The sequence below is a fragment of the Pseudomonas sp. lyk4-R2A-8 genome (genome assembly GCF_030209095.1).
Classification (GTDB): Bacteria; Pseudomonadota; Gammaproteobacteria; order Pseudomonadales; family Pseudomonadaceae; genus Aquipseudomonas; species Aquipseudomonas quebecensis.
In genome coordinates this window covers 1-81,574 of the sequence record NZ_JARVSS010000039.1, presented here as the reverse complement: position 1 = coordinate 81,574, position 81,574 = coordinate 1, and the positions used below count along the sequence as shown (strand labels likewise).

General features: G+C 59.0%; 86 protein-coding genes, 4 tRNA genes and 2 pseudogenes. 70 read left to right on the top strand and 22 right to left on the bottom strand.

The genetic code is table 11. From position 1 onward, the window contains the following. Window positions 1-165 precede the first annotated feature (165 nt). From birA to bfr, 49 genes are all read left to right on the top strand, one after another. Window positions 166-1,125: a bifunctional biotin--[acetyl-CoA-carboxylase] ligase/biotin operon repressor BirA gene (birA, locus tag QRN10_RS24725; protein WP_181081303.1), complete on the top strand. Its 960-nt coding sequence runs from the start codon at window positions 166-168 to the stop codon at window positions 1,123-1,125. Further along, window positions 1,115-1,864, top strand: a complete 750-nt coding sequence (locus QRN10_RS24720; RefSeq protein WP_285429353.1) for a pantothenate kinase — start codon at window positions 1,115-1,117, stop codon at window positions 1,862-1,864. Before birA ends, QRN10_RS24720 begins: the two co-directional genes overlap by 11 nt. Window positions 1,865-1,871: 7 nt before the next feature. Further along, window positions 1,872-2,318, top strand: a complete 447-nt coding sequence (locus QRN10_RS24715) for a hypothetical protein (protein WP_181081305.1) — start codon at window positions 1,872-1,874, stop codon at window positions 2,316-2,318. Between the two features lie 143 nt (window positions 2,319-2,461). After that, window positions 2,462-2,546, top strand: a tRNA-Tyr gene (locus QRN10_RS24710). 24 nt (window positions 2,547-2,570) lie between these two features. Further along, a tRNA-Gly gene (locus QRN10_RS24705) sits at window positions 2,571-2,644 on the top strand. Window positions 2,645-2,670: 26 nt separating this feature from the next. Next, a tRNA-Thr gene (locus QRN10_RS24700) sits at window positions 2,671-2,746 on the top strand. A 160-nt stretch (window positions 2,747-2,906) separates the two neighbouring features. Continuing rightward, window positions 2,907-2,982, top strand: a tRNA-Trp gene (locus tag QRN10_RS24695). A gap of 45 nt (window positions 2,983-3,027) precedes the next feature. Next, window positions 3,028-3,396 carry a preprotein translocase subunit SecE gene (gene secE / locus QRN10_RS24690; protein WP_003194658.1) on the top strand — a complete coding sequence of 123 codons (369 nt, stop codon included), beginning with the start codon at window positions 3,028-3,030 and terminating at the stop codon, window positions 3,394-3,396. Between the two features lie 9 nt (window positions 3,397-3,405). Further along, on the top strand, window positions 3,406-3,939 hold the full coding sequence (nusG, locus tag QRN10_RS24685; protein ID WP_003176436.1) for a transcription termination/antitermination protein NusG: 534 nt from the start codon (window positions 3,406-3,408) through the stop codon (window positions 3,937-3,939). A gap of 117 nt (window positions 3,940-4,056) precedes the next feature. After that, entirely contained in the window at window positions 4,057-4,488 is a 432-nt protein-coding gene (gene rplK / locus QRN10_RS24680; RefSeq protein WP_003176435.1) for a 50S ribosomal protein L11, read from the top strand. Then, entirely contained in the window at window positions 4,488-5,183 is a 696-nt protein-coding gene (gene rplA / locus QRN10_RS24675) for a 50S ribosomal protein L1 (protein ID WP_003176434.1), read from the top strand. Before rplK ends, rplA begins: the two co-directional genes overlap by 1 nt. A 198-nt stretch (window positions 5,184-5,381) precedes the next feature. Further along, a complete protein-coding gene (gene rplJ, locus QRN10_RS24670) occupies window positions 5,382-5,882 on the top strand; it encodes a 50S ribosomal protein L10 (RefSeq protein WP_034101003.1) in 501 nt (166 codons plus the stop codon). 75 nt (window positions 5,883-5,957) lie between these two features. Next, window positions 5,958-6,323, top strand: coding sequence for a 50S ribosomal protein L7/L12 (gene rplL, locus QRN10_RS24665; RefSeq protein ID WP_034148078.1), 366 nt, complete (start codon window positions 5,958-5,960; stop codon window positions 6,321-6,323). 219 nt (window positions 6,324-6,542) lie between these two features. Further along, window positions 6,543-10,616, top strand: coding sequence for a DNA-directed RNA polymerase subunit beta (gene rpoB, locus QRN10_RS24660; RefSeq protein WP_181081306.1), 4,074 nt, complete (start codon window positions 6,543-6,545; stop codon window positions 10,614-10,616). 64 nt (window positions 10,617-10,680) lie between these two features. Further along, window positions 10,681-14,880, top strand: a complete 4,200-nt coding sequence (gene rpoC / locus QRN10_RS24655) for a DNA-directed RNA polymerase subunit beta' (protein ID WP_285429352.1) — start codon at window positions 10,681-10,683, stop codon at window positions 14,878-14,880. A gap of 216 nt (window positions 14,881-15,096) precedes the next feature. After that, on the top strand, window positions 15,097-15,468 hold the full coding sequence (rpsL, locus tag QRN10_RS24650) for a 30S ribosomal protein S12 (RefSeq protein ID WP_002555494.1): 372 nt from the start codon (window positions 15,097-15,099) through the stop codon (window positions 15,466-15,468). A gap of 118 nt (window positions 15,469-15,586) precedes the next feature. Beyond that, window positions 15,587-16,057, top strand: coding sequence for a 30S ribosomal protein S7 (gene rpsG / locus QRN10_RS24645; RefSeq protein WP_002555493.1), 471 nt, complete (start codon window positions 15,587-15,589; stop codon window positions 16,055-16,057). Between the two features lie 30 nt (window positions 16,058-16,087). Then, on the top strand, window positions 16,088-18,193 hold the full coding sequence (fusA, locus tag QRN10_RS24640; RefSeq protein WP_065909927.1) for an elongation factor G: 2,106 nt from the start codon (window positions 16,088-16,090) through the stop codon (window positions 18,191-18,193). 30 nt (window positions 18,194-18,223) lie between these two features. Next, window positions 18,224-19,417: an elongation factor Tu gene (tuf, locus tag QRN10_RS24635; protein WP_008374172.1), complete on the top strand. Its 1,194-nt coding sequence runs from the start codon at window positions 18,224-18,226 to the stop codon at window positions 19,415-19,417. 157 nt (window positions 19,418-19,574) lie between these two features. Continuing rightward, on the top strand, window positions 19,575-19,886 hold the full coding sequence (gene rpsJ / locus QRN10_RS24630; protein ID WP_003186070.1) for a 30S ribosomal protein S10: 312 nt from the start codon (window positions 19,575-19,577) through the stop codon (window positions 19,884-19,886). Window positions 19,887-19,967: 81 nt separating this feature from the next. Next, window positions 19,968-20,603 carry a 50S ribosomal protein L3 gene (rplC, locus tag QRN10_RS24625; protein WP_003194649.1) on the top strand — a complete coding sequence of 212 codons (636 nt, stop codon included), beginning with the start codon at window positions 19,968-19,970 and terminating at the stop codon, window positions 20,601-20,603. 12 nt (window positions 20,604-20,615) lie between these two features. Next, on the top strand, window positions 20,616-21,218 hold the full coding sequence (rplD, locus tag QRN10_RS24620; RefSeq protein ID WP_003176424.1) for a 50S ribosomal protein L4: 603 nt from the start codon (window positions 20,616-20,618) through the stop codon (window positions 21,216-21,218). Beyond that, window positions 21,215-21,514 (top strand): 50S ribosomal protein L23, encoded by a 300-nt coding sequence (rplW, locus tag QRN10_RS24615; protein ID WP_002555488.1) that lies wholly within the window; start codon window positions 21,215-21,217, stop codon window positions 21,512-21,514. The genes rplD and rplW overlap by 4 nt, the downstream gene beginning before the upstream one ends. Window positions 21,515-21,528: 14 nt before the next feature. Next, window positions 21,529-22,353 carry a 50S ribosomal protein L2 gene (rplB, locus tag QRN10_RS24610; protein ID WP_003186055.1) on the top strand — a complete coding sequence of 275 codons (825 nt, stop codon included), beginning with the start codon at window positions 21,529-21,531 and terminating at the stop codon, window positions 22,351-22,353. Between the two features lie 16 nt (window positions 22,354-22,369). Continuing rightward, complete coding sequence (gene rpsS, locus QRN10_RS24605; RefSeq protein ID WP_002555486.1) at window positions 22,370-22,645, top strand: 30S ribosomal protein S19; 276 nt, start codon at window positions 22,370-22,372, stop codon at window positions 22,643-22,645. 11 nt (window positions 22,646-22,656) lie between these two features. Next, window positions 22,657-22,989, top strand: a complete 333-nt coding sequence (gene rplV / locus QRN10_RS24600; RefSeq protein ID WP_003103908.1) for a 50S ribosomal protein L22 — start codon at window positions 22,657-22,659, stop codon at window positions 22,987-22,989. A 13-nt stretch (window positions 22,990-23,002) separates the two neighbouring features. Next, on the top strand, window positions 23,003-23,689 hold the full coding sequence (rpsC, locus tag QRN10_RS24595; protein ID WP_003176422.1) for a 30S ribosomal protein S3: 687 nt from the start codon (window positions 23,003-23,005) through the stop codon (window positions 23,687-23,689). 12 nt (window positions 23,690-23,701) lie between these two features. Then, window positions 23,702-24,115, top strand: coding sequence for a 50S ribosomal protein L16 (rplP, locus tag QRN10_RS24590; RefSeq protein WP_003176421.1), 414 nt, complete (start codon window positions 23,702-23,704; stop codon window positions 24,113-24,115). After that, complete coding sequence (gene rpmC / locus QRN10_RS24585; protein WP_002555481.1) at window positions 24,115-24,306, top strand: 50S ribosomal protein L29; 192 nt, start codon at window positions 24,115-24,117, stop codon at window positions 24,304-24,306. Before rplP ends, rpmC begins: the two co-directional genes overlap by 1 nt. A 2-nt stretch (window positions 24,307-24,308) precedes the next feature. Continuing rightward, a complete protein-coding gene (rpsQ, locus tag QRN10_RS24580; RefSeq protein ID WP_003176419.1) occupies window positions 24,309-24,575 on the top strand; it encodes a 30S ribosomal protein S17 in 267 nt (88 codons plus the stop codon). Between the two features lie 23 nt (window positions 24,576-24,598). Then, complete coding sequence (gene rplN, locus QRN10_RS24575; RefSeq protein ID WP_002555479.1) at window positions 24,599-24,967, top strand: 50S ribosomal protein L14; 369 nt, start codon at window positions 24,599-24,601, stop codon at window positions 24,965-24,967. Between the two features lie 11 nt (window positions 24,968-24,978). Further along, a complete protein-coding gene (gene rplX, locus QRN10_RS24570) occupies window positions 24,979-25,293 on the top strand; it encodes a 50S ribosomal protein L24 (protein ID WP_007896770.1) in 315 nt (104 codons plus the stop codon). Window positions 25,294-25,315: 22 nt separating this feature from the next. Beyond that, on the top strand, window positions 25,316-25,855 hold the full coding sequence (gene rplE / locus QRN10_RS24565; RefSeq protein ID WP_003194642.1) for a 50S ribosomal protein L5: 540 nt from the start codon (window positions 25,316-25,318) through the stop codon (window positions 25,853-25,855). Between the two features lie 13 nt (window positions 25,856-25,868). Continuing rightward, window positions 25,869-26,174, top strand: coding sequence for a 30S ribosomal protein S14 (gene rpsN, locus QRN10_RS24560; protein ID WP_003176414.1), 306 nt, complete (start codon window positions 25,869-25,871; stop codon window positions 26,172-26,174). Window positions 26,175-26,382: 208 nt separating this feature from the next. Next, window positions 26,383-26,775, top strand: a complete 393-nt coding sequence (gene rpsH / locus QRN10_RS24555) for a 30S ribosomal protein S8 (RefSeq protein ID WP_010566853.1) — start codon at window positions 26,383-26,385, stop codon at window positions 26,773-26,775. 12 nt (window positions 26,776-26,787) lie between these two features. Then, window positions 26,788-27,321, top strand: coding sequence for a 50S ribosomal protein L6 (gene rplF, locus QRN10_RS24550; protein ID WP_003176412.1), 534 nt, complete (start codon window positions 26,788-26,790; stop codon window positions 27,319-27,321). A 10-nt stretch (window positions 27,322-27,331) separates the two neighbouring features. Next, complete coding sequence (gene rplR / locus QRN10_RS24545) at window positions 27,332-27,682, top strand: 50S ribosomal protein L18 (protein WP_003186037.1); 351 nt, start codon at window positions 27,332-27,334, stop codon at window positions 27,680-27,682. Between the two features lie 3 nt (window positions 27,683-27,685). Continuing rightward, the gene (gene rpsE, locus QRN10_RS24540; protein ID WP_010566852.1) at window positions 27,686-28,186 is read left to right on the top strand and encodes a 30S ribosomal protein S5; all 501 of its coding nucleotides are present in this window, start codon (window positions 27,686-27,688) and stop codon (window positions 28,184-28,186) included. Between the two features lie 2 nt (window positions 28,187-28,188). After that, on the top strand, window positions 28,189-28,365 hold the full coding sequence (gene rpmD, locus QRN10_RS24535; RefSeq protein WP_003176408.1) for a 50S ribosomal protein L30: 177 nt from the start codon (window positions 28,189-28,191) through the stop codon (window positions 28,363-28,365). 3 nt (window positions 28,366-28,368) lie between these two features. Continuing rightward, window positions 28,369-28,806, top strand: coding sequence for a 50S ribosomal protein L15 (gene rplO, locus QRN10_RS24530; protein WP_016969471.1), 438 nt, complete (start codon window positions 28,369-28,371; stop codon window positions 28,804-28,806). After that, window positions 28,807-30,135: a preprotein translocase subunit SecY gene (gene secY, locus QRN10_RS24525; protein ID WP_003176406.1), complete on the top strand. Its 1,329-nt coding sequence runs from the start codon at window positions 28,807-28,809 to the stop codon at window positions 30,133-30,135. It abuts the gene before it with no gap. Window positions 30,136-30,162: 27 nt separating this feature from the next. After that, window positions 30,163-30,279: a 50S ribosomal protein L36 gene (gene rpmJ / locus QRN10_RS24520; RefSeq protein ID WP_002555468.1), complete on the top strand. Its 117-nt coding sequence runs from the start codon at window positions 30,163-30,165 to the stop codon at window positions 30,277-30,279. Window positions 30,280-30,408: 129 nt separating this feature from the next. Beyond that, a complete protein-coding gene (gene rpsM / locus QRN10_RS24515; RefSeq protein ID WP_024077676.1) occupies window positions 30,409-30,765 on the top strand; it encodes a 30S ribosomal protein S13 in 357 nt (118 codons plus the stop codon). A 30-nt stretch (window positions 30,766-30,795) separates the two neighbouring features. Beyond that, on the top strand, window positions 30,796-31,185 hold the full coding sequence (gene rpsK, locus QRN10_RS24510; RefSeq protein WP_002555466.1) for a 30S ribosomal protein S11: 390 nt from the start codon (window positions 30,796-30,798) through the stop codon (window positions 31,183-31,185). Between the two features lie 18 nt (window positions 31,186-31,203). After that, entirely contained in the window at window positions 31,204-31,824 is a 621-nt protein-coding gene (gene rpsD / locus QRN10_RS24505; RefSeq protein WP_003176404.1) for a 30S ribosomal protein S4, read from the top strand. 22 nt (window positions 31,825-31,846) lie between these two features. Then, a complete protein-coding gene (locus tag QRN10_RS24500) occupies window positions 31,847-32,848 on the top strand; it encodes a DNA-directed RNA polymerase subunit alpha (protein ID WP_003176403.1) in 1,002 nt (333 codons plus the stop codon). A gap of 41 nt (window positions 32,849-32,889) precedes the next feature. Next, window positions 32,890-33,276 (top strand): 50S ribosomal protein L17, encoded by a 387-nt coding sequence (rplQ, locus tag QRN10_RS24495; RefSeq protein ID WP_003176402.1) that lies wholly within the window; start codon window positions 32,890-32,892, stop codon window positions 33,274-33,276. Window positions 33,277-33,511: 235 nt separating this feature from the next. Continuing rightward, a complete protein-coding gene (locus tag QRN10_RS24490) occupies window positions 33,512-34,960 on the top strand; it encodes a catalase (protein WP_181081307.1) in 1,449 nt (482 codons plus the stop codon). A gap of 155 nt (window positions 34,961-35,115) precedes the next feature. Then, a complete protein-coding gene (gene bfr / locus QRN10_RS24485; protein WP_003176400.1) occupies window positions 35,116-35,580 on the top strand; it encodes a bacterioferritin in 465 nt (154 codons plus the stop codon). A gap of 67 nt (window positions 35,581-35,647) precedes the next feature. Here bfr and uvrA read toward each other — a convergent pair whose 3' ends face one another. Further along, window positions 35,648-38,482 (bottom strand): excinuclease ABC subunit UvrA, encoded by a 2,835-nt coding sequence (gene uvrA / locus QRN10_RS24480; protein ID WP_181081308.1) that lies wholly within the window; start codon window positions 38,480-38,482, stop codon window positions 35,648-35,650. 178 nt (window positions 38,483-38,660) lie between these two features. Between uvrA and QRN10_RS24475 the strand changes: the two genes are divergently transcribed. The 4 genes and pseudogenes from QRN10_RS24475 (at window position 38,661) to tam (ending at window position 43,399) form a co-directional block, all read left to right on the top strand. Further along, entirely contained in the window at window positions 38,661-40,055 is a 1,395-nt protein-coding gene (locus QRN10_RS24475) for an MFS transporter (RefSeq protein ID WP_181081309.1), read from the top strand. A gap of 9 nt (window positions 40,056-40,064) precedes the next feature. Continuing rightward, entirely contained in the window at window positions 40,065-40,580 is a 516-nt protein-coding gene (locus QRN10_RS24470) for a single-stranded DNA-binding protein (RefSeq protein WP_285429351.1), read from the top strand. Between the two features lie 484 nt (window positions 40,581-41,064). Continuing rightward, a pseudogene (gene ltrA, locus QRN10_RS24465) lies at window positions 41,065-42,487 on the top strand (group II intron reverse transcriptase/maturase). 150 nt (window positions 42,488-42,637) lie between these two features. Continuing rightward, window positions 42,638-43,399 carry a trans-aconitate 2-methyltransferase gene (tam, locus tag QRN10_RS24460; protein WP_285429350.1) on the top strand — a complete coding sequence of 254 codons (762 nt, stop codon included), beginning with the start codon at window positions 42,638-42,640 and terminating at the stop codon, window positions 43,397-43,399. 20 nt (window positions 43,400-43,419) lie between these two features. On the opposite strand, the gene QRN10_RS24455 is transcribed toward tam, so the two are convergent. Further along, entirely contained in the window at window positions 43,420-43,983 is a 564-nt protein-coding gene (locus QRN10_RS24455; RefSeq protein WP_266246986.1) for a cysteine hydrolase family protein, read from the bottom strand. Between the two features lie 96 nt (window positions 43,984-44,079). Between QRN10_RS24455 and QRN10_RS24450 the strand changes: the two genes are divergently transcribed. From QRN10_RS24450 to QRN10_RS24440, 3 genes are all read left to right on the top strand, one after another. Continuing rightward, window positions 44,080-45,051, top strand: a complete 972-nt coding sequence (locus QRN10_RS24450; RefSeq protein ID WP_285429349.1) for a GlxA family transcriptional regulator — start codon at window positions 44,080-44,082, stop codon at window positions 45,049-45,051. Window positions 45,052-45,223: 172 nt separating this feature from the next. Then, window positions 45,224-46,333, top strand: a complete 1,110-nt coding sequence (locus QRN10_RS24445; protein ID WP_285429348.1) for a DUF3182 family protein — start codon at window positions 45,224-45,226, stop codon at window positions 46,331-46,333. Continuing rightward, entirely contained in the window at window positions 46,323-47,078 is a 756-nt protein-coding gene (locus QRN10_RS24440) for an alpha/beta hydrolase family protein (RefSeq protein WP_181081314.1), read from the top strand. Before QRN10_RS24445 ends, QRN10_RS24440 begins: the two co-directional genes overlap by 11 nt. A gap of 3 nt (window positions 47,079-47,081) precedes the next feature. Here the strand turns inward: QRN10_RS24440 and QRN10_RS24435 are convergent, their stop codons facing one another. The 4 genes from QRN10_RS24435 to QRN10_RS24420 are packed head-to-tail and all read right to left on the bottom strand — an operon-like array spanning window position 47,082 to window position 50,986. Next, window positions 47,082-48,038, bottom strand: a complete 957-nt coding sequence (locus QRN10_RS24435; protein WP_181081315.1) for a lysylphosphatidylglycerol synthase domain-containing protein — start codon at window positions 48,036-48,038, stop codon at window positions 47,082-47,084. Further along, window positions 48,028-49,290 carry a cardiolipin synthase ClsB gene (gene clsB / locus QRN10_RS24430; RefSeq protein ID WP_181081316.1) on the bottom strand — a complete coding sequence of 421 codons (1,263 nt, stop codon included), beginning with the start codon at window positions 49,288-49,290 and terminating at the stop codon, window positions 48,028-48,030. Before clsB ends, QRN10_RS24435 begins: the two co-directional genes overlap by 11 nt. Then, entirely contained in the window at window positions 49,287-50,063 is a 777-nt protein-coding gene (locus QRN10_RS24425; RefSeq protein WP_253509582.1) for an endonuclease/exonuclease/phosphatase family protein, read from the bottom strand. Before QRN10_RS24425 ends, clsB begins: the two co-directional genes overlap by 4 nt. Then, the gene (locus QRN10_RS24420) at window positions 50,060-50,986 is read right to left on the bottom strand and encodes a DUF72 domain-containing protein (RefSeq protein WP_285429347.1); all 927 of its coding nucleotides are present in this window, start codon (window positions 50,984-50,986) and stop codon (window positions 50,060-50,062) included. Before QRN10_RS24420 ends, QRN10_RS24425 begins: the two co-directional genes overlap by 4 nt. A 159-nt stretch (window positions 50,987-51,145) precedes the next feature. On the opposite strand from QRN10_RS24420, the gene QRN10_RS24415 reads away from it, so the two are divergent. After that, window positions 51,146-53,221 (top strand): mechanosensitive ion channel family protein, encoded by a 2,076-nt coding sequence (locus tag QRN10_RS24415; protein ID WP_285429346.1) that lies wholly within the window; start codon window positions 51,146-51,148, stop codon window positions 53,219-53,221. A 94-nt stretch (window positions 53,222-53,315) separates the two neighbouring features. On the opposite strand, the gene QRN10_RS24410 is transcribed toward QRN10_RS24415, so the two are convergent. After that, on the bottom strand, window positions 53,316-57,563 hold the full coding sequence (locus tag QRN10_RS24410; RefSeq protein WP_285429345.1) for a DEAD/DEAH box helicase: 4,248 nt from the start codon (window positions 57,561-57,563) through the stop codon (window positions 53,316-53,318). A 167-nt stretch (window positions 57,564-57,730) separates the two neighbouring features. Between QRN10_RS24410 and QRN10_RS24405 the strand changes: the two genes are divergently transcribed. Next, window positions 57,731-58,615, top strand: a complete 885-nt coding sequence (locus QRN10_RS24405) for a sugar nucleotide-binding protein (protein WP_181081321.1) — start codon at window positions 57,731-57,733, stop codon at window positions 58,613-58,615. A gap of 118 nt (window positions 58,616-58,733) precedes the next feature. Here the strand turns inward: QRN10_RS24405 and QRN10_RS24400 are convergent, their stop codons facing one another. From QRN10_RS24400 to QRN10_RS24380, 5 genes are all read right to left on the bottom strand, one after another. Next, entirely contained in the window at window positions 58,734-59,432 is a 699-nt protein-coding gene (locus QRN10_RS24400) for an OmpW/AlkL family protein (protein WP_181081322.1), read from the bottom strand. 94 nt (window positions 59,433-59,526) lie between these two features. Then, entirely contained in the window at window positions 59,527-60,048 is a 522-nt protein-coding gene (locus QRN10_RS24395; protein WP_285429344.1) for a DUF3299 domain-containing protein, read from the bottom strand. 11 nt (window positions 60,049-60,059) lie between these two features. After that, a complete protein-coding gene (locus QRN10_RS24390; RefSeq protein ID WP_181081324.1) occupies window positions 60,060-61,325 on the bottom strand; it encodes an ABC transporter permease in 1,266 nt (421 codons plus the stop codon). Between the two features lies 1 nt (window position 61,326). Then, a complete protein-coding gene (locus tag QRN10_RS24385; RefSeq protein WP_181081325.1) occupies window positions 61,327-62,037 on the bottom strand; it encodes an ABC transporter ATP-binding protein in 711 nt (236 codons plus the stop codon). Between the two features lie 6 nt (window positions 62,038-62,043). Then, window positions 62,044-62,643, bottom strand: coding sequence for a DUF2796 domain-containing protein (locus tag QRN10_RS24380; RefSeq protein ID WP_285429343.1), 600 nt, complete (start codon window positions 62,641-62,643; stop codon window positions 62,044-62,046). A 131-nt stretch (window positions 62,644-62,774) separates the two neighbouring features. Between QRN10_RS24380 and QRN10_RS24375 the strand changes: the two genes are divergently transcribed. Further along, window positions 62,775-63,122 (top strand): hypothetical protein, encoded by a 348-nt coding sequence (locus QRN10_RS24375; RefSeq protein ID WP_285429342.1) that lies wholly within the window; start codon window positions 62,775-62,777, stop codon window positions 63,120-63,122. Here the strand turns inward: QRN10_RS24375 and trxA are convergent. From trxA to QRN10_RS24360, 3 genes are read right to left on the bottom strand one after another with little or no spacing between them, the layout of a single operon-like run. Continuing rightward, window positions 63,119-63,991 (bottom strand): thioredoxin, encoded by an 873-nt coding sequence (gene trxA, locus QRN10_RS24370; RefSeq protein WP_266246975.1) that lies wholly within the window; start codon window positions 63,989-63,991, stop codon window positions 63,119-63,121. The genes QRN10_RS24375 and trxA overlap by 4 nt on opposite strands. A 33-nt stretch (window positions 63,992-64,024) precedes the next feature. Further along, the gene (locus tag QRN10_RS24365) at window positions 64,025-64,687 is read right to left on the bottom strand and encodes a class I SAM-dependent methyltransferase (RefSeq protein ID WP_253509578.1); all 663 of its coding nucleotides are present in this window, start codon (window positions 64,685-64,687) and stop codon (window positions 64,025-64,027) included. Next, complete coding sequence (locus tag QRN10_RS24360; RefSeq protein WP_285429341.1) at window positions 64,684-65,139, bottom strand: YbaY family lipoprotein; 456 nt, start codon at window positions 65,137-65,139, stop codon at window positions 64,684-64,686. Before QRN10_RS24360 ends, QRN10_RS24365 begins: the two co-directional genes overlap by 4 nt. Window positions 65,140-65,278: 139 nt before the next feature. Between QRN10_RS24360 and nrdR the strand changes: the two genes are divergently transcribed. The 11 genes from nrdR (at window position 65,279) to QRN10_RS24305 (ending at window position 73,485) form a co-directional block, all read left to right on the top strand. Continuing rightward, on the top strand, window positions 65,279-65,749 hold the full coding sequence (gene nrdR, locus QRN10_RS24355; RefSeq protein WP_034100969.1) for a transcriptional regulator NrdR: 471 nt from the start codon (window positions 65,279-65,281) through the stop codon (window positions 65,747-65,749). After that, complete coding sequence (gene ribD, locus QRN10_RS24350; RefSeq protein WP_285429340.1) at window positions 65,746-66,882, top strand: bifunctional diaminohydroxyphosphoribosylaminopyrimidine deaminase/5-amino-6-(5-phosphoribosylamino)uracil reductase RibD; 1,137 nt, start codon at window positions 65,746-65,748, stop codon at window positions 66,880-66,882. Before nrdR ends, ribD begins: the two co-directional genes overlap by 4 nt. Window positions 66,883-66,927: 45 nt before the next feature. Further along, the gene (locus QRN10_RS24345; protein WP_181081332.1) at window positions 66,928-67,590 is read left to right on the top strand and encodes a riboflavin synthase; all 663 of its coding nucleotides are present in this window, start codon (window positions 66,928-66,930) and stop codon (window positions 67,588-67,590) included. Between the two features lie 15 nt (window positions 67,591-67,605). After that, window positions 67,606-68,697, top strand: a complete 1,092-nt coding sequence (ribBA, locus tag QRN10_RS24340; RefSeq protein ID WP_253509575.1) for a bifunctional 3,4-dihydroxy-2-butanone-4-phosphate synthase/GTP cyclohydrolase II — start codon at window positions 67,606-67,608, stop codon at window positions 68,695-68,697. A gap of 88 nt (window positions 68,698-68,785) precedes the next feature. Next, on the top strand, window positions 68,786-69,262 hold the full coding sequence (gene ribH / locus QRN10_RS24335) for a 6,7-dimethyl-8-ribityllumazine synthase (protein ID WP_034100965.1): 477 nt from the start codon (window positions 68,786-68,788) through the stop codon (window positions 69,260-69,262). Beyond that, window positions 69,259-69,759: a transcription antitermination factor NusB gene (gene nusB / locus QRN10_RS24330; RefSeq protein WP_181081334.1), complete on the top strand. Its 501-nt coding sequence runs from the start codon at window positions 69,259-69,261 to the stop codon at window positions 69,757-69,759. Before ribH ends, nusB begins: the two co-directional genes overlap by 4 nt. 18 nt (window positions 69,760-69,777) lie before the next feature. Then, window positions 69,778-70,743, top strand: a complete 966-nt coding sequence (gene thiL / locus QRN10_RS24325) for a thiamine-phosphate kinase (protein WP_181081335.1) — start codon at window positions 69,778-69,780, stop codon at window positions 70,741-70,743. Between the two features lie 66 nt (window positions 70,744-70,809). Next, window positions 70,810-71,538, top strand: a complete 729-nt coding sequence (locus QRN10_RS24320) for a substrate-binding periplasmic protein (protein ID WP_285429339.1) — start codon at window positions 70,810-70,812, stop codon at window positions 71,536-71,538. A gap of 128 nt (window positions 71,539-71,666) precedes the next feature. Next, the gene (ribA, locus tag QRN10_RS24315; protein WP_181081337.1) at window positions 71,667-72,284 is read left to right on the top strand and encodes a GTP cyclohydrolase II; all 618 of its coding nucleotides are present in this window, start codon (window positions 71,667-71,669) and stop codon (window positions 72,282-72,284) included. Next, window positions 72,281-72,700, top strand: coding sequence for an MFS transporter (locus tag QRN10_RS24310; RefSeq protein ID WP_285429338.1), 420 nt, complete (start codon window positions 72,281-72,283; stop codon window positions 72,698-72,700). The genes ribA and QRN10_RS24310 overlap by 4 nt, the downstream gene beginning before the upstream one ends. Continuing rightward, window positions 72,697-73,485: a cobalamin-binding protein gene (locus tag QRN10_RS24305; protein ID WP_253509572.1), complete on the top strand. Its 789-nt coding sequence runs from the start codon at window positions 72,697-72,699 to the stop codon at window positions 73,483-73,485. Before QRN10_RS24310 ends, QRN10_RS24305 begins: the two co-directional genes overlap by 4 nt. An 18-nt stretch (window positions 73,486-73,503) precedes the next feature. Here QRN10_RS24305 and QRN10_RS24300 read toward each other — a convergent pair whose 3' ends face one another. From QRN10_RS24300 to QRN10_RS24270, 7 genes and pseudogenes are all read right to left on the bottom strand, one after another. After that, window positions 73,504-75,393 carry a TonB-dependent receptor domain-containing protein gene (locus tag QRN10_RS24300; protein WP_285429337.1) on the bottom strand — a complete coding sequence of 630 codons (1,890 nt, stop codon included), beginning with the start codon at window positions 75,391-75,393 and terminating at the stop codon, window positions 73,504-73,506. 139 nt (window positions 75,394-75,532) lie between these two features. Next, window positions 75,533-77,431, bottom strand: a complete 1,899-nt coding sequence (dxs, locus tag QRN10_RS24295) for a 1-deoxy-D-xylulose-5-phosphate synthase (protein ID WP_253509570.1) — start codon at window positions 77,429-77,431, stop codon at window positions 75,533-75,535. 110 nt (window positions 77,432-77,541) lie between these two features. Then, window positions 77,542-78,429, bottom strand: a complete 888-nt coding sequence (ispA, locus tag QRN10_RS24290; RefSeq protein WP_253509569.1) for a (2E,6E)-farnesyl diphosphate synthase — start codon at window positions 78,427-78,429, stop codon at window positions 77,542-77,544. Continuing rightward, the gene (locus QRN10_RS24285; RefSeq protein WP_003194556.1) at window positions 78,426-78,668 is read right to left on the bottom strand and encodes an exodeoxyribonuclease VII small subunit; all 243 of its coding nucleotides are present in this window, start codon (window positions 78,666-78,668) and stop codon (window positions 78,426-78,428) included. The genes ispA and QRN10_RS24285 overlap by 4 nt, the downstream gene beginning before the upstream one ends. Before the next feature lie 74 nt (window positions 78,669-78,742). Continuing rightward, a pseudogene (locus tag QRN10_RS24280) lies at window positions 78,743-79,743 on the bottom strand (Fic family protein). Window positions 79,744-80,153: 410 nt separating this feature from the next. After that, on the bottom strand, window positions 80,154-80,486 hold the full coding sequence (locus QRN10_RS24275; RefSeq protein ID WP_181081343.1) for a hypothetical protein: 333 nt from the start codon (window positions 80,484-80,486) through the stop codon (window positions 80,154-80,156). Next, window positions 80,483-81,574: RHS repeat domain-containing protein (locus QRN10_RS24270; RefSeq protein WP_285429336.1), on the bottom strand; the 1,092-nt coding region annotated here is incomplete at its 5' end. The genes QRN10_RS24270 and QRN10_RS24275, both read right to left, overlap by 4 nt.

Sequence of the window (81,574 nt, the reverse complement as noted above, 5' to 3'; positions counted from 1 at the left end):
CCGAAACCCCAATTGCGAGAGCAGTTGGGGTTTTGTTTTGGGCGCTCGAAAAGCGGAGTGAGGGCACTCTGATTTTCTCCTGTTTTCGACGCTAAATTTTGCCCTTTCTATGCAAGCACTCTTCGCATGGCTATCATGCGTGCCTCATTGTGAGGCGATACTTGCATGCTGATGTTGTTGAAGCTTCTTAAAGACGGCCGATTTCATTCTGGTGAGGAGCTCGGTGCGGCTCTGGGTGTGAGTCGTAGCGCGGTATGGAAGCAGCTCCAGAATTTAGAACTTGAATCGAACCTGGCTATTCACAGGGTTCGAGGAAGAGGCTATCAATTGGCTGCTCCTGTGTCCTTCCTGGATGCTGATGAAATTGCCCTGAATGCGCCTTCTTTGTCTTACCCCATTTTCATATCTGAATCTCTTGATTCGACCAACGCTGAAGCCCTGCGCTTGATTACTGCAGGCTCTACTGCGCCCTTTCTCGTGCTTGCGGAGCGGCAAACGGCAGGGCGGGGAAGACGTGGCCGCCAATGGGTAAGTCCGTTTGCGCAAAATATCTATTACAGCCTCGTATTGCGTATCGAAGACGGATTGCGCCAATTGGACGGGCTTAGCCTGGTTGTTGGTTTGGCTGTTATGCGCGCCTTGCAAGCGTCAGGCGTGCATCGTGCGGGACTGAAGTGGCCGAACGATGTGTTGGTGGATGGTAAGAAGATTGCCGGGATCCTGTTAGAGCTCGTGGGCGATCCGGCAGACATCTGTCACGTAGTCGTTGGCATTGGCATCAATGTGAATATGCAAGAAGTCGCCGGTATCGATCAGCAATGGACCTCTGTGCAATTGGAGGCTGGGGCTCCTGTTGATCGCAACCAAATGGTCGCGCAGCTTGGAGCGCAGTTGCAGCATTATCTCGAGTGTCACCGTGAATCTGGTTTTGAGGCTTTGCGAGAGGAGTGGGAGCAGAATCATCTGTGGCAGGGATGCTTGGTCTCCCTTATCGCAGGAGCAAATCAAATTCATGGGCGCGTGCTGGGTATCGATGGCCGTGGCGCTTTGCGCTTAAATGTAGCTGGTGTAGAGAAAGCATACAGCGGTGGTGAGCTAAGCCTGAGGTTGCGTGATGATTCTTGAGCTCGACTGTGGGAATAGCTTTATCAAATGGAGAGTGATCGAACCAATTGGAAAATCGGCGTTTGCCGAGGGGGTCGTTGGTTCGGATATGGCCTTAATTGAAGGGCTGAAGGTCGTTCCAGGCCTAAGCTTGGCGCGCTGTCGAATGGTGAGTGTTCGTGCGGTAGAGGAGACTGAAAGGCTCGTTGAGGCCCTGGTGCGTACCTTTAACCTCGTTGTCTCTGTTGCTGCCCCGGCCCGGGAAATGGGCGGTGTGCGCAACGGGTACCACGAGTTCGAGCGTCTGGGGCTGGACCGATGGTTGGCCATGCTGGGAGCCTTCAAGCTGGCAAATCGCGCGTGCTTGGTACTCGACTTTGGTACTGCGGCCACTGCAGATTATGTTGGGGCGGATGGAGAGCATCTGGGAGGGTTCATTTGCCCAGGGATGCCACTCATGCGTAATCAGCTGCGTACTCACACGCGCAAGATACGTTATGACGATGTGGAGGCGGAGCGAGCCTTGGAACGCCTGTCGCCGGGACGTACTACTGTGGAAGCTGTGGAGCGCGGTTGTGCGCTGATGCTGAGGGGCTTCGTTTTGACCCAGTTGGAACAGGCGCGGGTTTACTGGGGGGATAATTTCACCGTGTTTCTTACGGGTGGAGATGCGCAATTGATAGCGGATGCGGTGCCTGAAGCTCGGCTTGTGCCCGACCTGGTTTTCGTTGGTTTGGCCATGGCCTGCCCTTTGCCCTGAGGTGTCTATGCGTTGGCTGTTTCTGCTTCTGGTTGTTCTCAATGTCTTCTATTACATTTGGCATCAGCAGGAGGCGCCTTTGCGCGCCAAAGATGTAACGCCTCTGAGTCTTTATCGTGGCTCGTCTCAGGATATAAGGCTATTGAGTGAATCTTCTGATGCTGCTGTCCGTCGGGATCGCTCTAAGACGGCTGAAGCGCAAGATACCTGCCTGTATGTCGGTGGGTTTGCCGATCAGCGCCAGGCGGTCGCGCTTGAGCAGCGACTTACAAGCCTGGATATAAAGGTCCAAGTCCAGTTGCTTAAGTCTTCAGACGCCTCCCGGTATTGGCTTCGGGTCTCGCCAGAAAGCCGGAGGCTGGCAGACGATCTGCCCCTTGAAAACCTTGCTAAGGAATTCAATGAGTTAAAACATAAAATAATGTTGTGCGAAGGCGTTGCAACTGCCGAATAGTTTGCATAGAATGGCGCCCGCTTCGCAGTGAAGACCGTTGAGGTCTACGGTGTGAAGCGAAGGTCAACGCAGCTAACCTCATATTTTTAAATGAGAAATTGCTTGACAGAAGGCTGGCATGATGTAGAATGCCGGCTCGCTTAGGAGGGGTTCCCGAGCGGCCAAAGGGATCAGACTGTAAATCTGACGTCTACGACTTCGAAGGTTCGAATCCTTCCCCCTCCACCATTTTTAGCGTGAGCTGCAGGCTCCGCGGGTATAGTTTAGTGGTAGAACCTCAGCCTTCCAAGCTGATGATGCGGGTTCGATTCCCGCTACCCGCTCCATGTTTGCAGGTCGTGCAAAGTGTTTTGCTCTTGTAGCTCAGTTGGTAGAGCACACCCTTGGTAAGGGTGAGGTCAGCGGTTCAAATCCGCTCAAGAGCTCCATATAACAAGGCAGATATGAAAATATCTGCCTTTGTTTTAACAGCTGCCTCGGCTTGTTGGTGTTTGCTTGGCTGTTTTGCTGGGTGATTTCAAGTCTAGTGGGGTTGGTTGTTGTAAAGTCTTTTTCAGGCCTGCATAATGGTCGGCCTGATTTTGTTTTAGGTCAGTAGCTCAATTGGCAGAGCGACGGTCTCCAAAACCGTAGGTTGGGGGTTCGATTCCCTCCTGACCTGCCAGATTCACGTGGTGTGTCTGGCTTTCTTTTCACAGGATCTTCATAGATGACTCCTAAGGCTGAAGCTCAAAGCTCTCGTTTCGATCTCGTCAAGTGGCTCGCTGTAGTCGCTTTGGTGGTCGTAGGCGTTGTTGGCAATCAGTACTATTCTGCTTCGCCGATCCTGTATCGAGTTCTTGCACTGCTGGCTCTTGCTGCTGTCGCTGCCTTTGTTGGCTTGCAGACTGCAAAGGGTAAGTCGTTTGCAGTCCTGGTGAAGGAAGCTCGCACCGAAATTCGTAAAGTCGTTTGGCCGACTCGCCAAGAAACCACGCAGACCACGCTGATTGTTGTGGCTGTCGTTCTGGTTATGGCGTTGCTGTTGTGGGGGCTTGATTCCCTGCTCGGTTGGCTTGTTTCCTTGATTGTTGGCTAAGGGTGTCCCGTGGCTAAGCGTTGGTACGTTGTGCATGCTTACTCGGGTTACGAGAAGCATGTTATGCGCTCTTTGCTGGAGCGCGTAAAGCTTGCAGGCATGGAAGATGGCTTCGGTGAAATTCTGGTTCCCACTGAAGAAGTGGTTGAAATGCGGAATGGTCAGAAGCGTAAAAGCGAACGCAAGTTCTTCCCTGGCTACGTGCTGGTTCAGATGGACATGAATGAGGGTACTTGGCACTTGGTCAAGGACACTCCTCGTGTCATGGGCTTTATCGGCGGTACTGCTGATAAGCCTGCGCCGATCACCGATAAAGAGGCGGAAGCGATTCTGCGTCGTGTCGCTGATGGTAGCGACAAGCCTAAGCCGAAGACGTTGTTCGAGCCTGGTGAAGTCGTTCGTGTTACAGATGGTCCGTTCGCTGACTTCAACGGAACTGTCGAAGAGGTTAACTACGAAAAGAGCCGGATCCAAGTGGCTGTGCTCATTTTCGGTCGCTCTACTCCGGTAGAGTTGGAGTTCAGCCAGGTCGAAAAGGTCTAGCTGAGCAAGCATCCCAACCCCACAGCCTTAGGCTGTGGGGTTTTGTCGTCACTGGGATAAACGCGCAAGTAACCGGGGAGCCTTTCGAGGCGTTTGAACCCGTAATTGGAGTGCCTCATGGCCAAGAAGATTACCGCTTACATCAAGCTGCAAGTGAAGGCCGCTCAGGCCAACCCTAGTCCACCTGTCGGCCCGGCTCTGGGTCAGCACGGCGTGAACATCATGGAATTCTGCAAGGCCTTCAACGCCCGTACTCAGGGTCTTGAGCCAGGTCTGCCGACCCCTGTGATCATCACTGTGTACAGCGACCGTAGCTTCACTTTTGAAACCAAGTCGACTCCGGCTTCGGTTCTGCTGAAGAAAGCTGCTGGCCTGACCAGCGGTTCCGCTCGTCCTAACACTGTTAAGGTTGGCACCGTCACTCGTGCCCAGCTGGAAGAGATCGCGAAAACCAAAAACGCTGATCTGACTGCAGCTGATATGGATGCAGCCGTGCGTACCATCGCCGGTTCTGCTCGTAGCATGGGCCTTAACGTGGAGGGTGTGTAATGGCTAAGCTGACCAAGCGCCAAAAGGCTATCGCCGGCAAAATCGAAGCAGGCAAGTCCTACAATTTTGTAGACGCCGCCGCTCTGCTGACCGAGCTGTCGACTGTCAAGTTCAGCGAGTCCGTTGACGTTGCTGTGAACCTGGGCGTTGACCCACGTAAATCCGACCAAGTCGTTCGTAGCGCTACTGTGCTGCCACACGGCACTGGCAAGACTGTACGTGTAGCTGTTTTCACCCAGGGCCCTGCTGCTGAAGCTGCCCTGGCTGCCGGTGCTGACCGCGTTGGCATGGACGACCTGGCTGCCGAAATGAAAGGCGGCGACCTGAACTACGACGTGGTCATCGCTTCTCCTGATGCAATGCGTGTTGTAGGTCAGTTGGGTCAGATCCTGGGTCCACGTGGCCTGATGCCTAACCCAAAAGTCGGCACCGTAACTCCAGACGTAGCTACCGCGGTTAAGAACGCCAAAGCTGGTCAGGTTCGTTATCGCACCGACAAAAACGGCATCATTCACACCTCCGTTGGCAAGGTTGGCTTCGACGCCGTCAAGCTGAAGGAAAACGTTGAAGCCCTGATCGCGGATCTGAAGCGTATCAAGCCAGCTTCTTCGAAAGGCATCTACGTTAAGCGCGTTACCCTGAGCACCACTATGGGCCCAGGTCTGGTCATCGACCAAGGTTCGCTGGACGTATAAGACACAGATTGGCGCAAGCAATTGCGCCAATTGAAAAATTGGGGTCCCTGCCTGGCGGGGGCTATCCAAGACCGTAGGCGACGCAAGTCTTAAACCACAAGCCTACGCAGATGGTGCTCCCGGTTCCTTACCGAATCAGACACCAAAACGACATCCGGCTCAGGTCGGATGAAACGGTAACAAGCAGGAGTTAAACCCGTGGCAATTAATCTCGAAGACAAGAAGGCCATCGTCGCTGAAGTCAACGAGGCTGCCAAAGCTGCTCTGTCCGCTGTCGTGGCTGATGCCCGTGGTGTGACAGTAGGCGCTATGACCGGACTCCGTAAAGAGGCTCGTGAAGCTGGCGTATACGTACGTGTTGTACGTAACACCCTGCTCAAGCGCGCTGTTGCTGACACTGAATACAGTGTTCTCAATGACGTGTTCACCGGCCCGACCTTGATTGCATTCTCCACCCAACATCCAGGTGCTGCTGCCCGTTTGTTCAAAGAGTTTGCTAAGGGTCAGGATAAGTTCGAGATCAAGGCAGCTGCGTTCGAGGGCAAGTACCTCGCAGCTAACCAAATCGACGTGCTGGCAACTCTGCCGACCCGTGACGAAGCAATCTCCCAGCTGATGAGCGTGATTCAAGGCGCTACCAGCAAATTGGCTCGTACTCTGGCGGCAATTCGCGACCAAAAAGAAGCTGCTGCAGCCTAAGGCTCGTCAACTTCTCGCGTTTTTTGTTTTTTTCGATGGTCGCGTAGGCCGTCCCCAATATCAGGAATTAGATTCATGTCTATCTCTCAGAACGATATCCTTGAAGCAGTTGGCAACATGTCCGTAATGGAAGTTGTTGAGCTGATCAAAGCTTTCGAAGAAAAATTCGGCGTTACCGCTGCTGCTGCTTCCGCTGGTCCAGCTGCTGCTGCTGCCGTTGTTGAAGAGCAAACCGAATTCAACGTCATGCTGACCGAAGCTGGCGAGAAGAAAGTTAACGTGATCAAGGCAGTACGTGAACTGACCGGTCTGGGCCTGAAAGAAGCCAAGGCTGTAGTTGACGGCGCTCCTGCCATGGTTCTGGAAGCTGTTGCCAAAGACGCAGCTGACAAAGCCAAAGCAACTCTGGAAGAAGCAGGCGCTAAAGTCGAGCTGAAGTAAGCATCGACCTTGCGTCTCCAGCCCAAGCGTTAAGCTGAAGGCTGATGGCTGGTGGCTCTTGCCACCGGCCTTTTTCCGTTCTTGGCTGTCGACTCGGTCGCCGCCATTAACGCGCTGTAGCCACCCGATGCGGTGGTGCAAACCATGGGGTTTGCAAGATTTTCTGGCTGCTCCCGTCGGAGGGGCCAAACAAGCAGGTGACCAAGCTGGGGAACGCTGATGGCTTACTCATATACTGAGAAAAAACGTATCCGCAAGGACTTTAGCAAGTTGCCGGACGTCATGGATGTCCCGTACCTTCTGGCTATCCAGCTGGATTCGTATCGTGAATTCTTGCAGGCGGGAGCGACCAAAGATCAGTTCCGCGACGTGGGCCTGCATGCGGCCTTCAAATCCGTTTTCCCGATCATCAGCTACTCCGGCAATGCTGCGCTGGAGTACGTGGGTTATCGCCTGGGCGAACCGGCATTTGATGTCAAAGAATGTGTGTTGCGTGGCGTTACGTACGCCGTACCTTTGCGGGTAAAAGTCCGTCTGATCATTTTCGACAAAGAATCGTCGAACAAAGCGATCAAGGACATCAAAGAGCAAGAAGTCTACATGGGCGAAATCCCATTAATGACTGAAAACGGTACCTTCGTTATTAACGGTACCGAGCGTGTAATCGTTTCCCAGCTGCACCGTTCCCCGGGCGTGTTCTTTGACCACGACCGCGGCAAAACGCACAGCTCTGGCAAGCTCCTGTATTCCGCGCGGATTATTCCGTACCGCGGTTCGTGGCTGGACTTCGAGTTCGACCCGAAAGACTGCGTATTCGTGCGTATTGACCGTCGTCGTAAACTGCCGGCCTCGGTATTGTTGCGCGCGCTCGGCTATACCACCGAACAGGTGCTGGATGCTTTCTACACCACCAACGTATTCAGTCTGAAGGATGAAACCCTCAAGCTGGAACTGATTGCTTCGCGTCTGCGTGGTGAAATTGCTGTCCTGGACATTCAGGATGAAAAAGGCAAGGTTATTGTTGAAGCTGGCCGTCGTATCACTGCGCGCCACATCAACCAGATCGAAAAAGCCGGTATCACAGAGCTCGAAGTGCCTCTGGACTATGTCCTGGGCCGCACCACCGCCAAGGTTATCGTTCACCCGGCCACAGGCGAGATTCTGGCTGAGTGCAACACCGAGCTGAACACCGAGATCCTGGCGAAAATCGCCAAGGCACAGGTTGTTCGCATCGAAACCCTGTATACCAACGACATCGACTGCGGTCCGTTCATCTCCGACACGCTGAAGATCGACTCCACCAGCAACCAATTGGAAGCGCTGGTCGAGATCTATCGCATGATGCGTCCTGGTGAGCCACCAACCAAAGACGCTGCCGAAACCCTGTTCAACAACCTGTTCTTCAGCCCTGAGCGCTATGACCTGTCCGCGGTCGGCCGGATGAAGTTCAACCGTCGTATCGGTCGTACCGAGATCGAAGGTTCGGGCGTGCTGTGCAAGGAAGATATCGTTGCGGTTCTGAAGACTCTGGTCGACATCCGTAACGGCAAAGGCATTGTCGATGACATCGACCACCTGGGTAACCGTCGTGTTCGCTGCGTAGGCGAAATGGCCGAGAACCAGTTCCGCGTTGGCCTGGTGCGTGTTGAGCGTGCGGTCAAAGAGCGTCTGTCGATGGCTGAAAGCGAAGGCTTGATGCCGCAAGACCTGATCAACGCCAAGCCAGTGGCTGCGGCGGTGAAAGAGTTCTTCGGTTCCAGCCAGCTTTCGCAGTTCATGGACCAGAACAACCCGCTCTCCGAGATCACCCACAAGCGCCGTGTTTCTGCACTGGGCCCGGGCGGTCTGACCCGTGAGCGTGCAGGCTTTGAAGTTCGTGACGTACACCCGACGCATTACGGTCGCGTATGCCCGATCGAAACGCCGGAAGGTCCGAACATCGGTCTGATCAACTCCTTGGCCGCCTATGCGCGCACCAACCAGTACGGCTTCCTCGAAAGCCCGTACCGTGTGGTGAAAGACGCTCTGGTTACTGACGAGATCGTCTTCCTGTCCGCCATCGAAGAAGCTGATCACGTGATCGCTCAGGCTTCGGCCACGATGAACGACAAGAAAGTCCTGATCGACGAGCTGGTAGCTGTTCGTCACTTGAACGAGTTCACCGTCAAGGCGCCGGAAGACGTCACCTTGATGGACGTTTCGCCGAAGCAGGTAGTTTCGGTCGCAGCGTCGCTGATCCCGTTCCTGGAGCACGATGACGCCAACCGTGCGTTGATGGGTTCCAACATGCAGCGTCAGGCTGTACCGACCCTGCGTGCCGACAAGCCGCTGGTAGGTACCGGCATGGAGCGTAACGTAGCTCGTGACTCCGGCGTTTGCGTCGTGGCTCGTCGTGGCGGCGTGATCGATTCCGTTGATGCCAGCCGTATCGTGGTTCGTGTTGCCGATGACGAAGTTGAAACTGGCGAAGCTGGTGTCGACATCTACAACCTGACCAAATACACCCGCTCGAACCAGAACACCTGCATCAACCAGCGTCCGCTGGTCAGCAAGGGTGATCGTGTCCAGCGCAGCGACATCATGGCCGACGGCCCGTCCACCGATATGGGTGAACTGGCTCTGGGTCAGAACATGCGCATCGCGTTCATGGCGTGGAACGGCTTCAACTTCGAAGACTCCATCTGCCTGTCCGAGCGTGTTGTTCAAGAAGACCGCTTCACCACGATCCACATTCAGGAACTGACCTGTGTGGCGCGTGATACCAAGCTTGGGCCAGAGGAAATCACTGCGGACATCCCGAACGTGGGTGAGGCTGCACTGAACAAGCTGGACGAAGCCGGTATCGTTTACGTAGGTGCTGAAGTTGGCGCAGGCGACATTCTGGTTGGTAAGGTCACTCCGAAAGGCGAGACCCAGCTGACCCCAGAAGAGAAACTGTTGCGTGCCATCTTCGGTGAAAAAGCCAGCGACGTTAAAGACACTTCCCTGCGTGTACCTACCGGTACCAAGGGGACTGTCATCGACGTACAGGTCTTCACCCGTGACGGCGTTGAGCGTGATGCTCGTGCACTGTCCATTGAGAAGACCCAGCTCGACGAAATCCGCAAGGATCTCAACGAAGAGTTCCGTATCGTTGAAGGCGCGACCTTCGAACGTCTGCGCTCCGCTTTGGTAGGTCACAAAGCTGAAGGTGGCGCCGGTCTGAAGAAAGGTCAGGACATCACCAATGAAGTCCTCGACGGTCTTGAGCATGGTCAGTGGTTCAAACTGCGCATGGCCGAAGATGCTCTGAACGAGCAGCTCGAGAAGGCTCAGGCTTACATCGTTGATCGCCGCCGTCTGCTGGACGACAAGTTCGAAGACAAGAAGCGCAAACTGCAGCAGGGCGATGACCTGGCTCCAGGCGTGCTGAAAATCGTCAAGGTTTACCTGGCAATCCGTCGTCGCATCCAGCCGGGCGACAAGATGGCCGGTCGTCACGGTAACAAAGGTGTGGTCTCCGTGATCATGCCGGTTGAAGACATGCCGCACGATGCCAATGGCACACCGGTTGACGTCGTCCTCAACCCACTGGGCGTACCTTCGCGTATGAACGTTGGTCAGATCCTCGAAACCCACCTGGGCCTCGCAGCCAAAGGTCTGGGCGAGAAGATCAACCGTATGATCGAGGAGCAGCGCAAGGTTGCAGACCTGCGTAAGTTCCTGCACGAGATCTACAACGAGATCGGCGGTCGCAACGAAGAGCTGGACACCTTCTCCGACCAGGAAATCCTGGATCTGGCGAAGAACCTGCGCGGCGGCGTTCCAATGGCTACCCCGGTGTTCGACGGTGCCAAGGAAAGCGAAATCAAGGCCATGCTGAAACTGGCTGACCTGCCGGAAAGTGGCCAGATGCAGCTGTTCGACGGCCGTACCGGCAACAAGTTTGAGCGCCCGGTTACCGTTGGCTACATGTACATGCTGAAGCTGAACCACTTGGTAGACGACAAGATGCACGCGCGTTCTACCGGTTCGTACAGCCTGGTTACCCAGCAGCCGCTGGGTGGTAAGGCTCAGTTCGGTGGTCAGCGTTTCGGGGAGATGGAGGTCTGGGCACTGGAAGCATACGGTGCTGCTTACACTCTGCAAGAAATGCTCACAGTGAAGTCGGACGATGTGAACGGTCGTACCAAGATGTACAAAAACATCGTGGACGGCGATCACCGTATGGAGCCGGGCATGCCCGAGTCCTTCAACGTGTTGATCAAAGAAATTCGTTCCCTCGGCATCGATATCGATCTGGAAACCGAATAACACGTGACGCGAATCGAGAGCGGGGCGGTGATGCCCGCTCTCTGCTCCGCCAGGAGGAAAGGCCTTGAAAGACCTACTGAATTTGCTGAAAAACCAGGGTCAAGTCGAAGAGTTCGACGCCATCCGTATTGGGTTGGCATCGCCTGAGATGATCCGTTCGTGGTCGTTCGGTGAAGTTAAAAAGCCGGAAACCATTAACTACCGTACGTTCAAACCTGAGCGTGACGGCCTGTTCTGCGCCAAGATCTTTGGCCCGGTAAAGGATTACGAGTGCCTGTGCGGTAAGTACAAGCGCTTGAAGCACCGTGGTGTGATCTGCGAGAAGTGCGGCGTTGAAGTTGCACTGGCCAAGGTTCGTCGTGAGCGCATGGCGCACATCGAGCTGGCTTCGCCGGTTGCCCACATCTGGTTCCTGAAATCGCTGCCGTCCCGTATCGGCTTGCTGATGGACATGACCCTGCGTGATATCGAGCGCGTTCTCTACTTCGAGAGCTATGTCGTTATCGATCCGGGTATGACCACCCTTGAAAAGGGTCAGTTGCTGAACGATGAGCAATACTTCGAAGCGCTGGAAGAGTTCGGCGACGATTTCGATGCCCGCATGGGCGCCGAAGCTGTGCGCGAACTCCTGCACGCTATCGACCTGGAGCACGAGATTGGCCGCCTGCGCGAAGAAATTCCGCAAACCAACTCCGAAACCAAAATCAAGAAACTGTCCAAGCGTCTGAAGTTGATGGAAGCCTTCCAGGGTTCCGGCAACTTGCCAGAGTGGATGGTGCTGACCGTTCTGCCGGTTCTGCCGCCGGATCTGCGTCCGCTGGTACCGTTGGATGGTGGTCGTTTCGCGACGTCCGACCTCAACGACCTGTACCGCCGCGTGATCAACCGTAACAACCGCTTGAAGCGCCTGCTTGATCTGTCCGCTCCTGACATCATCGTGCGCAACGAAAAGCGTATGTTGCAAGAGGCCGTCGATGCTCTGCTCGACAACGGTCGTCGTGGCCGCGCTATCACCGGTTCGAACAAGCGTCCTCTGAAATCCCTGGCTGACATGATCAAGGGTAAGCAAGGTCGTTTCCGTCAGAACTTGCTCGGTAAGCGTGTTGACTACTCCGGTCGTTCGGTAATTACCGTAGGCCCGACCCTGCGTCTGCACCAGTGCGGTCTGCCTAAGAAAATGGCGCTTGAACTATTCAAGCCGTTCATCTTCGGCAAGCTGGAAATGCGCGGTCTCGCAACCACCATCAAAGCGGCCAAGAAAATGGTCGAGCGCGAACTGCCAGAGGTTTGGGACGTTCTCGCTGAAGTAATTCGCGAACACCCGGTTCTCCTCAACCGTGCACCGACCCTTCACCGTCTGGGTATCCAGGCGTTTGAACCGGTGCTGATCGAAGGTAAGGCTATCCAGCTGCACCCTCTGGTCTGTGCTGCGTACAACGCCGACTTCGACGGCGACCAAATGGCCGTGCACGTACCGCTGACCCTGGAAGCCCAGCTGGAAGCGCGTGCGTTGATGATGTCGACCAACAACATTCTGTCGCCAGCCAACGGTGAGCCAATCATCGTTCCGTCGCAGGACGTTGTATTGGGTCTGTACTACATGACTCGTGAAGCGATCAACGCCAAAGGCGAAGGTCGTGTGTTCGCTGACCTGCAGGAAGTTGACCGTGTGTTCCGTGCCGGCGAAGCCGCACTGCACGCCAAGGTTAAAGTGCGGATCAACGAAACCGTCAACGACCGTGATGGCGGCAGCGTGACCAACACCCGTATCGTCGACACCACTGTCGGCCGTGCGCTGTTGTATCAGGTTGTGCCAAAAGGCCTGTCGTACGATGTCGTCAACCTGCCAATGAAGAAAAAGGCGATCTCCAAGCTGATCAACCAGTGCTACCGCGTGGTTGGTTTGAAAGAGACCGTGATCTTCGCTGACCAGTTGATGTACACCGGTTTTGCTTATTCGACCATTTCCGGCGTTTCCATCGGTGTTAACGACTTCGTTATCCCGGATGAAAAAGCCCGCATCATCGGTGCAGCCACCGACGAAGTGAAAGAGATCGAAAGCCAGTACGCCTCCGGCCTGGTAACCCAGGGCGAGAAGTACAACAAGGTGATCGACCTTTGGTCCAAGGCCAACGATGAAGTTTCCAAGGCGATGATGACCAACCTCTCGAAAGAGAAAGTCATCGACCGTCACGGCGACGAAGTTGACCAAGAGTCCTTCAACTCGATGTACATGATGGCCGACTCGGGCGCACGGGGTTCTGCTGCGCAGATCCGTCAGCTCGCCGGTATGCGTGGTCTGATGGCCAAGCCGGACGGTTCCATCATCGAAACGCCGATTACCGCGAACTTCCGTGAAGGGTTGAGCGTACTTCAGTACTTCATCTCGACTCACGGTGCTCGTAAAGGTCTGGCGGATACCGCGTTGAAAACCGCTAACTCCGGTTACCTGACCCGTCGTCTGGTAGACGTTGCACAAGATCTGGTGGTTACCGAGATCGATTGCGGCACCGAGCACGGCCTGCTGATGACTCCGCACATTGAAGGCGGCGACGTTGTAGAGCCGCTGGGTGAGCGCGTATTGGGTCGTGTCATTGCCCGCGACGTATTCAAACCAGGCACCGAGGAAGTTATCGTTCCTGCCGGCACCCTGGTTGACGAGAAGTGGGTTGAGTTCATCGAGCTCAACAGCATCGACGAAGTGATTGTTCGCTCGCCGATCAGCTGCGAAACCCGCTACGGCATTTGCGCCAAGTGCTACGGCCGTGACTTGGCTCGTGGTCACCAGGTGAACATCGGTGAAGCGGTCGGCGTTATCGCTGCCCAGTCCATCGGTGAGCCGGGTACTCAGCTGACCATGCGTACGTTCCACATCGGTGGTGCGGCAAGCCGGACCTCCGCGGCTGACAGCGTTCAGGTGAAGAATGGCGGTACCGTCCGTCTGCACAACCTCAAGCACGTTGAGCGAGTGGATGGCCATCTGGTCGCTGTGTCCCGTTCCGGTGAGCTGGCGATTGCTGATGACTACGGTCGTGAGCGTGAGCGTTACAAGCTGCCGTACGGTGCTGTGATTTCGGTTAAAGAGGGTGACAAGGTCGACGCTGGCGCTATCGTGGCCAAGTGGGATCCGCACACTCACCCAATCGTTACCGAAATGAAAGGTACCGTGACCTACGTGGGCATGGAAGAAGGCATCACGATCAAGCGTCAGACTGACGAATTGACCGGTATGACCAACATTGAAGTCCTCGACGCGAAGGATCGTCCAGCTGCCGGTAAAGACATCCGTCCTGCCGTGAAGATGGTCGATGACAACGGTAAGGATCTGTTGCTGCCAGGCACTGACGTAATCGCTCAGTACTTCCTGCCAGCCAACGCCCTTGTCGGTGTAGCGGATGGTGCGAAGATCGCCATCGGTGACGTTATCGCGCGTATCCCGCAAGAGACTTCGAAGACCCGTGACATCACCGGTGGTCTGCCGCGTGTTGCCGACTTGTTCGAAGCTCGTCGTCCGAAGGAAGCGTCGATTCTGGCTGAAGTCAGCGGCACCATCGCGTTCGGTAAAGAGACCAAAGGCAAGCGCCGTCTGGTCATTACTCCGAACGACGGTAGTGATCCGTACGAAGAGCTGATTCCGAAGTGGCGTCACCTCAACGTCTTCGAAGGCGAACAGGTAAACCGCGGCGAAGTTATCTCTGACGGTCCAAGCGACCCACACGACATCCTGCGTCTGCTGGGTGTGAGTGCGCTGGCCAAGTACATCGTTAACGAGATCCAGGACGTTTACCGTCTGCAGGGTGTGAAGATCAACGATAAGCACATCGAGACCATCCTGCGTCAGATGCTGCGTAAAGTTGAAATCGCTGAATCCGGCGATTCGAGTTTCATCAAGGGCGACCAGATGGAATTGACTCACGTACTGGTAGAAAACGAGCGCCTTGCAGCGGAAGACAAGTTTGTCTCCAAGTTTACCCGTGTGTTGCTGGGTATCACTAAGGCGTCGTTGTCCACTGAGTCGTTCATCTCGGCGGCCTCCTTCCAGGAGACCACTCGCGTACTGACCGAAGCAGCGGTAACCGGCAAGCGCGATTACCTGCGCGGCCTGAAAGAGAACGTGGTCGTGGGTCGTCTGATCCCGGCTGGTACCGGTTTGGCTTATCACAGCGAACGTAAGCGTCGCCGTGATGCTGACAAGCCGTTGCGCGTAAGCGCCAGTGAAGTGGAAGCTGCACTGACCGAAGCGCTGAACTCAAGCGGTAACTGAGTTCTGCGATAGATGAGTCCGGGCCCTGGCCGCTCCGTTCGTCGGATCGAAGCAATTTTGCTCCGGTTCGATGGGCGGAGAGGTCGGGGCCTTGCCTTGACTGGGGACAAGATCCTCTTTAGACTCTTGTACCCCTAAATTTGGCGGGAATTCGTTCCTGCCATTTTGCTTTTCTTGCAAGACAATAGCGTCGCAAGACAACAGTGGAGCTAGTAGATGGCAACTATCAACCAGCTGGTACGTCAGCCGCGTAAGCGTATCGTCGAGAAATCCGACGTGCCTGCGCTGCAGAACTGCCCGCAACGTCGTGGCGTATGCACTCGTGTGTATACCACCACGCCGAAAAAACCTAACTCGGCACTGCGTAAAGTATGCCGTGTGCGTCTGACCAACGGTTTCGAGGTTTCCTCGTACATCGGCGGTGAAGGCCACAACCTGCAAGAGCACAGCGTGGTACTGATCCGCGGCGGTCGTGTAAAAGACTTGCCAGGTGTCCGTTACCACACCGTACGCGGTTCCTTGGATACTTCCGGCGTTAAAGGTCGTAACCAGGGTCGTTCGAAGTACGGTACCAAGAAGCCTAAGTAGTAGCGGCTTTTTGTAAACCTGAATCATCTTATTTTCTGAGTCGATAAGAGTAAGGTCGGAGGCGTCCCGAAAGGGCACCGATTCCGAGCGAACCTGAAGACCGTTTGAGGGCTTATCCATGCCAAGAAGACGCGTAGCAGCCAAGCGCGAAGTGCTTGACGATCCAAAATACGGAAGCCAAATTCTGGCCAAGTTCATGAACCACGTAATGGAAAGCGGCAAGAAAGCCGTTGCCGAGCGTATCGTTTATGGCGCGCTGGAAAAGGTTAAAGAACGCAAGAACAGCGACCCCCTGGAAATCTTCGAGAAAGCTCTCGACGCCATCGCTCCGCTGGTCGAAGTGAAGTCGCGCCGTGTAGGCGGTGCTACTTACCAGGTTCCGGTTGAAGTTCGTCCGTCCCGTCGTAACGCTCTGGCAATGCGCTGGTTGGTAGACTTCGCCCGTAAGCGCGGCGAGAAGTCTATGGCTCTGCGTTTGGCCGGCGAACTGTTGGACGCTGCTGAAGGTAAAGGTGCTGCTGTTAAGAAGCGTGAAGACGTGCACCGTATGGCTGAAGCTAACAAAGCTTTCTCGCACTACCGCTTCTAATTTTAGCTTCACTAATTTTGCGAGGGCTTTATGGCTCGTACTACTCCGATTAGCCGCTACCGTAACATCGGTATCGTCGCTCACGTGGATGCTGGTAAAACCACCACCACCGAGCGCGTGCTGTTTTACACCGGCAAAAGTCACAAAATGGGCGAGGTGCATGACGGCGCCGCGACCACAGACTGGATGGTTCAGGAGCAGGAGCGTGGTATTACCATTACTTCTGCTGCCATTACCGCCTTCTGGAAAGGTTCCGAGAAGCAGTACAAAGACGAGCATCGCTTCAACGTAATCGATACCCCGGGCCACGTGGACTTCACCATTGAAGTTGAACGTTCCCTGCGCGTACTCGACGGCGCTGTCGTTGTGTTCTGCGGTACTTCGGGTGTTGAGCCTCAGTCGGAAACCGTATGGCGTCAAGCCAACAAATACGGCGTGCCGCGTCTTGTTTACGTAAACAAGATGGACCGTGCTGGTGCCAACTTCCTGCGCGTGATCGGCCAGATCAAGCAGCGTCTGGGTCACACTCCGGTGCCGATCCAGTTGGCTATCGGTTCCGAAGATAACTTCCAGGGTCAGATTGATCTGATCAACATGGAAGCTGTCTACTGGAATGATGCCGACAAGGGCATGGTTCCTGTTCGTAAGCCTATCCCTGCTGAACTGCAGGAACTGGCTGATGAATGGCGCAATAACATGGTCGAGGCTGCTGCCGAAGCCAGCGAAGAGCTGATGAACAAATACCTCGAAGGTGAAGAGCTCACCAACGCGGAAATCAAGGCCGCTCTGCGTCAGCGTACTATTGCTGGCGAGATCGTCCTGGCTGTTTGTGGTTCTTCGTTCAAGAACAAGGGCGTTCCCCTGGTTCTCGACGCCGTTATCGACTACCTGCCTGCTCCAACCGACATTCCTGCTATCAAGGGTACCAACCCTGATAACGAGGAAGAAGAGATGGAGCGTCACGCCGATGACAGCGAGCCGTTCTCGGCTCTGGCGTTCAAGATCGCTACCGACCCATTCGTGGGTACTTTGACCTTCGTCCGCGTTTACTCGGGCGTGTTGGCATCCGGCGACGGCGTGATCAACTCGGTTAAAGGTAAGAAAGAGCGCGTGGGCCGTATGGTGCAGATGCACGCAAACGCTCGCGAAGAGATCAAGGAAGTACGCGCTGGCGACATCGCGGCCCTGATCGGCATGAAGGACGTCACCACTGGTGAGACTTTGTGCGACGCTGCTAAGCCAATCATCCTGGTTCGCATGGACTTCCCGGAGCCGGTTATTTCGGTTGCCGTTGAGCCTAAGACCAAGGATGACCAGGAAAAAATGGGTATCGCTCTGGGCAAGCTTGCTCAGGAAGATCCATCTTTCCGCGTCAAGACTGATGAAGAGACTGGTCAAACGATCATCTCCGGCATGGGCGAGCTGCACCTGGACATCCTGGTAGACCGGATGCGCCGTGAGTTCAACGTCGAAGCCAACATCGGTAAGCCTCAGGTTTCCTATCGTGAGCGCATCACGAAGAACTGTGAAATCGAAGGCAAATTCGTTCGTCAGTCCGGCGGTCGTGGTCAATTCGGTCACTGCTGGATCCGTTTTGCTCCTGCTGACGAAGGTCAGGAAGGTCTGCAATTCGTGAACGAAGTAGTAGGTGGTGTTGTTCCTAAGGAATACATCCCTGCTATCCAGAAGGGTATCGAGGAGCAGATGAAGAACGGTGTTGTTGCCGGCTATCCGCTGATCGGCCTGAAAGCAACCGTTTTTGACGGTTCTTACCACGACGTCGACTCCAACGAGATGGCGTTTAAGGTGGCTGCTTCCATGGCAACCAAGCAACTGGCCCAGAAGGGCGGTGGTGAGTTGCTTGAGCCAATCATGGCGGTAGAAGTTGTTACACCTGAAGACTATATGGGTGATGTCATGGGCGACCTTAACCGTCGTCGCGGCATGATCTTGGGTATGGAAGATACGGTTTCCGGCAAGGTGATTCGCGCCGAGGTTCCGTTGGGCGAGATGTTCGGTTATGCGACCGACGTTCGTTCCATGTCTCAGGGTCGCGCAAGCTACTCTATGGAATTCAAAAAATACAACACAGCTCCGGCGCACATCGCTGAAACTGTATCCAAAAAACAAGGCTGATTCAGTCCTTTAGGCAAGGAGTTAATTGTCGTGGCTAAAGAAAAATTTGATCGTTCCCTACCGCACGTAAACGTTGGCACCATCGGCCACGTTGACCACGGTAAAACCACTCTGACCGCTGCTCTGACTCGCGTCTGCTCCGAAGTTTTCGGTTCGGCCGTAGTTGAATTCGACAAGATCGACAGCGCTCCAGAAGAAAAAGCTCGTGGTATCACCATCAACACCGCGCACGTTGAGTACAACTCGACTATTCGTCACTACGCTCACGTTGACTGCCCAGGTCACGCTGACTATGTGAAGAACATGATCACCGGTGCTGCCCAGATGGACGGCGCGATCCTGGTTTGCTCGGCCGCTGATGGTCCGATGCCACAAACCCGTGAGCACATCCTGCTGTCCCGTCAGGTAGGCGTTCCGTACATCGTGGTTTTCCTGAACAAGGCTGACCTGGTAGACGACGCTGAGCTGCTGGAACTGGTTGAGATGGAAGTGCGCGATCTGCTGAGCACTTACGACTTCCCAGGCGACGACACTCCGATCATCATCGGTTCTGCTCGTATGGCTCTGGAAGGCAAAGACGACAACGAAATGGGCACCACTGCCGTTCGTAAGCTGGTTGAAACTCTGGATACCTACATCCCAGAACCAGTTCGTCTGACCGACAAGCCGTTCCTGATGCCAATCGAAGACGTATTCTCGATCTCCGGTCGCGGTACTGTTGTGACTGGTCGTATCGAGCGCGGTATCGTTCGCGTTCAGGATCCACTGGAAATCGTTGGTCTGCGTGACACCACCGTCACCACCTGCACCGGTGTTGAAATGTTCCGTAAGCTGCTCGACGAAGGTCGTGCTGGCGAGAACTGCGGCGTTCTGCTGCGTGGTACCAAGCGTGACGACGTTGAGCGTGGCCAGGTTCTGGTTAAGCCAGGTTCGGTTAAGCCGCACACCAAGTTCACCGCAGAAGTTTACGTTCTGAGCAAGGAAGAAGGCGGTCGTCACACTCCGTTCTTCAAAGGCTACCGTCCACAGTTCTACTTCCGTACTACTGACGTGACCGGTAACTGCGAATTGCCAGAAGGCGTAGAAATGGTAATGCCAGGCGATAACATTCAAATGACTGTTACCCTGATCAAAACCATCGCTATGGAAGACGGTCTGCGCTTCGCTATCCGTGAAGGCGGCCGTACCGTTGGTGCTGGTGTTGTAGCTAAAATCATCGAGTAAGCTCTTTCTTGAGTTAGCTTGGATGTTTTGAAAAAGCCCCCGCTCAGCGGGGGCTTTTTTATTGGGTTGACACCTATCGGGGCCGTCTATAGAATTGCGCCTCCTTTTAACGGGCGTATTGCGCTCGGTGGGAATAGCAGCCGGAGTCTGAAATCCAATGCAAAATCAGCAAATCCGTATCAGGTTGAAGGCTTTTGACCATCGCCTGATCGACCAATCCACCCAGGAAATCGTGGAAACCGCGAAACGTACTGGTGCTCAAGTGCGTGGTCCAATTCCACTGCCTACCCGTAAAGAGCGGTTCACCGTTCTGGTCTCCCCGCACGTCAACAAAGACGCGCGTGACCAGTACGAGATCCGTACTCATAAGCGCGTACTGGACATCGTCCAGCCAACGGATAAAACCGTTGATGCACTTATGAAGCTCGATCTGGCGGCCGGTGTGGAAGTACAGATCAGCCTCGGCTAAGACTTGGGTCTTAGTCGTGTAACGCTCTGAAATGGGCGGCCATAGCGGGTGAAAGCCCCGTACACTCATGAGGTTTACAACATGACTATTGGTGTAGTCGGTCGTAAATGCGGTATGACCCGTATTTTCACCGAAGAAGGTGTCTCCATTCCGGTCACGGTCATTGAGATCGAGCCGAATCGCGTCACCCAGTTCAAAACTGAAGAAACCGATGGCTATCGTGCAGTGCAAGTCACTGTCGGCGAGCGTCGTGCTTCGCGCGTGACTGCTGCTCAAGCAGGTCACTTCGCAAAAGCAAACGTTGCAGCTGGTCGCACTGTTATGGAGTTCCGTCTTGAAGACGGCGACTACCAGGCTGGCGATCTGATCAACGCTGAAATCTTCGCCGCTGGTCAACTGGTTGATGTAACCGGTCAGTCCAAAGGTAAAGGCTTCCAGGGTACGATCAAGCGTTGGAATTTCCGTGGCCAAGACAACACTCACGGTAACTCCGTCTCCCACCGCGTCCCGGGCTCTATTGGCCAGTGCCAGACTCCTGGTCGTGTATTCAAGGGCAAGAAAATGTCCGGTCATATGGGCGCTGAGCGCGTGACCGTGCAGTCCCTCGAAGTAGTGCGCGTCGACGCTGAACGCAATCTGTTGTTGGTCAAGGGTGCTGTTCCTGGCGCTACTGGCGGCAACCTGGTTGTACGTCCAGCGGCCAAGGCTCGCGGTTAAGGGGAAGCTGACATGCAATTAAATGTAAATGACGCTCAAGCGATCGAAGTTTCCGAACTGACATTTGGCGGCGAATTCAACGAGACGCTGGTTCACCAAGCAGTCGTGGCCTACATGGCCGGCGGCCGTCAAGGTAGCAAGCAGCAAAAGACCCGTTCCGACGTTCGTGGTGGCGGTAAGCGCCCTTGGCGTCAGAAAGGTACTGGCCGTGCTCGTGCCGGTACTATCCGTAGCCCAATCTGGCGCGGCGGCGGTACCACTTTTGCAGCTCGTCCGCAGGATCACTCTCAGAAGCTCAACAAGAAGATGTATCGCGCAGCTCTGCGCTCCATCCTTGCTGAACTCGTGCGTACTGATCGCCTGGTCGTGGTTCAGGACTTCGCTGTTGAAAGTCCAAAAACCAAAGATCTGCTGGGCAAACTGAACAACATGAGCCTGACCGACGTTTTGATCGTGTCTGAAGCTGTTGATCAGAACCTGTACCTGGCTGCTCGCAACCTGCCACACGTTGATGTACGTGATGTGCAAGGTTCCGATCCAGTTAGTCTGATCGCATACGACAAGGTGTTGATCACCGTGTCGGCCGTGAAGAAATTCGAGGAGCTGCTGGGATGAACCAGGAACGCGTATTTAAAGTTCTGCTTGGCCCGCACGTTTCCGAAAAGGCTACGGTTCTGGCTGACAAGAAAGGCCAGTTCGTTTTCAAGGTTGCAACTGACGCAACCAAGCTGGAAATCAAGAAGGCCGTCGAAAGCCTGTTCAGCGTGAAAGTAGAGCGTGTTACTACCCTGAATGTTCTGGGTAAGAGCAAGCGCACTGCTCGCGGTCTGGGCAAGCGTAATGACTGGAAGAAGGCAGTTATCTCCCTTCAGCCAGGCCAAGATCTCGATTTCAGCAGCAGTGCTGAGTAAGGAAGGGGTGCATCATGGCAATCGTTAAATGCAAACCGACTTCCCCTGGCCGCCGTTTTGTGGTCAAGGTGGTCAACCAGGAGCTGCATAAAGGCGCTCCTCACGCACCGCTGCTCGAGAAGAAATCGAAGTCTGGTGGTCGTAACAACAATGGTCGTATTACCACTCGTCACATCGGTGGTGGCCATAAGCAGCATTATCGTCTGGTCGACTTCCGTCGCAACGACAAAGATGGCATCGCTGCCACTGTCGAGCGTATCGAATACGATCCAAACCGTACTGCTCACATCGCTCTGCTGCTTTACGCAGATGGCGAGCGTCGCTACATCATCGCCCCTAAAGGCGTGAGCGCTGGCGACCAGCTGATCGCAGGTGCTTTGGCACCGATCAAGCCGGGCAACGCTCTGCAGCTGCGTAACATTCCAGTTGGTAGCACCGTACACGGCATCGAATTGAAGCCAGGTAAAGGCGCGCAAATCGCTCGTTCCGCTGGTGCTTCGGCTCAGCTGATCGCTCGTGAAGGTGTCTACGTGACCCTGCGTCTGCGTTCTGGTGAGATGCGTAAAGTATTGGCTGAATGCCGTGCGACCCTGGGCGAAGTCTCGAACTCCGAGCACAGCCTGCGTTCGCTGGGTAAAGCTGGTGCCAAACGCTGGCGTGGCGTTCGCCCAACCGTTCGTGGTGTTGCCATGAACCCGGTTGACCACCCACACGGTGGTGGTGAAGGTCGTACCTCTGGTGGTCGTCATCCGGTATCGCCATGGGGCTTCCCGACTAAGGGCGCGAAGACTCGTGGTAATAAGCGTACCGACAAAATGATCGTCCGTCGTCGCAAGTAAATAGAGGGATACGACAGTGCCACGTTCTCTGAAAAAAGGTCCTTTTATTGATCTTCACCTACTGAAGAAGATCGAAGTGGCGGCGGAAAAGAACGATCGCAAACCAGTTAAGACCTGGTCGCGTCGTTCGATGATCCTGCCACAAATGGTCGGTTTGACCATCGCAGTACACAACGGTCGTCAACACGTCCCCGTTCTCGTTAACGAAGACATGGTCGGCCACAAACTAGGCGAGTTTGCCGGTACCCGCACTTATCGTGGGCACGTGGCAGACAAGAAAGCCAAGCGTTAAGGGGTAAGGAAATGGAAGTAGCCGCTAAGTTGTCGGGCGCTCGAATCTCCGCCCAGAAAGCCCGCTTGGTCGCCGACCAGATCCGCGGGAAGAAGGTGGGCGAAGCGCTCAACCTGTTGGCTTTCAGCAGTAAGAAAGCCGCCGAGATCATGAAGAAAGTGCTGGAGTCGGCCGTAGCCAACGCCGAGCATAACGAAGGCGCAGACGTTGATGACCTTAAAGTCAGCACCGTTTTCGTCAACGAAGGGCGTTCGCTGAAGCGCATCATGCCACGTGCCAAAGGCCGTGCTGATCGCATCGTCAAGCGGTCTTGCCATATCACTGTCAAGGTTGCTGACAAGTAACGGAGTCGAAGAGATGGGTCAGAAAGTACATCCCATTGGCATTCGCCTGGGAATCGTCAAGGAGCACACCTCCGTCTGGTACGCAGACGGTCGGACTTATGCGGACTACTTGTTCGCTGATCTGAAGGTGCGTGAGTATCTCCAAGACAAACTAAAAAGCGCGTCCGTAAGCCGTATCGATATCCATCGTCCGGCGCAAACTGCACGTATCACCATCCACACCGCTCGTCCAGGTATCGTTATCGGGAAGAAAGGTGAAGATGTTGAGAAACTGCGTCAGGACCTGACCAAGCAAATGGGTGTGCCTGTGCACATCAATATCGAAGAGATCCGCAAGCCGGAGCTCGACGGTATGCTGGTTGCGCAGAGCGTAGCTCAGCAGCTGGAGCGTCGCGTAATGTTCCGTCGCGCTATGAAGCGCGCCGTACAGAACGCCATGCGCATTGGTGCCAAAGGCATCAAAATCCAAGTGAGCGGTCGTCTCGGCGGTGCTGAAATCGCACGTACTGAATGGTATCGCGAAGGTCGTGTGCCACTGCACACCCTGCGTGCCGACATCGACTATGCCAACTACGAAGCTCACACCACTTACGGTGTGATCGGTGTAAAGGTTTGGATCTTCAAAGGCGAAGTAATTGGTGGTCGCCAAGAAGAACTGAAACCACAAGCACCAGCGCCTCGTAAAAAAGCTGCTAAGTAAGGGGTACGCCAAATGTTGCAACCTAAGCGTACGAAGTTCCGCAAGCAGATGACAGGCCACAACCGTGGTCTGGCTCAGCGCGGTAGCAAAGTCAGCTTCGGCGAGTTCGCGCTGAAGTCTGTAGCTCGTGGTCGTCTCACCGCTCGTCAGATCGAGTCAGCGCGTCGTGCTCTGACCCGTCACGTAAAACGTGGCGGCAAGATCTGGATCCGTGTATTCCCGGACAAGCCGATCTCCAAGAAGCCTCTCGAAGTGCGGATGGGTAAAGGTAAGGGTAACGTGGAATACTGGGTAGCCCAGATTCAGCCAGGCAAAGTCCTGTATGAAATCGAGGGTGTTTCTGAAGAGCTGGCGCGTGAGGCTTTCGCCCTGGCTGCTGCAAAGCTGCCGCTCGCCACCTCCTTTGTTAAACGGACGGTGATGTGATGAAAGCGAATGAACTTCGTGAAAAATCCGCACAGCAGCTGAACGAGCAACTGCTCGGCTTGCTGCGCGACCAGTTCAATCTGCGCATGCAGAAAGCAACTGGCCAGTTGGGGCAGTCTCATCTGCTCTCGCAAGTTAAGCGTGACATCGCTCGCGTGAAGACTGTGCTCAACCAGCAGGCAGGTAAGTGATCATGGCTGAAGCCGAAAAGACTGTCCGTACGCTGACTGGCCGTGTTGTCAGCGACAAGATGGACAAAACCATCACCGTTTTGATCGAGCGTCGCGTTAAGCACCCGATCTACGGTAAATATGTTAAGCGTTCGACTAAGCTGCACGCGCACGACGAAACCAATCAGTGCCACATCGGCGACAAAGTCACTATTCGTGAAACTCGTCCGCTGGCCAAGACCAAGTCTTGGGCACTGGTTGATGTTCTCGAACGCGCTGTGGAAGTCTAAGGACTAGGGGTCGGAGAAATTATATGATTCAGACTCAATCCATGCTCGATGTGGCCGATAACAGCGGCGCTCGCCGTGTTATGTGCATCAAGGTGCTGGGTGGCTCCCATCGTCGTTACGCTGGTATCGGTGACATCATCAAAGTTACCGTGAAGGAAGCAATTCCTCGCGGTAAGGTGAAAAAAGGCCAAGTGATGACTGCTGTTGTAGTCCGCACTCGTCACGGCGTACGCCGTGCAGATGGCTCCATTATCCGCTTTGATGGCAACGCTGCTGTTCTTCTGAACAACAAGCAAGAGCCGATCGGCACCCGTATCTTTGGGCCAGTGACCCGTGAACTTCGTACTGAGAAGTTCATGAAGATCGTCTCGCTCGCCCCAGAAGTGCTGTAAGGAGATCCGACATGCAAAAGATTCGTCGTGACGACGAGATCATCGTGATCGCCGGCAAAGACAAAGGTAAGCGCGGTAAGGTGCTGAAGGTTCTCGCTGACGACCGTCTGGTCGTTGGTGGTTTGAACCTGGTCAAGCGTCATACCAAGCCTAACCCGATGTCGGGCGTACAGGGCGGTATCGTCGAGAAAGAAGCGCCATTGCACGCTTCTAACGTCGCCATCTTCAACGGCGAAACCAACAAGGCTGATCGTGTTGGTTTCAAAGTAGAAGACGGTAAGAAAATTCGTGTCTTCAAGTCGACCCAAAAAGCGGTTGATGCTTGAACACTGCTAGGTAGATAAGACCATGGCACGACTACAAGAGATTTACCGGAAGGAAATCGCCCCCAAGCTTAAGGAAGAACTTAAGCTCGGGAACGTGATGGAAGTTCCGCGCGTTACCAAAATCACCCTGAACATGGGTCTGGGCGAAGCGATCGGCGACAAAAAAGTCATCGAGCACGCTGTTGCTGACCTGGAAAAGATCACCGGCCAAAAAGTCGTCGTGACCTACGCTCGCAAATCCATCGCTGGCTTTAAAGTCCGTGAAGGTTGGCCGATCGGCGTCAAGGTAACTCTGCGCCGTGAGCGTATGTACGAATTCCTGGATCGTCTGCTGTCGATCTCCCTGCCTCGGGTCCGCGACTTCCGCGGCCTGAATGCCAAGTCCTTCGATGGTCGTGGTAACTACAGCATGGGCGTGAAAGAGCAGATCATCTTCCCGGAAATCGACTACGACAAGATCGATGCTCTCCGCGGTCTGGACATCACCCTGACCACCACTGCCAAGAACGATGATGAAGGTCGCGCCCTGCTGCGTGCTTTCAAATTCCCGTTCCGCAACTGATTGGAGTAGGACCATGGCCAAGATGAGCATGAAAAACCGCGAGCTGAAGCGTCAGCTCACGGTTGCCAAGTACGCCAAGAAGCGTGCAGCACTGAAAGCGATCATCGTTGATCTGAACGCAAGTCCAGAAGCGCGTTGGGAAGCTACAGTTGCCCTGCAGAAGCAGCCACGTGACGCAAGCGCTTCGCGCATGCGTAACCGCTGCCGCCTGACCGGTCGTCCACACGGCGTTTACCGCAAGTTCGGCCTCGGCCGTAACAAACTGCGTGAAGCGGCAATGCGTGGCGACGTACCAGGTCTGGTTAAAGCCAGCTGGTAAGTACTTTCAGAGTCCAGGCGATTGGTGTCGCAAGATACTGACCGCCGGTGACCTTGAATCTGGAACAAGCCCCTTTTGGGGCTTGTTTCATTTCCGGAGTGTGTCTAGAATACCCGGCTCGCCTGAGCCCGTGTTTTCTATGCTCGGAGATTCTCGGCGACATATGTAGCCGCAAGGCTAATTTTTTTGTATTAGGAGCGTCTAGCCCATGAGTATGCAGGACCCGTTAGCGGACATGCTAACTCGTATCCGTAATGCCCAGATGGCTGAAAAGTCCGTCGTAAGCATGCCATCTTCCAAGTTGAAGGTAGCTGTTGCCAAAGTCCTGAAAGACGAAGGCTACATTGCGGGTTATCAGATCAGCAGCGAAACCAAGCCACTGCTGTCCATCGAGCTGAAGTACTTCGAAGGCCGTTCGGTCATCGAGGAAGTGAAGCGCGTTAGCCGTCCAGGCCTGCGTCAGTACAAGTCCGCTGAAGATCTGCCGAAAGTTCGTGGCGGTCTGGGCGTGTCTATCGTCTCCACCAACAAAGGTGTGATGACGGATCGTGCTGCGCGCGCTGCCGGTGTCGGCGGCGAAGTTCTTTGCACTGTGTTCTAAGGGGGGATAAGCATGTCTCGCGTCGCTAAGAACCCCGTTAAGCTGCCAGCCGGTGTCGAAGTCAAATTCGCAGGCCAACAGCTTTCGGTGAAGGGTGCCAAGGGCACTCTTGAACTGAACATCCATTCGTCCGTTGAGATCGTTGAAGAAGCTGGTGAGCTGCGTTTCGCTGCTCGCAATGGCGATCAACAAACTCGCGCAATGGCCGGTACCACGCGTGCGTTGGTAAACAACATGGTCCAAGGCGTAAGCCAAGGCTTCGAGCGTAAGCTCCAGCTGGTCGGTGTTGGTTACAAAGCGCAAGCAAAAGGCACGGTTTTGAACCTGGCCCTTGGCTTCTCGCACCCAGTGGATTACGAACTGCCGGAAGGCATCACCGCTGAGACTCCTAGCCAGACCGATATCCTGATCAAGGGCATCGATAAGCAACTGGTAGGTCAAGTGGCTGCTGAGATCCGCGACTTCCGTCCACCAGAGCCGTACAAAGGCAAAGGTGTGCGCTACGCGGACGAAGTCGTCCGTCGTAAAGAAGCCAAGAAGAAGTAGGGCATAGCAAATGACCGACAAAAAAGTTACTCGACTGCGTCGCGCTCGCAAAGCACGCCTGAAAATGCACGAACTCGAAGTCGTGCGTCTCTGCGTGTTCCGCTCGTCGCAGCACATCTACGCCCAGGTCATCTCGGCCGACGGCAACAAAGTCCTGGCAAGCGCCTCGACTTTGGATAAAGAACTGCGTGATGGTGCCACTGGCAACATCGACGCGGCCACAAAGGTTGGCCAGCTGGTCGCTACGCGTGCTAAGGCCGCTGGCGTCTCGCAAGTGGCTTTCGACCGCTCTGGCTTCAAGTACCACGGCCGCGTTAAAGCGTTGGCTGATGCTGCTCGTGAAGCTGGGCTGGAGTTCTAAGTTATGTCAAATAACGACCAAAAGCGCGACGAAGGCTACATTGAGAAGCTGGTTCAAGTTAACCGCGTAGCCAAAACCGTTAAAGGCGGCCGTATCTTCACTTTCACCGCGTTGACCGTGGTTGGTGATGGTAAAGGGCGTGTTGGCTTCGGCCGTGGCAAGTCGCGTGAAGTGCCTGCTGCGATCCAGAAGGCAATGGAAGCTGCTCGTCGCAACATGATCCAAGTTGATCTGAACGGCACCACCCTGCAATACGCCATGAAGTCCGCCCATGGCGCTTCGAAGGTGTACATGCAGCCTGCTTCTGAAGGTACCGGTATCATCGCTGGCGGCGCTATGCGTGCGGTCCTCGAAGTTGCTGGCGTTCAGAACGTTCTGGCCAAGTGCTACGGCTCGACTAACCCGGTAAACGTGGTTCACGCCACTTTCAAAGGTTTGAAAGCTATGCAGTCCCCTGAATCCATTGCCGCCAAGCGTGGCAAAAGCGTCCAGGAGATTTTCTGATCATGGCTACCGTTAAAGTAACGCTGATCAAAAGCATGACCGGCCGCATCCCTAACCACAAACTGTGTGTTAAGGGTCTGGGTCTGCGTCGCATCGGTCACACTGTAGAAGTCCAGGATACTCCCGAGAATCGCGGGATGATCAACAAGGCTTACTACATGCTGCGTGTCGAGGGTTAATCGATGAAACTCAATGATCTGAGTCCAGCGCCGGGTTCCCGTCGCGAAAAGCATCGTCCGGGCCGTGGTATCGGTAGCGGTTTGGGTAAGACTGGTGGCCGTGGCCACAAAGGTCAAACCTCCCGCTCCGGTGGCACCATCGCTCCAGGCTTTGAAGGCGGTCAGCAGCCGCTGCATCGTCGCCTGCCTAAGTTCGGTTTCGTATCCCTGAAAGCTATGGATCGCGCAGAAGTGCGTCTGTCCGAGCTGGCTAAAGTGGAAGGCGACATCGTTACTCTGCAGACCCTGAAAGATGCCAACGTGATCAACGTCAACGTACAGCGTGTGAAAATCATGCTGTCCGGTGAAGTGACTCGCGCTGTCACTATCGGCAAGGGAATCGGCGCCACCAAAGGTGCGCGTTCGGCTATCGAAGCAGCTGGCGGCAAGTTCGAGGAATAAATGGCTAAGCAAGGTGCTCTCTCAGCGCTCGGCAAAGGCGGTATGTCTGAACTCTGGGCTCGTCTGCGTTTTCTGTTCCTGGCGATTATCGTCTACCGAATAGGCGCACACATCCCGGTTCCAGGTATCAACCCGGACCGACTCGCAGACCTGTTTCGACAGAATGAGGGGACCATTCTTAGCTTGTTCAACATGTTTTCCGGCGGCGCGCTGGAACGGATGAGCATCTTTGCGCTGGGGATCATGCCGTATATTTCGGCATCGATCATCATGCAACTGATGACCGCCGTCAGCCCGCAGCTGGAGCAGTTGAAGAAGGAAGGTGAAGCTGGCCGTCGCAAGATTAGCCAGTACACCCGCTACGGCACTGTTATCCTTGCCCTTGTTCAAGCTATCGGCATGTCCGTTGGCCTGGCGGGGCAGGGTGTTGCGTTCACTGGTGACTTTGGCTTCCATTTCGTTGCGGTATCCACTTTTGTGGCTGGCGCAATGTTCATGATGTGGCTGGGTGAGCAGATTACTGAGCGTGGTGTTGGTAACGGTATCTCGATGTTGATTTTCGCAGGTATCGTCGCCGGTCTTCCGAGAGCGATTGGGCAGTCTTTCGAGTCTGCACGTCAGGGTGATATCAATATCTTCGCCTTGGTTGCCATCGGTTTGCTGGCAGTAGCGATTATCGGTTTTGTGGTGTTCATTGAGCGTGGTCAGCGTCGTATTGCTGTTCACTACGCCAAGCGTCAGCAGGGCCGTAAGGTCTTTGCTGCGCAGACCAGCCACTTGCCGCTGAAAGTGAATATGGCCGGTGTTATTCCGGCAATTTTCGCGAGCAGCATTCTGCTGTTTCCGGCTTCGTTGGGTACCTGGTTTGGTCAGTCTGAAAATATGGGCTGGCTACAGGACCTCTCTCAGTCGATCGCTCCTGGTCAGCCGTTGAATATTCTGCTGTTTAGTGCAGGGATTATTTTCTTCTGCTTCTTCTATACGGCGTTGATGTTCAATCCGAAAGACGTAGCGGAAAACCTGAAGAAGTCCGGTGCCTTTATTCCGGGCATTCGTCCAGGTGAGCAGTCTGCGCGCTACATTGATGGCGTTTTGACTCGCTTGACCCTGTTCGGTGCTCTATATATGACGGCCGTGTGCCTGTTGCCCCAGTTCCTGGTGGTTGCAGCAAACGTTCCGTTCTACCTTGGCGGGACCTCGTTGCTGATCGTGGTCGTGGTTGTGATGGACTTCATGTCCCAAGTACAATCGCACCTCGTTTCGCACCAGTACGAATCCCTGATGAAGAAAGCCAACCTGAAGGGTTACGGCAGCGGCATGTTGCGCTGAGTACCCATAAGGTTCGAGGAGTTGGTGATGAAAGTTCGTGCATCGGTGAAAAAGCTGTGCCGTAACTGCAAGATTATTCGCCGCGAAGGTGTTGTTCGAGTAATTTGCAGCGCGGAACCGCGTCACAAACAGCGCCAAGGCTGAGTGTGATCCGCTTGAAGCCCGGCAGCTAGTGCGCTGCCGGGTTGATTATTTGTTATTACAGCGATATTATCTCGCGCCCTATTTCTTGGCTTCCGGGGCGTAGGTAGCTGTCAATTGGAGTCCCACTGAATGGCCCGTATTGCAGGCGTTAACATTCCAGATAACAAGCACACTGTTATCTCGCTGACCTACATCTATGGTGTTGGTCGCACTACTGCGCAGAAAATTTGCGCAGTTGCTGGGGTAAACCCAGCCGCTAAGATCAAGGATCTGAGCGACGAGCAGATTGAATTGCTGCGTGGCGAAGTGGCGAAGTTCACCACTGAAGGTGACCTGCGTCGCGAAATCAACATGAAAATCAAGCGTTTGATGGACCTCGGTTGCTATCGCGGTCTGCGTCATCGTCGTGGTCTTCCAGTACGCGGTCAGCGTACCAAGACTAACGCGCGTACCCGTAAAGGTCCGCGTAAGCCGATCCGCAAGTAATCGCCCCAGCGAATCGACAGGAAAATTATCATGGCAAAACCTGCTGCTCGTCCTCGTAAAAAAGTTAAAAAGACAGTGGTTGATGGCATCGCCCACATCCATGCTTCTTTTAACAACACCATCGTGACCATCACCGACCGTCAAGGTAACGCGCTTTCTTGGGCTACCTCCGGTGGTTCGGGTTTCCGCGGTTCCCGCAAGTCCACCCCGTTTGCTGCTCAAGTAGCTGCTGAACGTGCTGGTCAAGCTGCGCTGGAATACGGCCTGAAAAACCTCGACGTTAACGTCAAAGGTCCAGGTCCGGGTCGTGAGTCTGCTGTCCGTGCTTTGAACGGCTGTGGCTATAAGATCGCCAGCATCACCGACGTGACGCCAATCCCGCACAACGGGTGCCGTCCGCCGAAGAAGCGCCGCGTGTAATCCAGGAGATTGTAAAGAATGGCTCGTTACATTGGTCCAAAATGCAAACTCGCTCGTCGCGAGGGCACCGATCTCTTCCTGAAGAGCGGCGTGCGCGCGATCGAATCGAAGTGCAACATCGAAGCAGCACCTGGCATCCACGGCCAACGCCGCGGTCGCCAGTCCGATTACGGCACCCAACTGCGTGAAAAGCAGAAGGTCCGTCGTATCTACGGCGTTCTCGAGCGTCAGTTCAGCGGCTACTACAAAGAAGCTGCTGGCAAGAAAGGTGCAACCGGTGAAAACCTGCTGCAACTGCTCGAATGCCGTCTGGACAACGTTGTATACCGTATGGGCTTTGGTTCGACTCGTGCCGAATCCCGTCAGCTGGTATCGCACAAGTCGATCAGCGTTAACGGTCAGACCGTAAACGTTCCGTCTTACCAGGTTCGTGCTGGTGACGTGGTCGCAGTTCGCGAGAAAGCTAAAAACCAACTTCGCATTGTCCAAGCTCTCGATCTGTGTGCCCAACGTGGCCGCGTAGAATGGGTAGAAGTAGACACTGAGAAGAAGTCGGGCGTTTTCAAGAACGTTCCAGCTCGCAGTGATCTGTCCGCCGACATCAACGAAAGCCTGATTGTCGAGCTCTACTCCAAGTAAGGGCTAGAAAATAGGTGCATCCATGCAGATTTCGGTAAATGAGTTCCTGACACCCCGCCATATTGATGTGCAGGTTGTCAGTCCAACCCGCGCCAAGATCACTCTCGAGCCTCTCGAGCGTGGTTTTGGCCACACCCTGGGCAACGCGCTGCGCCGCATCCTGTTGTCCTCAATGCCCGGCTGTGCAGTAGTCGAGGCCGAGATTGACGGTGTGCTCCACGAGTACAGCGCCATCGAAGGTGTACAGGAAGACGTAATTGAAATCCTGTTGAACCTTAAAGGTCTGGCTATCAAGCTGCACGGCCGTGACGAAGTTACGCTGACCTTGTCGAAGAAGGGTTCGGGGGTGGTTACCGCTGCCGATATTCAGCTGGATCATGATGTCGAGATCGTTAACCCCGATCACGTAATCGCTAACCTGGCGTCTAACGGCGCCCTGAACATGAAGCTCACCGTAGCTCGTGGTCGTGGTTATGAACCGGCCGACTCGCGTCAGAGCGATGAAGACGAAAGCCGCAGCATTGGTCGCTTGCAGCTTGACTCTTCGTTCAGCCCGGTTCGCCGTATCGCATACGTGGTGGAAAACGCCCGTGTCGAGCAGCGTACTAACCTGGACAAGCTGGTTATTGATCTGGAAACCAACGGTACCCTGGATCCTGAAGAGGCTATCCGCCGCGCTGCAACCATTCTGCAACAGCAGTTGGCTGCGTTCGTCGACCTCAAAGGTGACAGCGAACCAGTGGTAATCGAGCAGGAAGACGAGATCGATCCGATCCTGCTTCGCCCGGTTGACGATCTGGAACTGACTGTACGTTCGGCTAACTGCCTTAAGGCGGAAAACATTTACTACATCGGCGACCTGATTCAGCGTACCGAAGTAGAACTGTTGAAGACTCCGAACCTGGGCAAGAAATCCTTGACTGAAATCAAGGACGTTCTGGCCTCCCGCGGTCTGTCCCTCGGCATGCGCCTCGACAACTGGCCGCCTGCAAGTCTTAAGAAGGACGACAAGGCGACTGCCTGATCGTCGTAATCACCGAACGTGAGTTTGGTAAGGAATGAACCATGCGTCATCGTAAAAGTGGTCGTCACCTGAGCCGTACCAGCTCGCACCGCAAGGCCATGTTCCAAAACATGGCGGTGTCGCTGTTCGAGCACGAGCTGATCAAAACTACACTGCCGAAAGCTAAAGAACTGCGTCGCGTTGCTGAGCCGCTGATCACTTTGGCTAAGACAGACAGCCTGGCTAACCGCCGTCTGGCTTTCGACCGTACTCGTTCGAAAGCTATCGTTGGTAAGCTCTTCAACGACCTGGGCAAGCGCTACGCTACCCGTGAGGGTGGCTACCTGCGCATCCTCAAGTGCGGTTTCCGCGCTGGCGACAACGCGCCTATGGCGTACGTCGAGTTGGTTGATCGTGCTACTGCTGGCGAAGCTGTAAGCGCCGAGTAAGACGACAGTCTGTAACGAAGAACCGGGCCTAGTGCCCGGTTTTTTGTGGGCGTGATAAAAGCGCGAATGTACAAGCTTCCTCCAGCAGCGCTTGGCACTATCGTATCGGAACTTGTTGGTAGTTATTTTCTATTGATGTCTACAATTTAATGAATTTGTAGGTGTCAGGTGGTTGATCAATACTTCCTCCAAGCCGATTAGCCGGCAGCTCCATCTGACCTGAGGAAAATTGAGCATGAGCCAGAATAAAATCCTTACCACCGCCAGTGGTGCACCCGTTGCGGATAATCAGAACTCCCGCTCCGCCGGCCCGCGCGGACCATTGTTGCTCGATGATTTTCATCTGATCGAGAAGCTCGCCCACTTCAACCGTGAGAACATTCCCGAACGCCGCGTCCACGCTAAAGGCTCGGGTGCATATGGCACGTTCACTGTGACCCGCGACATCACTCAATACACCAGTGCCAAGCTGTTTTCAGCGGTGGGCAAACAGACCCCGACTTTCCTGCGTTTCTCCACTGTGGGCGGTGAGCGTGGCTCGGCTGATACTGAGCGTGACCCCCGCGGTTTCGCCTTGAAGTTCTATACCGAAGAGGGCAACTGGGACATCGTGGGTAACAACACGCCAGTGTTCTTCATTCGCGACCCGCTGAAATTCCCAGACTTTATCCATACTCAAAAACGCCTGCCGCAAAGCAATCTGAAAAGCGCGCAAATGATGTGGGACTTCTGGTCGCACTCTCCAGAAGCACTGCACCAGGTCACGATTTTGTTCTCTGACCGCGGTATCCCTGATGGCTATCGTCACATGCATGGCTTCGGTAGCCATACCTACAGCTTGATCAACGCCCAGGGTGAGCGGCACTGGGTCAAATGGCACTACAAGACCAAGCAGGGCATCAAGAACCTCACGCCTGCAGAAGCCGCGCGTTTAGCGGGTACTGATCCTGATTACGCTCAGCGTGACCTGTTCGGGGCAATCGAGCGTGGTGACTTCCCGAAATGGCGCGTCTGCATCCAGATCATGACCGAAGCCCAAGCCAATGTTCATTACGAGAACCCTTTCGACGTGACTAAAACCTGGTCGCAAAAGGAGTTTCCGTTGATCGAAGTCGGCGAACTGGAGCTTAACCGTAACCCGCAAAATTACTTCGCTGAAGTAGAGCAAGCTGCGTTCGGTCCAAGCAATATGGTTCCGGGTGTGGGCTTGTCGCCCGACCGCATGCTGCAAGGTCGTGTATTTGCCTACGCAGATGCGCACCGCTACCGTGTCGGAACCAACCATCAGCAGCTGCCAGTGAATGCGCCGCGCAGCCCGGTGAATAGCTACCAGCGTGACGGCTCCATGGCCTTCGGTAGTAATGGCGGGGCGGCTCCCAACTACGAACCGAACAGCTATTCCGACGCGCCGAAACAGGCGCCTCAATATGCTGAACCCGCGTTGGCATTGAGCGGTGCGGCGGACCGCTACGATCATCGCGAAGACACCGACTACTACAGCCACGCCGGTGCGCTGTTCCGGCTGATGAACGATGAGCAGAAAGCTCTGCTCATCAACAACATTGCCGGTGCGATGTCTGGGGTTTCGAGTGATGTAGTTCAGCGTCAACTGCACCACTTCTACAAGGCGGACCCCGCTTATGGAGAAGCAATCGCAAAGGCGTTGGGTGTATCGCTTAACTGACTCTAAACGAGAAGCAGAACCGCCCTCATTTGGGCGGTTTTTGCGTTATTTCAGCTAGGTTTCTCTGAAAAACTTCGCTTTTCTGCCGTTGGTCCCGTGACCTTCGGCGCAGCATGGTTCAAACTACAGACTTTCAAGCAGGGAGATGTAGGGCGATGCAAGGTCACCCCGACGTAATCGATTACCTCAACACGTTGCTGACGGGCGAACTGGCTGCTCGTGACCAATATTTCATCCATTCACGCATGTACGAAGACTGGGGCTTTACCGAGCTCTACGAGCGTATCAACCACGAAATGGAAGAAGAGGCACAACACGCCGACGCGCTGATGCGCCGTATCCTGATGCTCGAAGGCACGCCACGCATGCGCCCCGATGACTTGGATGTCGGGACCACCGTACCAGACATGCTCGCGGCCGACCTTCGCCTGGAGTACAAAGTACGTGCCGCGCTCTGCAAGGGCATTGAGTTGTGCGAACAGCACAACGACTACGTCACCCGGGAAATCCTGCGTGTACAGTTGAACGATACCGAAGAAGATCACACCTACTGGCTGGAGAAGCAGTTGGGCCTGATCAAGTTGATTGGCCTGGAAAATTACCTGCAATCGCAGTTCTGATTCTCGGCTATAAAAAAAGCCCCTGCCACCGATGAGGTGACAGGGGCTTTTTACTACACCCGATAAATCAGGCTCGATCACGTTCCAGCAAGGGTTTCAAATAGTAACCCGTGTGCGATTGCGACATCTCGGAAACCTGCTCCGGCGTGCCCACTGCGATGATCTGGCCGCCCTTGGAGCCACCTTCCGGCCCAAGGTCCACCAGCCAGTCGGCTGTCTTGATTACATCCAGGTTGTGTTCGATCACCACCACGGTATTGCCATGGTCGCGGAGCCGGTGCAGTACATCCAGCAGCTGCTGGATATCCGCAAAGTGCAGACCGGTGGTTGGCTCATCGAGGATGTACAGGGTCTTGCCGGTATCGCGCTTGGACAGCTCGCGAGACAACTTCACCCGTTGCGCCTCACCGCCCGATAACGTAGTCGCCGACTGCCCCAGCTTGATATACGACAAGCCTACATCCATCAAAGTCTGCAGCTTGCGCGCCAGCGCCGGAACCGCGTCGAAGAACTCCCGCGCCTCTTCGATCGTCATCTCGAGGGTTTCGTGGATGCTCTTGCCCTTGTATTTGATCTCAAGGGTTTCACGGTTGTAGCGCTTGCTCTTGCACACATCGCACGGCACATAGATGTCCGGCAGAAAGTGCATTTCCACCTTGATCAAGCCATCGCCCTGGCAGGCTTCGCAGCGGCCACCCTTCACGTTGAATGAGAACCGCCCAGGCCCATAGCCACGGGAGCGTGACTCAGGGACGCCCGCGAACAATTCTCGAATTGGCGTAAACAGCCCGGTGTAGGTCGCCGGGTTAGAACGCGGCGTGCGTCCAATCGGGCTTTGGTCGATATCGACCACCTTATCCAGGTGTTCCAGGCCCTTGATGCTGTCGTGAGCCGCCGCTTCGAGCGTGGTCGCGCCATTCAAGGCGGTGGCACTCAAAGGGAACAGCGTGTTGTTGATCAGCGTCGACTTGCCGGACCCGGAAACCCCGGTCACGCAGGTGAGCAGGCCCAACGGAATTTCCAGATCGACATTACGCAGGTTGTTGCCGCGCGCGCCCTTGAGGTGCAATGCCATTTTCTTGTTGCGCGGTGTGCGTTTGGCCGGCACTTCTATCTTCACCCGCCCCGACAGATATTTGCCTGTCAGCGAGTCCGGGTGAGCCATGACCTCGGCGGGTGTGCCCTCGGCGACAATATGCCCACCATGCACGCCGGCGCCGGGGCCGATGTCGACCACATAATCCGCCAGGCGGATCGCGTCTTCATCGTGCTCCACCACGATCACCGTGTTACCGATATCGCGCAGATGTTTGAGCGTGCCCAGCAACCGGTCGTTATCGCGCTGGTGCAAGCCGATCGACGGTTCGTCGAGGATGTAAAGTACGCCCACAAGTCCCGCGCCGATCTGACTGGCCAGGCGAATGCGCTGGGCTTCTCCGCCGGACAGCGTATCCGCACTGCGATCCAACGAAAGGTAGTCCAGGCCCACGTTCACCAGGAACTGCAAGCGTTCGCGGATTTCCTTAAGGATCTTGTCGGCAATTTCCCCGCGACGCCCGGTAAGCTTGAGCTCACCAAAGTATTCACAGGCATCGCCAATCGGCAGGTTGGTCACCGCCGGCAGGGTCTTCTCACCGACCCAGACATGACGCGCCTCGCGACGCAGGCGCGTACCCCGGCAATCCGGGCACGGCTGGGTGCTGAGGAACTTTGCCAGTTCCTCGCGCACGCTGGCCGACTCGGTCTCGCGATAGCGGCGCTCCAGGTTCGGCACGATGCCTTCGAACGGGTGAGAGCGCTTGACGATATCGCCACGGTCGTTCAAGTACTTGAAATCGACATTCTGCGAGCCGCTGCCGTTGAGAATGACCTTCTGCTGGTCCGAAGGCAGTTGGTTGAACGGCACTTCCAGGCTGAACTTATAGTGGGACGCCAGCGAGCCGAGCATCTGGAAGTAATAGACGTTACGCCTGTCCCAGCCGCGAATCGCGCCTTCGGCAAGTGTCAGATCACCATTGACCAGGCGCTTGATATCGAAGAATTGCTTAACTCCCAGACCATCGCAGGTCGGGCAGGCGCCTGCCGGGTTGTTAAAGGAAAACAGCTTGGGTTCCAGCTCGCTGATGGCGTGGCCGCAGATCGGGCAGGCGAAGCGCGCGGAGAAGATGATCTCTTCGCCCGGTTCGTCATCCATCGGAGCGACCAGCGCAATACCGTCCGCCAGCTTCAATGCGGTTTCAAAAGATTCCGCCAGGCGTTGCTGCAGGTCGGCTCGCACTTTGAAGCGGTCGACCACAACATCGATAGAATGCTTCTTCTGCTTGTCGAGCTTCGGCGCTTCATCCAGCTCATAGAGCTTGCCGTTGATGCGAGCCCGCACGAAGCCCTGGGCGCGCAGCTCTTCGAATACGGAAAGGTGTTCACCCTTGCGCTCGCGGATCACCGGCGCCAGCAGCATCAACTTGGCGCCTTCGGGCTGCGCCAATACCAGGTCGACCATCTGGCTGACGGTCTGGGCTTCCAGGGGAATGTCGTGGTCCGGGCAGCGGGGGATACCTACCCGCGCGTACAGCAGGCGCAGGTAGTCATAGATTTCGGTAATGGTGCCCACGGTGGAGCGCGGGTTATGGGAGGTCGACTTCTGTTCGATGGAAATGGCCGGCGACAGACCTTCGATGGTGTCGACGTCGGGCTTTTCCATCATCGACAGGAACTGGCGGGCGTAGGCCGACAGCGACTCCACGTAGCGACGCTGACCTTCGGCATACAGCGTATCGAATGCCAGGGACGATTTGCCGGACCCGGACAGGCCGGTGATCACGATCAGTTTGTCCCGCGGCAGGGTCAGGTCGATGTTCTTCAGGTTGTGGGTTCTAGCCCCACGAATCAGGATCTTGTCCAAGATGGCCTCGCACGGCGGGCGTAAATAATGCCGGAGTATACGGCTAAAGACTGGATGAATATACACTGTCAAAAGGCCGCTTGCAGCCTTACATGAAAGCTGCGCGGCAAACCGCCGCATATACCCTCTCAATCGATGGGACTGGTAGAATCGCCGCCGGTTCACACGAGGTTTTTCCATGCACGATCCCCACAGCGAACGCATGAGTAGCGGCGAGACCCGAGCGGCAGGCGGTCTGGCCCTGGTGTTCGCCTTCCGTATGCTTGGCATGTTCATGGTGTTGCCAGTGCTGGCGACTTATGGGATGGATCTCGCGGGCGCGACCCCCGCTCTGATCGGCCTGGCCATCGGCGCCTACGGCCTGACCCAGGCGATTTTTCAGATTCCGTTCGGGATCATTTCCGACCGTATTGGCCGCCGCCCGGTGATCTACCTCGGGCTGATCGTGTTTGCCCTCGGCAGCGTGCTCGCGGCGCAATCCGATTCGATCTGGGGCGTGATCGCCGGACGCATCCTACAGGGTGCCGGTGCTATTTCCGCTGCTGTAATGGCCTTGCTGTCGGACCTGACCCGCGAGCAGCATCGCACCAAGGCCATGGCCATGATCGGCATGACCATCGGCCTGTCGTTTGCCGTCGCCATGGTGGTAGGCCCGCTGCTGACGCGCGCGTTCGGCCTGCATGGGCTGTTTCTGGCCACCGGCGGCATGGCGCTGTTCGGCATCGTGATCGTAGCCTTCATGGTGCCGCGTTCCACCGGCACGCTGCAGCACCGCGAGTCCGGCGTGGCGCGCAAGGCATTGTTGCCGACGCTCAAGCACCCGGATCTGCTGCGCCTGGATTTAGGTATCTTCGTATTACACGCCATGCTGATGTGCAGCTTCGTCGCCTTGCCCCTGGCCCTGGTGCAAAAGGCCGGTCTGCCCAAGGAACAGCACTGGTGGGTGTACCTGACCGCGTTGCTGATTTCATTCTTCGCCATGATCCCGTTCATCATCTATGGCGAGAAGCGACGCAAAATGAAACGTGTTTTGCTGGGCGCCGTCGCGACATTGATGCTCACTGAACTATTCTTCTGGCAGTTCGGCGACAGCCTGCGGGCACTGGTGATCGGCACAGTGGTGTTCTTCACCGCGTTCAACCTGTTGGAGGCTTCGCTGCCTTCGCTGATCAGTAAAGTTTCACCGGCCGGCGGCAAGGGCACGGCGATGGGGGTGTATTCCACCAGTCAGTTCCTGGGCTCTGCACTGGGCGGCATCATGGGTGGCTGGATGTTCCAGCATGGCGGTTTGTCGGTTGTGTTCCTTGGATGCTCAGGTCTGGCTGCCCTCTGGCTGGCCTTTGCTGTTACCATGCGCGAACCTCCCTATGTAACGAGCCTGCGCTTGCCGTTGTCGCCAGAAGCGATCCGCGAAGCTGGCCTGGTCGAGCGCCTCAAGGCTGTTACAGGGGTTACCGATGCCGTGGTTGTTGCTGAAGAAGCCGCCATCTACATCAAATTGGACACCGAATTATTGGATCGCGCGACGCTCGAGCAACTGGTCAACCCAGTGCCGACAGCGCGCCCAGCTTAGGAGAACGTTATGGCCCGTGGGGTTAACAAAGTCATATTGGTCGGTACATGCGGCCAGGATCCCGAGGTTCGCTACTTGCCTAACGGTAATGCCGTGACCAACCTGAGTCTGGCGACCAGCGAACAGTGGACCGACAAGCAGACCGGCCAAAAGGTCGAGAAGACCGAATGGCACCGCGTATCGATGTTCGGCAAGGTCGCGGAAATCGCCGGCGAGTACCTGCGCAAAGGTTCGCAGGTCTACATCGAAGGCAAACTGCAGACCCGCGAGTGGGAAAAAGACGGCATCAAGCGTTACACCACTGAGATCGTGGTCGACATGCAGGGCACCATGCAATTGCTGGGCGGCCGTCCACAGGGCGACCAGCAGGGCCAGGGCGGCATGTCCAATTCGGCACCGCGTCCCCAGCAGTCGCGTCCACAGCCAAGCCAGCAGTCACAGCGTGAGTCGCGTCCAGCGCCACAGCAGGCGGCACCGCAGCCGGCGGCGGATTTCGACAGCTTTGATGACGATATTCCGTTCTAAGGCTTAAAGCGTCGAAACGAAAACCCCCGATAGTCCAGGCTTCGGGGGTTTTTTATTGGTGCGCCAGGCATGGCGCGTTGCGCGAAGCGCAACCAGCTTGGCTATGGTGGCCACGCTGGTGACTTGGAGGTGAAAGTCCTCTACACACCCGGCAAGGGGAAGTGTTAGCCAGAGGCAAGGGTGTCGCGGGTGACCGCGAATCTGAAGGAAGCCCGAGGCAAAATGCTGGCCTGACGAACAGGAAGCGGATAGAGGCGGCACAGCGGGGTAAGAAGGCCAATATCTTCAAAGCCCAATACTTGCACGGAGCGCTGTGACGTAGATCCGACAGGCATAAGCAGGAAGGTCGCGCGAATTACCCTGGGAGATCTGCACGTTTGCCATTGTGCTACCGAGCGTCGAGAGGCGACGGGATGAACCTGCAGAAGTCAGCCGAGGCTGTAGTAAGTGGCGAGTAACCGCGCCACCAAGGGCCGAACAGGTCATGCCGCCAGTAGGCGTCAGAGTCTCGTCGAATGTTGAAACGCAGAATATTCTTCAAGAGAAAACTGTTACTCCAAGTCCCGGACGGTATCCGAGGATGACGGCTGACAGGGCGCAAACATCGGCGGCGTCTGTGGCGTGGACGAACGCGGAGCCGGACACGCTGATGGCGCGGGTGCTTGCACCCGCTAACCTCAAGCGAGCGTATCAACGCGTAGTCAGCAACAAGGGCGCACCGGGTGCCGATGGCATGACGGTCGACCAGTTGGCGGGCTACGTGAAACAGTATTGGCCGATCCTCAAGGCTCGGTTGCTGGCTGGTGAGTATCACCCGCAAGGTGTACGCGCCGTCGAAATCCCCAAACCCAAAGGTGGAACACGGCAACTGGGTATTCCCAGCGTCGTGGATCGCCTGATCCAACAGGCTGTGCTGCAACAGCTCACGCCGATCTTCGACTCTCTGTTCTCGGATTACAGCTACGGCTTTCGTCCGGGCAGAAGCGCCCATCAAGCCATCAAAACAGCCACGCGCTCATGTGGCGGTGGGACACCGCTGGTGCGTGGAACTCGATCTTGAGAAGTTCTTTGATCGAGTGAATCACGACGTGTTGATGGCCAAAGTTGAGCGTCATGTCGAAGACAAACGCGTACTCAGACTGATCCGCCGTTACCTTGAAGCGGGAGTTATGTCAGGCGGGATCGCCAGCCGACGGCAAGAGGGGACGCCGCAAGGCGGCCCCCTCTCACCGTTGCTGTCGAATATCCTGCTCAACGAACTCGACAAAGAACTGGAACGGCGGGGTCATCGTTTTGTGCGCTATGCCGACGACGCAAACATCTATGTGCGTAGCCGTCGTGCAGGCGAACGAGTGCTGGCCAGGGTCGAGCGTTTCCTGAGTCAACGCTTGAAACTGACGTTGAACCAGGAAAAGAGCCGTGTAACACGGCCGTGGGCCTGCGATTACTTGGGTTACGGGATGAGCTTGCATAAACAGCCGAAGCTGAAAGTGGCCACGATGAGCCTGAATCGCTTGCGCGAGCGGCTCAGACAGCTGCTGCGCGGAGCGCGGGGCCACAAGATGGCGAATGTCATCGATCGGATCAACCCGGTGTTACGTGGTTGGGCGGGTTACTTCAAGTTAAGCCAGAGCAAACGGCCCCTTGAGGAGCTGGATGGCTGGATGCGCCGTAAACTTCGATGTGTCACATGGCGCCAATGGAAGCAGTCCTCAACGAGGGCGCGCAACCTAATGCGTCTGGGGCTCGACGAAGCACGTGCCTGCAAATCCGCGTTCAATGGACGAGGCCCATGGTGGAACTCAGGAGCGCCACATATGAATCAGGCGCTACCGAAGAAGCTGTGGGATCGACTCGGACTGGTCTCAATACTGGACACAATAAACCGGCTTAGCCGCATAGCTTGAACCGCCGTATACGGAACCGTACGTACGGTGGTGTGAGAGGACGGCGGGAGTTAAATCCCGCCTCCTACTCGATCCCGTTAATCCACTTGGTTGTCCTCGTGGGTGGCAGAACTTAGGCTAGGGCCAACTTCCAAAAAAAGGAAAGCCACAATGACCTGGTCTGCCAAGCAATACACGATGTTCGAACAGCAGCGCACCCGCCCGGTACGCGACCTGGTCGCCGCCATCCCCGATACCCATGTGCGCAAAGCCGTTGATCTGGGGTGCGGCCCAGGCAATTCCACCGAAGTATTGGCTGCGCGTTTCCCACAGGCGCACATCACTGGCATCGACAGCTCGGACGATATGTTGATCGACGCCCGTAAGCGTTTGCCGACCTTGAACTTCGAACTGGCGGACATCGGCGCGTGGCAGCCGTCGCAGGCTTTCGATGTGATCCTGGCCAATGCCTCGCTGCAATGGTTGCCGGACCACGCCACGTTGTACCCGCACCTGATCCAGCAGCTGACGCCCGGCGGCACCTTGGCCGTGCAGACCCCGGACAACCTTGATGAGCCCGCGCATCGGCTCGCCCGCGAAGTCGCCGCCCATGGCCCGTGGGCCGCAAAGATCGGTGGGTTCCAACACAACCAGCGGCATGCGCCTGCCTACTACTACGAATTGCTGAGCAAGCACTGCGGCACCGTCGACGTATGGCGCACGACCTACCAGCATCCATTGGCCGATCATGCGGCCATAGTGGAGTGGTTCAAGGGCACGGGGCTGCGGCCGTTTCTAGCGCCTTTGAACGACGAAGAAAGGGCCGCTTTCCTACGTGAATATCAGGCGCGCGTCACCCAGGCTTATCCGGCCCTGGCGGACGGCACGGTGCTGTTGCCGTTTCCGCGTCTGTTTGTCATCGCCACACGCTGACAACAACCGCACGGTGGCGGTCAGGCCGCCGCCGCTTGCGCCTTCAGGAACTCATCCGCCGACACCACACCCGCGTACCCGAACGCCAGCGACGCCATATACGCCCCATGCACCTGCGCGGCCGGAATCACCTGCCCATTGAATTCCAGATCACGGGTGGCGCAGGCGTCATGGACCACCGTGACGGTGTAGCCCAGGTCCGCCGCGGCCCGTACCACGCCGTCGATGCACATGTGGCTCATGCTGCCGACCACTACCAGGTCAGTGATGCTGCGTTGTTCGAGCAGCGCACGCAGGTTGGTTTCGCGGAACGCATTCACGAAATGCTTGAGCACCACCGGCTCGTCGCCTTGATTGAGCACCTGGTTGTGCAAAAGCGCGCCGTCGGAGCCCGGGGTGAAGAACGGTGCATCCTCGGACGTGAACTCATGGCGCACATGAATCACCGCATTGCCGGCCTGGCGAAAGGCTTGCAGCACTTGCAGTGCCTTGTCGGCGGCGGCTTGCACGCCGTCAAGCGGCCACTTGCCCTGGGGGAAGTAGTCGTTCTGGATATCGATTAGGATGAGCGCCTGCTTGGCCATGGAGGTTGCCTCGTGATGGGTTGATGGGCCCAGTATCTTAGCTGGCGTCGCGCCCGAGGATTGGCTGCACCGACAATAACAGGGGGAAAACTGACAATGGCCGTGGAACGCTCCACCGTTGAGCTGGGTGTGTTGATCTACCAGGGCGCGCAATTGGCGGCTGTGCATGGGCTGACCGACCTGTTCGGCGTGGCCAATCGCATCGCCGCCGAGCACGCGTCCGCCCAGTTGCCGTTGCTGCGCATCAGCCATTGGCACGTGCAGGCCGAGGGTGAGCCGATGCGGGTATTCGACAGCCAGCCCGGCCCGGATCTGCCACTGATGGCTCTGCTTGTGCCGCCCTCGATCTGTGGCTTCACCGATGAGCAGGCGCCGCCGTCTCTGCTGGCTTGGCTGCGCAAAACACATGCCGGCGGTACGGTGCTTGGCGGCGTGTGCATCGGCTCGATCATGCTGGCGCGCAGCGGTCTGCTGGACGGGCGCAGCGCCACCACTCATTGGTCATCCGCCGAGTCATTTGCCGCCCTTTACCCGGCGGTGCGCCTGGAGGCGGACAAGCCCATTGTGGACGACGGCGACTTGATCACCACCGCCGGGCTGATGGCATGGTCCGAATTGGGCCTGCGCCTGGTCGACCGTTTGATGGGGCCGAGTATCGCCGCCGACACCGCGCGTTTCCTGGTGGTCGAACACAGTGACAGCGCCAGCCAGTGCGGCAGCAACTTTGCACCCATCCTCGGCCATGGCGATGGCGCGATCCTCAAGGTCCAGCATTGGTTGCAGGCCAGCGGCGCGGTGGATGTGTCCGTGACCGCCATGGCCCAAGCGGCAGGGCTGGAAGAGCGCACGTTCCTGCGCCGGTTTCGCAACGCCACCGGGCTCAAACCCACCGAATACTGCCAGCACCTGCGGGTGGGCAAGGCGCGGCAGATGCTGGAGTTCACCACTGGCACCATTGACCACATCGCCTGGACCGTGGGGTATCAAGACCCCAGCGCGTTCCGCGCTATCTTCAAGAAAATAACCGGGCTGGCGCCGAGCGACTACCGCAGCCGTTTTGGTGTGTAAATCGTGCAGAACGCCTGTTGCTCAACGCGAGGTCGTGCAGAATCAAACAGGCCATTGGCTATCGCCTTGCCCCTAACTGACTGATTTGCCGACGCTGTCGGCCTTAGGGGGATTGGCCTGATCCCTGCAACTATCCCCCTTACACACATGGCAGGATGGCCAAGGGGGACGCATGACCCCGATGCAACGGAAAAAAAGCGTGGTGGCGCATTCCACACGCAAAGGCGCGCCCCGGCATGAAGTCGACACCAACCGCGCCCTGGCCCGTTGGCTGGCGCAGATTCTGGGGCTCAAGTTCGGCGGCAGCTACGATCCGCAGCAACACGCGGGGCGTGACCTCTACCTGCTGCCCACGCAAACCATCGTCGGTCCGGCCCAGGCCCGTGCCTTGAATATCCAAGGCCCGGACGACCTGTGGGGCGGGTATGTGGAGCACGATTTCATCTGCACCAAAGCCATTACCCATGGCTTGCTCGGACCGAACGCCAAGGCACCGGATGGCTGGTCGCCGCAGTTCTGCGAGCAAGTGCGCGATGTGGTGCTCGACGGCCTCAGCGTATTCGCCTTGGGTGACGCGCGGGAGGCCGCCACGCGCCTGCTGTACAGCGGGCCGATCCGTCTGAAACCTGTGCACGCCTGCGCGGGGCGCGGACAGCAGGTCGTCCGTAGTCTGGACGAACTCGATGCCGTGCTGGCGCACCCGCAGGCGACGGCGATGTTCAATGACGGTGTGGTGCTGGAGCAGGACCTGCGCAACGTGGTCACTCACAGCGTGGGTCAGAGTTTTATCGGCGATTACGTGCTCAGTTACTGCGGCCAGCAATACCTGACTCAAGACGGGCAGGGCGAAGAGGTCTACGGCGGCTCCGACCTGCTGGTGGTGCCGGGGGATTACGCCGACCTGCTGGCACTGAAGCTGCCCGACGACGTGCGCCTGGCCGTCGAGCAGGCCAGGGTTTTCGACGCCGCCGCCGACCAGTGCTATCCGGGGTTCTACGCATCGCGACGCAACTACGATGTCGCCCAGGGCCTGGACAGCGAGGGCCAGCGCCGCAGTGGCGTGCTCGAACAGTCTTGGCGCATGGGCGGTGCCAGCAGCGCCGAGGTTGCGGCTTTACAGAGTTTTATCAACCACCCGGGCCTGCAAGCCATTCATGTGTCCTCGGTGGAAACCTATCACCACCAAGCGCTGCCGGCGGATGCCATCGAGGTGTACCGAGGCCCGGCGGAACACAGCGAATTTCTTCTCAAGTACGTAACGGTCAAATCTTATGACGGCTAGAAGCGAAAGCATTTCCATCGATATCGACGACGAACAAATGAGCGGCACGTTCCTGAGCCCCAAATCCAAAGTGCCCGGCGTGTTGTTTGTGCATGGTTGGGGCGGCAGCCAGGAGCGGGATTTGGAACGCGCCAAAGGTATCGCGGGCCTGGGCTGTGTCTGCCTGACCTTCGACCTGCGTGGTCACGCCGGCACCGGTATTCCGCTGTCGCGAGTGACGCGCGAAGACAACCTGCGCGACCTGCTGGCCGCCTATGACCGGCTGATCGCGCACCCGGCCATCGACACCTCGGCGGTGGCGGTGGTGGGCACCAGCTACGGCGGTTACCTGGCGGCGATTCTCACCTCATTGCGCCCGGTGCGCTGGCTGGCCCTGCGGGTACCGGCGTTGTACCGCGATCAGGAGTGGCTCAAGCCCAAGCGTGACCTGGATAAAGCTGACTTGATGGATTACCGCAGTACCCTGGTGCACGCCGAAACCAACCGAGCCCTGCACGCATGCTCGGCGTTTACCGGGGACGTGTTGATCGTGGAATCCGAAACCGATGACCACGTGCCTCACGCCACCATCATGAGCTACCGTGCGGCGTGCCAGCATACCCATTCGCTGACCCACCGCATCATCGACGGCGCCGACCACGCTCTCAGCGACCCGGTGTCCCAGCAGGCCTACACCTCGATTCTCGTGGACTGGATCACCGAGATGGTAGTGGGCGAGCGCTTGAGCATCATCCAGTCGCGGTAACCCTCAGGCGGGTGTTTTCTTCACCCGCAATGCCTTGGCCTTGGCCTCAACGCCCAGGTACATCACCAGGGCGATCAGCAGCGGGCATATGAAATAGATCGCCCGGTACGCAATCAGCCCGGCCAGCAGGCTGCCGCGCGATGCCTCGTGTTGCAGCAGCGCGATAAACACCGCCTCCAGCACCCCGAGCCCGGCCGGGATATGAGTGACCACCCCGGCAATCGCGCTGATCAGCAGCACGCCGAGCACCAGTGGGTAATCCAGTTTGGACGGCAGCAGCGTGAAAATCACCGCCGCCATCAACGACCAGTTCAGCGCGCCCAACGCCAATTGCAGGCACGCCATGCGCAACGACGGCAGGTTTATTTCGATACCGCGGATCGACCACGCGCGCTTCTTCGAGAACCGGCATGCCGCCAGATAAGCCAGGCTCGCCAGCACCAACAACACCCCCACACCTTGCAAGGCGCCGCTGCTCAATTTCCAGCCGGGTGGCAGTGTCACCAGCCCGCTGCTGAACACCACGCCGGCCAGGGCCATATAGCCGAACCAGTTGGTGGCCAGGCTCAGGCCGAGGATTTTAGCGATATTGCCGGTGCTCACCCCCAACCGCGAATACAGCCGATAGCGCATCGCAATACCGCCCACCCACGCGCTCAGGTTGAGGTTGAACGCATAGCTGATGATGCCCACCGGCAAAATCTGCTTCCAACGCAACGGCTGGCGAATGTAGGTGCGGCCGATCAGGTCGAAGCAGGCGTAGACGATAAAACTGCACAGGGTCAGCGCGCTGGCGATCAGGAGCGTGCGCAGCTTGAACTCGCTCAAGGTCTGTACCACTTCGCTCCAGTCGATGCGACGCGCGAGCATCGTGAACAACACAATCAGCAGCAGGAAGAACGCGATGGTCAGCGGTTTCTTCCAGCGCTTGAAGCGCGAACCGCCGGTTTCAGTGGTCATGGGCCTGGCTCTCGAAAGGTTTCAGACGCGGTTTGTGGGCCGGCAACCAACCCGTCAGTACGGGAAAATGGCGCATCACATGGAACACCAGGAAACCCACGGTCAGGCGCCACAGCCACAGGCGTGGCTTGCGGTTTTCCGGCATGGTCTTGCAGTGGTTGTTCGCCAGCGTTTCCAGGCGCTCGTACAACTGCTGGTTGAACCCGCGGTCGCGGATCAGCACGTTGGCCTCCAGGTTGAGCGACAAGCTCAACGGGTCCAGGTTGCTTGAGCCCACGGTGCTCCATTCGTCATCCACCAGCGCCACTTTGCCGTGCAGCGGGCGCTGGCAGTATTCGTGGATCACCACGCCGTCCTTGAGCAGGTAGTCATAGAGCATCCGCGCCGCCAGCTTGGCCAGCAACACATCGGGTTGGCCCTGCATGATCAGTTGCACGTGCACGCCACGTCGCGCCGCGTTGCGGATCTCGCGCAGCAGGCGGTAGCCGGGGAAGAAGTAAGCATTGGCGATCACCGCGCGTTTTTGCGCTTTGCTCAACGCATGGATATACGCTTCTTCGATGTCGTCGCGGTGCTGCAGGTTGTCGCGGTAAATCAGACGCACCAGGCCATCGCCTTGCTCGGCCGGCCACACCGCCGGCCGTTGCTGGCGCCGCCGCCAGCCGCGTCGTGTGCGCACCTGCCGACCGCTCTGTGCCAGGGCGAAGTGATGCAGGTCGGCGACCGCCGGGCCGGTGATTTGCACCGCGTAATCCTGCTTGGCTTCGGGGCCGAAATCGCCGAGGTGGTCGGCGGAAAAATTGATCCCGCCGATAAACCCCACGGTAGCGTCCACCACCACGATCTTGCGGTGCAGGCGGCGAAACCAGTTGGTGCGAATGCCCAGGGTCTTGGATGCCGGGTCGAACATTTGCACGGCCACGCCCGCATCCGCCAACGCACCGAGGAACGAGGGGCTCAGCTCGCCGCTGCCAAAACCGTCGAGGCTGGCGACCACCTTGACGCCCCGCTGCGCCGCCTCGATCAAAATACGCTGAAGCTCATTGCCCACCTTGTCTTCGAACAGAATAAAGGTCTCCAGCAGGATCTCGCGCTGGGCTTGGCGCATGGCCTCAAACACCCTGGGGAAGTACGCTTCGCCGTTTTCCAGCAGTTCAACCCGGTTGCCGCTCTGCCAGCCGTAATCGAGGTCGCGGGCCTTGGCTTCGTCCGGCGGCTGATCGGTGGAAATGTGTTCTACCGCAATGTTCATAGTTCGATCTCCACGGACAGCGGCACGTGATCTGACAAATGGGACCACGGCCGTGCGGTCAGCACGCGCGGGTTATGGGCGGTGAGGTTGCGCACGTAGATACGGTCCAGCGCCAGCAACGGCAGGCGCGCTGGAAAGGTGCGCGCCGGTTTGCCGTGGGCGCCGACGAAGACTTCGGTCAGCCCGCTCTGGCTCAGGTCGGCTTTTTGTCGCCAATCGTTGAAATCCCCTGCCACCAGCACCGGCGCATCCGCCGGGATTTGCGCGATACGCTGCTCCAGCAAGCGCAATTGCTGCTGGCGATGCACCTCGCGCAGGCCCAGGTGGATGCAGAACGCATGCACTTGCTGGCCGGTGCCCGGCAGGCGCAGTACGCAATGCAGCAGGCCACGGTTTTCATGGCCGCTTTGGGATATGTCGAGGTTGTCGTAGCGCACGATTTGGAATTTGGACAGCAGCGCATTGCCGTGGTCGCCGTGGGGGTAGACCGCGTTACGACCATAGGCGAACTGCGGCCAGATACTGTCGGCGAGAAACTCGTACTGGGGCATGTTCGGCCAGTTGCTGTAACGCTGTGGGTGCTGTTCGTGAGTGCCGTGGATCTCCTGCAGAAACACTATATCGGCGCCGATGCTGCGCACCGCTTCGCGCAGCTCGGGCAGGATGAAACGACGGTTGAGCGCGGTGAAGCCTTTGTGGATATTCACCGTGAGCACGGTAAAGCGCGTGATCGGCGTCGTCGGGGTGATGGGGATCAACTCGGGATGGGTCATGGCAACACTCCAGGTTCCGGCAGTTTCCCCGGCTCTGTGGCGAGGTGCGTATCCAGCTCGAAACGCTTGAGTAACTGGCGCGCATCGAAAGGCGCGCGCACTTTGATGTCATTGTCGAAAAAACAGAACACGTCGCGCTGCTTGCGCGCACGTGGCTTGTGCTGCGGGTCGGCCAGGTGCGCATCGGTTGGCTGCTTGCCCTTGCACCAGCGCTCGATGCGGTCGCCCCAACGCGTCAAGGCTTCGGGGGTATAGCCGCTGGCATACAGCTGTTTCTCTCCGTGCAGGCGCAAGTACACAAAGTTGGCGGTGACGTCTTCGAGATAAGGCCACTTGCCCGCTGTGTCCGCCACCACCAGGGCCACGCCGTACGTGTCCAGCAGGTGTACGAACTCGGGCACGGCAAAACTTGTATGTCGAATTTCCACCGCGTGCCGCAGCGCGCGCTTGCCGTGCGCCTGCAGGCTCGCCTTGCCGTTCAGGCGCGGCTCATGCTGGCGGGCGAGGGCGGCGGCTTGTTGGGTGTCGGTGGGCAGCTCCTTTAGAAACGCCTCGAACAAGGCCGGATCGAACTTAAAACTGGGCGGAAACTGCCAGAGAATCGGGCCGAGTTTTTCCTTCAGCTCCAGCACCCCGGAGGCGAAGAAATTCGCCACCGGTTTATGCACGTCCCGCAAGCGCAGGATGTGCGTGATGTAGCGCGGCGCCTTGACGCTGAACATAAAACCGTCAGGCGTATCGGCGTACCACTCTGCGTAGCGCTTGGGCGTCTGCAGCGCGTAGAACGAGCCGTTGATTTCGATACTGTTGACGGCGCGTGACGCAAACTGCAATTCGCGTTTCTGGGGCAGCCCCTCGGGGTAGAAGTCCCCGCGCCAGGGCGTGTAGCGCCAGCCGGATATGCCGATGTGAATCGCCGCCATGGTTGCTCCTGTCAAGGCAAGGCCGGTTTGCCTGCGTGGTTGGATGACTGCCGGATTTGACGGAAAGTTTCGCGATTCCTACAGACGGCACATTCTCGGGAACGATCAGGACGCAAACCCGTCAGTTCCTTACAGACCCATGCGAAGGAGCCCGGTGTTTTGCTGAATTCAAAGACTGCATTACTGCTCGGCGCGCTGCTGTTGTGCGGCAGCGGCGCATTGCATGCCGCGGCCGCCGCGCCTGAACCCCAAGCCCCGGCCAAACCGGAATTGCTGGTGGAGGGTGGCCTGCTCGGCGCGATCAGCTCCAGCATCGACGACGTGCAGGACAAGCTCGATCTCAACCAGAACCTTATCGACGCCTGGCGCCTGCGCGCGGACCGGGCCGCCGATGAAGTCGGGCGGTTGGTCGACCAGACCGCGCAGCGTTCGCCGTGGAGCATTGCCGGGGACTTTGTGCTGCTGTCCTGCGTGTGGATCGGTGCCTTTACCCTGTTGACGTTGCTGGGGCGCCTGATCGTGCGGCGCCTCGGGCAACGCTCGTTTTTCCAGCGCCGCGAGCGCCTGCTGGGTGTGCTGGGTTACGTGGCGCCGTATACGATTCCGGCTCTGATCTGTCTGCCGTTGACCCTCTACGTCAGTCATTTTCTGCCCAGCTCCATCGGTCGCGCGCTGGCGCTGTGTTTCGCCTACGCCACCAGCAGCGGGATCTTCTCCACGTCGATGCTGTTGTGCGTGATCGTCATGTTCAACCTCGGGCACAAGCGGCGTGCGGTGCAGATCATTCGCGCGTACTGCCCGCGGCCGCTGTTCCTGATCGGCTTCCTTGCCGCCCTCAGCGACGCGCTGACCAGCCCGCAGATCGCACGCCAGCTGGGCGGCAATATCACCAGCAGCATCGCGGTGTTCACCGGCCTGTTCGCGGCGGTGATCTTTGGCGTGCTGGTGGTGCGCCTGCGCCGGCCGGTGGCGCATCTGATCCGTAACCGGCCGCTGACCCAACGCCTCAAGCATCCGGCGTTGCAGCAATCGCTGCGGGTGTTTTCCGGGCTGTGGTACTGGCCGATCCTGTTGATGGTGCTGGTCTCGGCGATCAACCTGATTGGCGCTGGCGACGACAACCAGAAGGCCCTGCGTTGCGCGCTGTTCACCACCATTTTGCTGATCGGTACGGTGTTTCTCAGCACGGTGCTGCAGCACCTGTTCAAGTCCCGCAGCCAGGTGGCGATCCAGCGCAGCAGCGCCTACAAGGAACGCTTCCTCAGCCTGTTGCACGCGATCCTGCGCATCGTCATGGCGATTGCGTTTATCGAGATACTCGGGCGCATCTGGGGCGTGTCGCTGTTCGAATTCGCCCAACGCAACTCGGTGGGCCGGGCGATCAGTGATTCCCTGAGCAGCATCGGCCTGATTCTGCTGGTGACGTGGCTGTTCTGGGTGGTGCTCGACACGGCGATTCAGGAAGCGCTCAAGCCGCCGGTGAACAAACGCTCGAGCCGCCAACCCAGTACGCGGGTCAAGACCATCCTGCCGCTGCTGCGCAATGCGGTGAAGATCATCCTGGTGGTGATCTGCGCGATCACTACCATGGCCAACCTGGGAATCAACGTCGCCCCGCTGCTGGCGGGTGCCGGGGTGGTCGGCCTGGCGATCGGTTTCGGTTCCCAGCAACTGGTGCAGGATGTGATCACGGGGCTGTTCATCATTATTGAGGACACGCTGTCGATCGGCGACTGGGTGGTGCTCGACTCCGGCCACGCCGGCACCGTCGAGGGCCTGACCATCCGCACCCTGCGGCTGCGCGACGGCAAGGGCTTTGTGCATTCGGTGCCGTTCGGGCAGATCAAGGCGGTGACCAACCAATCGCGGCAGTTCGCCTACGCGTTCTTCTCGGTGCAGTTCACCTACGACACCGATGTGGACAAGGCCGTGGAGCTGATCCGCGAGGCGGGGCAGTCGATCCGCGACGACGTGTTCCTCAAATACAACCTGCAAGGCCCGCTGGAGGTGTTCGGGGTCGACAAAATGGACCTCAACGGCGTGGTGCTGACCGCGCAGTTCCGCACCGTGTCGGGCGGGCAATATGCAGTGAGCCGTGCGTTTAACCAGCGCTTGAAAAAGCTTGTGGATAACTGTGACGAGGTGCACTTCGCGCAGACTTATCCACAGCAGGTGTTGCTGCCCAAGCGCATGGCCCAGGCGGATGAGCCGGACGCTGAGATGCCGGTGGTGTGATGGCGTCTGTCAGGGCCTCATCGGGGGCAAGCCCCTCCCACATTTTTTGACGCCACTGTGGGAGGGGGCTTGCCCCCCTATGAGGCCCTCAAGCTTACAGCCTGATCAACTTCTCCTGCAGCGCCTGCTGATCTTCCTCCACCAGCAATTGCTGCTTGCTGCCGACCCTCACCGCCGCCGGCAGCCCGTCGCGATACACGATGCGATTGCCACTCACCGCTGGCACCTTGTTGCCCGGCAATAACGTCCCCACCAGGTTCAACGGGTCCGCGCCGCACACCGCCACCAGGCGCCCGTCATGGGGCCGACGCCGAACTTCGCGCAGTAACGGTATCGCTTCCGGCAGGGCAAATTGTTCACCGGCCAGGCCACTCACAAACCGTCCGCCGCGGATTTCCCCACGGGCTTCCAAGCGGTGGAAGGTGCGCAGCAATTCGCGCCAGCTCGGCAGCCAATCGGCCTCGCGCTCCAGCAGGCGCCAGAACACCACGCCGTAGCGGCGCAGCAGGGTCATCGCCACGTGCTCCAGGGTTTCGGCCGAGTGCGGGCCGGCGGCGCTCGGTGGGCGACGAATCAGCGCCCAGCGCCCGGCATCGTCCATGCCGCCGATAAACGCACCGCGTCCGCGTCGGCTGCTGCGGGCCTGGCGCTTGCTGGCGGGGGTGGTCAGTGCGCGCAGGCCGGCGAAGCTGTCGGCATTCACCAGGCCGGCGCCCACCAGTTCCAGCAGCGCGGTCTCCAGTTCGCTGCGCAGCAGATGGGCCTCGTGCACCAGCTCGTCGAAAAACAGCGCGCCGTGTTCGCGCAGCGCCCCGTGGGCTTTCTGCGCCTTGGGCGACAGGGTTGTGCAGTCGGCCGCGTCGGCCAGGCCGCTCCACATACCCACTTGGCTGCGCGGCAGCAGTACCACCGGCGTGCTGCGCTGGGCACTCGCGCTGGGTTTGTCAGTCAGGCGCATCCATACCCATTTGCCGCTGCGGCATAGGTCATCGAGCCAAGTCGGTGAGTAATCCTTGAGCCGAACGTTGAGTAGATCGCTGTCCCACGCCGACGCGGCGGCGGCATAGCCTTCGAATTGCCCGATAATCTGCGCCAACATGGCGCTGCCTTGGCCCCGGGTTTCATCGGACAGGTGCTGCCAATCGAACAGAAACCGCATGAAATCCTGCAGCGCCACCGGTTCGATTTCCCGGCGCAGACGCTTGACGGTGTAGCGATGGATGCGCGCCAGCAGGTGGCGCTCGCACCACTGTTCGCTGTCGGCGCCGGGGCTGAAGTGGCCGCGCAGCACGTAGCCTTCCTGCTCCAGCCGGGCCATGCCCTGGGCGATGTCGGCCGGCGGCAAGGCCAGGGGCGCGGCGATCTCGGCCAGGGTCTGCGGGCCGAAACCACTGAGGCGTGCGCGCAGCACTTCCGCCAGAGCGTCCTCATGGCTCCAGGGCTCGTCGAAGCCCGGCAGCAGCGGCAGGTGGTGGGGCACGAGCGCCTGCCAGATATTCAGGCGCTCCACCGCTGCCCACAATCCGTTGGGCAAACGATGGGCGCGCCCGGCTTTGGCCAGCGCCTGCAGCCAGTTGGCCCAGGGCGGCGTGATTTCGCTGGGGGCGATGCCGCCCAGGCTCATCAGCGCTTCGTGCATTTCATCCACGCCCTGAGGCGCCGGCCAGGCCTCTTCGCGCACGCCGGCGATGGCCTCGGCATCCAATGCACCGAGGTCGTCGGTGCTCTGCGGGTCGCTCCAGCGGCGATTGAGCACGGCCTGGGTACGACGTTCTTCCAGCGGCGCGTCATCCAGAAAGGTGTAGGGGCGCGCGCTGAGAATTTCCGCGGCCATGGGCGAGGGGGCCGGCAGATCGCGGCTGACCAGGCGCACCTGGCCGCTTTCCATGCGCCGCAGCAGGGCCAGCCAGCCATCGCTGTCCATGGCGTCGTGCAGGCAATCGTCGAGGGTTTGCTCGACCAATGGATGCTCGGGTACTTCGCGCTCGCCGGCGAGGTTTTCCAGGCAGGCGATCTGGTCGGGGAACACACTGGCGATCAGGTCTTCGCTTTTCATGCGCTGGATTTGCGGGGCCACCTTGCGCCCACCGGTGTAGCGTGGCAACGCCAGGGCCACGCCGGCGTTCCAACGCCAGCGCACGCCGAACAGCGGCGCGTCGAGCACGGCCTGGATCAACAGGTGTTCGGCGCTCTGGCTGTTGAGGTAACGCCACACCTCGTCCAGCGCGAAGCTGTGGCTGGTGGACAGCGAGAGCACGATCGCGTTTTCGCTGGCCGCCGCCTGCAATTCGAAATTGAAGGTGCGGCAGAAACGCTTGCGCAGGGCCAGGCCCCAGGCGCGGTTGATGCGACTGCCGAACGGCGTATGGATGATCAACTGGGTACCGCCGGAAGCGTCGAAGAACCGCTCCATGATCAGCGTGTCCTGGGACGGCAGCGCGCTGAGGGCCAGGCGCGTGCGGGCCAGGTAATCGAGGATCTGCTCGGCGCTGGCGTGGTTCAGGCCCAGGGTTTCGGTAAGCCACGCCGATGCCCCGCGCAGGTCCCCGGGTGTGGCGCTGAGCAGGCTGTCCATCTGCCCCTGCAGGCGGGCCACGGCGGCCGACAATTCATGGCTGCGCCCTGGTGCTTCGCCCAACCAGAACGGAATGGTCGGCGGCTGGCCGTGGGCGTCCTCAACGCGTACTTTGCCGGCGTCGACCCGCAGGATGCGGTAGGAGGTATTGCCCAGCTGGAAGATATCCCCGGCGATGCTTTCCACCGCGAAATCCTCGTTGACGCTGCCGATGTTCAACCCCTGGGGTTCGAGCAAGACGCTGTAGTCGGCGTTATCCGGGATCGTGCCGCCGCTGGTCACAGCGGTCAGCCGTGCGCCACGTCGGCCGCGCAGGGTGTGGGTCACGGCATCGCGGTGCAGGTAGGCGCTGCGGATGCCCTGGCGACCGTTGTAGCCGTCGGCAAGCATGTGCAGCAGCGCCTGGTAGTGGCGCTCATCCAGTTCGGCATAAGGCGCGGCGCGGTGGATCAGCGCCAGCAGGGCCTGCTCCGACCACTCCTGGGCGCTGACCTCGGCGATGATCTGCTGCGCCAGCACATCCAGCGGTGCAACGGGGATGTGCAGCGTGTCCAGTTCGCCGCGCCGCACACAGTCGAGCAGTGCGGCGCATTCGATCAGATCATCGCGGGTGAGGGCGAATAAACGTCCTTTGGGTGTGCCGCCCACATGGTGGCCGGAGCGCCCGACCCGTTGCAGAAACCCGTTGATGGACCCGGGCGAGCCGATCTGGCACACCAGGTCGACGTCGCCGATATCGATTCCCAGCTCCAGGGAGGCGGTGGCGATCAGCACTTGCAGCTCGCCGGCCTTGAGACGTTGCTCGGCATCCAGGCGCATTTCCTTGGCCAGGCTGCCGTGGTGGGCGGCCACCGCGGTTTTACCCAGGCGTTCGCTCAAGTGCCGGGCCAGGCGTTCGGCCAGGCGCCGGGTGTTGACGAAGATCAGCGTAGTGCGGTGTTCGCGGGCCAGATCGGCGAGGCGGTTGTAGACCAGCTCCCAGACATCGTTAGCCATAACCGCCGACAGCGGCACCGGCGGTACTTCGATGTCCAGGTCACGGGGGCGCGCGTGGCCGATGTCGACAATGGCGCATGGGCGGCCGGTGCCGACCAGAAAGCGCGACACGGCGTCGATGGGTTTTTGCGTGGCCGACAAGCCGATGCGTGTCAGCGGTTCGCTGCACAAGCCTTGCAGCCGCTCCAGGCTCAGCGCCAGGTGGCTGCCGCGCTTACCGGCGGCAACGGCGTGGATTTCATCGACGATCACCGTGCGCGTGGTGGCGAGCATCTGCCGGCCGGAGTCCGAGCCCAGCAGTACATAGAGCGATTCCGGTGTGGTCACCAGGATATGCGGTGCGCGTTTGCGCATCTGTGCGCGGTCTTTTTGCGGGGTGTCGCCGGTGCGCACGGCTGTGCGTATCGCCAGCGGTGGCAGGCCTTGCTGTTGCAAGTGCCGAGTGATGCCCGTCAGTGGGGTTTGCAGGTTGATCTGGATGTCGTTGGACAGCGCCTTGAGTGGCGACACATACACCACGAGCGTCTCATCCGGCAGTTCGCCGCCGTTGGCCAGCCCTTGGTGGACCAGCTCATCAAGCACTGCCAGAAACGCTGTCAGCGTCTTGCCGGAGCCGGTGGGCGCAGCGATCAGGGTCGAGCGGCGCTGGCGAATCAGCGGCCACGCCTGCGCCTGGGCGTCGGTCACCGAGGGGAAGCTTTCGCGGAACCAGGCGCTGACGGCGGGGTGGAAACCGCGCAGGGCTGTGTCGATGGATTCAAGTGCGTTCATGGAGTGATTGATACTGCCAGTTCCAACAAGTTGCAAACCCGTACTTTATCCGTGACGGTTGCGCTACAAACCCGCAAAATGCAACGATTCTGGCAACTATCCACGGCACGGCCCACAGGCCTGCCGACCCCAACCATCGTTCCAAACAGACCGGGCCTGCTCAATCTATGCGAATGCGCCTTATGTTACTGGGCGGCGGGAATGCCCTCGGGCAGGCGCTGATTCGCCTCGGTGCGGAGGAAGACATCGGTTTCCTCGCCCCCAAACCGCCCCAAGACGGCTGGGATGCCGCAAGCCTTACCCAATTGCTCGACGACACCCGTCCCGATGCGTTGATCAACCTCGCCTACTATTTCGACTGGTTCCAGGCCGAAGCGGTCAGTGAAACGCGCCTGGCCGCCCAGGAATTCGCTATCGAGCGCCTGGCCGAACTGTGTCAGCACCACACCATCACCTTGTTGCAACCGTCCAGCTACCGCGTGTTCGATGGCTCGCGCGCCACCGCCTACAGCGAAAAGGACGAGCCTGTGCCGCTGGGCCTGCGCGGCCAGGCGTTGTGGCGCATTGAACAAAGCGTGCGCGCCGCGTGCCCGCAACATGTGTTGCTGCGTTTTGGCTGGCTGCTGGACGACAGTGTCGATGGCACCCTCGGGCGCTTTCTGGCCAAGGCTGAGCAACCGGGGCAATTGCTGATGGCGGACGACCGTCGCGGCAACCCGACGCCAGTGGACGACGCCGCTCGGGTGATCATTTCGGTACTCAAGCAACTCGATTGCGCGGCGCCGCTGTGGGGCACGTACCACTACGCCGGCCATGAGGCGACCACGCCGCTGGCGCTGGGGCAGGCCATCCTTACCGAAGCGCGCAGCTTTCACCCGTTGGCCATCGAATCACCCACCGCCCAGGCCCACGCCGCCCGCCCGGATGCCAGCGAAGAACCCCAGCACGGCGTACTGGCCTGCAAGAAAATCCTGCACACGTTCGGCATCAAGCCCCGCGCCTGGCGTGCGGGGCTGCCAGCCTTGCTGGACCGCTTCTACCGCCGCAGCTGAATGTGAGAGGGGGCTTGCCCCCGACAGCGGTGGGTCAGTCAATGAACCGGTGACTGACACTCTGCTATCGGGGGCAAGCCCCCTCTCATATTGGTGACGCAGTGTTGGTTGCAGCGGCTTAGAACTTGTAGCCGATACCCACCATGTAGACCATTGGGTCCACGTCCACATTGACCTTGGCGCGAGTGCCGGCGGCCAATGCGTTGTTGTCCACGGTGGCCTTGGTGCTGATGTCGATGTAGCGCGCCTGGGCGTTGATCATCCACTTGTCGTTGATCATGTAGTCAGCGCCGATCTGCGCCGCCCAGCCCCAGGAGTTTTCCGCCTTGAAGTTGCTGAAGCCCGCGCCCTCGGCACGGCTGCCGACGTGTTCGTCATAGATCCAGGTGTAGTTGATACCGGCACCCACGTAGGGCTGGAAGGCGGACTTGTTATCCAGCGGGTAGTACACGACGCTCAAGGTCGGTGGCAGATGCTTGAGAGTACCGAGCTTGCCATTAGCGGCACCGAGCGCGGTGTTCTTGATCTTCACATCGTGCTCGAACGGCGTGGCCGCCAGCAGTTCGATCCCGACGTGGTCGGTGAGCATGTAAGCGAAGTTCAAGCCCAACTGGGTATCGCTGCTCATGGTCGCCTTGCCACCCAGGTTGGCGCCGGCCAGTGGGCCTTGATCAACCTTGACGCTGCCGCTGTCGGCCTTCGGGTTCACGGTGATTGCACCGGCGCGAACCAGAATGTCGCCCGCTTCGTGAGCATGGGCGGCAGGGGCGACGAGGGCGAGCGCGAAGAGGGACGCGCCGAGCAGAGACTTGTTCATGGGAGCTCCAAAGGACGTTTAAAAGTTGTAGGTCCAATGGTAAAGATCGTTCCGTTCGGTCTTTTGACTCAGCTCAATGAAAGGGCGATAAGCGTTATTCCTGCAGCTCGTACATATAAATCTTTTCGGCATCCATCTGGTAACCGGCGTCGGCCAGTTCGCTGGTGGAGGGCTTGACCTGCATCGCCCCCTCGATCCAGTACGGCTGGTACAGCTCATCGAGCTTCACGCCGACTTCGCTTTTGACATGCACGATCTGGTTCGACGGCGGCGGCGGCACATGGATACACGCGCCGAAGTACGGCACCAGCAGGAACTCGGTGGTACGGCCTTCCTCGCTCACTTCCAGCGGCACGATATAACCGGGCAGGCGAATATGCTGGCCGTCGAGGCCCTTGACCACCGGGGCGTTGGGCAAATCCTGCTTGGCCGCCGGCGCCGCCTCGACGGACAAGGCATCGGCCATGTTCGACAGGTTGTGCAGCGGTTTCATATTGGGCACTTCCGGCGGCGCATCCGGCGGAATCATTTCCTGCCAGGACAGATCCCTGGGTTGCTCATCGGCCCAGGTCGGCACGGCCACCACCAGCAACAGGGCAAACAGGACACGGCGCATCGAAACCTTCCTCATAAACGTATGGACAGGCCGTCGGCCAGGGATTGTCGATAGGCGCGCCACGCGGGCACGCTGCCCATCAACAGCGCGGCGGCCAGGATACCGGCGAGCAGGGTCCATTCATATTCGCTCGGCCATGACATCGGCAGGTCCAGGCCATAGTTGGCCTGCAGGTAACCGCGCGAGGCGGCGATGCATACGTACAGCAGGCCGACGCCGGCGATCACCCCGGACAGTGCCAATGCAAACGCTTCGAAGATCAGCAGCGTCGCGATATGCCAGGGTCGCGCGCCCACCGAACGCAAAATCGCCATTTCGCGACGGCGTTCGTTGAGGCTGGTGAGGATCGCCGTGAGCATGCCGATCAAACCGGTCAGCACCACGAACAGCGAGATCACGAACAGCGCTTTTTCAGCGGTGCCCATCATGCTCCACAGCTCCTGCAACGCCACGCCCGGCAGAATCGCCAGCATCGGTTCGCCACGAAACTCATTGATCTGCCGCTGCAGCGCGAAGGTGGAAATCTTGTTGTTCAGGCCCAGCATGAAGGCCGTGATGGCTTGCGGCGTGAGGTCCATGTTGCGCGCCTGGTCCGCGCTGATCCGGCCTTTGCCTTGAGCGGGAACGCCGTTGTGCCAGTCGATGTGAATCGCTTCCATGCCACCAAGGCTGATATGCAGCGTACGGTCCACCGGCGTACCGGTGCGCTTGAGAATACCGACCACGGTGAAGGGTTTGTCATCGTGCTTGACCAGGCTGACCACCGCTACGCCATGGGCCAGCACCAGTTTGTCGCCGAGTTTGTAGTGCAGCGCATCCGCCACTTCCGCACCGAGCACCACTTCGAACGGGTCGCTGGCGAAGGCACGGCCGCTGGCCAGTTCGAGGTTTTGCTTGCGGCCGTACTGGTAGTGCTCGAAGTAGGATTGGTTGGTGCCCATCACGCGATAGCCGCGGTGGGAGTCCCCGAGTGAAATCGGGATGGCCCATTTCACCTGAGGGTTGGCGGCGAAGTGCTCGTAGCTGTCCCAACGAATGTTGTTGGTGGCGTTGCCGATGCGGAACACCGAGTACAGCAGCAGATTGACCGAACCGGAGCGCGCGCCGACGATCAGGTCGGTGCCGCTGATGGTGCTGGCGAAACTGTTGCGTGCCTCAACGCGTACGCGCTCCACCGCCAGCAACAGGCACACCGACAGGGCGATGGCGAAGGCGGTGAGGATCGCGGTAAAGCGGCGGTTAGCCAGGCTGGCCATGGCTAGACGAAACAGATACATCTCAAACCTCTGCGGGCGTGGCGGCGCGATTGAGCTCGGCCAGCGAAAGATGACGGTCGAACAGCGGCGCCAGGCTCTGGTCGTGGCTGACAAACAACAGGCTGGCCCCCGCGTCGCGGCACTCGGCGAACAGCAATTGGATGAAGGCTTCGCGGGCGTCGTAATCCAGGGCCGAGGTGGGTTCGTCGGCAATCACCAGTTCCGGTTGGCCGATCAACGCACGGGCGGCGGCCACCCGTTGCTGCTGGCCGATGGACAGCGAATCGGCACGACGCGCCAGCAGGTCTTTGTCCTTCAGGCCCAGGTGCGCAAGCAGAGTGGCGGCCGCCTGGTCGACGCTGCCGTGACGCTGGACCGCGCGTTGTGCACGCAGCCTGGAAAAGTGGCAGGGCAACTCGACGTTCTCGCGCACCGACAGAAACGGCAGCAGGTTGAACTGCTGGAAAATGTAGCCGGTGTGGTCGACACGGAACCGATCGCGCGCGCCCGCCGACAGCGCGGTAAGTTCCTGGCCGAGCAGGCGAATGCTGCCGCGACCGGGTTTCTGCACGCCGCCGAGCAACCCTAACAGGGTGGTCTTACCGCTGCCGCTGGGGCCTTTGAGAAACAGGGTTTCGCCGCGCTCCAGGCGGAAGGCGGGGATATCCAGCAGTTGAGGATGACCGGGCCAGTTAAAGCCCAGGTCGGACAGTTCGATCAATGGCTGGGTCATGGGCACTCAGAACTTCAGGGTGGCTGCGGTGGCCGTCGCGTCGACGCCCTGCTGGCCGCTCGGGCCGATCAGTTGTACCTGGATTTTCTGGGTGGCGGGGAAGGTCTTGAACACTTGGGTCAGGTCCAGATTGCCCAGGGCGGTCGGTGTGGCGCAGGTGAATTGATAGTGAGCGTGGATCTCGCTGTGGTCGTGATGGTGCTCATGGGCGGCTGCGCCTTTGCCGTCGGTGGCGTCATCATCGTCGTCATGATCGGTTTCGGGCTTGTCACCGAACAGCGGGCTGTTGAGTTCCTGGGAGCTGACCTTGCAACCGGCGGCCTTGGGCAGGTTGAACAGGGCGACAGGGTTTTCCAGTTGCTCGCGCGCGGCGGCGACCTTGGCTTTGTCGGCGGCGCTGCTGGCCACGTGCTCGAATCCCACCAGGTTCATCGCCGGGCTGTCCAGCTCAAGCTCCAGCGTCTGACCATCAAGCACGGCGTTAAGGCGAGCAACACCGTGTTCGTGGGCGCCGAGGCTGCCGTGTTCGTGATCATGGTCATCATGCGCCTGGGCGACAGCCAGTGGCAGCAGGGCAAACGGCAAGGCAAGCAACAGACGGCGCATGGAAAAGCTCCCGGAGATGAAAGTTTTGTTATGTAATCTTATAACAATGTGTCGAGAGTTTGCCCGCCCGCTTGGCGTTGTGCAAGCCACATGGGAGCATGCCGGTCGGAAAAACTGCGGGAGTAGGGGCGATGTTGCGAATTCGTGGAACCATCGGCGACCTGCCGGTGGATTTGACTGTAGAGATGGACGGCGGCGATTGGGCACGCCTGGGCGCGCAATTTCAGGCCGCGCCAGTAGCCCCGGCGAGCGCTGGCCCGGCTGCGGCGGCGAAACCCGGTGATGATCTATGGCAGAGCGCCCAGGACCTGTTACGCAATGCCGGCCAACTCAGCGGCCTGGAATTGCTCGATCAACTGGAAGGCTTGGCCGGCGATGCGGCAGTGGGCAAACGCCTGCTGGTGCGCCTGCGCCACAGCGCCAAGGTCAAGGTGGTCAGCGGCGGGGATACGCCGCTGTACCGTTGGCTCGGCGATTAGTACAGCGCAGCGAACAACTTGCGGCGGTACACGGTGACCAGCGGGTGATCATTGCCCAGCAGTTCGAACACCTGCAGCAAGGTCTTGTGCGGCAGGCCTTCGTTGTAGCTGCGGTTGCGGACGAATAATTTGAGCAGACCGTCCAGTGCCGCATCGTACTGCTGGCGCGCCAGTTGCTGGATAGCCAGCTGATAGGCCGCTTCGTCGTCCTGCGGGTTTTGCGCCAGCCGGCTTTTCAAGTCGGCGGCGTCCGGCAGCTCGGCGGCCTGGCGCAGGAAGGTGATCTGTGCCTTGGCCCCGGCGAGAGCGGCTTTGTGGTCGTCGCTTTTCACGGCATCGAGCACGGCCTGGGCTTCACCCAACTCACCGCGTTCAGCCAGGCAGCGCGCGTACAGAATCAGTGCGGCGGCGTTAGTGTTGTCCTCGCCCAGCAGCGCGACCAATAGGGCTTCGGCGTCACTGATACGGCCTTCTGCGAATAACGCCTGGGCCTGCACCAATGGATCAGCCGCCTTCGGCGCAGGCATCTGCACATGCGGCTCAAGCATCGCCCGCACCGCCGACTCCGGCTGTGCCCCGGCGAACCCGTCCACCGGCTGACCGTCCTTGAACAGCACCACCGTCGGCAGGCTTTGAATGCCAAACCGCGCAACGATGTCCTGCTCGGCCTCGCAATCGACCTTGGCAAGCAGCAACTCACCCTGATAACTCTCGGCAATCTGCGCCAGCATCGGCATCAACGCCTTGCACGGCGCGCACCACTCGGCCCAGAAATCTACGAGTACAGGTTTGTGGAATGAGTTTTCGATTACCGCCTGGTCGAAGGTAGCAGTGGTGGCGTCGAAGATATATGGGGTGGGCTCACTCATGGGGCGTCTCGAAGAAAGCGGGAATAGGGGCAACTATAAGGGCTGGCGCCGCGAATGGTACAGGCTCACCTTGCGAAACTCCCACGGCTCGGCCAGGTCCGGCAGGGTCAGGGCATCCAGTATGTCCAGGCGTCGATAGGCGGGGTGTTGGAAGTCCCGCACGCGGGAGTCCGCCACCAGTGCTTCGCGTCCACGGCTGAGGAAGTGATCCAGCAGCGGCAGGTTGGCGCGGTCGTAGAGCACGTCGGCGACCAGGATCAGGTCGAAGCGGTCGGCTTCGGCGAAAAAGTCCGCCGAGTAACTCAGTTTCACACCGTTGAGTTCGGCGTTCGCCCGGCAGGACGCTAATGCCAGCGGGTCCAGGTCGCAGGCCACCACTTCCAGCGCACCCGCTTTAACCGCCGCAATACCGGCCACACCGGAGCCGGCGCCGAAATCCAGCACGCGCTTGCCTTTCACCCATTCCGGGTTTGCCGCCAGATACCGCGCCAGCGCCAGGCCGCTGGCCCAGCAGAAACTCCAGTAGGGCGGTTCATGCAGAATGCGCCGGGTTTCCTCCTGGCTGAAGGCGCGGTCCATGTTGTCCGCGTCCAGCAGCCATAACGACAGGTCGGTGCCCGGCAGCGCGCAGGGCACCAGGTGTGCGTCGCCGATCAGATCGCTCAGGGCGCGTTGCAGGTCCAGCGGTGGCGTCATGGTGCCTTGACGAGTTGCAGGGGGCCGGTGGTCTGTGTGATCGCCTGAGTAATGCGCACGGCGGGCAGGTGCAGGATCAACTGGCCGGACTGGCTGGCACGACCGCGCAGCTCAACCCGCGCGCCGGCCGGGAAAGCCTCGGGGTTGAACCGCAGGCGAAAGGCCAATGGCTTGCCGTTGCCGGTCAACACACTGCTGGCGAGCAGTTGCTGCGGGCGCGAGCGGTCGTCGATCACCAGCAGGGCCATTTCGACTTCGGCCCCGGCAGGCACATTGGTCAGGCTGCCGTTGATTTCACGCTGATAGGCCGGCAGTGGACCGAGGTCTTCGATTCCGGGGACTTTTTTCTCCTGCGCGGGCGCCGGCTGGGGCGCGCTCGGCTTGGGGGCTTCGCTGCTGCAGGCGATCAGGACACTGAACAAAGCGAGCAAAACAACGGGTCGTAACTGCATGTACGGCTCCAGAAGGGACAAAATCCGTGGCTTAAAAGAGAAGAAACATAATTGTCAGCCTATATACCGTAAAGGCTATGGCTTGTCTTGCCATGGGGATGCGCTACCATGGCCCTCCCATTTTTTGTTGCCTGCCACCATGCACTGTCCCTTCTGCGGTGCCAACGACACCAAGGTCATCGACTCGCGACTGGTCGCCGAGGGCGATCAAGTACGTCGCCGGCGCGAATGCCTGGCCTCCGGCTGCGGTGAACGTTTCACCACCTTCGAAACCGCCGAACTGGTGTTGCCACGGCTGATCAAGTCCGACGGCAGCCGCCAGCCCTTCGACGAAGAAAAACTGCGCGCCGGTATGCAGCGCGCCCTGGAAAAACGCCCGGTAAGCGTCGAGCGGCTGGAAGCAGCCCTGGCGCATATCAAGCACAAGTTGCGAGCGACCGGCGAGCGCGAGGTCAAGAGCCTGGTCGTGGGCGAGTTGGTGATGGGCGAGCTGCAAAAACTCGACGAAGTCGCCTATATCCGTTTCGCCTCGGTGTATCGACGCTTCCAGGATCTCAACGAGTTCCGCGAAGAGATCGACCGCCTGGCCCGTGAGCCGGCCAAACAATGAACCCACCTTCCGCTGAACAGGCCGTGCTCGACGCCCACTACATGGCCCGTGCCCTGGAGCTTGCGCGCAAGGGCGTGTACACCACCCATCCCAACCCTCGGGTCGGCTGCGTGATTGTGCGCGATGGGCAGATCGTCGGCGAAGGCTGGCATGAGTGCACCGGCGAGCCCCACGCCGAGCCCAATGCCCTGCGCGCCGCCGGCGATAAAGCGCGCGGCGCCACGGTGTACGTGACCCTCGAACCTTGCAGCCACCATGGCCGCACACCGCCATGCGCCGATGCGCTGGTGAGTGCTGGCGTGGCGCGGGTGGTGGCCGGGATGCAGGACCCCAATCCGGAAGTCGCCGGGCGCGGCATGCAGCGTCTGGCTCAAGCCGGGATCGAGGTGCGCAGCGGCGTGCTGGAAAGCCAGGCGCGAGCGCTGAACCCGGGCTTTCTAAAGCGTATGGAGCAAGGCCTGCCTTTTGTGCGCGTCAAGCTGGCGATGAGTCTGGACGGTCGCACCGCAATGGCCAGCGGCGAAAGCCAGTGGATCACCGGCCCCGCCGCGCGCGCCGCCGTGCAACGGCTGCGCGCCGAAGCCAGCGTGGTGTTGACCGGTGCCGACACTGTACTGGCCGATGGCGCACGCCTGACCGTGCGTGCCGCCGAGCTCGGCCTGGACGCGGCCAACACCGCCCTGGCGATGTCTCGCCCGCCGCTGCGCGTGCTGATCGACGGCCGCCTGCGGGTACCGCTGAACGCACCGTTCTTCAAGGCCGGGCCGGCACTGGTCATCACCTGTGTGACGCCGGAAAACCAGTTCCCGCGTGGACCCGAATGCCTCGTAGTGCCGGGCGTCGACGGCCAGGTCGACCTGCGTTCGGCGCTGGTGGCCCTGGCCGCCCGTGGCGTCAACGAGGTACTGGTGGAGGCCGGGCCAAGCCTGGCGGGCGCTTTTGCGCAGCAGGGCCTGGTGGACGAATACGTGATATTCGTCGCCGGTAAATTTCTCGGCTCCGCCGCCCGGCCGTTGCTGGACTGGCCGCTTGAGAAACTGGCGGACGCTCCCCAACTCAAGATCACTGACATGCGCGCTGTAGGCGACGACTGGCGAGTCACTGCCATCCCTCTGCCAGCAGCCAGCGTATAATTTCCGGCCTGCGCATCGCGCGGCCCCGTTTTCCAGGAGAAGGCCATGTTCACCGGCATTATCGAATCCATCGGCAGCATCCGCGCCATGACCCCCAAGGGCGGCGACGTTCGGCTGCTGGTTGAAACCGGCAAGCTCGACTTGGGCGACGTCAAGCTGGGCGACAGCATCGCCGTCAGCGGCGTGTGCCTGACCGTCATCGAGTTGCCGGGCAACGGCTTTGCCGCCGACGTCAGCCGGGAAACCCTGGACTGCACGGCGATGAGCGACCTCAAGGCCGGCAGCCCGGTTAACCTGGAAAAAGCCCTCACGCCGACCACCCGCCTGGGCGGCCACCTGGTCAGCGGCCACGTCGACGGCGTTGGCGAAGTGGTATCGCGCAGCGAAAACGCGCGGGCGGTGGAATTTCGCATCCGCGCGCCAAAAGAATTGGCCAAGTACATCGCGCACAAAGGCTCGATCACCGTCGACGGCACCAGCCTGACCGTGAACGCCGTCAATGGCGCAGAATTCGCGTTGACCATCATCCCGCACACCCTGAGCGAAACCATCATGGCCGCGTACCAGCCGGGCCGCCGGGTGAATCTGGAAGTGGACTTGCTTGCCCGTTACCTGGAGCGCCTGTTGCTGGGCGAAAAGGCCGCAGAGCCGACTGCCGGGAATATCACTGAAAGTTTTCTGGCCGCTAACGGCTACCTGAAATCCTGACCAAGGGGGTGCCGCGTGGCGCTCAATAGCATCGAAGAACTGGTTGAAGACATCCGCCAAGGCAAGATGGTCATCCTGATGGATGACGAAGACCGCGAGAACGAAGGCGACATCATCATGGCTGCCGAGGCCTGCAAGGCCGAGCACATCAACTTCATGGCCAAGCACGCTCGCGGCCTGATCTGCATGCCTATGAGCCGCGAGCGCTGCGAACTGCTCAAGCTGCCGTTGATGGCGCCGCGCAACGGCTCGGGTTTCGGCACCAAGTTCACCGTATCCATTGAGGCCACCACCGGCGTCACCACCGGCATCTCCGCCGCCGACCGTGCGCGCACGGTGCAGGCCGCCGCCGCCAAGGACGCCAAGGCTGAAGATATCGTCAGCCCCGGCCACATCTTCCCGTTGATGGCCCAGCCCGGCGGCACCCTGGCCCGCGCCGGTCACACCGAAGCCGCCTGCGACCTGGCGCGCATGGCCGGGTTCGAGCCCAGCGGTGTGATCTGCGAAGTGATGAACGACGACGGCACCATGGCCCGTCGTGTCGAACTCGAAGCATTTGCCGCCGAGCACAACCTCAAGATCGGCACCATCGCCGACCTGATTCACTATCGAATGATTCACGAACGTACCGTTCAGCGGATTGCCGAGCAGCCGCTGGACAGCGAACTGGGCCAATTCAACCTGGTGACCTACCGTGATTCGGTGGAAGGCGACGTGCATATGGCCCTGACCCTGGGCACCATTTGCGCTGAAGAGCCGACCCTGGTGCGCGTGCACAACATGGACCCGCTGCGCGACCTGTTGATGGTCAAGCAACCCGGCCGCTGGAGCCTGCGCGCCGCCATGGCCGCGGTTTCCGAGGCCGGCAGTGGCGTGGTGCTGTTGCTGGGCAACCCGGTGGATGGCGATGTCCTGCTCGCGCATATCCGCGAAACCGCCGAGCACACCCAGGTGAAAACGCCGACCACCTACAGCATCGTCGGTGCCGGTTCGCAGATCCTGCGTGACCTGGGTGTGCGCAAAATGCGCTTGATGAGCGCACCGATGAAATTTAATGCGATATCCGGTTTCGATCTGGAAGTTGTAGAATATGTGCCCTCCGAATAAAGGCCGGCGATTTCTGCCCCTTGTTCGCGGTTAAATCATCACTGAGGGACGCACATTTCGCGTCCCGGCTCTTTAAGAGATTTGTCGAATGACCCTGAAGACCATCGAAGGTACCTTCATCGCCCCCAAAGGCCGCTATGCCCTGGTGGTTGGCCGCTTCAACAGCTTCGTGGTTGAAAGCCTGGTAAGCGGTGCCGTGGACGCCCTGGTTCGCCACGGTGTGAGCGAGAGCGATATCACGATCATCCGCGCCCCTGGCGCCTTCGAGATTCCGCTGGTTGCGCAAAAAGTCGCCCAACAGGCCGAATACGCCGCCATCATCGCCCTGGGCGCGGTCATTCGGGGCGGCACGCCGCACTTCGAATACGTGGCCGGCGAATGCACCAAGGGCCTGGCCCAGGTGTCCATGGAGTTCGGCGTGCCGGTTGCGTTCGGCGTGCTGACCGTGGACTCCATCGAACAAGCCATCGAGCGCTCCGGCACCAAGGCCGGTAACAAAGGCGCCGAAGCGGCCCTGTCCGCCCTGGAAATGGTCAGCCTGCTGTCGCAGTTGGAGGCCAAGTGATTTCCGACGAGAGCGATCAGTTCAACCCTCAGGACCCACGCCCTGCGGATGCCGGCAAGCCGTCCAAGAGCGAGAAGCGTCGCAAGGCGCGTCAACTCGCGACCCAGGCGCTGTATCAGCGTCACCTGGCAGGCGCTGCGCTGAACGAAATCGAAGCGCAGTTTCGCGTCGATAACGACTTTACCTTCGCCGATCAGAGTTACTTCCACGACATCCTGCACGGCGTTCACGCCAACCTGACCGAGATCGACACGGCCCTCGCACCTTGCCTGGACCTGACGATCGAGGAACTGGACCCGGTTGAACTGTGCGTGATGCGCCTGTCCACCTGGGAACTGCTCAAGCGCGTCGATGTGCCGTACCGCGTGGTGATCAACGAAGGTATCGAGTTGGCGAAAGTCTATGGTTCGACCGACGGTCACAAGTTCGTCAACGGCGTGCTCGACAAATTGGCCCCGCGCCTGCGCGAAGCCGAAGTGAAGGAACACAAGCGCTGATCCGCGCTTGAGTTCTCGATGGGCGAGTTTGAGCTGATCCGCACCTACTTCGCCGCCGCGCCTTGTGCGCAGGGCGGTGAAGGCATAGCCCTGGGGATCGGCGACGACTGCGCCTTGCTGGCGCTGCCCCCTGGGGAGCAACTGGCGATCTCCACCGATACTCTGGTGGCCGGCGTGCATTTTGCCGACCCCTGCGATCCATTCCTGCTCGGCCAGCGCTCGCTGGCCGTGGCGGTGAGCGACCTGGCCGCCATGGGCGCCCACCCGCTCGCCTTTACCCTTGCACTCACCACTCCGACCGTCGATGCCGATTGGCTGCAACGCTATGCCCAGGGTTTGAACGCCATGGCGCAACACTGCGGTGTGGGCCTGGTAGGCGGCGACACCACGCGCGGGCCACTGAGCCTGACCCTCACGGTGTTTGGCCGTGTGCCGGCGGGGCAGGCCCTGACCCGCAGCGGCGCGCAGCCAGGAGACCTGTTATGTGTGGGCGGCGAACTGGGCAACGCCGCTGGCGCTTTGCCGCTGGTGCTGGGCCAACGCAGCGCCGATGCTGGCGTTGCCGAGCCGCTGCTGGCCCATTACTGGTCACCACAACCGCAACTGGCCCTGGGGTTGGCGCTGCGCGGTAAGGCCACGGCTGCGATGGATATCTCCGACGGGTTGTTGGCCGATTGTGGGCATATCGCCAAGGCTTCGGCTGTCAGCCTGCTGATTGAGCGCCAGGCGCTGCCTTTGTCCAAGGCGTTGCTGGCGTTCGTGGGGGACGAGCAGGCGCGGGTGGCCGCCCTGAGTGGGGGCGACGACTACGTGCTGGCCTTCACCCTGCCACCCGCCGAGCTGGCGCCGTTGCTGGCCGGTGGCTGGCCGATTCATGTGATCGGCCGGGTCGAGGCAGGGCAGGGCGTGACGCTGCTTGATGCCGGCGGCCAGGACATCACACCAGCCGTCCGCGGTTACCAGCATTTTCGCGAGACGCCCTGAAGCGGCGTCCTGCGCTACCCTCAATAGCGTAATCCCTGATGCATGGCTCTGTAGGAGGTCGTCCCGATGGATGTACGCCGCTGGCTGCTGACACTGCTGTGCACTGCTGCGACGTTGTTGCAGGCGCAGGACGCTCCGGTGGTGCCCTCCAAGGTCACGCTGGCCAGTGAGGCCTGGGACGGCTACACCAACGCCGATGGCAGCGGCCTGGCGTGGGATGTGATGCGCAAGGTATTCGAACCGGCGGGTTTGCAAGTACAGCCCCGCACCGAGCCCTACACCCGAGCGGTTGGCCTGGCCCAGCGCGGCGAGGTGGATGGCTGGGTCGGTTCTTACCGCGACGAGGTCACCGGCGTGCTGTACCCGCGCTGGCATTACGATTCGGACCCCATCTACGCCCTCGGCCTGGCGACCTCGCCCGCACCGAGCCTGGCCACGCTGGGGCGTTATCGCCTGGCCTGGGTGCATGGCTACAAATACGAGGCATACTTGCCGAATGTGCGACGTTTCAACCAGATACATCGGCGTGACGGCATCCTGCCGATGCTTCAGTACGGCCGGGCTGATTTCTACATTGATGCGCTCACCGAAGCCCGCGAAGTCCTGAGTCAGGCGCAGGACCCGGCCACCTTTCGGCTTACACACCTGACCCAGCTGCCGCTCTACGTGGGTTTTGCCGACAACGAGCGGGGGCGGGACCTGCGGGCAATGTTTGATCGGCGTATGGATGCGCTGGTGAAGAGCGGCGAACTCAAGCCGATTTTTCAACACTGGAAACAGCCGTATCCGTTCTGACCTGCATAGAACCGAGTGGAAGGCCAATCGAACCGATTGATCTTTATCAGCGAACATTCAGCTTAAGCGTCTGTAGGAACCTGCTGTTACAATGCCGCCTCTGTAAAATCTGAAATCAGGAGCACCCGGTGCCCGTCGTTTTCGTCGCCGCTTCCAAGCTGCCTACCCCTTTTGCCACGTTCACCATGAGCGGCTTTCTTGAAGAAGCCACCGGGCGCGAGCACGTTGTGCTCAGCCTGGGCGACATCGCCGATGGCGAACCCGTGCTCGGCCGCCTGCACTCTGAGTGCCTGACCGGCGATGCGTTGTTCAGCCAGCGCTGCGACTGCGGCTCGCAGCTCGAAGCCGCGCTGCAGGCAATCGCCCGGGAAGGCCGTGGCGTACTGCTGTATCTGCGTCAGGAAGGCCGTGGCATTGGCCTGCTGAACAAAATCCGCGCCTACGAACTGCAGGATGGCGGCGCCGATACCGTGGAAGCCAACGAGCGCCTGGGTTTCGCGGCCGATCAGCGCGATTATGCGATCTGCCTGCCGATGCTTGAGCACCTGGGCGTGAAATCCCTGCGCCTGATGACCAACAACCCGCGCAAGGTCAAAGCCTTGGCCGACATGGGCATTACCGTGGCCGAGCGCGTGCCGCTGCACACCGGGCATAACCCGCACAACAAACTCTACCTGGCGACCAAGGCCAGCAAGCTCGACCACATGATGGGCAACGAACACCAGGGCGAGGTCGACCGCGCGTGACCCGGGGCCAGGTCAAGCGTCGGCTGTCCGTCAACTGGTGGCAGTATCTGGCCCTGGCGCTGCTGCCCCTGTTTGTGGTCAACCTGGTGTTTGGCCAGGCTGAGTCCCTGCTGCCGGTGTTGGCCATGCCGTTCTTTATCGCCGGTGTGGCCTCGATGTTCCTCAGCCTGCGCTACTTCAATGGCTATAAACACGCGTTAATCGCCACCTCCGAAGCCCTCGACACCGCCGAAGAGCCCGCTGCCTGGATCACCCTGGCGGCCCGTCGCCGCACGGCGTTGCTGGTGGCCGCGCTCCCCGCGTGGGTGGGTGCACTGGCAGTGTTTGTCGGCCTGGAGGCGGTGCCGTTGTTTCTGTTGGCGCTGTCGACGATGGTGCTGTTTTACCTCTACCGCATCCCGCGTCAGTTGGGATGATGCGCCGCTGGCTGGCGCTTCTGCTGCTGGCGCTGAGCGCCCAGGTCCTGGCGGCCGAGCGGGTGGTCAGCCTGGCGCCGTCGCTGTCGGAAATCGTAATGGAACTGGGCGCCGCCGACTTGCTGGTGGGCGTGCTCGACGGTGGCGAGCGCCCGGTGGCATTGGCGCAGGTACCTTCGGTCGGTCGCTATGGTCAGTTGGACATGGAGCGCCTGCTGAGCCTCAAACCGGACCTGATCCTGCTGTGGCCGGGCAGCGTCGGCCCGGCCCAGCGCGAGCAATTGCAGCGTTTGAATATCCCGGTGTATATCGCCGAGCCCCACAACCTTGAACAACTTACCGTCCAGGTCCAAGCCATCGCCGCGCGGCTGGGACGTGCCGACGCCGGGCAGCAACTGGCCGCGCAGTTGCGCCAGCGCCTGACCGAATTGCGCCGGCGCTATCGGCGTGCCGAACCCCTACGAGTGTTTTACCAGGTGTGGAATTCGCCGCTGTACACCGTGGGCGGCGGGCAGATCATCAGCGATGCGTTGACGGTCTGCGGTGCGCGCAATGTGTTCGACGACCTGAACCTGCCGGCGCCGCAAGTCAGCATCGAGTCGGTGTTGCAGCGCAATCCCGAGATGATTCTGGTCAGCGATCAAGCGCAGATGGACGCGTGGAAAGCCTGGCCAACCATGGCCGAGCGCGTGCGGCAGGTGCCCGATAAGGGCCTGGAACGGCCCAGCGGGCAGATGCTGGAGGCGCTGGGGCGATTGTGTCGGGTGATTGCGCCGGACCTGTGACACCGTTGCGCAGGCGCGTCAGGTCTCCGGGGTCCAGGTCACGCCGAACAGCCACGTCCGGCCTTCCTCGCGATAATCCTGGTTATTCATGAACGCCGGATCGTCATAGCTGTAGCGCGCCCGCACGTAAGACCGGTCCAACAGGTTATCGACCTTCAGCGACAGCGCCACTTGCCGATTGATCGCCCAGCTGCCACGCAGCCCAAGCAACGCATAGCCGCCCAAGCGTTGAGTGTTGTCGGCATCGTCATAACTGCTGCTGATAGCCTGCCAGCTGGCGCCCACGCCAAGTTGATCGAATTGCCGGTCCAGGTCCAGGCTCAACGTGCGCCGTGCGCGACGGGCCAAGGTATAGCCGGTGCTACGATCACGCGGATCGATGATCGACAGTCCCAGGTTGCCCTGCCAGCCGAACAGTTCCTGCTTGAGCGCCGCTTCCATGCCGTTGATGCGCGCCGACGCCACGTTCTGCGGCTTGCCCGTGCTGTCGAGGATGATCGCGTCGCTCAAGTCCGTGCGGTACAGCGAGGCTTCCAGGCGTGTGCTGTCACTGAGCTGGCTGCGCCACTGCAACTCGTAGCTCTTGGAGGTTTCGGGCTGCAGACTGGGGTTGCTGTAGTGTGTGTCGGGGTAATACAGGTCGTTGAAGGTCGGCGCGCGAAAACCTTCGCTGTAGCTCAGCAGCACGTCATTGTCGGGGTTGATGGGCAAAGTCAGCGTGCCACTCCAGCTGTTCTGCGCACCGAACTGCTGATTCTGGTCGCGGCGCAGGCCTAGTTCCGTGGAGAACCATTCACTGTGAAAGCGATGCTGCACAAAGGCCGCGCGGTTCCAGCGGCTGTTTTCGCTGAACGCGGTGGAGCCATGGAAGCGATCCTCGTACCAATCGCCGCCGAGGATCAGGCTGTTGTGTTCGTCCAGGGTCAGGTCGTTCTGCCAGTTGATCGAGTCGCGGTAGGTGTTGAACACGCTGAAGTCGTCGCTGAGGGTGTCGCGCTTGGTGTCGCGGTTTTCGCTGTGGCCCAGTTCCAGGCGTGACTGCCAATGCGCATTGAGCGTGGCATCCAGGTAGCCGCTGGCGCTGCTGACGGTGTAATCGGTGTAAGGCTTTTGCCCCAGCGTCTGACCACTGGCGACGTCGTAGCGGCCGAAGCTGTTGTCGTACTCCGATTTGCCACGGTTATCGAGCAGGTTGAAACCAGCCTCCAGCGCATCGCTGAACGAATGGCTGAGATTGAGGCTGAGCGACTGGTTGCGGTAGGCATCGTGGTCGCCGTCACTGGGAAAAGACGCACGGGTCGAGTTGATGCCGGCGGTTTCATCCAGGCTCGCTCCCAGGTTGAACCGCGTGTGTTCGTCCCCGCCTGCCAGACCGAGGCTGCGCTGCCAGGTCCGGCGGTTGCCGAACTCCAGCTTAAGACGCGGCTGCAAGCCTTGCTCGGCGTTGCGCCGGGTGAAGACCTGGATCACCCCGCCTATCGCATCGCTGCCATACATGACTGAGCGCGAACCGCGCAGCACTTCCACGCGCTCGATTTGATCGACATTGAGGTATTGCAGGCCGCTGTCGCCGGAGGTGGTATTGGCGATGCGCTGGCCGTCCACCAGCACCAGGCTTTGGGCGGACTTGGTGCCGCGCAGGTAAATCCCCGGCAAGCTACCGCGCCCGCCGGTGGGCGCCACTTGCACGCCGGGCACACGGCTGAGCAGGTCGGTGAGGCTGGTCGGTTGCAGGCGGTCGATATCGTCGCGGGTGAACACCGTGTTGGCGGCGCTGCTGTCATTGCGCGCCTGCACCTGGCGGTTGGCGCTGATGACCACGTCGGGGAGCTTAAGGGCCTCGTCGCGGGTGTCGGCGAGCAATTGCGGGGAGGGCAGGAGCAGCAAGGCAAGGTACAGGTGTTTCATGAGCTGTCCATGGCGTGGAGGAGGGCACAAGCCAAATGTGGGAGAAGGCTTGCCTCCGTTTACAGGGGGTCAGACTCAGTATCGGTAACTGATCCACCGCTATCGGGGGCAAGCCCCTCCCACATGTTGTTCCAGGTTTTTACAGACCCAGCAGTGCCATGCGGTTGCGCACAGAGGCTTCAATCCCTGCCTCGTCCAGCCCGCACTCAGCCAGCATCTGCGCCGGCTTGGCATGTTCGACGTACACATCCGGCAAGCCCAGGTGCAGCACCGACTTGAGGATATTTTCCCGCGCCAGGTACTCACTGACCGCTGCACCGGCGCCACCCATGATGGCGTTTTCTTCAACTGTGACCAGCAACTCATGGCTGCCGGCGATCTCGCGCACCAGGGCTTCATCCAGGGGTTTGACGAAGCGCATGTCGACCACCGTGGCATCGATCTTCTCGGCGACTTTCAAGGCTTCGGCCAATTGCACGCCGAATACCAGGAACGCAACCCGGTTGCCCTGGCGACGCACGATACCCTTGCCGATCTCGATGGGTTCAAGGTCTTTTTCGATCACTGCGTTCGGGCCGTTGCCGCGCGGGTAACGCACCGCGGCCGGGCCGTTGTAAAGGTGGCCGGTGCTGAGCATCTTGCGCAATTCGTTTTCGTCGCTCGGGGTCATCACCAGCATGCCGGGGATGCAGCGCAGGTAGGACAAATCGAAACTGCCGGCATGCGTCGGGCCGTCTTCTCCCACCAGGCCCGCGCGATCGATGGCGAACAGCACGTCGAGGTTCTGCACCGCGACGTCATGCACCAGTTGGTCGTAACCGCGTTGCAGGAACGTGGAGTAGATCGCAACCACCGGTTTGGCGCCTTCGCAGGCCATGCCGGCGGCGAACGTCACCGCGTGTTGCTCGGCAATCGCCACGTCGAAGTAGCGCAGCGGGAACCGCTCGCTGAACGCCACCAGATCAGAGCCTTCCTTCATCGCCGGGGTAATGCCCACCAGGCGCGAGTCGGCGGCGGCCATGTCGCACAGCCACTCGCCGAACACCCCGGAATACTTCGGCCCGCTGGGCTTTTTCGGCGCGGCGGCGGGAGCGTCCAGCGGTTCGAGCTTGGTGATTGCGTGATAACCGATCGGGTCGACTTCCGCCGGGGCGAAGCCTTTGCCTTTCTTGGTGACGATATGCAGAAACTGCGGGCCCTTGAGGTCACGCATATTGCGCAGCGTGGCGATCAGCGTCGGCAGGTCGTGGCCGTCGATGGGGCCGATGTAGTTCCAGCCCAGCTCCTCGAACAAGGTGCCGGGCACCAGCATGCCCTTGGCGTATTCTTCGGTGCGTCGGGCAATTTCCCACGCGCCGGGCAGACGCGAGAGTACCTTTTTGCTGCCTTCTCGCATGCTGGCGTAGGTGCGGCTCGACAGGATCTTGGCCAGGTAGTTGGACAGGCCGCCGACATTGCGCGAGATCGACATGTCGTTGTCGTTGAGGATCACCAGCATATTGGCGTCCACTTCCGGCGCGTGGTTCAGCGCTTCGAACGCCATGCCGGCGGTGAGTGCGCCATCGCCGATCACTGCAATCGCCTTGCGATCACTGTTTTGCAGGCGGGCGGCAATCGCCATGCCCAATGCTGCACTGATGGACGTGCTGGAGTGGCCGACGCCAAAGGTGTCGTACTCGCTCTCGGAGCGACGTGGGAAAGCGGCAACACCGTCCTTCTGGCGCAGCGTGCTCATGCGCTCGCGGCGACCGGTCAGGATCTTGTGCGGGTACGCCTGATGGCCCACGTCCCACACCAGCCGGTCGTCCGGGGTGTCGAACACGTAATGCAGGGCGATAGTCAGCTCGATGACGCCCAGGCCGGCACCGAAATGCCCACCGGTCTGGCCGACCGTGTAGAGCAATTCCAGGCGCAATTCATCGGCCAGGGTTTCCAGCTCGGCTTCACCCAGACGACGCAGGCCGTCCGGCGTGGCAGCACGGTCGAGCAGGGGCGTGGACGGGCGCTTGCGGGGAATCTCTTGGAACGTCGTGGGCATCAGGCGAATCGTTATAGGTATAGAAGAGGCGGCAGTTTACCTCAAGCATCGCAAACTGCCCACGCAGAGCGCCGAACTTGGCCGATAGGCGGCCATGATGGCCGTGCCGATCAGTGGCGACGTTCGACGATATACCGCGCCAGGTCGCGCAATGGCTCGGCCGCCGCGTCGAAAGGTCGCAGGGCGGCCAGGGCCTGGTCGCGCAGTTCCAGGGCGTAGGCCTTGGCGGCTTCGAGCCCGAGCAGCGCAGGATAGGTCGGCTTGTCCCGTGCGATATCGGCGCCCTGGCGTTTGCCCAGCGTGGCGGTGTCACTTTCTACGTCGAGAATGTCGTCCTGCACCTGGAACGCCAGGCCAATCGCCTGGGAATAGGTCTGTAACGCCGCCAATTGCGCAGGCTGCGCCTGACCACTGGCCAGCGCGCCCAACTGCACGGCGGCTTCGATCAGCGCGCCGGTCTTGTGGCGATGCATGTGTTCAAGGGCTTGCTGGTCCAGCTTGAGGCTGACCGAGCCCATGTCGATTGCCTGCCCGCCGACCATACCGGCCGGGCCCGCAGCCTGCGCCAGAGTGGTGACCATGCGCAGGCGGATCTCGGCGTTGACGCTGCTCAAGCGCGGGTCCAGCAATGCGCTGAACGCCAGGCTCTGCAGACCATCGCCGGCGAGGATCGCGTAGGCTTCATCGAAGGCTTTATGGGTGGTGGGCTGGCCGCGACGCAGATCGTCGTCGTCCATTGCCGGCAAATCGTCGTGTACCAGTGAGTACGCGTGGATCAACTCCACCGCGCACGCCGCGCCATTAGCCTGTTCGGCCGGCGCGCCCAGCGCCTCGCAGGCCGCATACGCCAGCAACGGGCGCACGCGCTTGCCGCCATTCATCACGCTGTAGCGCATGGCTTCATAGAGGCGATTCATTTCCGGGCTTGGCGCAACAAACAAGGGCTCCAGCGCCGCATTCACCCGGGCTTGGCTACTGGCCTGATACGCGTCGATCATTCCGGCTGTTCCGCGTCGAAAGGTTCTTCGGCCAACTCCCCGTCACGCTCCAGCAACACCTGCACCTTCTGCTCCGCCTGCGCCAACGCGCTCTGGCAGTCACGGGTCAGGCCGATGCCTTGCTCAAACGCCGTCAGCGAGTCCTCCAGCGACAACTCGCCGTTCTCCAGACGCTCGACCAGGGCTTGCAGGTCGGCGAGGGATTGTTCGAAATCGAGTGCAACTTTTTTGCGGGCCATGGCGGCTATTCCGGTAGACGGTAAACCGGCGCGACACTAGCAGACATGGGGATTCTGGGCAAATGAGCGGGGTGTCACTCGCCTGCTGTATTGACCTGATAACGCGTGCTGCGGCCGCCTCCTGGGAGGCGGACCAGGCAGTTTTTTTCCAGCAGGTCCGCCAGGTGTCGCGTCGCTGTCGCCTTGGAGACCTTTGCGACCGCCTGGTACTGCGCCGCGCCGATGCCGTGTTCGAAGCCCTTCTCACCACCGTCGAGCAGTCGATTGAGGACCTTGATCTGTTCAGCCGACAAAGGGCCGTCGCGGTGCTGCTGCCAGAACCGACTCTGTTCCAGCACCCGGTCAATCCGCGCCATGGCCTGCTGCACGCTGCGTAACAGGGTTTTAAGGAACCACTCCAGCCAGGCAGTGATATCCAGGGAGGCCTTCTGGCTGGATTCCAGCGCGCTGTAGTAGCCGGTGCGGTCTTCGAGGATGCTGGCTGACATGGCATAGAAACGGATGGCCTGGTGTTCACCCTGGGCCAGTGCCAAATCGGTGATAGCGCGTGTCAGGCGACCATTGCCGTCATCGAAGGGGTGCAGTGTGACAAACCAGAAGTGCGCGACACGACTTGCATTGGCTCATCTCCCCTCAAGGATCCAATATTGAGCGCTCGAGCGGCATAGCCCGCTTCCGGGGCCGGGAACAATAAGTGATGCCAGTTCAATGGGCGGGCGAGGGTAAACGGCTGGGTGAATTGTTGAGTGGCATCCATCATCAACTCGGCGAGGGCTTCGCTGCGGCGGCTTACCTGACCGTCTTCCATCGCTTCCAGGCCCATCCGCCTTGCCAGGGACGAGCGCACCGAGCCGACATTCAACTGTTCACCCTCAATCGTCGAGGACGTCAGGATATTTTGCAGCAGCGCATCCAGTTCATTCTGTGCGCTGACCGGCTGGCTGACGGAGCCGAGCATGCCCAGCAACTTGCCCTGGGCTTGTCCGCACTCGCGCAGCAACGCCGCGAGGCGACCGGGTTGCCAGTGGAAGTGAGGCCAGTCGGCGTGTTGCCAGATCCAGTGCGGATGAGCCATGGTGGAATGCCTGGGGTGCGTGAGCCGAATAAAGAGGTTATTCGGCTCATTTGGTGAGCCGATTGTGCTGCGGATTTGGCTCAGGGTCTAGGCTGGTGGTGGGTGTGTTCGTAAGCACGCCATAACGTCCACCTTCTAGGCCGAAATCTAATGACGGATGCGGGACTCTCCGATTTTTCAGGAACAGTCATCCATGATGCGTCCCGACGTCAAAGTCGAATAAGTGTGTCTCTATACCAAGCCCGTAGGTGACGTTCTGCTCAGATATATGTTGGATAAAGAAAAATTGTCAGTTGATCTCACTTCGAAAAAAGCTGGAGTAGCGAGTGATTAGCTTATCAAACTAAATATTTTAGTTGCGCTATGCAGAAATGGTTGTAAATGACCATTTACCAAGTACCTGTATTAAGCTAAAAGAAGAAAAATAGCCCTGTGTGGCTCTTGATTGCGATTGTGTTCAGGTGGATCAATTTTTTCATTACTGATGAGTTTTCAGGCGTCAGGTGGTCTTTAAATATCGCTAGCGCCTTGATGAGGTCCTCATTGGTGTTGATAGTCTCGTCTTCGTAGTCGTCAATTATTTTTCCCAGGGTGTTATTTATAGTTTCCACTGCGCCAGAGATCAGTAGTTTTTTATAATCTTCATCGGTGAGGTGAATGATTTCAAGCAGAGAGTCCGGGCAATCATTTATGTCCAATAACCTCATAGCCTCTAGCGTAAGTGGGACACAAATCATCTTCATTGTTTTAGTTCCTTATTGAAATGGGTTGCTTCATTGTATTCACTTTGTGTTCTGCCCATTTGCTTTCCTGAAGGAGATGTCTTGTTGTTGGGCACGACGCCTTCAAGGCTTAAGTATCGTCTCGATCCCGGCAATGATGGGTCGTAGATTCTAAAGTAGTTTCCATTGATGTCCTCTACAACTTCAACTCCATTGAGAGGGTTCTTGTATATTTTTTTGCCTTTGTCTGTTGTGGTTACAGTTGGATCGGTGCCGGCAAATTTTATAATGTTTTCATTCAGGTTAGCTGTTTTCCAATTCGCTGAGTACTTAGCTGATCGCTCAGCTCCTCCTGTTTTTGGTAATACAGCATCTCCTTCATCAGCTTTTACAGTTTTGGCCGGTTCATTAGCAGTTACCTCTGGCTTACAACCGTCTCCCCCGGGGCAGGTGTTTAAGCCTAACGGATCTACCCATCCTGTAGGGTTTGGAGCGTACTGGTAGGAGTTGATTCCCCCCGCCAACTTCACGGGGTCCGGTGTGAGGTAACGACCAATATCCGGATTGTAGTAGCGATGGCGGTTGTAGTGCAGACCGCTTTCTTTGTCGAAGTATTGGCCCTGGAAGCGCAGGGGGTTGTCGAGGTTGCCTACGTCGAGGCGGGCGATTTCGCCGTAGGCGCGGTAGTGGGCGGACCAGGCGATATCGCCCTCGGGGGTGGTGAGTTCCTGGGGTGTGCCGAGGTGGTCGAGGTGGTAGTGGTAGGGTTTTGTCTCTTTTGGGCCAAAACCTTCCAACAGGGCCAAGGGTCTGAAACTGTCGGGTTCATAGAGATAGCTGCGATGACGATCGGCATGATGCTCGGCAATCAGTGTGTCGCCTTGCCAGAAAAACTCCGTCGTTATGCCGTCCACGATTTTGCTGATGCGTCGCCCAAACGGGTCGTAGCGGTAGCTGGCGGTTTGGCCGTTAGGCTGGGCGATTTCGATCAGCCGGTGCTGGCTGTCATAACGGTATTCCGTGACGAGTTGCCGGCCCTTGCCACGCCGTTCCCGGATCAGGTTGCCGAAGGCGTCGTAGGTGTAGTGGCGGTCGCCCTGGATCATCAG

What these genes read in the sequence shown, in the direction of transcription:
- birA (WP_181081303.1), top strand. Translation starts at nt 166, where the DNA reads ATGCTGATGTTGTTGAAGCTTCTTAAAGACGGCCGATTTCATTCTGGT.
- QRN10_RS24720 (WP_285429353.1), top strand. Translation starts at nt 1,115, where the DNA reads ATGATTCTTGAGCTCGACTGTGGGAATAGCTTTATCAAATGGAGAGTG.
- QRN10_RS24715 (WP_181081305.1), top strand. Translation starts at nt 1,872, where the DNA reads ATGCGTTGGCTGTTTCTGCTTCTGGTTGTTCTCAATGTCTTCTATTAC.
- secE (WP_003194658.1), top strand. Translation starts at nt 3,028, where the DNA reads ATGACTCCTAAGGCTGAAGCTCAAAGCTCTCGTTTCGATCTCGTCAAG.
- rplK (WP_003176435.1), top strand. Translation starts at nt 4,057, where the DNA reads ATGGCCAAGAAGATTACCGCTTACATCAAGCTGCAAGTGAAGGCCGCT.
- rplA (WP_003176434.1), top strand. Translation starts at nt 4,488, where the DNA reads ATGGCTAAGCTGACCAAGCGCCAAAAGGCTATCGCCGGCAAAATCGAA.
- rplL (WP_034148078.1), top strand. Translation starts at nt 5,958, where the DNA reads ATGTCTATCTCTCAGAACGATATCCTTGAAGCAGTTGGCAACATGTCC.
- rpoB (WP_181081306.1), top strand. Translation starts at nt 6,543, where the DNA reads ATGGCTTACTCATATACTGAGAAAAAACGTATCCGCAAGGACTTTAGC.
- rpsL (WP_002555494.1), top strand. Translation starts at nt 15,097, where the DNA reads ATGGCAACTATCAACCAGCTGGTACGTCAGCCGCGTAAGCGTATCGTC.
- rpsG (WP_002555493.1), top strand. Translation starts at nt 15,587, where the DNA reads ATGCCAAGAAGACGCGTAGCAGCCAAGCGCGAAGTGCTTGACGATCCA.
- fusA (WP_065909927.1), top strand. Translation starts at nt 16,088, where the DNA reads ATGGCTCGTACTACTCCGATTAGCCGCTACCGTAACATCGGTATCGTC.
- rpsJ (WP_003186070.1), top strand. Translation starts at nt 19,575, where the DNA reads ATGCAAAATCAGCAAATCCGTATCAGGTTGAAGGCTTTTGACCATCGC.
- rplC (WP_003194649.1), top strand. Translation starts at nt 19,968, where the DNA reads ATGACTATTGGTGTAGTCGGTCGTAAATGCGGTATGACCCGTATTTTC.
- rplD (WP_003176424.1), top strand. Translation starts at nt 20,616, where the DNA reads ATGCAATTAAATGTAAATGACGCTCAAGCGATCGAAGTTTCCGAACTG.
- rplW (WP_002555488.1), top strand. Translation starts at nt 21,215, where the DNA reads ATGAACCAGGAACGCGTATTTAAAGTTCTGCTTGGCCCGCACGTTTCC.
- rplB (WP_003186055.1), top strand. Translation starts at nt 21,529, where the DNA reads ATGGCAATCGTTAAATGCAAACCGACTTCCCCTGGCCGCCGTTTTGTG.
- rplV (WP_003103908.1), top strand. Translation starts at nt 22,657, where the DNA reads ATGGAAGTAGCCGCTAAGTTGTCGGGCGCTCGAATCTCCGCCCAGAAA.
- rpsC (WP_003176422.1), top strand. Translation starts at nt 23,003, where the DNA reads ATGGGTCAGAAAGTACATCCCATTGGCATTCGCCTGGGAATCGTCAAG.
- rplP (WP_003176421.1), top strand. Translation starts at nt 23,702, where the DNA reads ATGTTGCAACCTAAGCGTACGAAGTTCCGCAAGCAGATGACAGGCCAC.
- rpmC (WP_002555481.1), top strand. Translation starts at nt 24,115, where the DNA reads ATGAAAGCGAATGAACTTCGTGAAAAATCCGCACAGCAGCTGAACGAG.
- rpsQ (WP_003176419.1), top strand. Translation starts at nt 24,309, where the DNA reads ATGGCTGAAGCCGAAAAGACTGTCCGTACGCTGACTGGCCGTGTTGTC.
- rplN (WP_002555479.1), top strand. Translation starts at nt 24,599, where the DNA reads ATGATTCAGACTCAATCCATGCTCGATGTGGCCGATAACAGCGGCGCT.
- rplX (WP_007896770.1), top strand. Translation starts at nt 24,979, where the DNA reads ATGCAAAAGATTCGTCGTGACGACGAGATCATCGTGATCGCCGGCAAA.
- rplE (WP_003194642.1), top strand. Translation starts at nt 25,316, where the DNA reads ATGGCACGACTACAAGAGATTTACCGGAAGGAAATCGCCCCCAAGCTT.
- rpsN (WP_003176414.1), top strand. Translation starts at nt 25,869, where the DNA reads ATGGCCAAGATGAGCATGAAAAACCGCGAGCTGAAGCGTCAGCTCACG.
- rpsH (WP_010566853.1), top strand. Translation starts at nt 26,383, where the DNA reads ATGAGTATGCAGGACCCGTTAGCGGACATGCTAACTCGTATCCGTAAT.
- rplF (WP_003176412.1), top strand. Translation starts at nt 26,788, where the DNA reads ATGTCTCGCGTCGCTAAGAACCCCGTTAAGCTGCCAGCCGGTGTCGAA.
- rplR (WP_003186037.1), top strand. Translation starts at nt 27,332, where the DNA reads ATGACCGACAAAAAAGTTACTCGACTGCGTCGCGCTCGCAAAGCACGC.
- rpsE (WP_010566852.1), top strand. Translation starts at nt 27,686, where the DNA reads ATGTCAAATAACGACCAAAAGCGCGACGAAGGCTACATTGAGAAGCTG.
- rpmD (WP_003176408.1), top strand. Translation starts at nt 28,189, where the DNA reads ATGGCTACCGTTAAAGTAACGCTGATCAAAAGCATGACCGGCCGCATC.
- rplO (WP_016969471.1), top strand. Translation starts at nt 28,369, where the DNA reads ATGAAACTCAATGATCTGAGTCCAGCGCCGGGTTCCCGTCGCGAAAAG.
- secY (WP_003176406.1), top strand. Translation starts at nt 28,807, where the DNA reads ATGGCTAAGCAAGGTGCTCTCTCAGCGCTCGGCAAAGGCGGTATGTCT.
- rpmJ (WP_002555468.1), top strand. Translation starts at nt 30,163, where the DNA reads ATGAAAGTTCGTGCATCGGTGAAAAAGCTGTGCCGTAACTGCAAGATT.
- rpsM (WP_024077676.1), top strand. Translation starts at nt 30,409, where the DNA reads ATGGCCCGTATTGCAGGCGTTAACATTCCAGATAACAAGCACACTGTT.
- rpsK (WP_002555466.1), top strand. Translation starts at nt 30,796, where the DNA reads ATGGCAAAACCTGCTGCTCGTCCTCGTAAAAAAGTTAAAAAGACAGTG.
- rpsD (WP_003176404.1), top strand. Translation starts at nt 31,204, where the DNA reads ATGGCTCGTTACATTGGTCCAAAATGCAAACTCGCTCGTCGCGAGGGC.
- QRN10_RS24500 (WP_003176403.1), top strand. Translation starts at nt 31,847, where the DNA reads ATGCAGATTTCGGTAAATGAGTTCCTGACACCCCGCCATATTGATGTG.
- rplQ (WP_003176402.1), top strand. Translation starts at nt 32,890, where the DNA reads ATGCGTCATCGTAAAAGTGGTCGTCACCTGAGCCGTACCAGCTCGCAC.
- QRN10_RS24490 (WP_181081307.1), top strand. Translation starts at nt 33,512, where the DNA reads ATGAGCCAGAATAAAATCCTTACCACCGCCAGTGGTGCACCCGTTGCG.
- bfr (WP_003176400.1), top strand. Translation starts at nt 35,116, where the DNA reads ATGCAAGGTCACCCCGACGTAATCGATTACCTCAACACGTTGCTGACG.
- QRN10_RS24475 (WP_181081309.1), top strand. Translation starts at nt 38,661, where the DNA reads ATGCACGATCCCCACAGCGAACGCATGAGTAGCGGCGAGACCCGAGCG.
- QRN10_RS24470 (WP_285429351.1), top strand. Translation starts at nt 40,065, where the DNA reads ATGGCCCGTGGGGTTAACAAAGTCATATTGGTCGGTACATGCGGCCAG.
- tam (WP_285429350.1), top strand. Translation starts at nt 42,638, where the DNA reads ATGACCTGGTCTGCCAAGCAATACACGATGTTCGAACAGCAGCGCACC.
- QRN10_RS24455 (WP_266246986.1), bottom strand. Translation starts at nt 43,983, where the DNA reads ATGGCCAAGCAGGCGCTCATCCTAATCGATATCCAGAACGACTACTTC.
- QRN10_RS24450 (WP_285429349.1), top strand. Translation starts at nt 44,080, where the DNA reads ATGGCCGTGGAACGCTCCACCGTTGAGCTGGGTGTGTTGATCTACCAG.
- QRN10_RS24445 (WP_285429348.1), top strand. Translation starts at nt 45,224, where the DNA reads ATGACCCCGATGCAACGGAAAAAAAGCGTGGTGGCGCATTCCACACGC.
- QRN10_RS24440 (WP_181081314.1), top strand. Translation starts at nt 46,323, where the DNA reads ATGACGGCTAGAAGCGAAAGCATTTCCATCGATATCGACGACGAACAA.
- QRN10_RS24435 (WP_181081315.1), bottom strand. Translation starts at nt 48,038, where the DNA reads ATGACCACTGAAACCGGCGGTTCGCGCTTCAAGCGCTGGAAGAAACCG.
- clsB (WP_181081316.1), bottom strand. Translation starts at nt 49,290, where the DNA reads ATGAACATTGCGGTAGAACACATTTCCACCGATCAGCCGCCGGACGAA.
- QRN10_RS24425 (WP_253509582.1), bottom strand. Translation starts at nt 50,063, where the DNA reads ATGACCCATCCCGAGTTGATCCCCATCACCCCGACGACGCCGATCACG.
- QRN10_RS24420 (WP_285429347.1), bottom strand. Translation starts at nt 50,986, where the DNA reads ATGGCGGCGATTCACATCGGCATATCCGGCTGGCGCTACACGCCCTGG.
- QRN10_RS24410 (WP_285429345.1), bottom strand. Translation starts at nt 57,563, where the DNA reads ATGAACGCACTTGAATCCATCGACACAGCCCTGCGCGGTTTCCACCCC.
- QRN10_RS24405 (WP_181081321.1), top strand. Translation starts at nt 57,731, where the DNA reads ATGCGAATGCGCCTTATGTTACTGGGCGGCGGGAATGCCCTCGGGCAG.
- QRN10_RS24400 (WP_181081322.1), bottom strand. Translation starts at nt 59,432, where the DNA reads ATGAACAAGTCTCTGCTCGGCGCGTCCCTCTTCGCGCTCGCCCTCGTC.
- QRN10_RS24395 (WP_285429344.1), bottom strand. Translation starts at nt 60,048, where the DNA reads ATGCGCCGTGTCCTGTTTGCCCTGTTGCTGGTGGTGGCCGTGCCGACC.
- QRN10_RS24390 (WP_181081324.1), bottom strand. Translation starts at nt 61,325, where the DNA reads ATGTATCTGTTTCGTCTAGCCATGGCCAGCCTGGCTAACCGCCGCTTT.
- QRN10_RS24385 (WP_181081325.1), bottom strand. Translation starts at nt 62,037, where the DNA reads ATGACCCAGCCATTGATCGAACTGTCCGACCTGGGCTTTAACTGGCCC.
- QRN10_RS24380 (WP_285429343.1), bottom strand. Translation starts at nt 62,643, where the DNA reads ATGCGCCGTCTGTTGCTTGCCTTGCCGTTTGCCCTGCTGCCACTGGCT.
- QRN10_RS24375 (WP_285429342.1), top strand. Translation starts at nt 62,775, where the DNA reads ATGTTGCGAATTCGTGGAACCATCGGCGACCTGCCGGTGGATTTGACT.
- trxA (WP_266246975.1), bottom strand. Translation starts at nt 63,991, where the DNA reads ATGAGTGAGCCCACCCCATATATCTTCGACGCCACCACTGCTACCTTC.
- QRN10_RS24365 (WP_253509578.1), bottom strand. Translation starts at nt 64,687, where the DNA reads ATGACGCCACCGCTGGACCTGCAACGCGCCCTGAGCGATCTGATCGGC.
- QRN10_RS24360 (WP_285429341.1), bottom strand. Translation starts at nt 65,139, where the DNA reads ATGCAGTTACGACCCGTTGTTTTGCTCGCTTTGTTCAGTGTCCTGATC.
- nrdR (WP_034100969.1), top strand. Translation starts at nt 65,279, where the DNA reads ATGCACTGTCCCTTCTGCGGTGCCAACGACACCAAGGTCATCGACTCG.
- ribD (WP_285429340.1), top strand. Translation starts at nt 65,746, where the DNA reads ATGAACCCACCTTCCGCTGAACAGGCCGTGCTCGACGCCCACTACATG.
- QRN10_RS24345 (WP_181081332.1), top strand. Translation starts at nt 66,928, where the DNA reads ATGTTCACCGGCATTATCGAATCCATCGGCAGCATCCGCGCCATGACC.
- ribH (WP_034100965.1), top strand. Translation starts at nt 68,786, where the DNA reads ATGACCCTGAAGACCATCGAAGGTACCTTCATCGCCCCCAAAGGCCGC.
- thiL (WP_181081335.1), top strand. Translation starts at nt 69,778, where the DNA reads ATGGGCGAGTTTGAGCTGATCCGCACCTACTTCGCCGCCGCGCCTTGT.
- QRN10_RS24320 (WP_285429339.1), top strand. Translation starts at nt 70,810, where the DNA reads ATGGATGTACGCCGCTGGCTGCTGACACTGCTGTGCACTGCTGCGACG.
- QRN10_RS24305 (WP_253509572.1), top strand. Translation starts at nt 72,697, where the DNA reads ATGATGCGCCGCTGGCTGGCGCTTCTGCTGCTGGCGCTGAGCGCCCAG.
- QRN10_RS24300 (WP_285429337.1), bottom strand. Translation starts at nt 75,393, where the DNA reads ATGAAACACCTGTACCTTGCCTTGCTGCTCCTGCCCTCCCCGCAATTG.
- dxs (WP_253509570.1), bottom strand. Translation starts at nt 77,431, where the DNA reads ATGCCCACGACGTTCCAAGAGATTCCCCGCAAGCGCCCGTCCACGCCC.
- ispA (WP_253509569.1), bottom strand. Translation starts at nt 78,429, where the DNA reads ATGATCGACGCGTATCAGGCCAGTAGCCAAGCCCGGGTGAATGCGGCG.
- QRN10_RS24285 (WP_003194556.1), bottom strand. Translation starts at nt 78,668, where the DNA reads ATGGCCCGCAAAAAAGTTGCACTCGATTTCGAACAATCCCTCGCCGAC.
- QRN10_RS24275 (WP_181081343.1), bottom strand. Translation starts at nt 80,486, where the DNA reads ATGAAGATGATTTGTGTCCCACTTACGCTAGAGGCTATGAGGTTATTG.